Here is a 111,558-nt window from a genome sequence, read left to right on the forward strand (position 1 = left end):
TACGCGCAGCACGTCCTTCCAGTGGAAGCGCAGCAGAACTGCCAGCGGCAGCTTGGCAATCTCATTGTTCTTCTTGGCTTCTTCGAACTCCGGGGTTTCGTGCAGCGAACGGCGGATGAAGAAGGTGATGATGACTACGACTGCAGAGAGCCAGAACGGGATACGCCAGCCGATGCCGAACTTGATCTCATCCGGAAGGGCAACCACTGGAATGAAGATCATCGCGGCAAGAATCTGGCCACCTTGGGTACCGGTGAGCGTCCACGAGGTGAAAAAGCTGCGGCGGTGATCCGGGGCGTGCTCCAGCGACAACGATGAGGCTCCGGCCTGCTCGCCGGCCGCCGAGAGCCCCTGGCATAGCCGGGCGAAGACCAGCAGGATCGGGGCCAGCCAGCCTACCTGCTCGAAGGTGGGCAGGCAGCCGATGAGGAAGGTGGACGCGCCCATCAGAATCAGGGTGAACATCAGAACTTTTTGCCGGCCGATGCGGTCGCCAAAGTGCCCCACGAAGATGGCTCCCACCGGGCGGGCCACGTAGGCAAAGCCGAAGGTGGCCAGCGACATCACCGCAGCGTTGGCATCGGTGTCGGGGAAGAAGATATGCGGAAAGATCAGGGCTGCGGCTGAGCCGAAGATGAAGAAATCGTAGTATTCAACAGCGCTGCCCATGAAGCTGGCGACGGCCGCTTTGACCGGTGTTCGTCCTGCACTGCCGGTGCCGGCAGAAGCGTCGGAGTTGTGTGGCGATGGCATCGGGTGACTCCTCGTCGAGTGTTTTGAGGGTAACGATCCGTTCTAAATGTTCGCTATGCGTACACTTGTTCGGAATGTGTTCATTGGATTACAGTAGATGTAAATCACAACTCAGGCAATACCTGACGTCATCAAGAAGAGCTGCGGGAGAACATGAGTACACGTGCTGAGTCTTATCTGGTCGGTCTGATCGGGGACGGCGTCATGCCATCGCTGACCCCGCCGATGCACGAACGCGCCGCCGAGGTGCACGGGCTGCGCTACCTGTATCGGCCGATTGACCTCACCGAACTGGAACTTCCGGCAAGCGGCATCGGGGAATTGCTCCAAGCAGGAGCCAAGCTGGGATTCAACGCCTTCAATGTAACCCATCCTTGCAAACAACTTGTTCTGGACCACCTGGATGACATCTCGCCAACGGCGAGGGCCATTGGCGCAGTGAACACCGTGGTGATCCAGGACGGGAAATTCATCGGGCACAACACCGACGCTTCCGGATTCTCCCGCGGCCTGGCCGAGGGGCTTCCCGGAGCCAAGAAGCAGAAAGTGCTCCAGCTGGGCGCTGGCGGCGCTGGCGCCGCGGTGGCCTACGCCTTGCTGGCTTCCGGGACCGAGCAGTTGCACATCGTTGATCTCGACGAGGATCGGGTCAACCACCGGGTCCAAGAGCTGCGCAAGAACTTCCCGCAAGCCCTGGTCCTTGCCGCAACCCCTGCCCAGGTTCCGCAGCTTCTGGGCGAGGCCGATGGATTATTGAATGCCACCCCGATCGGCATGCACCATCATCCCGGTCTTCCGCTGGATATCGCAGCACTGGAATCACGGCACTGGGTTGCCGATTGCATCTACCGCCCGGTGGACACTGAACTGATCGTTGCCGCCCGCAGCCTTGGATGCCAGGTGCTGGACGGCGGATACATGGCCGTGGGCCAGGCGGTGGACGCCTTCGAAATCATCACTGGCATCAGGCCGGAAACACAGCAGGTGCGTGGCCACTTGCTGGAACTGCTGGAAAAAGGACTGTAATGCGCACCTCCATCGCTACGGTTTGCCTGTCGGGAACCCTGGAAGAAAAACTCCTGGCTTGCGCCAAGGCCGGCTTTGACGGCATCGAGATCTTTGAGCAAGATCTCCTGGTGAGCCCGATGTCCCCCGAGGAAGTCAAGGCCATGGCGCACCGGCTGGGGCTGACCTTGGATTTGTTCCAGCCCTTCCGTGATTTTGAAGGCGTCAGTGAAGAACAGCTGCAGGCCAACCTGCACCGCGCTGAAGCCAAGTTCCAGCTCATGCAACGGCTGGGCATGGACCTGATGCTGCTGTGCTCGAATGTCGGCACCGCCACCATCAACGACGATGGCCTGTTTGTGGATCAAATCCGGCAGCTTTCGGATCTTGCCGCCCGGTACGATGTGCGCATTGCCTATGAAGCGTTGGCTTGGGGCAAGTATGTTGATACCTACCAGCATTCGTGGGAGATCGTGAAGCGGGTAGACCGGGCCAATGTGGGATTGTGCATCGACAGCTTCCATATCCTCTCGCGCGGCGATGATCCATCGGAGATCGCCGCAATTCCCGGAGAGAAGATCTTCTTTGTCCAGCTGGCCGATGCGCCGGTGCTCTCCATGGATATCCTTTCCTGGTCTCGACACTATCGGCTTTTCCCGGGACAGGGCGGCTTCGCTCTGGACCAGTTCTTGGCAGAACTCGTGCGCTCAGGCTACGACGGCATCATTTCCTTGGAAATCTTCAATGATGTTTTCCGCCAATCAAACGTGCAACGCACCGCCATCGACGGGTTGCGGTCCTTGCAGTGGCTGCAGTCCAAGACTGCCCAGCTGTTGAGCTCGGCAGGGGAGCAATACGCCTTGGACCTCAAGGTCCTGCCCGGCGACCAAGACGCCACCGGGTTCGACTTTGCCGAAATCCGGACCGAAGACCCAGAGCGCGTGGCCGGGATGCTGGCACAACTTGGTTTCAGCTTCAGCGGGCAGCACCGCCGCAAGCCGGTGCAGCTGTGGAGCTCGGGCGAGGCGAAGATCATCATCAATTCGCAACGAAGCCGAGGTGTGGAAGCAGCCGTCTCCGGCTTCGGTGTGCTGGTGCCGGACCCGGTGGCCAGCGGCGAACGCGGTGGAGCCCTGCTCGCGACGCGAGTGCCTCGCCAGCAAACCAACAATGAACAAGACCTTCCTGGCTTCGTAGCGCCCGATAGCACCGAAGTATTCTTCAGCTCACCGGCCAATACCCGGAACTGGGTCCTGGAATTCGAAGATGCCGGGCCTGCGGCATCCGAGGTGCCGAGCGGGCCGATCCTGGGCATCGACCACATCAACATCGCCCAGCCATGGCAATGCTTCGACGAATCCGTCCTGTTCTACAGCAGTGTCCTGAACCTCAAGGCACGTCCCGGAACGGAAGTCCCCAGCCCGATGGGACTAGTGCGTTCACAGGTTCTTTCCACGGCGGATTCCGGTGTCCGGCTGGCGCTGAACATTGTGCCGCAGGGACTGGAAAGCATCATCGAGCGCAACCACGAGTACCCGGAACATGTGGCCCTGCGGGCCGATGACATCATCGCGGTGGCACGCAATGCGCGCGCACGCGGCATGGAGTTCCTGCAGGTCCCCGACAACTATTACGAGGACCTGGCGGCCCGCTTCGACCTTGACGCGCAATTGCTCGATACCCTCAAGGAACTGCACCTGTTGTACGACCGCGATGAGGCCGGCGAGTTCCTGCATTTCTACACCAAGACCCTTGGCAACATGTTCTTTGAGGTAGTTGAACGGCGTTCTGGCTACGATGGGTATGGGGCGCCCAATGCGCCGGTCAGGCTTGCATCTCAATTCGAGAGCAATCGCTGGAGCAGAAACTTGTAAAGCTGGGAGAGCAAACAGTGGCAGAGCGGCCGGATTATTTCGTTAAGTCAGCGGAAAAGACCTTGGCCGTGCTGCTGGCATTTTCAGCAGGCAATTCCGAGCTGACGGTGTCCCAGGTTGCTGCGGCGACGGATCAAACCAGAGCCTCGGCGCGCCGGTTCCTGCTCACCCTCGTTGACCTCGGGTATCTGCAGGCCCATGGCAATGCCTACCGGATGACTCCGCGTGTCCTGGATATCGGGGCCGCCTACCTGTCGGGACTGACCCTTCCGCAGGCGGCCGTGGGCCATCTGCAGTCATTGGCGCGCGAACTGGAAGAGACTGCGTCCTTGTGCGTTCTCGAAGGACAGGACGTGTTGTATGTTGAGCGCGTCGCCGCACCACGGCTGCATGCGTTGAATGTGTCTATTGGCAACAGGCTCCCGGCCTGGGTGACCTCTATGGGCCGTGTGCTCATCGCCTACCTGGAGCCCTCCGAGCAGGAAGCATTCCTGCAGCGCATCGAGCTGCAGAAATACACCGAGCACACGGTATCCAGCATCGAAGAACTGAAAAAGGAATTGGCGGCGGTGCGCCAGCAAGAATGGTCCCTGGTCAACCAGGAACTGGACGAAGGGCTGCGCGGCTTGGCGGTACCGGTGATCCGTGGTGGCAAGCTCCTGGGTGCCTTGAACATCTCGGTGCAGACCAGCCGGAATAATCCCGCATATATCCAAGCTCAGCTCTTGCCGAAGCTTCAAGGCGCCGCCAAAGCCATCGCCGATGACTTTGGCGGACGCCTGGGCTAGGCAGCCAGCAGCAACCTAGGCGCCGTTGGATTCAATGGCCGTCGCCAGCAATCCCGACAGGCGCTGGACGCCTTCGCTAATGGTTGCCTCGTCGACGGAGCAGAAGGCCAACCGGAGCTTGTTATCTGCTTGTCCGCTCGGGCTGAAGGCCGCGCCGGGGATGAAGATGACCCCAGCCTTCACCCCGAGCTGCAGCAGCTTGTAGGTGTCGATTCCCGCCGGCAGCGTCAGCCAGATGAAGAAGCCGCCTTCGGGCCGCGTGTAGCTGACCTCAGCGGGCAGGTACTTGGCCAGCGCTTCGAGCATCGCGTCGCGACGAGCGCGGTAGAGGTCGTTGTATTTCGCGATCTGCCCCTTCCAATCATGCTCATTGAGGTAGGCGCTGATGATCATCTGGTTCATGGTTGGCGGGCACAGCGCTACCGCTTCGCCGGCCAAATAGAAACGGCGGAAGAGATGCGTGGGGACTGCCGCCCAGCCGATGCGCAATCCCGGGGCGAAAATCTTGGAGAAGGAGCCCATGTAGATGACATTCTCTGGATCCAGGCTGCGCAGGGACGGTGCTGCCTGGCCCTCATAGCGGAGCATCCCGTAGGGATTGTCTTCCAGGATCAGGATGCCTTCTTCTCGGCAGATATCCACGATTTCCTGGCGTCGCTCAGCAGCCAGCGTGATGCCCGACGGATTATTGAAGTTCGGGATGCTGTAGAGGAACTTGATGTGCTCTCCGGCCGCGCGAAGCTGCCTGATGCGCTCGCGCAAGGCTCCGGGGATAAGCCCGTTTTCGTCGGTGCCCACTGGCTGTGCAGTGACTTGGTAGGCTTCGAAAGTGTTCAGCGCACCCACATAGGTTGGGTCTTCGCACAACACCGTATCGCCGGGGTTGCAGAACACCTTGCAGGCCATGTCCTGCGCGGATTGGGAACCGTTGGTGACCACGACGTCTTCTACCTTGACGTTGTTGATTCCCTCGGCTGCCATGACATCGATGATTTGCTCGCGCAATTCCACGGTGCCCAGGCCAGAACCGTATTGCAAGGCCTCGGGCCCATGCTCGGTAATGATGCGCCGGCTGATTTCACCGATTTTTTCCAGGGGAAGCAATTGCAAGTACGGGTTGCCGCCGGCCAAGGAGACCAGGGATGGATCCAAGGAGAGCTCGAAGACATCGCGCACGGCGGACTGCTTGATGCCGGACGCGCGGTCGGAGAGCAGCGCCTCGTGGGCGGTGGCGAGGGATTGCGGTGCGGTGGTCATGGTCCTCCTTGGCCAAGGCTCCAGGCGTCGCCGGAGCGTGCTCCTCGCGTTCTGGCTCCGCGTGAAGGCATGTTTTCAAATAGAATACTTTGGTATTCCAACAGGAAATCCAGTGCTTGGCAAGAACCAATGTTCCCAGCCTCAGAACCTCATGCCCCGTTTCCCCGATTTACGCTCTTCAACACTTAGCTGGGCCAGTGCACCATTGATCCGCCGCTGCAGGTTTTCGGCCAAGGTCCGGGGTTTGCTTGACGCCAGCCAGCTGTCCCTAGCCAGCACCGCCAGGAGATCCACGCAATCGACGGCGGCCCGTTGATAACCATCTTGAGCGTGGCCGAGCGCTTCATTGATGATCAGCACGGCGGCATCCAAGGTGCTGTCGGTGGATTGCGTGGAGCGCTGGGAACTGGGCATATACCGTTCGGCAGTCACCAAATCCTGAATCTCCGATAGTTTCTTGGCCATCGTGGCTATGGCGAGGTAGGCGCGATTTCGCACGCCCATGGTTTGCAGTGGTGCCAGTCCGCCCAAAAGCAGCGTAATAATGGCGAAGGCCGCGATCCGCGGCGCTCCCGCCTTGGCAAGGAAAATTCCGGCAGCGATGGCCAACGCAGCGATGAGCATCGCCAGGAGGGACAGGTGCCACACTCCAAAACGGGGCCTCTTCGGCTCCGAGTAAAGCGTCTTCTCCGCGGCAATTTGAGCGAGTTTTCCGCGGATCTGCGGAATATTGGGAACACCCAACTCTCGCTGGGACAGCACTTGTTCCTTGCGCCAAGCGCGCAGGCGTTTGCGGCTTTGCCAAACGTGGAAAATTTGCCATGCAGCCAACAGCGGTACGGCGAGCATGAAGAAAAGCAGCACCGCTGATTTCATGGTCAGCCCCTGCTGGTGAAGCCCGTAGCACCCTGCCCAAGCGATCAGCGAATAGCCAGGGAACCGGATGAGCAGTCGATCCCACCAAGCAATTTCTTGTGGAGCGCCCGTAGTTCCACTCATCCTGTTGGCTCTTAGCTGATGTCGGCTCGGGAATCCAGCCAAGCCTGGATGGCGCTGGGACGAATTCGGCGGTGCGTTCCGCGATATTCCACTGGAATGGTTCCTGCATCGGCGAGCTTGCGCAGGTAGCTGTTGGAAATGCCAGCCATCTGGGCCGCCTGGGAGGTGTTCAGAAGCAATTCCGGGGTGCCGATGCTGACCGATTCCCCATCAGCAAAGCGCGAGAGCACTTCGATCAGGGCATCGTGCGCTTCCTTGGGCAACTGCAGCGCGGTGCCGTTGACGAAGACTGTGGTGTCGTCTGATTCATCCAGTGCGCGCCGCAATCGCGCGGTGGTCTTTTCGTCGAGCGCCTCGAATGTGCGGACCCTGCCCAGTGCTGAAGTCGGTGATGCCATGGGATTCATTTTGCCCGAGAAGGAGGTCAATCGCACGCACTGCCGGTGATCCGGGGGACATTACCGCGGAAGGTCATATTGATCTAAAACCGATAGAAGGGTTGTTTTTTGATAAAAGATTCCCGTATGGTGGAAAACGTGGGTCTAAAGAAAGTATTGACCAGCCAACTTTCGGCACACCTCGAGGGAGTCTTCAGCCTAACCCGGCGGAGCCCGTCTGGGAACTGTGTATATGGAAGCCGGATGCGCTCTTTGATTGAGTGCGGGTCGGGCTCCGTTGCGGTCGAATGAATGGTCATGCGTGCTCCCATGCTATGCCACAAGTTTCGTGGGTACTGCGTTTTCGTCATTTATGAACTTTCTTGAAAGAAGAGCTATTCAATGTCTGTTGAATCCACCAAAGACCTGTCCACCATCACCGACGCAGAAATATTTGACGCCCACATCGGCGGCAAGCTCACCGTCCAGTCGCAGATGCCCCTGAACACCAAGCGCGATCTGTCGATTGCCTACACCCCCGGGGTGGCCAAGGTTTCGCAAGCGATCGCCGATGATCCAGCCAAGCACTCCACCCACACCTGGGCATCGCGCCTGGTGGCCGTGGTTTCGGACGGAACTGCAGTCCTGGGCCTGGGAAACATCGGGGCAGCAGCGTCGCTGCCCGTGATGGAAGGCAAATGCGCGCTCTTCAAAGAGTTCGGCGGGCTGGATTCCATCCCGCTGGTGCTGGACACGACCGATGTTGATGAAATCGTCGACACGATCGTCCGCCTGCGCCCGAGCTTTGGCGCGGTGAACCTTGAAGATATCTCAGCGCCGCGATGCTTTGAAATTGAGAAGAAGCTGATCGAAGCGCTGGATATCCCAGTGATGCACGATGATCAGCATGGCACTGCGGTCGTGGTGCTGGCGGCGCTGATTGGTGCTGCCCGCCAGACCAAGCGCGATATCAGCTCGCTCAAGGTTGTAGTTTCCGGCGCAGGATCGGCCGGGGTTGCCGTCACGAACTTGTTGCTCAAGGCCGGTGTCGCCGATGTGATCGTGCTCGACTCGCGGGGAACCATCCACCGCGAGCGTGATGATTTGAACCCGATCAAGGCGGAACTTGCCGGACGTACCAACCGTGACGACGTCATGGGCGGTCTGGCTGAAGCCTTGGACGGAGCGGACGTTGTTGTTGGCTTGTCATCGTCGAAGTTTGATGAGGCCGCCGTAGCAAAGATGAACAAGGACGCGATCATCTTTGCACTGTCCAACCCAACTCCTGAGATCATGCCGGAGGATGCGAAGAAGTTCGCAGCGGTGGTTGCCACCGGACGCAGCGACTTCCCCAACCAGATCAACAATGTTCTGGCTTTCCCGGGCATCTTCCGCGGTGCTTTGGACTCGGGCGCCACGAAGATCACCGAAGGCATGAAGATCGCTGCTGCTCACGCTATTGCTGATCTGGTCGGTGAAGACCTTGGAGAAGACTACATCGTGCCTTCTGCTCTCGATGAGCGAGTGATGCCAGCCGTAGCTGCTGCCGTGGCCGCTGAGGCGCAGTCCGCCCAGTAGCCGCCAGCGCACCGCTTGGCGGTATTGCCCTGAATGCGCTGCCTGCAACCACATGTGGTTGCAGGCAGCGCATTTTCTGTTTTCCACACTTTGTTGAATTCATGGATGCGGTGCCTTGCCTCGGCAGAAAACTACCTGAAGCAAAGCACCTCAGGAGGAACGCAGTGGACGGCTTCGAAGACATCGACTTGTGGATCAAATGGACCCGGCTTGCCGCAGAGCGAGTCGCCCGAAATCTCCGGGCCGAAATCGACGACAACGGTTACACGCTCATCGCTCTCCAATTACAGCGACAGCAACTAATCATCGGTACGACACTGGACCTGAGCTGGAGCGGATATCCAGAAATTGCCAGCACGGCCGAGGATCGGCAAGAGGTTCTTGAGCTGCTTCAGCCTCTGGCAAATGAAGCCATCGTCCATGAACGAACTTTCGATGAAGGGTCCCATAGCATGGCGTTTTTCAGGGAATTACATTTCAGTGAACTGGACTCGGCTCTGAACGCCGTGGGAATCGTTGATGAGGTACTTCAAGGCAGGCGTCCCGAATGGTTATTTTGCCAAGCATCAACGAACCTTCGGGTGCTGGCTGCCGATGAACCAGACCGAACTTTCCGCAGCGTGGCCTAGCTGCACATGACGATCTTCGGTCAGTAAATAGGAGAACAAAAATATGCGATATCTGACGGGATGAGCATTGCAGAAGCTGACGCGAGAACAGATCAATGCATTCGAGACTACCGGCGGCAGGTTTTGTTCGCTGAGCCCAATGAGTTGAACCAGCCCTATGCCTTTACCATCGGGCTAACCCTCGTGGGACATCCAGAATTTCTCGTGAGTGGATTGAACTATCAAGAGAGCCTGCAAATGCTCAATGGGCTGTCCGGCGCAGTGCTTGAGGAAAATGAAGTGTTTGTACATGGACAGACGTGCCGCCTGGATGAGAATACGATTTTGTACTTCGCGGAGATCTCTTCCCGGATTGGCCATGAGGCCCCTTGGGCGTACAGCCGCTTTTGCGAAAGCATGGGCCTGCCAGAAGTGCTTTTCCTTGGCCGGGATATTCCCTACAGTTGACTGTCGAGAAGACTTAAGTTGGGGATTTCCGACAACGGAAAACCGGGGCTATCCGAATGACGATGGATAACCCCGGTTGTCCGATGAAGAAACGCAGGCCGCACTTAGCCTTGCTTGGAAGCCAGGTAGGCAGCCGCCTCACGCTTTTCTTCAGCTACGCGTGCCTCATGCGCTTGGCGCAGCTTGTGGTGCTGGGGATTATTGCGTAGCAACAGGTATCCAATACCCACCAGGACAAACCAGATAGGCGTTGCGATCAAGCCCGCCAAGGTGTCGGCGTCGCGCGTGAAGGCCCACAGCAGGAAGACGAAGAACGCCATAACGATGTACGGCATGAAGGTACCGCCAGGCATCTTGAAGACCGACTTGTCGTGCGCTTCCGGGCGACGTTTGCGGTAGACCAAGTAGCTGATCAGGATGATCGTCCAGACGAACATGAAGCACAGTGACGAAATCGTCGTAACAATCGAGAAGCCGGCTGATTTATCCAGACCAAAGATCAGCAGAACGATTGAGCTGAGCAACACCACGCCGGAGAGGAATAGCGCGTTGCGCGGAACCTGGCGGCTGGTGAGTTTGCCGAAGATTTTCGGCGCATTGCCCTCGGTGGACAACCCGAAGACCATGCGTGAGGTCGAGTAGATTCCCGAGTTGGCCGAAGACAGGGCAGAAGTCAGCACCACCGCGTTGACCAAGTGAGCAGCTGCTCCCAAGCCAGCTAGGGAGAACAGCATCACGAACGGCGACTCATCGGCGCTGAAACGTTCCCATGGAACAACCGACATCAAGATGACCAGCGAACCGACGTAGAACAGCAAGATGCGCACCGGAATCGCGTTGATGGCCTTAGGGAGGTTGTGCTCGGGATTCTTTGTTTCGGCCGCGGCCGTGCCAACCAGCTCGATGCCGACAAAGGCGAATACGGCAATTTGGAAGCCCATGACAAAGCCCATGACTCCGCCACCGAAGAAGCCGCCCTCGACGTTGAACAGGTTGAGGAACGAAGCCTGAGCACCATCATGTTCGAAGCCGGTGAAGATCATGATCAAACCGATGACAATCAAGAGCACGATGGCGACAATCTTGATCAGGGCGAACCAGAACTCGGTCTCACCGAATCCGCGTACCGACGGGAGATTCAGCAAAATCAGCAGCACAATGACTGCCAGCGCCGGGATCCACAGCGGGATGAGCGGGAGCCAGTAGGTGACGTACACCGAGGCGATCACAATGACGTCGGCAACGCCGGTCACGATCCAGCAGAACCAGTAGGTCCAGCCGGTAAAGAAGGACGCCCAAGGGCCGAGGATATCCCCGGCAAAGTCGGAGAAGTTGCGGTAATCGGTACGGCTAAGCAGCAATTCGCCCATAGCTCGCATCACGAAGTAGAGCATGAATCCGATGACCATGTAGACCAGGATGACCGATGGTCCTGCAACAGAGATGGTTTTTCCCGAGCCCATGAACAGGCCAGTGCCAATGGCACCGCCGATGGCTAAGAGCTGGATATGTCGATTGGACAATGCCCTTTTCAGCTCGGGTCCAGTCTCTGCGGGGGTAAGTGTTTCTTTTGTTTCCACGCAGGTCCTTTGTCGTGCGGCTTCCATTGAAGCGTTAAACTCGATGAAGATCGGTCATAAATGACCGCCACCGTGTGACATTACCGGAAATGAGCTGACAACTTGTAATTGGTCTCACACTGGGAGTGGATTCCGGCCGATTTGTGGCAAATAGTGTACATGGCTAGTGGAAGCACCATGGCACAAGTGAGTAGTCTGGGAACTATGGCATTTCGAAATCGTCGAGCAGCGGCTCTCCCGGCAAAACTGTCCCGTTCCTGGCTTTTGGTGAACGCAGCCAAAGAGGAGGATTTCGCTCCGGCTCTTGCCTGTGAAGCCGACTCGGTCATCTTCGATATGGAAGCCGCCGTTCCGGATGACAAGAAACTTCAAGCCCGCGACAATGTCGTCCGCGCGCTGTCCAATGGCATGACCGCATGGGTGCGTGTTAATGGAATTGATACCGACTTCTGGGCTGACGATCTCGCGGCCCTGTCCGAAGCTCCGGGCCTTCGCGGAATCATGCTTGCCATGACCGAGCAGCCAGAGCAGGTGACCTACAGCGCCATGCGCCTGCGCGCAGGTACTCCGGTCCTTGCCCTGATTGAAACCGCATTGGGTATCGAGAATGCGACGTCCATCGCTTCAGCTCCAGGCACCTTCCGCCTGGCCTTCGGTGTCAACGACTTCCGCAAGGACACCGGTGTCTCCGACGACCCGATGGCCTTGGCCTATGCGCGGGGCAAGCTGGTGATCGCCTCCCGTGTTGGAAAGCTGCCCGGTGCCATTGACGGCCCGCCGCCAGCTGGTTCCGATGCTGCCAAGGTCACCGAGGAAACCCGGGTCACCGCATCCATGGGTATGACCGGCAAGCTCTCGCTGTCGCCAGATCACGTTGATGGCATCAACGCCGCTCTGGCTCCCAGCGAGGACGAGCTGTCCTGGGCAATGGAACTGCTCGAAGCCCACGCAGCTGGCGCCTCGGTGGGCGACGGCTCGTACTTGCCGCGTCTGGCCCGTGCGCAGAAGATCGCGGATTTGGCAGACTCCTACGGCCTGTGGAACGCGTAGTCGCAGCGTGGTAGATACTGCACTGCGTTGAACAGAAAAATCATCCCAGCGAAGCCCTGATTCAAGGGTCTCGCTGGGATGATTTTTATGAGGGGTGCGCCGAAGTCCTAGCGCCTGTGGGAGGAGCCCACCACGTCGCCGGACTTCCATTCGCTCCAGCCATCGCGGTCTCTCATGAAGTCCTCGATCTGGGCCTTGCCGGCTTCCAGCTGGGGATCGTTCTTCAGATACCAGCGGGTTTCGCGGGCGATTAGGCCGGACATGATCAGCAGGCCGATCAGGTTCGGAAGGGCCATCAAGCCGTTCATCATGTCGGAGAAGTTCCATACGGCGGTCAGCTCGGTGGTGCAACCTACGTAAACGATCAGCGAGAACAGCACGCGGAATGGCATGACTGCCTTGCGGCCGATCAGGCGCTCGATATTGCGTTCACCGTAGTAGCACCAGCCCAGGATGGTCGAGAAGGCGAACATCACCAGCCCGATGGTGACAACCCAGTGGCCCCATTGGCCGGGCAGGCCGTGGGTGAAGGCTTCGCCGGTCATCAGCGCGGCCGAAACCTGCTCGCCGGTGGCTTCATCAATCTTGTTCCAGGTGCCGGTGGTGATGATGACCAGGCCGGTGCAGGTGACAACGATGATGGTGTCGATGAAGGTCTGGGTCATCGATACCAGCCCCTGGCGAACCGGGTGTGTGGTCTGCGCTGCGGCCGCTGCGATAGCTGCCGAACCCATGCCGGACTCGTTGGAGAAAATACCGCGAGCTACACCGTACTGAACGGCGATGATAATGGCCGAGCCGGTGAAGCCGCCAACTGCCGAGGTGCCGGTGAAGGCATCGGAGAAGATCTCGGCGAAGGCTGCCGGAATGCCAGCGACGTTGGAGACCAGGATGTAGATCGAGGCTGCTACGTAGAAAACGATCATGACGGGCACAAAGCCTGCGGTGACCTTGCCGATGGACTTGATGCCGCCAACGAGCACGGCCATGGACAGGACGGTCAAGACGAGGCCGGTAACCCAAGGCGTGACGCCGAAGGAGTTGTCCAGATTGGCCGCGATGGAATTGCCCTGGGTCATGTTTCCGATGCCGAAGCTGGCCAGGGTGGCGGCGATGGCAAAGAACAGGGCAAGGAATTTGCCCAGCGGGCCGCGGATGCCGCGTTGCAGGTAGTACTGCGGACCGCCGGATTTTTCGCCGGCCGCGTCGGTGCCGCGATAACGGACTCCGAGGAATGCTTCAGAGTACTTCGAAGCCATGCCCAGCAGGCCGGTTACCCACATCCAGAACAGGGCGCCGGGGCCGCCGATGCCAATAGCGGTGGCAACACCAACAATGTTGCCTGTTCCCACGGTGGCGGCCAGTGCAGTGGTTAGTGCTTGGAACTGGGAGACGTCGCCTTCAGCGCCGTCGTCCTTGCGCTTGAGCAGCCCGAGGCGAAGGGAAGCTGCAAGTTTGACGAATTGCAGTCCGCCGAGCCTGATGGTCAGGTATAGGCCGGTGCCCAGCAATAGCGGGATGAGGCAAAAAGGCCCCCAAATAAATGAGGAAATATCTCCGAAGAGTGTTCCCAGCGCTTCCATAAGCTCAACAATCCTTTGCGCGAGTGGGTGATGACACGAAAGCCCAAGCTTTCATAGCTCACATCCTAGGGCAGAGTGCGACCCATGTCACTGAATGCGCAGGTGGGTGGCGTGATTCACGCGTTGGGCGGTCTTCCTGCCAGCAAGTTGCACGGCCTTGCTGGCAGGGCGAGCGGCTATCCTTGGCGGGCCTTGAGCCGAGGATTTTTCTTGTTGATGACAAACACACGTCCGCGGCGGCGGACAACTTGGGAACCTGGCTCGTTTTTCAGCGAGCGCAGGGAGTTGCGAACCTTCATTTCATTCACCTCCTTGCAGATCAGGGTTGTTGGCTGAAGCAGGAGCAGCTGCCAGCAGTTCTTGGAGCTCGTCCTCGGTGACTTGGCAGTTCTCGAAGACTTTGGAGATCTGTCCGGCTTCATGTTCCGAGCCGTAGAGCATCAGTTCAGAGGCCGCAATTTCTGTCGACCATGAACCTGTATTTTCCATCCAGATGCGTGGCCCGGCGCCGCCAATAGCCACTCGCTCACTGAGCGCGCTGGCGACCCAAAGCCGGCCCCGAAGGCAAGTGCAGGACGCGGCAAGTTCGGAAAGTGCTTCGCGGAATCGCTGCGGGTGCAATGGGCGTTCAGCGTGCAAGTGAAGGGGAGCCCTGCCAGAAGGGGCGAGGCTGCGGACCATCGGAACGTGGCCTGCCCGGGTTCGCCATTGGACGGCCGCGTAGCTGAAGGAGCCGAGTTCGCTGCCATGGCGGCACAAGGCGGCATGCGGGGCCAGATGCTGGGCAAGTTCCAACCCGGCGATGAAGTCTTTTCCGCCATCGCGGCGGGGACTGTCTGGTGCTTCAAGAAGCTGAGTCTGCATACCCTCCACTGGAATCAGGGTGTCAGCTTGCATGAGCTCGGTGAAGAAATACTCCCCGGGGGTCCGCTGGTCTTGCTGCATGGAGCTGAATCCCGATTCCCAGAGCGTGTGCCGATCCCACATCTGATCTTCAAGTTCGACCGGATCCAAAGATAGGACATTGCTGCCCACGCTGATGCCTGCCAGCTCCAGCTTTTCGGCAAGGGTTTCAAGCACGGATCCGCTGTGCCAAGTTGCTGGCAGTCCCAGAAGCATTGTGGAGTCGGCATGTCGTGGTGCCAGCCGCTGGATGGCAGGGAAAATCTCATATTTGACCGCGCAGCCGATGCACGGATGCTCAAGAACTGCCTCGCCGTATTCTGCGGAGGCGTTTCCTGAGACGGTGCGCACCAGGCGGTTGCCTTCGACGAAGTCGTAGGAAAGCACCACGGCCTGCGGGTGGTGGCCCAGGAGGTGTTTAAGTCCTGCATCACGGCAGGAAGTGTCGAGAGAAGAGAGAACTATGACTTTCACACCATCCAGCTTATATGAGAATCATTCTCAATAACAAGCAGAGGGGCGTTGGCAAGACAATGGGCCCGCCAGATCAACCGGCAGACCCATTGCAACGGAATGGCTAGTTTTGTGGTGCGTGGAACGTTGTCCGGGCCATTCCAAGACCCTCAATCCGGGTCTCCAGCACGTCACCGTGCTTGAGCCACGGGTGGCGCCCATTTTCGTCGCGTCGGCCCAGGGCTACACCTGCAGGGGTGCCGGTCAGGATGACATCACCAGGCTGCAGCTCGTTGAAGGTCGAGAGGTAGGAGACCAGTTCACTCGCGGAGAAGATCAAATCGTCGATCCGGGCCTCCTGGACTACCGTGCCGTTGACGGCACTGGTGATTTTTGCTGCTGGATCCAGTTCATCTGGAGTCACCAGCCACGGACCAAGGGGAGTGGAATGATCCCAGATCTTTCCCTGCAGCCACTCCTGCGTGCGCCCCTGGTATCCGCGCATGGAAACGTCGCTGGAAACGGCGTAGCCGGCAATATGATCCGGTGCGGATTCCTCGCTGATTCGGCGGCCCGGCGCGCCGATGATGATGGCCAATTCAGCCTCGTAGTCAACACGATGATCTTCTACCGGGATCTCCACCGCGTCGTTGGCGCCGCAGAGCGATGAAGCAAACTTGGCAAATACGGTGGGGTACTTGGGCAATTCCTCGCCGACTTCTGCCGCATGCGACTTGTAGTTCAGGCCGATGCAATAGATCTTCGACGGCTGGGGAATCAATGGGGCGTAGTCGGATTCGCCCTCTGCGATGGACTCGCCGACTAGCGCGCGGGCGATGACTTCCTGCTGGGTTTCGGGATCGAGCCGAAGGAAACGCTGCACGGTGTCGAGATTGTCCAGATAGTAGGCCCTGCCATCGTCGATGAGAGCTGCCGTCGTATGGCCTGGTTCGCTGGCGAGGCGGAGCGTAGCAAGTTTCATGTTTCTATCTCACTACATTTCGAGTCGAATTCACACCATGTTTCAGCTCCCCACAAGGATTGTTTTGCCCAGTAATGCAAGGTGCGAGGCGCTCTGCCCAGACCGGATCATCTTGGTGACCTGAGTTACCCCCGGTAAGCTCTATGCATGAACGAGGCAGTTTTTCTGCCCCGAGATCGATCTGGATACGTAACTAAAGTGAAGTAGGTTTTAATGTGGGTGACTATTTTGGCGAGCGATATCGCCATATCTTCTTCGCCTCGTGGCAGCACTTTTCGCTGGTCGCTCAGTGCCTGATCCTGGCAACTATCATCGCTGTTCTTATTGCCGTCCTGGTGTACCGCAATAAATCCCTTTCCGGCATCGCCAACTCCGTCAGCGCCATCGGGCTGACCATCCCGTCCTTCGCGTTGATTGGCTTGCTGATTGTTCCCTTTGGCTTCGGTGTTGCACCAGCGGTGATCGTGGTGACTTTCTTCGCGGCTCTGCCAATTCTGCGCAATGCCATCGTGGGCCTGAATAATATCGAACCGTCCATCGTCGAATCCGCCAAGGGCATCGGAATGAGCCGGCTGAAAACCCTCATCTCCGTGGAACTGCCCATCGCCTGGCCGGTCATCCTGACCGGGGTGCGAGTTTCGGCCCAAATGGTCATGGGCGTAGCCGCCGTGGTCTCCTATGCGCTGGGGCCGGGCCTCGGTGGCTTCATCTTCCAGGGCCTCTCCCGCCTTGGTGGAGCCAACTCCCTGGAATCTGTCGTGACCGGCGTGGCCGGCGTCGTGATTCTTGCGCTCATTCTTGACTTGATTTTGCTCGGCATCGGCCGACTGACTACCCCGCGAGGTATCCGTGTCTGAAAATAAGAATTCCGAAACCATGACTGCGCAAAACGTCACGGGCGCGTCGATCATGCTCGAAGAAGTGACCAAGACATACCCCGGGCAGAAGAAATCCGCAGTCGGCGGCCTCACCTTGGAGATTCCTGCCGGATCCATCGTGATGTTCGTTGGCCCCTCGGGCTGCGGCAAGACGACGACCCTGAAAATGATCAACCGGCTGATCGAGCCTACCAGCGGAAAAATTGTGATCAATGGGGAAGACGTCACCGGCATGAATGGCGACGAGCTGCGCCGGCGCATTGGCTACGTCATCCAGGCTGGCGGGCTCTTCCCGCATATGACCGTGGCAACCAATATCGCGATGGTTCCCAAGATGCTGGGGTGGTCCAAGGAAAAGATCGCGGCACGAGTCGATGAGCTGCTGGAGCTGGTCTCGCTGGATCCAGAGCTGTACCGGGACCGGTTCCCGAAGGAGCTTTCTGGTGGCCAGCAGCAGCGCGTTGGCGTGGCCCGCGCTTTGGCGGCAGACCCTCCGGTTTTGCTCATGGACGAGCCCTTCGGCGCGGTTGACCCGATCACCCGGCAGCGCTTGCAAGATGAGCTGCTCAACATCCAGTCCGAAGTCCAAAAGACCATTGTCTGCGTCACCCACGACTTTGACGAAGCGGTGAAACTGGGGGACTGGATTGCCATCTTCAACGAAGGGGCCCAGCTGGAGCAATATGATTCTCCAGAAAGAATCCTGGCCAACCCGGCCAGCGAATTCGTGGAAAACTTCATCGGCTCGGGCGCAGGCCTGAAGCAGCTGACGCTGACCCGGGTCAACGAGGTGGACCTGGAAGACGCAATCACGACATCGCCGGGCAAGCGGGCTTCCGATGCGCTCTCGCAAGTGCAAGGCGCCGGCCGCAAGTACGCCGTGGTCTTGGATTCACGCGGGCGTCCCTTGCGCCGGCTGGATCGCCGGCAGCTCTCGCGTGCGGAGATCATTGACGGCACCTATGACCAGAACCTTCCGGTCGTTGGCGAGCAGGCAACGCTCAACGATGCCTTGGACACCATGCTGGTGGCCAGTTCCGAGTCGGCGCTGGTCACTGGCCGGCGCGACGTGCTGCTGGGCATCATCACCGTCCAGACGGTGATGGAAGCCATCGCTGCAGCCAACGGCGCCCAAGACGGGGACCACTCTGCACCGGTCGGGCTGAACTCCGGAGCTATCAACATCGCGGACATCGATACCGGGGCCGCCAATCCGGATGGTGAACCTGCATGAGCGCAGAAAAACGAACCCTCATATGGCAAATCGTGGCCATCGCGGCGGCTTTTGCGGTGCTCATGGTTTGGCTGCTGACCGCTGACCTGACCGAGACCGAACGCCAGACGCTGGATCCTGCCACGATCTGGGGATATACCCTGGAACACTTGAAGCTGACGGTGATTTCCACGGTGATCGTCTTGATCATCGCTATTCCCCTGGGCATTGTGCTGACTCGTCCGGGCTTGCGCCGCGCGGCGCCGGTCGTGCGGGCCATTGCCAACTTCGGCCAGGCAGCTCCAGCTATCGGCGTTGTCGTGCTGTTGGCGTTCTGGCTTGGATTCGGCGCCAAGACCGCGATCGTCTCGTTGGTGATCTATGCCATTCTGCCGGTGCTGTCCAATACCATCGTCGGCTTGCAACAGGTAGACCAGCGCATCGTGGAGGCCGGGCGAGGCATTGGCATGAGCTTGATGGCCGTGCTGTTCAAGGTGGAGTTGCCCTTGGCCGTCCCCGTGATGCTTTCCGGCATTCGCACGGCGCTGGTTCTCCTGGTGGGTACTGCCACTTTGGCGACCTTCATCAACGGTGGTGGATTGGGCATCTTGATCACCACCGGGGTGAACCTCAACCTCAACGTCGTACTGATTACCGGTTCGCTTCTGGTTGCGCTGCTGGCCTTGACTATTGATTGGCTGGGACGCGTCGTCGAACAGGTTGCACGGCCGAAGGGACTGTCATGAAAAACGCTATGAAACTGTCCCTGGTCTCGATCGCTGCGGTGATCGGCTTAGCCGGTTGCGGACTGAGCCCGTCAACGGGTACCGTCCCCGCGGTAGGGCCCGGGAAAATCCAGCCGGTCGCTGATGGCCAGGAAAAGTCGAAGGTGACGGTGACTTCCAAGTCTTTCACCGAGCAGCTGCTCTTGGGCAAGATCACCGTGATCGCTCTGGAAGCCGCCGGCTACGACGTCACCGACTTGACTAATGTGCCAGGTTCTCAGCCTGCCCGGCAGCTATTGCTTTCCGGGGACGCTAGTGTGCTTTGGGAATATACCGGCACCGCATGGCTGACATATCTTGGCCATGAAGAACCGGTCGATGGAGAACAGGCACAGTGGGAAGCGGTGAAAAAGGATGATATTCCCAATGGCATCGACTGGGGCGATCCGGCACCACTGAACAACACCTATGCCATGGCAATGAATGAAGAGACGGCAAAACGCCTGGGGGTTACCAAGCTTTCGGAACTGAAGGATGTGGATCCGAAGGACCTGACCTTCTGTGTCGACCCTGAATTCAATTCTCGCCGGGATGGCCTGACGCCAATGCTGGAGCACTATGGCATTGACCGCGGCGCTGAAGTTCCAGAGAGCAATATTGGCCTCTATGACGTTGGCGCTATTTATCAGGCAACAGCTGACGGTGCTTGCAACTTCGGCGAAGTGTTCACCACCGATGGCCGAATCAAGGCTTTGAACTTGACGGTATTGGAAGATGACAAGAAGTACTTCCCGAGCTACAACGCCGCTCCAGCTTTTAATGGCGAATTCTTGAAAGAGCATCCGGAAGTCGAAGGCATCATGGCTCAGATCGCTCCGCTGCTCACCGATGAAGTTCTGATGGAACTGAACTACCAGGTGGATGTCGTTGGCCGAGAGCCAGCCGATGTTGCCTTTGAATGGATGGTTGATCAAGGCTTGGTTTCCAAGCCTTGATGTAGCGTTCGAAAGCGGAAGACCTCGCAAGCTGGGCTTCGACTTCTCAGGAAGTTGGGGTCCAGCTTTTGCCATTGAAGATTCACTCGCAGTTAGTTCTCGCAGATCCGCTGTAGGCGCAGAATGGAAGAGCCGGATGACCTCCAAAGCGCATGGGTGAACCAAACCCGCGGATTCTGCAAATAGTTCAAAAGTTTTTTTGAGGTAAAAGTTCAAGTCATCGCGCGAAATTAGACGACTCATCGGAGGTGACTAAAGATTTCTTGGGAAATCTGGTTGACGCTTCAACTTAATGGGTGCAATACTGGTGTCAGCAAAACAAATTGAAACGTCAACTACTCGTTGACGCAACGAAGGGATTTAGACATGACTGCAACTGCATTGACCGCAGGTACCTGGAACCTCGACGCTTCGCACTCAGAGGTTGGCTTCTCGGTCCGCCACGCAGGCATCTCCAAGGTTCGCGGCAGCTTCACCGAATTCGATGCAACTCTGAACATCGCAGAAACCCTGGAAGCCTCCAGCGTTGAAGCATCCGTTCAGATCAGCTCGGTCAACACCAAGGATGCAAACCGCGACGGCCACTTGAAGAGCGCTGACTTCTTCGACGCGGAGCAGTTCCCAACCATGACCTTCAAGTCGACCGGCATCAAGGGCGGTGCCGACGAGTTCATCTTGGTTGGCGACCTGACCATCCGTGGCGTATCCAAGGAAGTTGAATTCGAAGTTGAGGTTGGCGGCCAGGCTGTAGACGCCTTTGGCGCAACCCGCGCTGGCTTCTTCGCATCCACCACCATCTCCCGCAAGGAATTCGGTATTACCTGGAACGCAGCACTGGAAGCCGGTGGCGTTCTGGTGAGCGACAAGGTCAAGATCGAGCTTGATGCTTCCTTCGTACTGCCTGCCGCAGCCTAAATAACTTCCCGAGAACCGCCATGGGGTTGGCGGTATGAGGGCCGATACCGGCAAAGCCTTCGAACCAGTTATGGTTCGGAGGCTTTTGTCGTTAAGCGGATTTTCTAGTGAGACTAGAAGCCGTTGTCGTAGGTGTCGTAGGACATTTCTGGCGCGAAGATTGCCAGAGCCATCATGCCCACGAAGCCAAGAACCCAGAACAAGCCGATAATGGTGCCGATCCAGCCAGTCACCTTGCCCACGGTTGCCGCGGTATTAAATTCACGCTCGGCCCGGTTGGCCTTGACGATTGCTATGGGACCCAAAATGACATTCAAGATAAAGATCGAAAGAATGCCAAGGATCATGGAGGTCTGAGCCAGCTGGCTTCCCTCGACCTGCGCCTGCGTTGGGTATCCGGGATAGCCAGCCTGATAAGGCGTCTGCTGGTACGGATACTGCTGGTACTGGGGCTGTTGATACTGCGACTGCTGGTATTGCCCTTGCTGCCCGAACCGCTGATTCTGGCCCTGGCTCGGCTGCCCCGCAGTGTATGGATTCTGCGGTTCGCCATTCGGAGTAGACATTGCCGCCTGCTTTCAAACTTGATGGTGAGTCTATTAAATCAATGATTGGGTCAATTCTCGTACAAACTGAAGAAAATGTTCTGCTCGAGCCCCCGGAGCCCTCATGGAGAACGGCGACTGCCAACCGTGAAACTGATTGATGCCATCGTCACCGTTTAACCGATGAAGCCATTTCATTTCTAAACTGGTGCATTATGACTTGGGCTTCGTTCTGCGCATACCTTGGCGTGTGCGTGATGGTGACACTTTCACCTGGACCAGATACTTTCCTCGTGCTGCGCTATTCGCTGGTGCGGCAGATGCACGGAATTATTGCAGCGCTGGGAATGATGGTGGCCATTTTCGCTTGGGCTACCTTGGCGGGAGCTGGCGCGGCTTCGGTAATTCAGCGGTTTCCCATGGTTGAAACCGTTATCGCCATTCTTGGTGGACTGTATCTGGCGTACCTGGGGGTCAGCGGCTTCCTGAAATCGCGAGCGGTTGCCAAGGCTGATAGCGCGATCGCTCGCACTGAAACTCGTGAGGGGCATCGTCGAGAGGCTCACTCATTGGGAAAGACTTTTACCGCTGGCATGCTTTCTGCTGCATTAAATCCAAAGCTGGGCTTGCTGTTTCTCGCCATGATGCCAAGTTTCATCCCGAAAGATTCCAATACCTTCCTCTGGGGAATGGGGTTAGGTGCAATTTTCGCTTCGGTAGGCTTCGGCTACATGCTGATTTTGAGCACTGCTGCGTCCAAGGCAATGCACTGGTTCAAGCGACCAGAGATCGCTCTGCGGTTGGAGTGGACGGCTTGTGCGGCGCTGTTCCTGATGGGTGCCGGCGTGATCATCAGCGCGTTCAAGTAGGCTCCGCTCAAAGTGCAGCAAGGCGTTGCACATTCAGAGGCCGTTTGTGCTGCCAAGTCGCGGACAGTTTAGTTGTCTGGGGTCTTCTTGCGCCATAGCGCATGGGTAGTGGTCGCAAGAACAGTTAATACGAGGCTGAAGACTAGGCCGTAACCGAAAATCTGCGCGTAGTGTCCCTGTTCTGCGGTGGCGGCACTGATATAAGTGGCCACCGAGGCGCCGGCAAAAAGCGAAAATACAAAGAACGATACCGTGGTCGCTCGTGCATCCGGTGCGATGTCGGTGGCCCAGCCCTGCATCGAAGAGTGCATGATGGCATTCGTGGCCCCCAGGAGCAGGGCAGTGGCGGTATAGGAACCAGCTGAAGGCCAGAGCGCCGACGGCAGGAAAGCTCCACAGAGCAGCAATCCGCCGCCACCGATCAGACAGGTCCGCGAGAATCGCGCCACCAGCCGTCGCATTAGCCGGGCGCCCAAAATTACTCCCGCTGCAAAACCGCACCCCAAGACGCCCGCTACTTCAATGGATGCACCCGAGCGCTGCAAGGCGGGTACAACGTAAGTCAGCAGACCCATCAGCAGCGCGCCTTCAATGAAGACGATGGCGTACAAGGCCAAATTCATTGGACGCAATGCCGCTGCAAGGCCAAAACTGCTGCGCGAGTGCTCTGGCTCTCGCAAACGACGCAAGGAATACAACGCTGCGAGACTCCCTAGCGCTGGAAGCGCGAAGACCAGGCGCCAATCCAGATAGGTAGCGAGCGCTCCTGCCGAGAGCGTGGCCAAGGTGGTGCCCAAGGACGAATAGATCTGAAGATCCGATAGCCCGCGTGCCCGTTCAACACCGTGGCGAGTGTCGCCGAGCAAGGTCAGGAGCGTCGGATAGAGCGCGCCGAACATCAGTCCGGTGAAGCATCGTGCAATGAGCAGCGGTGCATAATCGCTGAACATGACGCTTGCCAGGGCGCCGGCGCCGGCGCCAATGAGCGCTAAACGCAGGACGAGAAGTCGTCCGAAGCGATCGCTGGCTAGTCCCCACAGCGGTTGCCCGATGGCGTAGAACAACGAGTAGGCAGCGACAAGCTGAACGGCTTGGGAGAAATCCAAAGACGTGCCCAGCGAGAGCGCCAGCAGCATCGGTGGAGTGCCGTAGCGGTCAAAAAACGAAAGGAATCCGATGAAGCGCAGGGCGGAATCGGGAACGGAATGCGCCGGTACTTGTGGGTGCTGCTCAGCCATGGATGCCCTTCGGAAAATGCTTCAGCCTACCCACTCATGTAAGCAGACTCATCCCGAACGTGCAGTTATCGATGACGGCAGTACCCGGCGCATAAAGCAGGACTTGTGGGAGGTAGAGCGGGCTGGGCCCTGAGGCAAACGCGGGCGACGATCCGATGGTTTCGCTACACCTCCGTGGTTCCGCTGGTCCTCCGATGCTGCACACCCCGGAATTAACCGAAACTGCCTTTGCCGCCGTCGCTGCTGGACAGGTGGTTCCGCACGCTGGCAGAGGCCGATGGGAAATTGCCGGAGCTTGATACCGTTGAATCACCGGCCTGCCACGGGGCCTCTGCGGCCCTGGAAAATGGGTTCTTGATAACCACGAATGGAGATGCCACCTCGCTCACTTGCAAGATCACCCGGGATCTCGATGCTATTTACGTGTGGGAAGGACCAGACCAGTGGCAGGAAGCCCACCCGCCCTTGCGGATCGACGGCAACACCGCCTGCGCCAGCGAGCCAGCCAAGAAGTCGGTGTACGCCCTCGACCTGGATTCCGGAAAGAAGACCGCTTCCGTGGCCCTGGGTACCGAGCCCAACGAAATGGTCGTGACCACCAAGTAGCGCCAGACAGATGAAAACTTGTGGCCGGTTCCCCGACCCTTTCCAGGTGGGGGAACCGGCCACAATGCCTAGCGCGAGTTGCTACAGGCCGCGCACCATGAGCACGTCCAAGGTCCGCGGCCCGTGGACCCCTTCAACACGTTCCAGCTCGATATCGCTGGTTGCCGAAGGACCGGAGATCCAGGTCAGCGGCCGGGTGATGGACAACCGCGGCATGGCTTCGGGCAGCAGTTGCACGATCGTGGAGATCGGCACGATGCATACGTGGTGGTCCGGAACCAGAGAAATGGCGCGGCGCCCCTGATCGGGCTGGCCATCGAGGATGATCGTTCCCGATTCGGCGACGGAAACCGCCGAAGAGGTCACCACGGCACTGATGGCATCCAGTTCGGCTACGCTCAGCCGGGCGCCGGGAGCATCAACGCGCTGTTCCACGCTCTGGCCCAGTGCTGAGAGCCAGTTGGCATCCAGCCCCTGCGGGTAGACCACGCTGGAGGCATCCTTGAGCTTGGCGGCAACGAATTGCGGAATCTGCTCGGCCTCGATCACCTCGACACCGGCCTTGTAGTCCACCAAGCGGTCCACCAGCAGTTCGATGAGCTGCGCCTCGTCCATCTTCGAGCTGGTGCGGTATTCGCGGGGCACCTCTTCGGTGGCCGGCGTGTCGGCCAGGGCCGAACGGATCCGCGAGAGGATTTCGTCTTTCGCGCTCACTTGGACTCCTTTTCGTCGCTCCACCAGTCGCGGAAGGACTTGTTGGGCGGGGCTGGAATGTCGCGGCTCTGGGTCCACCCGGCAGCGATGCCCGGCAGCTTCTTGATCTTCTTGTCCTTGCCCGCAGCCAGCCGGCCCAGCGGCAGCGCCTTTTCGAGCAGGCCAAGGTTCTTGCCCTTGCCCAAGGCCCAGGAGCCGCCCTTCATCAGCAGGTCCATCTGGGTTGGCAGCTTGTGCTTCTCGCGCTTGGCATCCACATCGTCGCCGCGCAGGTGCACGAGGATTTCCGGGATGTTGATCTTCACCGGGCAGGCTTCGTAGCAGGCCCCGCACAGCGAGGAAGCGTAGGGAAGGGAGCCGTTTTCCTCGACCTCGATGCCGGTCAGCAGCGGGGAGAGGATGGCGCCGATCGGGCCCGGGTAGGTCGAGCCGTAGGCGTGTCCGCCGGTGCGCTCGTAAACCGGGCAGACGTTCATGCACGCCGAGCACCGGATGCAGTTCAGCGCGCTGCGGCCGAAACGGTCGGCCAGCGCGCGGGTGCGTCCGTTATCCAGCAGCACGATGTGAACGTTCTGCGGTCCATCGTCCTCGGTGATTCCGGTCCACAACGAGGTGTACGGGTTCATGCGCTCTCCGGTGGAGGAGCGAGGCAGCAACTGCATGAAGACCTCGACGTCCTGCCAATGCGGCAGGACCTTTTCGATGCCCATGACGGTGATCAGGGTTTCGGGCAGGGTCAGGCACATGCGGCCGTTGCCTTCGGATTCCACGACGCCCAGGGTGCCGGTATCGGCCAGCGCGAAGTTGGCGCCGGAGATCGCCACCTTGGCGGCCAGGAACTTCTTTCGCAGGTGGGAACGGGCCGCTTCGGCCAGCTTGGCCGGCTCATCGGTCAGGTTCGGATCTACCACCGGCATTTGGCTGAGGAAAATGTCGCGCACTTCGGTGCGGTTCTTATGGATGGCGGGAACCAGGATGTGGCTAGGCTTATCGTGCCCGAGCTGGACGATCAGTTCGGCGAGGTCGGTTTCGAAGGCGTCGATGCCTTCGGTTTCCAGATGCTCGTTGAGCCCGATTTCCTGGGTGGCCATGGACTTGACCTTGACCACCTCCTGGGAGCCGGTGGCGTTGACCAGATCGGTGACGATCCTGTTGGCTTCATCGGCGTCTCGGGCCCAGTGGACCACGCCGCCACGCGCGGTGAAGTTCTTTTCGAACTCCAGCAGGCGTTCTTCGAGGGTGGCCATGGAATTGTTCTTAATGGCGCTGCCGGCATCGCGCAGTGCCTCCCAGTCGGGAAGCTCGCCCACGACCTTCAAGCGCTTGTCGCGGATGGTGTGGGTGGCATGGCGCAGGTTCTTGCGCATCTGGGTGTTGCCCAGTTCGCGGCGCGCCGCCTGGGGGAAGGGCTCGGTTTCGAACAGGTTGCCCTGTCCTCCGGCGGGCATGCCGAGGAATACCTGGGTCATAGTGACACCGTCTCTTCCATGGTGCTGGCCAAGATGTCGGCCAGGTGCAAGGTCTTGGGCTTGGCGCCGGTGCGGGACAGGCCCCCGCCGATGTGCATCAGGCAGGAGGCATCGCCGCCGGAGCAGGCCGAGGCGCCGGTGGAGCAGATGTTCTTCACCTTGTCATCGAGCATGGCCGAGGAAACATCCGCGTTCTTGATGGAGAAGGTGCCGCCGAAACCGCAACACTGGTCTGCTTCGGGCAGCTCGTTGACGGTGATGCCGCCGACGGTCTTGAGCAGATCCAGCTGCCGGTCGCCGAGTCCTAATGAGCGCATGCCGTGGCAGGAGGGGTGGTAGGTGATGGTTTCGGGGAAGTAGCTGCCCAGCTGCTCGGCGGCGTTGGTGATGCCCAGGACATCCACCAGCAGCTGGGTCAGCTCATAGGTGCGGGCGCCAACAGCCTTGGCGCGGTCCTTCAATTCCGGTTTGTCCAGGCGCTGCGCCAGGTATGGGTGCTGGTGCTTGATGGACGCGACGCAGGAGCCGGAAGGGGCGACCGCGACGTCGTAGTCGTCGGTGTCGAAGGCATTGATGTGGTTTTCGACGACGGGCAGCGCTTCTGGCATATAGCCGGAATTCATGTGCATTTGCCCGCAGCAGGCTTGCGCCTTGGGGAAAATGACCTCGTGGCCCAAGCGTTCCAGGATTCTCACTGTCGACTTGGCCGTTTCCGGATACATGGCATCGACTATGCACGTGGCAAAGAGGGCGATTCGCATGATAAAAGACTCTTTCAAGTGTGGTCTGACCATACTATGCGAAAAATTTTGCAATAGTCAAGACTTGTTGTGATGCCACTCACCCTTGTACCCTTGGTGGTCGGACCACATATGGTCAGACCAATACTCGAGCAAGGACGCCCACACCGTGTTTACTCCCTCTACTGAACCGATAGCAGGAAGTGTTGCGATCTCTGCGCTGATCGCGCTCATTCCTCTTGTCACCTTTTTTGTGCTGCTGGCAGTGATCAAGACCAAGGCCCACTGGGCCGGGTTGGGATCGCTGGCAGTAGCCATCATTGTCGCCATTCTCGGCTGGAAGATGCCGGTGGCCATGGCTCTGAACGCCGGGGCCATGGGCATGGTCTTTGGTGCCTTCCCGATCGTCTGGATCGTGGTGATGGCCATCTTCCTCTACCAGGTCACCGTCAAGTCCGGACGCTTTGAAGACCTGCGCCGCGTCTTCGACGTGATCGGCGGCGGAGACGTGCGCATCCAGGCCGTCTTGATTGCGTTCTGCTTCGGCGGGCTGCTCGAGGCGCTGGCTGGATTCGGCGCCCCGGTAGCCATTACCGCGACCATGCTGCTGGCTCTGGGCCTCTCGCCGCTGCGCGCGGCCTGCGCCGTGCTGATTGCCAATACCGCACCGGTAGCGTTTGGCGCCGTGGCCATCCCGATCACCACCGCCGGCGCGCTGACCGGCATCCCTGCCAAGGAAATCGGCGCCGTGGTCGGCCACCAGTCCCCGCTGCTGGCCTTGTTCGTTCCCACCATCCTGGTGCTGATCCTCGATGGCTGGCGCGGTGTGCGCCAGGTGCTGCCGGCTACGCTGACCATCGGCATTTCCTTCGGTATTGCCCAGTGGCTGTGCTCCACCTACTTCTCCTACGAACTCACCGACATCGTCGCTTCGCTGGTTGGCCTGGCCGCCGCCGTGATACTGCTGCGCTTCTGGACTCCCAAGGGCGCTGCCGAGGCCCGCAAACGCGTGCTGACCGCCGAAGCCGCCGCCGTGCCGGTCGAGACCGGTACCAAGCTGGACAAGGCCAACACCTGGATGGCGCTGTTCCCTTACCTGCTGGTGATCCTGATCTTCGGCCTGGCCAAGCTGTGGAAGCTGGGCATTGATATCCCGGCATGGCTGGCGAGCACCGACACTAAGTTCGGGTGGCCCGGCCTGCACGGGCAGGTGGTGGATGCCAGCGGCAAGGCCGTTTCCTCGACCATGTACACCTTCTCCTGGCTGTCCTCGCCGGGCACCTTGCTGTTGATCACCGGCGTGATCGTGGCCTTCGTCTACTCGCGCAACACCGCCGGCGGCAAGTACGCGATGACCTTCAGCGAGGGCCTGTCCGAGGTCGGCAAGACCATCTACAGCATGCGCTTCGCCGCGCTGACCATCCTCTCGGTGCTCGGCCTGGCCTATGTGATGAACCTGTCTGGCCAGACCATCACCGTGGGAACCTGGCTGGCTGGCACCGGAGGGTTCTTCGCTTTCCTCTCGCCAATCCTCGGCTGGATCGGCACCGCGGTGACCGGTTCGGATACCTCGGCCAACGCGCTGTTCGCCAAGCTGCAGCAGACCGCCGGGGTGAATGCCGGAATCGATCCCAATTTGCTGGTGGCCGCGAATACCTCTGGCGGCGTGGTCGGCAAGCTGATCTCCCCGCAGAACCTGGCCATCGCCGCAACCAGCGTGAAGATGGAAGGCCAGGAGTCGGTGATCCTGAAGAAGGTCGCCGGATGGTCGGTGGGCATGCTGCTGGTGCTGTGCGCCCTGGTCTACCTGCAGTCCACCCCGGTGCTCTCCTGGATGCTTCCGTAGTGCTCTGACCGGCTAAAATAGATCCGATGCCAATTAACCCAGCTCCGCGTGCGTACCAGATCGTGCTTCAGGCCATTGAGGAAGATCTGCGTACCGAGAAGTTGTCCGTGGGGGACCAGCTTCCTGGTGAACGTGCGCTCGCGGAGCAGCATGGGATTTCCCGCGCTTCGGTGCGCGATGCCATCCGCATCCTTGATGTGATGGGCATTATCAAGACTTCCACGGGCTCCGGCCCCAACTCCGGGGCCGTGATCATCTCCAACCCATCGGCCGGGATCTCCCAGGCCCTGCGCCTTCATCTGGCCGCCAAGGGCATCAACGTCCGCGAGATCGTCGAATCGCGCATCCTGCTGGAAACTTGGGCAGCGCAGATGACCCCGCGCAACCCCATCCACGCCCAGCAGGTCATTGACCGGACCGCGGTGCTGATCATGCGCATGGATGATGCGCAGCTCTCCCGCGAATCCTTCCACCGCATCGATGCCGAATTCCACGTTTTGCTTGCCTCCATGGCGGGCAACGCGGTGGTCGAATCCATGATGGAATCCCTGCGCAACTCGATCAGCGAATATGTTGCCGCGTCCATTCCGGACGATGAATCCTGGCAACCGGTGGTCAAGGTGCTGCGCCGCCAGCACAAGGCTATTCACCATGCTTTTGCCACCGGGCAGCGCGAGCGCGCCGCCCAGTTGCTCGAAGAGCACATCACCTGGTTCTACTCGCAGACCCGGTAGATATAGAAGCAGAAGTAGAAGTAACAACATAATAAGTCGGACTTTATTGCCCATTGCACCCCATATATCTGATATGTTTTGGAGAAGCGACGGGGCTGAAATTCGGATACCACAGCTGGTTTTCACCGGTGATGAGTTCCCGTCGATGTACCATCGACTTTTCATGCGAGGGAATTCATGAGCCAACTTTTTGACCTGTCCGGACGACTGGCCCTGGTCACCGGGTCCTCCCGCGGCATCGGCCGCGAACTTGCCCGCGCCCTGGCCGATGCCGGCGCCACGATCATCCTGCATGGCCGCGATGAGCAGCGTCTGGCCGAAACCGCCGCTGAATTCGCCACCCGCTACGGCGCCGAAAAAATCCACAGCGTCTGCTTTGACGTTACTGATGACGCCTCTGTGCGCGAGAACATCGCAGCCATCGAAAAGAATATCGGCGCCATCCGAATCCTAGTGAACAACGCCGGCATCCAGCACCGAGTTCCCATGCTGGAGCTAGAAGTTGCCGACTGGCAGCGCGTGATCGATACCAACCTGACCAGCGCCTTCCTGGTGGGGCGCGAAGTCGCCCGCGGCATGGTGCAACGTGGCGAAGGCAAGATCATCAACATCTGCTCGGTGCAAACAGACCTGGCCCGCCCCACCATCTCCGCCTACACCGCAGCCAAGGGCGGCCTGCGCAACCTCACCCGCGCCATGACCGCCGAGTGGGCTGGCGCAGGTCTGCAGATCAACGGCATCGCCCCGGGCTACATCCACACCGAGATGACCCAGAACCTGGTGGACGACGAGAAGTTCAACTCGTGGATCCTCGGACGCACGCCGGCCGCCCGCTGGGGCACCGTCGAGGACCTGGCCGGCCCGGCCGTCTGGCTGGCATCCGACGGGTCCAACTATGTGAACGGGCAAACCATTTTCATCGACGGAGGCATGAGCGTTGTCGTCTAGCAGCCTTTCCACCAAGACCCTGGCCGTGGTCGCCCACGCCGCCGGGGACCTGCGCATCGAGCAGATCGATGTGCCAGCTCCGAAGACCGACCAAGCGCGCATCGCCATCGCCTACGGCGGCATCTGCGGATCGGACCTGCACTACTGGAGCCATGGCGCCGCCGGGGAATCCATCCTCAAGGCGCCCATGGTGCTCGGACACGAGATTGTGGGAACCGTCATCGAAGCCGCCGCCGATGGCAGCGGACCAGCCGCCGGAACCAAGATCGCCGTGCACCCGGCAACCCCCGGGGACACCGGGGAACCATACCCGGCAGATCGCCCGAACCTTTCCCCGGGCTGCACCTACCTCGGCTCGGCCGCCCGCTACCCGCATACCGAGGGCGCTTTTGCCCGTGAAGTGAACCTGCCAACGCGCATGCTGCGCGAACTGCCTGGGGGACTCTCGCTGCGCGACGCCGCACTGGCCGAACCGGCAGCGGTGGCGTGGCATGCAGTCTCGCGTGCCGGAGATGTCTCAGGCAAAAAGGCCCTTGTCATTGGCGCCGGCCCCATCGGCGCGCTCGCGGTGGCAGTGCTCAAGCGTGGCGGTGCCAGCGAGATCATCGCAGTGGATATGCACGAGAAGCCACTGGCCATCGCCCGGGAACTGGGCGCCACCTCCACCCTGCGCGCCGATGACCAAGAGGCCATCGCCAAAGTCAACGCGGATGTGGTGATCGAGGCCAGCGGCAACTACCGCGGCTTGGCATCAGCGGTCCGCGGTGCGGTGCGCGGCGGGCGCGTCGTCATGGTCGGATTGCTGCCCTCTGGCGAACAGCCTGCGCTGATTTCACTGGCTATCACTCGGGAACTGGAACTAGTCGGATCCTTCCGCTTCAACGGCGAAATCGATCAGGTGCTCGAAGCCCTGGCCGACGGCTCCCTGCAGATCGGGGCAGCCGTCACCCATGAGTTCCCGGTAGCCGATGGACTTGAAGCCTTTGAAACCGCCAAGGACTCCTCGACCTCGGGCAAGGTGCTGCTCAACTTCCTGGAACAGTAGTTTTCCCTAGGTGCAAAGTGCACTGTGGCGGCCATTAATATCAATGGCCGCCACAGTGCATTGCTGTATCCAGCTTGGGCTAGCTGGCTTCGATCAGCTGCACCGAGGTGGTTACCGGCACCGGGTTGGCGAAGAGGTCAAGCACCGGGCAGTGTGCATCTACTGCCTGGCGCAATTCCTCGTAGCGTTCGGCGGATTCCGGGCCAGCAATCTGCACCTTCAGATCCACCGAAGAGAATCCGGGGCGGATGGAAGGATCGATGCCGAAGAGCCCGCGGACGTCGAGCTGCCCGTCGGCGGTGATCTGGACATCGTCAACCTGGATTCCCAGGTTCTCAGCGTAGAGCCGATAGACCACTACCTGGCAGGAGACCAAGGCCGCCAACGCGTATTCCACTGGGCTGGCCGCGATGTCGCTGCCACCGAGCGCTGCCGGTTCGTCCACGGTGAAGGTGTGCTTGCCGGCGCGGATATTGCTGGCAACCGAATCAAAGCCTTCGCCCTGGACCGTAAAGGTCAACGCGGCGCTATGCGGTACGGCGGAAATCCGTTCGCCCCAACCTGCACCTGCTTCTTGAAGGCGCTGTGAACGGTCCTCGGCTACTGAGAGTTTTGCTGTTGCGTGAGACATGGGGGAGTCATCCCCTTTCTGGCGCAGGGGCGCCATCGTTTACGATCTTGGATTTCAAGATGCGTCGAATCGTCACCTGGGGCACCCCGCACAATGGCTCAAGGGTTGCCGTCCACTCAGCCAGGGCCTTGATGAGCGGAACTCGTGATTCAGTAGTTCCTTTTTATCCGCTAACAGCGGGCTCGGTAAAGTATCCACTTAACGTTTCGTCATGGCTGTCTTGTCCCTATACATCGATAGGATGGAGGGTAGCAATCCGCTCTAACGCACTACTTTTGGATGGCGATGATGGAATTCCAGCTGAACTTTGGCTCTCTGGACTTATTGGTGTCTGACGATGAACTTCGTGCTGGACGGATGTATCACAAAGCGGGTCTCGTTCAAGACGTTGACCGATACCAAAGGGTTGGCAGTTCAGGCGTCACCGGCCTGGTCGCAGGTCTCGAAGTGGTGGCGAATTTCCACATTGCGGGGGATCGCATTGAATTTGAAGGATTTTGCTCAGGGCATCCTTCCGAAAATAGCTGCGCAGAGGTGGCGGCTTTACTCCTAGAGGTCCTCAGTGACGAGGATGATCCACTGATCGTTTCTGACGTCGAATCGGACCCATACGCGTGGCGTCGCAATGCAGTACCTCAGTGGGAGCGAAACCTTAACCGACTGTTGCCGGTGCCCCAGGACGAAATAGACATTATTGAAGAACCTTTGGGGCTGATCCTGAAGATTCTCAGAACGCCTCGGTATGGTGGCGACGACCTGCTGACTCTTCAAGCGCGCCCAGCTAAGCGGGGAAGCAAGAGTCCTTGGGTGCAGTCCGGTGTGAGCTGGAAATCAGTAGCCTTTGACGAACATTTCCCTAGGGAACAGCGCCGAGCCGTAATTGAACTGAACCGTATGCGAGAGCACGCAGAAAAGCAGAAGTATGGCCATTTCTGGGAAGCCAAGGACTGGATTTCCTTGATGGAAGTGCCCGGCAAGGACTTGATAGCCGCATTTGGAGAGCTTCGGGACGCTGGCGTAGCGATCATCAACGGTGCTACTTCGGGCAAAGCTGAAGTGAACTTCAGCGAGGTACAGGCTCAGGCCTACCTGGATATGCGTCGCGGCGAGAACGGGTTGACGGTAGAAGGCATCCTCAGAGGACCTGAAGAGGAGCACACTCACTTATTGCCTATCGGCAACCCGCCAACTCTTTTGGCGTATTCGTCGAAACCGCTGGAGAAATCCAAGGACTGGGGACTAGCCGAATTTGCCGAGCCCGTTTCGGGCGAGCTGGCGACCTTTATCGCTTCTGGTGTGCAGTTCATTCCGTCAACCGACATCCAACGATTCGAAGATTCTCACCTGGATCGCATGAGGGCATTGGCACCTCTGAAAAGCGCTAACGTTTCTTACGACATTCCCGAGCCTCCTCGCCCGGTGTTGCGGCTGCGAGTTTCCAGCACTGCCGAAACGGTGAACCTGCACTATTCGTGGAAGTACGCGCCTAAAGCGACCAAGCAGCGCAGCGTCGAAAAAGAGATCCTGGCTTCAATCAAGGACAAATTGGGTGACGACTCGGCGTTGGGTCAGGTGAACTCCCAGGGGATTTACGAGGATCGTGAATTGACCATCGATGAGTCCATCGACTTCATGGTCTACACCCTGCCGTTACTTGAAGAGCACCCAGATATTCTCATCGAAGCGCAGAATCAGCTGCCTAGATATCGGATCCTTGATACGCCGGCAACAGTCTCTATCGAGGCAGGTGAAAACTCCGGCGACTGGTTTGATCTAACGGTCGAAGTCACCATCGATGACATCAAGGTGCCCTTCGCGTTGTTGCTGGCAGCACTCACTCTGCGATTGGATTACCTGGTCCTTGAAGACATGACGGTCATTCCCATTGCGAGTGAAGACTTCGCGCAACTGCGCCAGCTGATCGCAGAAGCTGGCGAACTAGGCAAAGTCGAAGGCAATACGATTCGAGTCCACAAGCTAAGCATTGACTGGTGGCACGAGCTGCTGGATCTGGGCATCATCGAAGCCCAGCATAGCCAGTGGTTGCAGAACATGAATGAGCTCGGCCGCGGTGAAGAACTTCAAAAGGTGGAGCTTCCCGAAAGCTTCAAAGCGAACCTTCGCCCATACCAGGAACAGGGGCTTTCATGGTTGAATTTCCTGCGCACCCACTCGTTGGGCGGGGTACTCGCTGATGACATGGGGCTGGGCAAGACCGTCCAATTGCTGGCTTGTCTCGAACAGGCCCGCCTTGAGAATCCAGATCAAAAGTTCCTCGTCCTGGCTCCGACGTCGGTCGTAGGCAACTGGATCAATGAAGCCCATCGATTCACCCCGAAGCTCAAAACGCGGGGCATTACCTCGACAGCCAAGAAAGCCGGCCAAACCGTAGCTGATCAGTTGGGCGATGCCCAGCTGATCGTGACCAGCTATACGATCTTCCGGCTGTCCTATGAGGAATTCGAAGCCGCCGGCTTCTCCGTCATGATCATGGATGAGGCACAACAGCTAAAGAATCATACTTCCAAGGGGTACAAGCAAGCTCGGCAGCTGCCGGTTCCATGCAAATTCGTGGTCACCGGCACCCCGATGGAAAATAACCTGATGGAACTGTGGGCTCTGGTTTCGATGGCTGCTCCCGGGTTGCTGGGCGGTCAAAACGCCTTCAAAGACAATTACCAAAAGCAGATCGCAGATGGGGACAAGGAACGGCTGGATCGGCTCAAGAGCCGTCTGCGTCCCTTCGTACTTCGACGTACAAAAGAACAAGTTGTGCCAGAACTCCCTGCCAAGACCGAACAGATCCTGGAAGTGGAACTGGAACCAAGCCACCGCAAAGCCTATGACCGCCGTTTCCAGCGCGTGCGCCAGGAAGTCCTTGGTCTGGTGGACGACATTGATTCGAACAGATTCAAGATCTTGCAGTCTTTGACCCTGCTGCGTCAGCTGGCTTTGGACCCGTCGCTGGTTGGCGAAGGGGACGGCGCTAGCGCGAAACTAGAGTTGCTGCGTGAAATGATGGGCGATGCTGTGGCTGAGGGACACAAGATCCTGGTCTTCAGCCAGTTCACCAGCTTCTTGACAAAGGCGAAGGAAATCGCCGTAGAACTAGGCATTGACCACGGCTATCTGGATGGTTCGACCAGTGGCACCAAGCGCAAGGAACTGATCGAGGGATTCACCGATGGGGACTTCCCGGTCTTCTTCATCTCGTTGAAGTCTGGCGGGTTTGGCATCAACCTCACCGCTGCTGACTACTGCATCTTGTTGGACCCATGGTGGAATCCGGCGGCTGAAGCCCAGGCCATTGACCGCACACACCGCATTGGCCAAGAGAAGCCAGTCTACGTTTATCGCCTGGTCGCCAAGGACACCATCGAGTCCAAGGTCTTGGCGCTGCAAGCGAAGAAGACCCAGCTGTTCAACGATGTCCTCGGGGACGACGCCCAGGCAGGCCAGCCAGCAGCGCTCAGCGCCGATGATTTCCTGGCGCTGATGGAGTAGCTTCCCGGCTAAGCGAGTTCGTCGAAGCTGATGTTCAGGCGGTGCAGGAGTTCGCCGAAGTTCTGCAGTTCGCCTGGTTCCCATTCGGTGAGTTGGCGGCGAAGCTCCTGGCGCAGGGTGTTGCCGCTGGCCTTCCACTTCTCGTGTGCCAGAGGGGTGGCGGAGACCAGCTGCGCCCGTCCGTCGGAAGGGTCTTGGGTGCGGGTGACGAGCCCCAGGGATTCCAAATGCTGAACCAGCCGAGAGATCGTGGCCTTGTCCAAGCGAAGCTTTTCTGCCAGTAGGCCTTGCTGCTGGGCATCGTCGCGGATGACGAGCGCCAGTACCCGGTAACCAGGTGCTTGAAGGTCGGGGTGCACAGCCTTGGCGCGGCGTAGGAGCATATCCCGGGCGTGCAAAAGTATGGCGGTGAATTCTTCTTCAACCATGTGCAGCAGCTTTTCATCTTGCATGGGAACCATTCTATGGAGTGGGCTGTCCCATGACAGAATTTCATCCGGCACGAATCGGCATTTGTGAATTCCCGGCCCGAGCGATTCCTTTGGCTCAGCTATCGGTGGTAGGCGCTGCGGATAGGGATCCGGGCAAAGCTGTGAAGGCGAGGATGTTTTCACAGATCTCGTCCACCCTCGATTCAAAAGTGTTCCGGGCATGTCCAGAATAATGCGGGGTAGCGATCACCCGTGGATGGGCAGCGAGCTGCCGTGTCAGCTCGGGTGCTTTGGTGCCGTTGGGCGCGTCCCACCAGACATCCAAGGCGGCTCCGCCGATGATTCGCTGCTCCAAGGCGGCGATCAGAGCCTGGGCATCAATGATCGGTCCACGCGATACGTTCACCAGGAGCGCATCATTGCGCATTAGTTCTAGTTGCTCCGCGCCAATGAGGCAGCGCGTCTCATCTGTCAGGGGAAGGCAGAGAACTACAACGTCACTGGTTTCCAGAAGCTCAGGCAGATGCTCCATGGACTTGACCCACGCCAGGTTCTGATCGGTTTCCGAAGACCTTGACGGATTGCGGCGGACGGCAACAGCTTTCGCACCCAACGCCGAGACGGCAGCTAATGTCTGTGCGCCAATTCCGCCCAGCCCGATGAAACCGACTGTCAGGTCCTTGAACGTGCGGAACATTGGCGCTGACTGGTCGGTGGCCACCGTCTTCCAGGTGCCTTTGCGCAATTCGGCGGTAACTTCAAACAGACGACGTTCGTGGGCAAGGATGGCCATCAGCACATACTCGGCGATGGAGCGTTCGTGATGCGAGGTGGTGGCAATGCTGGTGGTTGCCGGGAGCTGCTGCAAAGCAACACGATCTGTTCCCGAGCCGGTGACATGCACCAACCGTGCCTGGCATCGTTGCGCATCTTCGGGCGAGAGCTTGGAGCAGATGAGCACGTCGGCTTCGGCAATGCGGGATGATTGCTCTATTGCCGGCAGATCGGCCACAAAATGCCATTCGAAGCCAGCCGCCACTTCGCGAAAGCGGGATTCGAAGCGGCTCACGATTGGATCGGTGACCACGATCTTGAGTGCGTCTACCATCGCGGGCTCTTCAGCTCGTAGCTGGGGTCGATGGATTGCATGTAACCGGTGTCGTTGCGCTGACGCAGGCCGCAGTCCAGATATTGCTGGTGCATGCGCTCTAATGCCTGGACATCCAACTCGATGCCAAGCCCTGGCGCGGTGGGGACTTTGACTCGGCCTTCGTGAATGCTCAGTACGCCGGGGACAATCACGTCGTCCTCTTCGCGCTTCCAAGGCCAGTGGGTGTCGCACGCGTAGTCGATATTCTCGGTGGCAGCGGCCAAATGGATCATCGCGGCGAAACTGATTCCCAGATGGGAATTAGAGTGCATGGAGAGCCGCAGCCCGAAGGTTTCTGCCATCCCGGAGAGCAGCTTCGATCGGCTAAGCCCACCCCAGAAATGATGGTCAGACAGCACGATGTCCACGGCTTTGGCATCTATGGCCGGCGGCAGGTCGTCGAAGGCAACCACACACATATTGGTGGCAAGCGGCAACGCGATTTCGGCACGCACCGCAGCATTATCTGCAATGCTCAAACAAGGGTCCTCAAGATATTCAAGAGAGGATTCCAAGCGATGTCCGACCTCGATAGCTGTCGGCACGCTCCACACTCCATTGGGATCCAGTCGCAGCGGAATGTCCGGGAATTCTTTATGTAATGACTCGATGGCATCAGCTTCCTGATCCGGCGGGAAGACCCCGCCTTTGAGCTTCAGGGCTCGGAAGCCGTAGTCGTTGACCATGGTGCGGGCTTGGGAGACTATGCCTGACGGGTCCTCGGCGGCGCCCCAGCGGTCAGGTTCCTGGCCTGGATGATTGGCCCACTTGTAGAAGAGGTATCCGCTGAAATCCACGTGATCTCGCACGGCTCCTCCCAGCAGAGTGCTCACGGGCAGACCGAGGATCTTTCCTTGGATATCGAGGCAGGCAACGTTGAATGCGGAGAGCACCCTGTCATCAAGCGATGTCGTGGTGACCATGCCGCCGGTGCCGTGCCCGCCCTGGCCATCGTCCTGGGCTAGCGACTGGGATACCAACCGGGCGATGAGGTTCAGATTAAATGGATCAGCGCCGATAAGTTCCTCGGCAGCCCGGCGCAGTCGCGCCACATGCGTTTCATCCCCGTAGGTTTCGCCTAGCCCGTAATGTCCATTTTCGGTGTGAACGACAATGATGGCCCGAAGCGCGAAAGGTTCATGAACGCCCACCGAATTCAGCAATGGCGGATCGGCAAAAGCTACCGGCGTGATAGCGATTTCTTGAATGCGGCAGGACGCCGTGCGGCGGTGCTGCTCTTCGGTGGAGACATGGTGCTTCGTTGCATCCAGCATGGAGGGCTCCCTTGGTTCTCTAGGTCTAGAATCACCTTAGAAGCCCCTATCGATACCTGTCCAAGCTAACTTATGCAATCAACGATTCAAGGAGAGCATTGATGTTTTCGCTCATTCAACTGGAGTCGTTCGTAGCCGTCGCAGAAGAACTCCACTTCGGTGCTGCTGCTGAACGATTGAACATGACTCAACCGCCGTTGAGCCGGCAAATCCAGTTGCTGGAACGCGAACTCTCAGCCAAGCTTTTCACCCGGACCTCCCGCAATGTGCAACTCACGACCGCCGGAGAAGTCTTGCTGCCCAATGCGCGCAGGCTCTTGGAGCTGAGCCGGCGCACCAGCGTTGAAGTCTCACGCGTCTCGACCGGGGATTCCGGAACAGTGGTTGTCGGGTACACATCGGTGGCGGGCCAGTCGGTGCTACCGGCATTGCTCTCGACCGCGGCACGCCACCTGCCAGAGGTGACGCTGGTGTTGCGCGAGGCCGTCTCTATTGACCAACTCGATGCCTTGAGCAGCGGAAATATCGATGTTGGCTTATTGCGTCCCGTGGTGAGCCGGGCAGGGGTTCAATCGTGCTTGGTGAAGAAGGACCGCCTGGTGGCAGCTCTTCCTTCAGGACATCACCTGGTTACGGGCAAAGGCGTACTCATCAAGGAGCTGGTGGGCCTGCCTCTGATGATGTATTCAACGAATGAAGCCCGATACTTCTACGATCTGGTGATCAGGCTCTTTGACTCCGTTGGAACCAAACCGACGATCACACAGATTGCCAGCCAGATACCAGCGCTTCTGGCCTTGGTGGCCGCCGGACTGGGCGTGTCCCTGGTACCGGCCAGCGCGATGGACTTTGCTCCGCCGGGAGTGGTGTTCGAGGAACTCACAGGCCCCGACGGACTCCAGGATTTGAACCATTCCGACATTTTTATTGCCTGGGAAGAAGGATCGGTGAATCCTGCGGCGCAGCGTCTGCGGGAGATCTTCATTGACTCGTTGGAGAACGTCGAAGGAACACCCATTCCCGAGAAGTCAGCTCCGCCTGAGAACTCCTGAATCGGACTCTGCACGCATCGCGGTCTTCGAGCGGCTAGTGATGCAGCAACCCCGCGAAGGCCAACATCACCGGGATGCCAAGAATCGTGGTCACCAGAACGGTGTCCTTGGCGATGGTGATGCCGGCGTTGTAGCGGTCGGCATTGACAAAAATATTCTGTGCGGTGGGAAGCGCGGCCATGATGATCGCAATGTATTGCCCCGTAGAGTCAAGCCGGAAAACCCAGGCCGCCAGAGCCCATGCCAACAACGGGTGAATCACCAGCTTCAGTGCTGCCGCAGCCCATACCTCGGTCCGGCGCTGCGTTGCCTTCTGCAATGGCTTAGAACCAACCAGAGAAATGCCGAAGCCGAGAAGCATTGCCGGAATCGATGCGCCGGCCAGCAACTCGATGGGAGTCAATATCAGCTGCGGCGGCATCCAATGGAAAATTGAACACGCCAAACCGGCGGCCGAAGCGATAATCATCGGATTGGACAGAGTCCGAATCAATACGCTGCGCTTGCCCGCTTCCCGAGTGCTTGTCGCTTTTTCCATCATCGACAGCGAGACCGGAGTCATGATGGCCATCTGGAATAGCGCGACCGGGGCCGCAAGGGAAATATCACCTAGCGCATAAAGCGCAATGGGAAGCCCCAAGTTGCCGGCATTCACAGTGGAAGCCGCCATCGCGCCAATGGTTCGTTCGGCCGCGGAGCGTTTGAAGAACCAGCGGGAGAGCAACTGGAAAAGCACGAACACGAAAAGGGCTGAGATGCCGGCGATGAACAGCTGGGAGCCTAATGCTTCCTGGGGATTGGCGCCAGCGATGGTCGTGAACAACAGGGCCGGGGAGGCAATGAAGAACGTAAGCCGGTTGAGGATCATTCGCCCTTCAGGGCCGAAGATGTTCTTCTTTGCAGCCCAGTAGCCAATGCCAATGATGGCCCAGATACCGAAAAATCCCTCAAAGACACCAAACATGAGACGGGCTTGAACTCCTAGCTCAACAGGAACGTTGCTAGTAATGCTACCGGGATGGACAAGAAGGTACTGGCCAGAATCACTTCACGAGGCACTGTTGGCTTCAGAGAAAACTGCTGGCTGAACAAGAGAACATTCTGCGCCGTAGGCAGCGCGGCCATCACCACGACTCCCATGAGTTCCACTGATTCGAGGCCGAAAACAAATCTTCCCAAAACCCATGCAACACACGGCATGATCAGAACTTTGAAGGCGACACCCAGGTACACCTCTGGCCGTCCCTCCTTTTCGGCCAACGGTTTTTGGCCGTATAAGGACATGCCGAAAGCCATCAATAGCAGTGGGATGGATGCGTTGCCCAACATCTCCAGAGGCGCGTGCAGCACTACAGGGAGCTTGAGGTGGAAGAAGGAAAAGCAGGCGCCTATGGCCGTTGCCACCGTGACCGGGTTGGCAATGGATTTGAGGATGGTTGGGCCTAGCGGAAGATCTTGGGTCTCCGGGTTGAGCTTTCGCGAGATCAGCGCGAACATGCACAGGTACGCCGGTGCGATCACCAGCAACTGGGCGATTAAAACGGAGACGGCGGGAGTGGTGCTTCCCACTGCATACAGCGCCAGGGGGATGCCGATGTTCCCGGCATTGACGTAGCTTGTCGCCATGGCGGCCGCTGGCAGGTGGCGGGCAGGCGTCTTGAGGAAGCCCTTGGAAACCACAGCAAATAGCGCTCCAGCGAACGCGGCGGTCAGCAGTGCGATAGGCGTGAAAACGCCAAGGACCAATCCCAGATCCGCGTCGGACAACAAGATGAACATCAAGGCCGGGTTGGTGATGTAGAAGATCAGCGGAGTCAGGCCGGTGGAGATTGCCTGGCGTTTGCCCGGGAGAAATTTTGCCGTCGCCAGACCTACCCCGATAAGAATCAGGACTATCGCGAAACCTTGCATCACGCCTTGCATTTATTCTCCCGCTTGCACTTGCGGTGTGCCCCAAGGATTCCTTGCAGGCAGCACAGCAGGGACGGCCGGAACAACAATGAATGCTGTCCCAGCCGTCCCATGGCTTTCACTTATTCAGTATCAACGCTTAGCGAACCAACGCCGGGCTCTTGGAATCGAAAGTCCAGCCTGGGATGAGGTACTGCATTGATACCGCGTCGTCCCGCGAACCGAGGCCGTGCTCCAAGTACAGCTCGTGTGCCGCATTTACCCGCTCGCGGTTCAGCTCAACACCCAGACCTGGGCGCTGAGGCACCTCGATCTGCCCATCTCGGATTTGCAGCGGTTCCTCGGTGAGCCCCTGGCCGTCCTGCCAAATCCAGTGGGTATCCAAGGCGGTGATTTCGCCCGGTGCCGCGGCGCCAACCTGGGTGAACATGGCCAGCGAAATATCGAAGTGGTTATTTGAATGCGAACCCCACGTCAGCCCGAATTCATTGCATAGCTGGGCTACTCGCACCGAACCGGACATGGTCCAGAAATGCGGATCAGCCAATGGAATATCTACCGCATTGGTGCGAACTGCGTGAGACATTTCGCGCCAATCGGTGGCGATCATGTTCGTTGCAGTCTGCAGGCCGGTGGCGCGACGGAATTCGCTCATCACTTCACGTCCTGAGAAGCGGCCTTCTGGACCGCAAGGGTCCTCGGCGTAAGCCACCACTCCACGCATGCGCTTGCCCAAGCGAATAGCGTCTTCCAACAGCCAACCGCCATTAGGGTCCAGGGTGATGCGTGCATCGGGGAAGCGTTCCTTGAGTGCGATCACCGCATCTACTTCAGCATCGCCCTGCTGTACACCGCCCTTGAGCTTGAAGTCCTTGAACCCGTAACGCTTCTGCGCCGCTTCAGCCAATCGCACTACGGCTTCTGGAGTCATGGCTTCTTCACGACGGATCTTTTCCCAATCGTCTGCGCCATGTGGCTCACGAAGGTAGGGGAGATCGGTAGCATCCGGGTTGCCCACGTAGAAGAGGTATCCAAGCATCGGCACCGCATCGCGCTGTTGGCCATCTCCCAACAGCTCCGCAACCGGCACACCCAAGTGCTGGCCGTGCAGATCCAGCAGCGCCGACTCCACCGCCGTGACGGCGTGAACGGTGGTGCGCAAATCGAATGTTTGCGCTCCTCGTCCGCCCTTGTCGCGGTCCGCGAAACGGCTGGAGATCTGTCGAAGCAATGAACGGTATTTTGCTACCGGTGCACCATTGATAAGCGTTCCGGCTTCTTCAATAGTTGAGCGGATTGCTTCACCGCCAGGCACTTCGCCCAAACCGGTGTGTCCCTCGGAGTCGGTGATGATCACGATATTTCTTGTGAAGAAAGGACCGTGGGCTCCCGAGAGATTCAACAGCATGGAATCGTGTCCGGCGACGGGGATGACTTCTACGGACGCAATAGTTGGTTGTGCGCTCATGCGTTATTCTCCTGCAAGCTTCAGCGTGCCATCCACGCGACGATTCAAATTCCACGGGTTGTCGGTAGCCAGCGGCGCAGGCAACAGACCTTCCGGGAAGTTCTGGTAAGCCACTGGACGCAGGAAGCGCTCAATGGCCAAGGTGCCAACCGACGTTGTGTGAGGTGCCGAGGTGGCTGGGAATGGACCGCCGTGCACCATTGCGTCACCCACTTCAACACCGGTAGGCCAGCCATTGATCAGAATGCGTCCAGCCTTGGTTTCCAGAACCGGCAGCACCTGGGCCGCGAGCTGATGATCCGAGTCGTTGAGCTGCAAGGTGGCGGTGAGCTGCCCTTCCAGCTTGGACAAGGTGCTGACCAGTTCTTCGGAACTGTTGTAGCGGATCACGAGGGAAGCCGCGCCGAAGATTTCTTCTTGCAGGACAGGATTGGTCAGCAGCTGCTCAACACCGGAGGCGAAGATCACAGGCGCTGGAGCATTTTCGCTGGAACCTTCGGTACCGCGTCCGAGCAGTTCAACGCCGTCCTGCTTTTCCAGTGCCGAGACTCCTTCGGTCCATGCGTTGTAGATGCCTTCGGTCAGCATGGTCTGGCCAGCGCTGGACGCAGTGGCCGGGGCAATGGCCTTTACAAATGCATCGCCGGCGGCACCGGCAGGAACGAAGACCAGGCCGGGTGCGGTGCACAGCTGTCCCGAGGAACCGGTGACCGAGCCGAGGTAGGCCTTGGCATGTGTTTCAGGATCCTCCGAGAGCGCGCCCTCGAAGAAGATCACCGGGTTGATGGCGCTCATTTCGGCGTAGACCGGAATCGGTTCTGGACGGGCGGCGGCGGTAGCCATGAGCGCAGTACCACCGGAACGCGAACCGGTGAATCCAACAGCCTTGATCACCGGGTCAGCGACCAATGCCTGGCCGATCGAAGCACCGGGTCCGTAGACCAGGGAGAACACGCCTGGGTGCAGTCCGGCGTCGGCGACAGCTTGCGTGATGGCTTGGCCAACGATTTCGCTGGTGCCTGGATGCGCATTGTGGGCTTTGAAGACCACCGGGCAGCCGGCAGCCAATGCCGACGCGGTATCGCCACCGGCGGTGGAGAAGGCCAGCGGGAAGTTGGAGGCGCCGAAAACGGCGACCGGTCCCAGAGGAATCTTGCGCTGTCGGATATCCACGCGTGGCAATGGGGTGCGTTCAGGCAGTGCCGTGTCGATGCGCACGCCACGGAAGTCGCCCTGGCGAACTACCTTTGCGAACAAGCGCAGTTGACCCGTGGTGCGTCCGCGCTCGCCGGTCAACCGGGCTGCTGGCAGGCCGGTTTCGGCCATGGCGCGCTCTACCAGTTCCTCGCCGACGGCCTCGATGTTATCGGCGATGGCTTCGAGGAAAGCCGCATGCTTTTCTGGATCCAGCGCGCGGAAAGAATCGAATGCTTCAGCCGCTGCCGAGGTGGCGATCTTCAGCTGTTCGGTATCGATCAGGCTGTAGCCCGGTTCCAGCGGCTGGTTGGTGGCAGGGTTGAAACCGTTGACGGTTCGTCCGGTGCCAGTAATTCTTTCACCAGCGAGAATCGACTGCCCGGTAAGTTGCTCGGTGTTGGTAGTCATGGTGCTCCTTGCGATTCGAAAAATTGCCAGTTCAGTTCTAGAGTGCTGCGGCCGCAGGAACGATGCCTGCCTTCTGGATCAGTGCCGAGAGATCCGCGAGGTCTGCCTCGGTCAGATCCTGCAGTGGTGGGCGCACCGAGCCGGAGTCGCGGCCGATAGCCTTCAATCCGCCCTTGACGATGGATACGCCGTAGCCCTTTACGCGGTCGCGGATTTCCAGGTATGGCAAGACGAAGCGGTTCAGCTTCTCGTTGATGGCTACGCGGTCCTGAGCACGAACATCCTTATAGAAGTCCAGAGCGAATTCTGGGACGAAGTTGTACATGGCAGAGGAGTAGGTGCTCATGCCCAGCTGCAGCAGCGGCAAAGCGAAGGTCTCTGCGGTGGGCAGGCCGCCGAGGTAGAACAGGCGGTCGCCATTCTTGGCGTAGACCTTGGTGATCTGCTCGATGTCGCCTAGCGCGTCCTTGAAGCCGATGAAGTTTTCGTGATTGTCAGCAAGGCGTGCCACGGTGTCTGCCGAGTAGACGGCGTTGGCGCGGTTGTAGACGATGACGCCGGTCTTGGTCGAAGAGCAGATAGCCGAGACGTGCTGGTAGAGGCCTTCCTGGTCGCATTCGGTCAGGTATGGAGGCAACAGCAAGAGTCCTTCGGCGCCTGCAGCCTCAGCATCTTGGGCATTCTGGATGGCCTGCTTGGTGGAGCCACCAGCCGAGGCCAGCACTGGCACGCTGGAGCCTGCTTCCTCAACTGCCATGCGCACAACCTTGGACGCTTCCTGCGGAGTAAGGGTGAAACCTTCTCCGGTGCCGCCGGCGGCAAACAGGCCCGCGACATCGAAGCTCGACTGCCATGCCAGGTGCTTGCGGTAGGCTGCCTCATCGATTTCGAGGTTGGCGTCGAAAGCTGTGACTGGGAACGAAAGCAGCCCGTCCTTGAGCTTATTGGCAAGTTCGGCAGGGGTGTACTGGGCCATGAGAGGATTCCTTTGTTTCGTATCCCGCGTCCGGAGACAGCGGAAAAGAAGTGAGAGTTGATCAGCTATTACTCTCAGAGTAGGAACACCCGATGATGCCTGTCCAAGCCCATATTTGTATTGTTTGATACCTAGTCGGCATCATTGCCGTGAAGACTGCCTCTGACGATATTGACCAGGCGTTCCAGCGCAGGGTTTTTGGACGTCCGGCTCCAGATCGCATGCAGCTGCACGGGATCTTCGCGGACTTCGGGCAGGCGAAGATAGCTCACGCCGGGAACACCAAGGAGCTTGGCGCTCTCTGGAACGAAAGCAATGCCTCGCCCGGCTGACACCAGGGCGATCATGGTCAGGATCTGGCTCACGGTATGGCGCACGTTCTTGTGCTCGACATCGATCAAGCGCACCACGAGATCATAAAAATAGCGTGCTTTCGTCGGGGAATGCATGATCAGCGGTTCATCGCGCAAGTCCTCAAAAGTGATTTCATGCTTGGACTGTGCCAGTGGATGATTGGCCGGAACCGCCGCCACAAGCCCCTCAGAAAACAGGAGCGCCGATTCGAAGAGCGATTCATCAAACGGCGGGCGGGCCAGCCCTAAATCCAGGTCGCCATCGAGCAGCGCATCGACCTGTTCGCTGGTCACCATTTCGGAGAGTTCCACATGAACCTGCGGCATCTGGGCGGAAATCTCTCCTAGCAACGGTCCCAGCAGGCTGAATCCGGAAGCGGCGGTGAAGCCGATGCGCAATTCTCCCAGCTGTCCGGCGGCGATCCGCCGCGCGTTATCCGGAGCGCGTTCAGCGGCAATGACCAGGCGCCGGGCATCTTGCAAGAATGCCTGGCCTGCTGCGGTGAGCGAGACTCGGCGGTTATCGCGTTCCAATAATTCGACGCCCACCGTACGCTCAAGCTTCTGGATTTGGCGGCTCAACGGTGGCTGCGTCATATTCAGCCGCTCGGCCGCGCGACCGAAATGCAGTTCTTCTGCCACCGCAACAAAGCTTCTGGCTTGATCCAGAGTAAACATTCAATACCTTCCGGGAATCACTCCATGCATATTCAGCCTTGGACATGCATCACTTCTAGTTTCTAGGCTATATCCGGGACCAGCAAGGTGACTTACCTCACGCACGGTAATGATCCGGGTCGCACACACTCGAATCCGCAGGAGAAAATCATGAAAAACCGTATGACTCGTCGCACGATGCTCGCGCTGACCGCCACCGGTGCCGTCTTGGCATTGACCGCTTGCGGCGGAAACGTTGGAGCAGGAAGCAAGGAATCCAGCAGCTTCCCTTCCGGCCCGGTGACCATGACCGTGGGCCAGGCTCCGGGCGGATCAACGGATCTGATAGCCCGCGCTGCCGCTGAAGGCATGGCAGATTCTCTTGGCGTATCCATGCCAGTAGTAAATAAGGCCGGTGCCAATGGGGCATTGGCCACCAAGGAAGTCGCTGCCATGGAACCGGACGGCCAGAACCTGGTTCTGCTGAACGCGTCGCTGATCACCATTACTCCGCTGGCCGTTTCTGAAGAAGAAACCGTCTCGCTCGATGACCTGGATGTGCTGATGGGGCTGTCCCAGGATGACTACGTCATGGTTGCCAGCACTGCCTCAGGTATTAAGAGCATTGACGACATCAAGAAGAGCAAGAAGAAGCTGTCCTTCGGCACGACCGGCGTGGGGACCGGTTCGCAGCTGGCCCAGGAACTTCTGATGGCTCAGGCTGACATTGACGGAACCACGGTTCCCTTCGATTCCGGCTCACCGGCATTGACCGCGGTCATGGGGGACCAGGTTCAGGTGTCGACCATCCAGCTGGGCGAAGCGAAGCCGCAGATTGATGCCGGCAAGGTGACCCCGATTGTCGTCTTCTCCAAGGAACGCAACAAGTTCCTGCCTGATGTGCCAACGGCCATCGAATCCGGTTATGAAGTTCCGGTTTCCCAGTACCGCGCCATCGCCGCGCCTAAGGGCTTGAGCGACGAGGCCAAGGAGAAGCTCGTGGCTTCGATCAAGGACGCCACTGCGGCCGACAGCTACAAGTCGTTCAACGAAAAGAACATGCTGACCGCCCACGAGATCAGCGGCGAAGAAGTAGTTTCCGAATGGAAAGAGCTAGCTTCGACCTACAAGGAGCTCACCGACGAGCACGGGATCTCGCTCGCTGGCAAGTAGCCAACCGAGCCCGCATCGAGACGCGAAAGCGAGAATCTCAGGATGAAACTTATGGACGAGAAACGCGCGCGGCATGCTGCTGAAGCCAGCGTTGACGAAACCCAGGTGGCGCAGGCACCAGACATTGAAGAAGCGCTAACCCCTGAAGAGCTGGCCGCGCAGTGGGAAGCGGAGGCCGCGGAACCCGCTGGCCCGATTGCCAACTTGCTCTCCTCCTTGGTGGTCCTGGGCTTGGGCATCGCCGGCATGGTGCTCTCGGCCGGGCTCGGATTGGGGACCCCGTCCGAGCCCGCCGCAGGCATGTGGCCTTTTATCATTTCGCTTATTGCTTCCGTGATGGCGATCGCGCAGGTGATCGTCGGACGCCGTGGCGGCAAGGATGGGGAGAAGTTCAGCGCCCTGAGCTGGTATGCCGCGATCGGGTTCGGCACGCTGATCCTGATGGTGGTCCTCATGCCGGTCATCGGCTTCGAAATCCCGTCGTTATTGCTGTGCTTCGTGTGGATGCGTTGGCTGGGCGGTGAACGATGGAGGTCGGCCACGATCTATTCGATCTTGATCGTTCTCGCCTTCTACGCAATTTTCATCGCCGCCTTGGGCACCACGATCCCTCGACTTTTCTAAAGCACGTAAAGGCTTATTCGCATGGAATTCTTCGGACCGGTCCTAGACGGCTTCAATGTCGTTTTGGACCCTACAAACCTTCTGTACTGCCTGCTGGGCGTCGTGGTCGGCATGCTCATCGGCGTGCTGCCTGGCCTGGGGCCAGCGGCAACCATCGCCATCTTGCTGCCGATGACCTATGGCGTGGAACCAGTCACCGCCATCATCATGCTGGCCGGAATTTTCTACGGCGCGCAATACGGCGGAACCATCACTTCGGTACTGCTGCGACTGCCCGGCGAGGCAAGCTCCGTGGTAACCGTCTTCGACGGGTACGTGATGGCCAAGCAGGGCAGGGCGGGCGCCGCTTTGGGCATTGCCGCCATCGGTTCCTTCTTCGGCGCCACCATCTCGATCATCGGGTTGACCTTCCTGGCTCCGCTGGTGGCCAGCTTCGCGCTGGACTTCGGTCCACCGGAGTACACGGCCCTGGCAATGCTGGGTATCCTGCTGGTTGCGACCATCTCAGGCGGCACCAAGATCAAGGCCATCATCGCAGCAGCCGTTGGATTGTTCCTGGCGACGATTGGCCGTGACGGGTTTACCGGCGCCGAGCGCTTCACCTTCGGCAACCTGTCGTTGGCTGATGGGATCGACTTCGTGCCGATCGCAATGGGCTTGTTTGGCGTCGGCGAAATCCTTTACAACCTCGAGGAACGCCATCGAGCGGCCAACGCTCCGGTGAAGGTTTCTAACATCTGGCCTAAGCGCAAGGACATCAAAGAAGCATCCGGCGCGATAGGCCGTGGGTCCGTGCTCGGATTCTTCCTGGGCATTCTTCCCGGTGGCGGCGCAACCATTGCCTCATTGGCTTCCTATGCAATGGAGAAGAAGACCGCCAAGGACCCCACGCGTTTCGGCAAAGGCGCCATCGAGGGCGTGGCCGGCCCAGAGTCCGCCAACAATGCTGCTGCCACCAGCTCGTTCATTCCGCTGCTCACCTTGGGGATTCCCGCCAACGCCACCATGGCCATCATCTTCGGAGCCCTGCTGATTCAGGGCATTACGCCAGGTCCACAGCTGATCAGCAACGATCCGCAGCTGTTCTGGGGCGTGGTGAACTCGATGTACATCGGCAATATTCTCCTGCTGATCATGTCCATTCCGCTGATCGGCGTCTTTGTGAGGATTCTGCGTGTGCGTGCCGCGATCCTGGCGCCGATTACCGCGCTCATCACGATGCTCGGTGCCTACACCATCCGCAACTCGATGTTCGATGTGCTGCTCGTGGTGCTCTTTGGAGCTATCGGCTATCTGATGAAAAAGTTCGGGTTCGAACCAGGCCCGCTGGTACTGGCCTTCGTCTTGGGAAGCTTGCTTGAATCCAACCTGCGTCGTTCGCTGCTGGTTCTTGAAGGAGATCCGACAGGATTCTTCACCCGGCCGATCTCGGCCACCCTGCTGGTTCTGTTCATTGTCGTCGCCGTGTGGCCAATCATCAAGAGCGCCATTGACAAGCGGAAGAACTCTTCGCTGGCAGCCGCGGTTGCCGAAAACAAGGTAAAGGAAAATGCATGAGCATCATCGTCGGATACGTTCCTTCTAGTGTTGGCGAAGCCGCAGTCGCAGCAGCGATCAAGGAAGCAAAGCTGCGCGATGAGACACTGCTCATCGTCAACTCCTCGCGAGAGGGATCATTAGTGGACAAGAACACTGCCTCGGAAGTGGACCTGGCGCGAGTGCTGGATGCTGCGCTCAAGGCAGGGGTTCAAGCCCAAATCATTGAATCAACTTATCGAGACGACCTCACCGAGGAGTTCCTTGGCTTGGCCGACAAGCACCAGGTTTCGCTGATTGTCATCGGCCTGCGCCAACGCTCCCAAGTAGGCAAGTTCATCATGGGTTCACAGGCCCAACGGATCCTGCTGCAGGCAGAACACCCGGTGCTGGCGGTCAAGGCTTCCTAAGGGCACCTCAGCGGCTCGAAGACACCACTAGCAGGCCATGTTCCGCTCCTTTCAGGAGCGGGGCATGGCCTGCTTTTCCATGTCAAAACCACGATTGATACGTACGAAAAAACGGCCTGCCAGGCAGTGATGCTGGTCACAAAAATCCGACTCGCCAGCTCGAATTGATTGCCGCCTAAGCTGAACACCGTAGGGCGTGAATAGCGGATTTTCGGGGATGCCGGGCTGATTGATGGTGTCGAGGCAGGAGACTGATGCCAGCTGGGTATCAATGTATGCGGTTCGAGTCTTGGACGGGATGAATTGAACTCACTAACGTGATTGCTGGCACAAAGAGCTATGCGCCAGTTCACCTTTCCGAATTGCCTTTGCATCCCATCCAGTGCCTCGCATCTTTTCTTCCCGCAGCCCAGCAGATTGGAGTCACCTATGCCATTGCTCATTGTCGCGCTGGCTGTCGTTGTGCTGTTGATCCTCATGATGAGGTTCAAGCTCAACGGCTTTATCTCGCTCATTCTTGTCGCCACCCTCGTTGCCTTCTGGGCCGTAGCGACTGATTCGCTCACCTTCGATGGGCAACCTGCAGGAATCGCGGACATCCCGGAAATCATTGCCGAGGGCCTGGGCGGGCAGCTGGGCGGAACCGCCATCGTGATCGGCTTGGGCGCGATGATCGGTCGCGTCATGGGCGATGCCGGCGCAGCCCAGCGCATCGCGAAAAAGATCCTTGCGGTCTTCGGGGAACGCGGCGTGCAGTGGGCCATGGTTATTTCGGCCATGCTCATCGGCGTCACGATGTTCTACGAGGTGGCATTCGTCATCTTGGTTCCCGTGGCCTTCACCCTGGTGCGTGCCACGAAGGTGAACCTGCTGTGGGTCGGGCTGCCAATGTCGATCTCGCTGTCCACCATGCACTCATTCCTCCCGCCGCACCCTGGTCCAACGGCCGTGGCAGGCCTGTACAACGCTTCGGTCGGTCTCACGCTGGCCTATGGGCTGCTGATCGCCATTCCGGTGGGCATTGCCATTGCGATGACCTGGCCGCGCTTGCCCTTCGTGCGGAAGATGAATCCCCAGATGCCTGCGGGCCTGTTGGCTGAGAAGGAATTCAAAGATGAAGAGCTGCCATCCACGGCAATGTCCTTCATCGTCGCATTGCTGCCGATTGTGCTGATTGCCGGCTCCGAGGTGGCACGGATGTCGCTGCAGCTGAGCGAACCCGTTGGCAACGTCTTGAAGCTGCTGGGTTCGGCAGAAATAGCCTTGCTGATTGCCTTGATCGTTGCCATTATCGCTTTCGGGCCGATGAGCAATCGTTCCATGAACCAGGTCGCGAAATCCATGAGCGAGTCAGCCCGAGCCATGGCGATGATTCTCTTGGTCATCGGCGCTGGCGGCGCGTTCAAGGAAGTTCTGGTCTCGGCTGGAATCGCCGATTACATCGCGGAAACCACCTCGGGCTGGAATCTCAGCCCATTGATCCTGGCCTGGCTCATCGCCGTGATCCTCCGCATAGCCTTGGGATCGGCGACGGTCGCAGTCTCGACCGCGGCGGGCATTGCGGCGCCGTTGGTCGCAGCCACAGGAGCATCGCCGGAATTGATGGTTCTGGCCACAGCCTGCGGTTCCATCGCCTTTAGCCACGTGAACGATCCCGGCTTCTGGATGTTCAAAGAGTACTTCAACCTCAATGTCGGGCAGGCGCTCGCGGTGCGAACTACCTACACCACCACCCTGGCTATCCTGGGGCTGCTGGGGGTCTTATTGCTCAGCCAGTTCATTGGCTAACTTGCCAGATAGCGCTGTGTCCCGAACGGAATTCCGTTCGGGACACACTGCTATCTGCTGGCGTCCTACGCCTCGGCCTGCAGACGGGCCACGGAATTGGACAGGTGGAGTCTCATCGCGGCGGAAGCCAGCTGCGGATTGCCCGCTGCAATTGCCTGATGGATCGCCCGATGCTCTGCGGCAACTGAATCCAGCCTGCCTGAAGGCAAGGAGTCCGAGGAATCCAAGCGTCGGCGCGGCATGGCAATCATCGCGGGTCCAAAGCTTTGGACCGCCTGGCTGAAGTATGGATTCCCGGTGGCGCGAGCCACCGCCAAATGGAATTCGAAGTCGCAGTTCATGCTCACCGAAGCGTTGCCCAGCGAAGCCTCGAAACCTTGCAGGGCCGCATCCATAGCCGAAAGATCCTCCTCGGAAGCCTTCAGGGCAGCGCTGGCCGCGGCTTCCGTCTCGAATCCCACGCGGTATTCGATAAGTTGGCGACGCTCATCCAAGGTGCGAGGGATCAGCGTCTGGGATTCCGGGGAAGACTCCGGGGGAGGAGTCAGCGCAAAGCTGCCGGCGCCGCGGCGCGTGTAGATCAATCCTTCGGTCTGCAGCCGGGTGATGGCCTCGCGGACCACGGTGCGCGATACCCCGTGCGAAGCGATCAAGGTATTCTCGCTCGGCAGTTTTTCGCCCGCCGCAATGTCTCCGGAACTGATGCGTTCACGCAGGTGGTCAACCAGCGAAGAAGCCAAATTGGGTTTCATGCTCTGCATCCTTAAAGCATAAGTGCCGGTGACCGCCTGAAGCGGGCACCGGCACTGGTTCACTAGCTGGTTATGGTCGGCCGAATTCCACGGTGTCGGTGGTCCAAGCGCGAGCCTGGTCGCTGAAGGTGAAGCCCAGACCCGGACGGTCTGGCACGATCATACGGCCGTCCTTGGTTTCAAGGCGTTCGTTGAATAGCGGATCCAGCCAGTCGAAGTGCTCCACCCATGGCTCGCGTGGGTAGGTCGCCGCCAGGTGCAGGTGGATTTCCATGGCGAAGTGCGGCGCCAGATCCAAGCCAGCCTGATCCGCCAAAGTGGCCAGACGCAGGAACTGGGTGATGCCGCCAACGCGTGGTGCATCGGGCTGGATGATGTCGCAGGCGCGAGCGGCAATCAACCGCTCATGCTCGGCAACGGAAGCGAGCATTTCACCGGTGGCGATAGGGGTATCCAAGGCTGCGGCGAGTGCCGCGTGGCCCTCGGCGTCATAGGCATCCAGCGGCTCTTCGATCCAGACCAGGTCGAACTGCTCCAGCTTGCGGCCCATTCGCAGGGCAGTGGCGCGATCCCACTGCTGGTTGGCGTCCACCATCAGCGGTACGTCGTTGCCGATGTGTTCGCGCACTGCTGCGACGCGGCGAAGATCCTCTGCCGAGTCCGGCAGGCCGACCTTGATTTTGATGCCGCCGATTCCTTCTTCGATGGACTGGCTGGCGCGTTCCTTGACCTCTTCGATGGAGGCGTTGAGGAAGCCGCCGGAGGTGTTGTAGGTGCGCACCGAGTCGCGGTGCGAACCCAGGAACTTGGCCAGTGGCAGGCCTGCTCGCTTGGACTTCAGGTCGTAGAGCGCGATGTCCAGGGCGGCCAGTGCCTGGGTTGCCACGCCGGAGCGGCCCACGGAGGCGCCCGCCCACAAGAGCTTGGTATACAGCTTGGCGATGTCGTTAGGGTCCTCGCCGATCATTGTCTCGGCCACTTCCTTGGCGTGCGCATACTGGGCTGGCCCGCCTGCTCGCTTGGAGTAGGAGAACCCCATGCCCTCAAAACCCTGCTCCGTGGTGATTTCCGCGAAGAGGAAGACTACCTCGGTCATTGGCTTTTGGCGGCCGGTGAATACCTTGGCATCGGAGATGGGCGTGGCCAGCGGCAAGCGAGCGGTGGAGAGCTTGACGTGGCGGATGGCATCTGGAGTGTAGGTCATGGAAAGCATGCTCCTGGGAGTGGGGTGTTTGAGCTTCAAAACTTATAGTACAAGTTATCAACTTATCTAACAAGTAATTTTTCGATAGAAAACCAGATATCCATGTGCGTCGTCTCGTTGCGCAAATAATGCCCCGCTGATCTGGGTAATCCAGATCTGCGGGGCACGAGCTCCGGGGTGCGGAAGGCTAGGAAATTGGCGTGATCAGCTTCCGCTGCGTCAAATACGCCCGGAGATTCTCCAGGGTCAGCGACGCCATGTCTGCGCGTGTTTCCCGGGTGCCACTGCCGAGATGGGGCAGTAGCACGACGTTGTCCAGGTCCAATAGTTCGGAGGGAACCTGCGGCTCGTTTTCGAAGACATCCAATCCGGCTCCTGCGATTTCGCCGGAGCGCAGCGCCTCGACCAGAGCCTGTTCGTCAATGACGGTGCCTCGGGCGATGTTGATGATAAATCCCTGCGGACCCACCGCCGAGATGACTTCCCGGTTGACCAGTTTGGCCGACTGCGGGCCGCCGGCAGCTGCCACGATGAGCACCTCGGTCTCCGCCGCCAGCTGTGTGGCCGACGAGTGGTATTGGTAGCTCACTTCTGGCTTCTGATTGCGGTTGTGATAGTGGATTTCGCACCCAAAAGCTTCCAGCCGGGTGGTGATCGCCTGCCCGATGCGCCCCAGGCCGAGGATCCCGACCTTCTTGCCGCTGGCGCGCGTGGCCAACGGGAAATTCTGGCCGGAAGCCCACGAACCGTCGCGCACAAATCGCTCCGCCGCGCCCAAGGAGCGCAGGGTGGAAAGGTAGAGCCCCAGCGCAGTATCGGCCACGCAGTCGTTGAGCACATCAGGGGTGTTGCTAATGGCAATCCCTCGTTCAGCGGCCTGCTGGGTATCGGTCGCATCGTAGCCAACGCCGAAGTTGATGATGGCTTCCAGGTTTGGCAGCTGGGCCATCAGCTCGCTGTCGACGCCAAAGCGGCCGGAGCATACGGCAACGCGGATCTGCTCGCCGTGCGAGGCCAGCAATGCCGTGCGTTCCGCGCTCGAATCGGGCAGTACGAGGGTCGCAAATTCTTCCTTCAGGCTCTCGGCCACGGTGGGGCTGACCGGGCCAACGCGGAGGATCTGCTCTCCGGTGATCGGGGTGCTCTGTTCTTGCGCTGCGGCGCTGGTATGAGTGGGCATAACTGCATCGTAGGGAGCGCGATCAATTCACGTCCAACACGCAAATTAGATGAATCCATGCCCTTGAGGTATGGATGCCCCATTGCTCCCGGAATGTAGCGCAAGTCACATTTCACCTACCGTCCGGTACCTTCATGTCGGGCCCCGGCGGCGGTTGCAACCGGCCAACAAAACCTTGACCCGGCCCGGCGCGCGGTCAAGGCTGTGGATACGAACTTCTGCGGATTTCCCGCTTGATCCACCTTGCACATCGCACCGTCGCGAAGGAACCACAATGCACAACCGAATCGCTCGCTCCCGCCGCATCCCATTAGCCCTCGCCGCTTCTGCCCTGCTGGGCACCACCGCGCTGTCCGGCTGCTCCGTCGCCAACTCGGAAGAGGCAGCCTCCGGCGGATCCTCAGCTCCCAGCGACACCTTGCGCGTCGTGCTCCAGCAGGAGCCGCCGACCCTCGAAGCCTGCGAATCCAACCTGACCAGCACCGGGGTGGTCATCCGTTCCACCATCACCGAGCCGCTGATCGAAAGGAATCCCACCAGCGGCGAGCTGGAACCGAAGCTCGCTACCGAGTGGTCCAGCAAGGATGACAAGACCTGGACCCTGAAGCTCCGCGAAGGCGTCAAATTCCACGACGGCTCCGAGTTCACAGCGGCTGATGCCGTGGCTACCATCGACCGCGCGGTCAACTCCAAGCTCGGCTGCAACGTCGAAGGCTACGTCTTCGGCGATGCCGATTTGAAGCTCAAGGAAGTCGATGACTACACGGTTGAAGTCACCGCCGCGAAGAAGGATCCGATCCTTCCGCTGCGCCTGTCCTTCCTGGAGGTCGTGCCAGAGGAAACCTCGGCCACCGAAAAGGTGCGCGAGCCAATTGGCACCGGCCCCTACAAGCTGGATGACTGGCAGGCCGGACAGAGCATCAACGCCAGCGCCTTCGCGGACTACTGGGGGGAAGCACCTGAATTCCAGAAAGCCAACTACCAATGGCGTTCCGAAGGCAGCGTGCGCGCAGCCATGATCACCTCGGGCGAAGCTGATATCGCCACAGGCCTGAGCCCGGAAGACAACATCGGGGATCTGGGGGTTTCCTACCCGAATAATGAAACCGTCGCCCTGCGCATGCATGCCGATAAGGCTCCCTTCGACGACATCCGCATCCGCCGCGCGGTGAACTACGCCATCGACAAGGAATCCATTGTGGCCTCCCTCTACGGAGGACGCGACAAGGCCGCCGCCCAGCTGGTGCCCTCCGGCGTCGTAGGACATAGCGAGGATCTTCCGGTGTGGGAGTACAACGCGCAGAAGGCCAAGGACCTCGTCGCGGAGGCCAAGGCCGCCGGCACCGATGTCTCGGCACCGATCAACCTCGTCGTGCGCACCGCGCAGTTCCCGAAGATCCAGGAACTGGCCCAGGTGATCCAGGAACAGCTGACCCAGGCCGGATTGACCGTGAACCTGAAGATGCTCGAAACCAGCCAGCACCTGACCTACCAGGTCCGTCCCTTCCCCGCCAAGGAAGACGGAGCCATCATGCTCATGACCCAGCACGGCAACCAGGCCGGTGACGCGGCCTTCACCGTGGACCAGTACATGACCACCAACGGCGCCCAGTCGGCCTTCGGCACTCCGGAGCTGGACAAGCTGATCGCCCAGGCGGATGCCGCGACCGTTGACGACCGCCAGGCAGCATTCGAAAAGGTCTTCAAGTACCAGAATGACGAAGTCGTCCAGTTCGCGCACATCGCCCACCAGACCGGCATGCTCGGCATTTCCAAGGCAGTGGCCTACGAGCCGAACTCATCCAGCGGCGATGAGCTGCGCCTGGCTGAAGCCACCTCGGCCAAGTAAACAACGGCAACTGAAAGCACAGCATCATGCTTACCTATTTGCGTAAAAGGATTATCGCCTCGGCGCTGCCCTTGGTCGTGGTGATCATCGGCGTCTTCGCCCTGGCGAGAATGACCGGCAATCCGGCGGCGCTCTACCTGCCGCTGAACGCCACCGAAACGATGCGCGAGGAATTCGCGGCGCGCAACGGACTGGACCAGCCGATCCTCGTGCAGATGGCCCAATACTTCGGCGGGATCTTCCGCCTGGATTTCGGAACCTCCATGCGCACCGGCCAGGATGCCGCCGAGATGGCCTTGCGGGCCTTCCCGGCCACCTTGCAACTGGCCGGCACCACGATGGCCATCGCCATTCTGCTGGCGGTCGTGGTCGGTTCAGCCGCCGCGATGAAGCCCAATGGGATCCTTGATCGCTGCAGCTCCTTCCTCTCCATGACCGCCGCCTCCATCCCGGATTTCTGGCTGGCGATCGTGGGCATCTGGGTCTTCGCGATCACCCTGGGCTGGGTCCCGACCTCCGGCGTTGCCGGTGCGGCGGCCTGGTTCCTGCCGGTCGCCACCTTGGTGATGCGCCCCTTCGGCACCCTGGTGCAGGTCATCCGCGGAGCCATGGTCTCGGCCCTGTCCGAGCCCTATATCAAGCTGGCCCGATCCAAGGGCGCCACCGAATACCGGGTCATCGGGCAGCACGCGCTGCGCAATGCCGCAGCTCCAGGGCTGACCGTTGCCGGCGACCTGACCGTTGGACTGGTCAACGGCGCCGTAGTGGTGGAAACGATCTTCGGCTGGCCGGGCATTGGCAAGCTGATGATCGATTCGATCCTGCAGCGGGATTTCGCGGTGCTCCAAGCCTGCGTCCTGCTCACCGCGGTGGCGATCTTCATCCTGAATATCCTGATCGACCTGGGCTACGCGTTGCTCGATCCACGCGTGCGGCCAAGCGCCGGAGCGCGCAAGCGCCGCAAGGCCCGTGCCGTCCAAGGCCCTACGCAGGGATCCGATCAGCAAACGCCACAGCTGGCAGCCGTATCCATGGCCGCCGATAGCCCAAGGGGGAACTAGTGATGGCATCACTTGAACAGGCCGCGCCAGCAGCCAAGGCCGCAAAAGCCAAAGACGGCCGGGTCTCGATGTTCACCATGCTGCTGCGTGACCGCTTCGCCGCCGTGGCCGCGGTCTTCCTCGCGTTGGTGGTATTGACCGCGATTTTCGGTCCAGCGGTGATGGGTGAGCGCGCGACAGCGCAGAATCTGATGTTCATGAACAAGGCGCCCTTCGATCCAGCCAACGGCTGGCTGTACATCCTGGGCTCCGATTCACTCGGACGCTCGGTGCTCGCCCGCATGGTGGTCGCCACCCAGACCACCCTCCTGGTTGCGGTGCCTGCGGTGCTGGTGGCTTTGATCGTCGGCTCGCTGTGGGGCGTCTGGGCCGGATACCACCGGGGCCGGCGCGAAGCGGCATCGATGCGCATCGCCGACATCATCATGTCCTTCCCGTCGCTGCTTCTGGCAGTGGTGGTGCTCTTCGTCTTCAGCCCTTCGGCCGCGAATATCGTGCTGATCCTGGCGATTACCCGCATCCCCATCTACCTGCGTACCGCCAGGGCTGAATCCGCAGAACTGCAGTCGCGCACCTTTGTCGATGCCGCCCGCACCTTCGGCACCAAGCCCAACGCGATCATCCTGCGCCACGTGATCCCGGTGGTCACGCCAACCCTGCTGACCCTGGCCACGCTGGAATTCTGCTTTGTCATGCTCGCCGAATCCTCGCTGTCCTTCCTCGGCATCGGCATCCAGCCGCCGGATGTTTCCTGGGGCCTGATGGTGGCGCAGGGACGCCAATACCTGCAGACCGCATGGTGGCTGTCCATCCTTCCGGGCCTTGCCATCGTGCTCACCGCGGTGGCTGCCAATGTGCTGGCCGCCTGGATGCGCATCGCCACCGACCCTGCCCAGCGCTGGCGGCTGGAACTGGATCGCAAGAGCACCAAGGCCTTTGAGAAAGCCACCCGCCAGGCGGCCAAAATGCAGGCCAAGAAAGGCAATGACTGATGATGACCGAAATGCTGGAACCAGTGTCCAACAAGCAGCCGCAGGATGAAGCGGTACTGCAGGTCCAAGGCTTGGACGTAGATATCCGCACCCCGAAGGGGACCGTGCGCGTGGTCAGCAACGTCGGGTTCAGCGCTCGCCGTGGCAAGACCCTGGCCTTGCTGGGTGAATCCGGTTGCGGGAAATCCATGACGGCCAAGGCCATTGCCGGGCTCCTCGATCCGGTGGCTTCCGTTGCCGGCGGCAAGGCCTACCTGGATTCGCGGGACTTGTTCTCCATGAACGGCAAGCAGCGTCGCGCGGTGGCCGGCGAGGGCCTGGGCATTGTTTTCCAGGATGCGTTGGCGGCCTTGAACCCGGTGTACACCATCGGCACCCAGCTTGGCGAAGCCTTCAGGATCCATCGCGGTGCCAGCAAGAAGCAGGCCAAGTCCGAGGCCATCGAGCTGATGCGCCGCGTGGGCATCCCGGAGCCGGAAACCCGCGTTAACTCCTACCCGCACCAGTTCTCCGGCGGCATGCGCCAGCGCATCCTGATCGCGATGGCAGTTGCGCTGAGCCCCAAATTGCTGATTGCCGATGAACCCACGACGGCCCTCGACGTGACGGTCCAAGCCCAGATCATGCAGCTGCTGCGCAACCTGCGCAGCGAGGAGCAGATGGCCGTGGTGCTCATTACCCACGACTTGGCGGTGGTCGCCGAAGAAGCCGACGACGTGTGCGTGATGTATGCCGGCAACGTGGTGGAACAGGGCAGCGTTGACACGGTGTTCACGCAGCCAACGCACCCGTATACCAAAGGGCTTTTGTCCTCGGTGCCTGCCGATGCGCAACGCGGCGAGGGGCTGTCCTCTATTCCGGGCAGCCCGCCGGAGTTGAGCCAGATCCCTGCCGGGTGCGTCTACCAGGACCGTTGCCCGCTGGCTTCGGCGATCTGCCGTGAACAGCGCCCGGCATTGCGTGAAACCGGCCCCGGGCAGCGCGCCGCCTGCCACTTCGCCGAGCAGGTATCAACGATGCAATCCAACGATGAAGCAGCTAACGGACAGGATGCGCACTGATGAGTATCGAGACACAGACCGAACTTGAACGCACTGTTCTCGAAGTCCAGGATCTGGCCAAGACCTTCCATGTGGCCTCGGGCAGCTCCGGGACCCGCGAACTGAAGGCCCTGGATGGGATCAACCTGAGCGTCAAGCGCGGCGAAACCCTGGGGCTGGTGGGGGAGTCCGGTTGCGGAAAGTCCACCTTGGCTCGGACGCTGATGATGCTGGAACAACCCGATGGCGGAACGGTTCGCTTTGACAGGCAAGATCCATTCGCGCTGCGGGGCAAGTCCTTGCGCGCCTGGCGCCGCCGGGTACAGATGGTCTTCCAGGATCCATTTGCCTCGCTCAATGCGCGGATGACGGCAGGGCAAATCATCACCGAGCCCTTCGCGACCCATAAGGACCTGTACCCTACGGCCGCCGCCCGGAAGCAGCGGTTGAAGGAGCTGCTTGAGCTGGTCGGGCTGCGCGCCAGCGATGCGGACAAGTCGCCGCAGGAATTTTCAGGTGGCCAGCGCCAGCGTATCGGCATTGCCCGCGCCTTGGCTTTAGGGCCAGACCTGGTCATCTTGGATGAACCGGTGTCCGCCTTGGACTTGTCGGTTCAGGCGCAGGTGCTGAACTTGCTCAATGATCTCCAGCAGCAGCTGGGAGTCAGCTATTTGTTCATCTCCCATGATCTATCGGTTGTTCGCCATGTGACTGATCGAGTCGCGGTGATGTATTTGGGGCGCATTATCGAGACGGGTTCCACGCAGCAGGTTTTTGATTCGCCGTTGCATCCGTATACGGCATCGTTGATGTCGGCCTCGCCCAAGCTGGATCCCGCCTTGAGGCCGAAGAATCGCATTGTGCTCCAAGGCGAATTGCCTTCGCCGCTAGATCCGCCCTCGGGCTGCCGCTTCCGTACCAGGTGCTGGAAAGCGCAACCGATTTGTTCTGTTGAGCGGCCCGATAACCGTGTGCGCGCTGCTGATGGAGCGATCTCGCTGGGGATGCCTTCAATTGGCCGGAGCGAAGAACAACAGATTGCCGAATGCCACTTCCCGGTTCAATCGGCGGCCGAGGCCGGGTTGGCGGTGAACGCCTAGCGCTGGAGCGGGGACCGGAATGCGCTATGTCTAATTTAATGGATGTTTCAAGTAATTGTCGTTGCCTTGGAGGCACGGCACAGCAGACAGGTGCACCGCCGGTCCGCTTCCTCAGCCGCCGCGCACCGTCGCCGGCCGAGGATCAGCGCTTGACCCGGGAACTGGCTAGTTGGTCGGGGGCATTTGAGAAGCCGAAAGAATTCTTGATGACCTCGGCCCACTGGGAAAACGCCCCGGTCATGCTGAATGCAACGCAAGATAAGAATGGAAAAGTTGATGGCTTTTGGGGATTCGACCAGAACCATAGAGCCTGGGTTCCGCTGAAGGAGGTGTTCCCGGACACCGATGTTCCAGCGGTGCAGATGGCCCTGCCGACCTTGGAACCCACGGGCCCGATCGAACTAAGCAGGAGCCTGGCGCCGCTGCGTGACCGCGGGACGCTGATTGCCGGTTCGGGATTCACCAGTCATAACCTGCGTTGGTCCAACCCGGCCGCCCGTGAAGCGCATCAGCGCTCTGAGCACCGTTATATATGGCACTCGGCGCGGCCTACGCATCGGGCAGAATCGAGGCTAAGGCAGCCATCGATGGTTTCTGGTTCGGGCTCTCGAAGCGCTCGTGGATCCTGAGCTAATCGGCGAGTGTTGTTCCTGGCACGCAAAAAGTGAAGCCGGCGAGCGCCGGCTTCACTTTTTGCGGGTAGCTATCCGCTGAACAGGCTAGCTAGTGGATACCGAAGTATCGTCAATGCGGAAAGTGGTCGCCAGTGAGCTATCCTCGACGCCCTTGAACCGAAGCGTGATGGTCTTGCCGCGGTAGTTGTTCAGATCAACGCTCTGCTGCTCGTAGGTCGAGTTGGCGTCGAGGTTGGACCATGAACCAATGTTGTAGGTTGAAGAACCGTCGAGTACCTGCACCGTCAGCTTGTCGTACTGGGTCGAGGAAGTGGTCTCGTTGGTCAGTACCCGAAGGTGGAACTTCAGCTGCGCGGCAGTGGCATTCGAAGGAATGGCGACGTTCTGATCCAGGGTGTAGGTGCTGGAGTAGCCCCAGCCGTTCAGTCCGGCCAGCCCGTTGCCCGAGCGAGCCGCGGTGCCGGTTTCGAAGGCATCGGTGTGATTGGCGGTCCATGATTCGCCGCCATTTTCAAAGCCTGGGTTCTTCAGCAGGTTGCCGCTTGGCTCCGGGGTTGGTTCCGGGGTGGTTCCGCCCAAAGCGGTCATGATCTTGGTGGCGTCAATCAATCCAGCGCCACAGCCGATGCTGCAGCCGCCAGGCATTGGGCGGCTTCCGTTCTTGAGCGCGGTTTCCACCTGGGCAGGTGACATGGAAGGGCTGTCCGATTTCATCAGTGCCACCATGCCGGCAACATGCGGAGTAGCCATCGAGGTGCCTTGGTAGAAAGCGTAGCCCTGGCTGGATGGAGTGGTGGTGCCGGTGTTGATGGTCGAGAGGATTCCCTGGCCTGCATAGCGGGTATCGCCGCCAGGCGCGGTGACATCAATGGCTGAGCCATAGTTCGTGTAGTACGAAGGTGCGCCGGAGGGGTTGCTGGCCGCTACAGTGATCACGTTATTGCAGTTGGCGGGCCTGGAGTTCGAGGCGTTCTGGCTTTCGTTGCCTGCCGCGACGACGACCGAAGTTCCGCGGGAAACAGCCGCGTCAATGGCTGCCTGATAGGTGGTGCCGCAGGCTCCGCCTCCGCCTAGAGACATGTTGATGGTGTCGGCTGGGGTGGCGTTGGCAGGAATGTTCGGAACGCTGCCGCCGGAGGCCCAGACGATCGCGTCAGCGATATCGGAGAGGCTGCCGCCGCATTTGGCCAGGACGCGTACCGGTTGTATTTTGGCGTTCGGGGCAACGCCGGCGACACCGCTGGAATTGCCCGTGACGGCCGCAACTGTGCCTGCTACGTGGGTGCCATGCCAGGAGGAGTTTCCTGAAGAGTTGTCACCGCATTCGCCAGCGGAGTACCAGTCGCCCTCGTCCTGCGGGTTGGCGTCGCGGCCATTGCCATCCCGGGCGGAGGTTGAGCTGGAGACGAAGTCGTAACCGGAAATGACGTTGGAATTCAGGTCAGTGTGCGAAGTGATCCCGGTATCCAGGACGGCGACAACGCTTCCGGAGCCGGTGGCGACGTCCCATGCCGAGGGAAGGCGCATGCCGTTGGTTCCGTGGAAGTCCCATTGCTCGCCGTAGCGGGTGTCGTCTGGGGTCATGGAGATTTTCATGATGGCATCAGGTTCAACCGCTTCAACAAGCCCGGACTTGGCAATTTCTGCCATGAATTCCTCGGCTCCGGCACCCTTGAGTTTCTTGTCTGCCTTGACCACGTAACCACCGGTGGCCATGGCCCTCAGCTCTTTGACGGAGACTCCGGCCTCCTTGGCGGCTTTTCCCCAAGCTTTCGCGCGACCCGATTTATCGGCGCTTTGGGTGGACGCCTTGTAGGTGACGATGAATTGGTCGTAGGACTCGCCGGATTCCACAGAACCAATCTTGGCGCTGGCCTCATTGGCCGGGGCGGGAGTGGTTTTTTCGGCCGGAGCAGTCACCGGCGCCGCCGAGGCGGGCAATGCGCCAGCACCGAGGCCGGCGAGTCCGATCATGACCGCAGCTGAGGCGGCTATCGACCGGGAGAGGGGGGTAGAAAAACGTGCCATTGAAGTTCTCCTTGTTGGGTTTTGGGCACACAAAATTCGGTGATCAAGCGAAATGGGGTGTGCCGATATGGAGCGTAGCGGTACTACTATCCCGAGCGGAAGTAGTTATCAAATAAATCTTTTATATTCGCTCATGTACTAAAAAGTTGTTTCATATCTTTGCTCAGTGGAACCCCAGGGCTTTTGCGGGTTTGCGAAATGAATGTCGGTTACCTAGGGGATTGAATTGGAAAAATTTTCAGATTCATTCTGACCACTGTAAACGTGTAGCCTATTACCCGAAGTCATGGAACTTATCCCTCTGGGAGGTAGAGGGTGGTGAGGCAGGAAAATCTGAAAATGATCTGAGGGAGCGGCATTGGATTTACTGGAAAGCCCATTGCCTAATTCCTTGAATAATGGTGGAGAGCCTCATCAGGCTGACGATTTTGTGAGCGTGAACAACTACGATGAACTCACCGAACGCTCAGTGGCTCCGGTCGCCGCGAGAGCAATGTTCAAGGTCTTGCGAGTATTGCGGTCTCGAAGAACCCAGCGCACAGTAATCTGAAAACCAAGCACAAGCAGGAGTACGCAGATGACAGTTGGATTATTGGCCGTTGACGGTGGACAGAGCGGCATCAAAGTCCGCCTAGAAAACGGCAGTGAACGCACGGAAATGAAATTCCCCGGCGTGCAAACCGACGAAGCCGTCCTTCCGCAACTGGCACGCGTAACCAAGCGAATCATCTCCGAGACGCCCACGCAGATCGACACCGTCACCGTCGGAACGACCGGACTGGTCAAAGAAGAACTCGATGCCGGCCGGCTCGCAGAGCTCATTGATTCAGCAGACCTCCGGCAACTGGCCCTTGCCCATGACTCAGTGACCAGCTACCTCGGGGCGCTGGGTAATGATCACGGAGCCGTCGTCGCGGCCGGAACCGGAGTAGTCACCCTAGGCGTGGGGCCCCACCAGGTAGCCAGAATCGATGGCTGGGGACACATCATGGGAGACGCAGGCAGCGGATACTGGATTGGCCAGCAAGCCCTGATGGCTGTCATGCGCGACTACGACGGGAGAGGGGAGCGCACCGCCCTAACCGCTGTGGTCAAAGAACGATGGCCCGATCTATCCGAAGCCTATATCGACCTCCAAGCGCTGCCGGACCGCATTTCCACGGTGGCGTCCTTCGCCGCCAGCGTCGCTGAGCTGGCAGACACGGATCAAATTGCTGCCCAGATCTGCGCTCGAGCAGGCAAGGAACTGGCTGACTCGGCCGCAACCGCACTGCTCCGGGTGGGGCTGGGGAGCAGCAACTCGGTTCCGGTCGCCGCGATCGGTGGCGTCTTCGAAGGCCAGCACGTTCGCGCGTCCTTCATCCACGAGCTTCACTCCCTGCACTCAGGGGCGCAGGTCCAAGCGGTGACCGGCAATGGCCTGGATGGCGTGCAGCTACTCGCGCACCTGCCAACGGACCATCCCCTTCAAGGACTGATCTCCCGATACCACCGGTGAGGGCAACGCGAAAAGCGTCACGAGGTGGTTCACCAGCTAGGTGCTGAAGATAAATAGGTGACAAGATAGGTTCATAAGTAATGAGCACCAAAGGAGTCAGCGTGAGCTATCGTGTCGGTCCCGTAGATCTAGTCCCAGAAGGCGAATCGCTCCTAGTCGATTCCAAGGACAGCGGAGCTACCGAAGATATTGCGATCTTCCATGCCGAAGACGGCAACTTCTACGCCTTGCAGGACGAATGCACCCATGAAGTCGCCTCGCTCTCCGACGGCTGGATAGAAGACTGCTCGGTCGAATGCCCCATCCACTCCTCGACCTTCGACCTGAAGACCGGCCGTGTCCAGTGCATGCCAGCCACCGTGGACGCCCGCTCCTACACCGTGAACGTTGTTGACGGCTTCCTGGAGCTCGACATCTAAATGCCGTCAGTACATATCGTCGGCGGCGGAGTCGCAGGCTACACGCTAGCCAGGGAACTGGTGCGGCATCGCTACGCTGGAACCATCACCATCAGCGATCCACAGGGCCTGCCCTATGACCGGCCGCCACTGAGCAAATCGCTGCAGGTCGAGCCCTTCGCCCCGTTGGCCTGGTATGCCGAGCAAGGTATCAACCTCATTCAGGAAAACATCGAGGACCTCGCCGTGCCCAGTGCGGCCGATGACTGGGTCGTCCTAGCCACCGGCACTACGCCTAAGCTCTTGCAGGTTCCCGGAGCGCAGCATGCCCGCACGCTGCACACCGCCGCAGACGCATCTGCGCTGGACGAGGTCCTGGACTCATCGATGTTCGGCCTGCAGGTCCTGGTCATCGGGGCCGGGCTGATCGGCGCAGAATTCGCTTCCACCGCAAGCATGCTTGGAGCACAAGTCACCCTGGTCTCCAATACCCAAGCACCGCTGGCGGGAGTCATGGGCCAAGAGCTTGCCGAGCAGCTGCATGCGGACCACGCCCAGCGCGGAATCCGCACGATCACCGGGACGGTGGCCAGCATCGGCGCGGACCATGCGGTGGTGGATGGCGAACGCATTGATGCCAGCCTGATTGTCAGCGCCATCGGCGTGCAACCCGAAACCTCATTGGCATCGGCCATGGGACTACGCGTAGAAGACGGCATCGTGGTCGACGAAGGGCAGCGATCGGTGAATCAACGGCAGGTCCTGGCGATCGGCGATGCGGCCCGAGTGCAAGGATCGGCCCGGGCGGTGCATTGGGAAGCGGCCATGGAAGATGCCGCGCAGGCGGCCGCCACCATTATGGATGCGGCGCCGGTGCCGCGCTCGGTGCCATGGTTCTGGACCGACCGCCACGAGATGCATGTGGAGACGGTGGGCGATTTCAGCCACGCCGCACAGACCATTATCCGGCGCAACCGCCGCGGCAAGATCCAAACGGTATTCGGCTTGGACGCCACGGGGGCGCTGGTTGCCGCCAGCATGGTTGACGGCGGGCTCATGGCCAAGGCGGTCAAGCGCCTGATCTCACGAGGCATCACACCGAGTATTGGACAATTGGAAGACCCGAGCGTGGGTCCCCGTGAACTAGGGCGGAACGAACGATGAGCACAGCCGAACCCGCGAAGATGCCACTGGCATTGCAGGTGCCCACCCGGCGGGTCAGCCGCGGATGGATTGCCGCGGTGGTCACCGTCCATATCGGCATCAATGTCGGATTCTTCGCGCCGATCCAGGTGCTGCTCGGCCTGCATGCTGAACAGCTTGATGCCAGCCAGAAGGGCGCCATCCTCTCTTTGGTGACCGGTGTCGGCGCGGCAGTCTCCCTGGTAGCGAACCCGCTCTTTGGCGCGCTCAGCGATCGCAGCACCTCGAGGTTCGGGCGCCGCATCCCTTGGGTCTTCTGCGGAACCATCTGCGGTGCGCTGGCCCTGTTGCTGATGTCGACCGCGCACACCGTGGGCCTGCTGGTGCTGGGCTGGGCACTGATGCAGGCGGCCGGAAATGCGGCGGTGGCGGCCATCTTCGCCGCGATCCCGGACCGGGTCCCGGTGGAACAGCGCGGCGTGGTTGGTGGGCTGGTGGCACTCGGCCAGACTTGCGGGTCACTGATTGGCGCGGTGATTGGCATGGTTGCCGCCGGCAACCTGGTGTTCGGATATGCGCTGGTTGCCTTGGCTGTAGCCATCTGCGCCGTGCCGTTTGTGCTGATGCGCCAGGATACGCCGCTGCCCAAGGGGACACTGGAGCCGCTCAGCGCCTTGCAATTCGTGCAGAGTTTCTGGATCAACCCAGTCAGGCACAAGGACTTCGGGTGGGCTTGGCTGACCCGATTCCTGCTGTATCTGGGCAGCCAGCTGTGCTTGGTGTACCTGTTGTATTTCCTGCAAGACGCCATCGGTCATCCAAATCCCGCCCAAGGCGTGCTGGTGCTGACGGCGATCTACGCCTTCTGCGTGATTTTCTCTTCGGTGATCTCTGGAAAACTGTCGGACCGAGATGGCCGGCGCAAGAAGTACGTCATGATTTCTTCGGTAATCGTCGCCTGCGCCGCCGGAGTCATGGCCTTGTCCACGACATTCACAATGGCCATCATCGCCGCAGTGCTGTTGGGCATCGGATTCGGCGCTTATCTCGCCGTGGATTTTGCACTGCTGACCCAGGTATTGCCGACCGCGGATTCACGAGGCAAGGATCTGGGCATGATCAACATCGCTAATTCGCTGCCCCAGGTTGTCGCCCCGCTAGTGGCATGGCTGGCCGTGACATGGCTGGGCGGGTACCCGACCCTGTTCCTGTGTTCGGTAGTCGTGAGCTTGCTCGGCGCGGTGCTGGTCCGCAAGATCAAGAGCGTTCCATAACCATGGCGCAGACGGTTTCCTGGCTGATCAACGACGCGCCTTTTGGCATGACGTTCATTGCCTTTTTCCTCGGCGCCTTCACACGGGGAAATGCGACCTACTGGGTGGGCCGGGGGATCGCCAAGGGCGTGGAGCGAACCCGCTTCCACAGGCATCTGCATGGCCCGGTTTACCGCAGGGCGCAGAAGTTCATTGGCCGTTGGGGCATTCTTGCGGTGCCGCTTAGTTTCCTCACCATTGGAATCCAAAGCGCGGTCAATGCCTCCGCTGGAATCAGCCGCATGCCCCTGCGGCGCTACCTGCCGGCGGTGGCGCTGGGAGCGCTGTTGTGGTCCTTGATCTACACCACCGTGGGCATGGCCGTGTTCTACGCCTGGCTGGCGTTGGACTGGCCATGGGTGGTGGCGGGGCTGCTCGTCGTAGGCGCTGTGGTGCTAGCCGTGGTGCGAATGAGAATTCGCAAGCAAGCTGCCAAGGGCAACCCGGAGCCGGAGAATTCCGAAATCAATTGCTGAACGGTCGTATGATGATTGCAGCGATCCTCGATACCAGAGAGCAGGTGCGGCGCAATGTCGTTGAATCTATCGAAGCGCGAGAACCGCACCGTGCAACTCGATGAGATCGACCGCAAGCTGTTGGCGTTGCTCAGCAAGAATTCTCGACGGACCAATAATTCACTGGCCGAGGAGCTGGGGATTGCTGCGTCAACCTGTTTGGCACGCTTGAACGCCTTGCGTGATTCTGGCGTGATTTCCCGGTTCACCATCGAGGTGGACCCACAGGTTCTGGGCCGTGAGCTCGAAGCGCTGATCTTCGTCAAGATCCGGCCGGGCGCACGCCACCTCATGGCAAATTTCGCCAATGAGATGAAAACCAAGCCGGGAGTGCAACAGCTGTTTTTTCTCGGTGGTGCTGATGATTTCGTCTTGCATGTAGCCGTCCGCAACTCCGCCGACGTCCGGCAGTTCGTCCTTGATAACCTCTCGGCGAATCCCGCCGTGGCAACAACTCAAACGTCTCTGGTCTTTGAGCACGGACAAGGCCAGGGGGAATTCTAGCTTTAGCGAAGGGTGGCGTTGAATCCGATTTTGTCGTAGGAGTCAGCGATACCCTCGGGCATTCTTCGAAGAAATATGCTAAACTTGATGTTCTTCTCTTAGCAATGCTGTGATCCCTCGGCCGTTGAATCCCGTTCTCCGGCCAAACGACAGGGGCAAAGCGCAGCAGAGACTATACAGATGGGGAGGTCGAGAAGACGATGAATTTGGAAACTACGATTCTTACCGCAGTGGTGACCCTGATTATTTTGGCAATCGTCAGCGTCATGATGGTGATCCGCTACAAGCGGGATCACCAAGCAGAAATTCGCCAAGCCTTGGTAGCCAAGGCGCGCAGGTACGGTGTTGCTTCACCGGATGATCTGTCGAACCAGGATCTGAGCATCCAGATCCGCGAGGCCAAGCGCCAGCAAAAGAACAAGAACAATGATTTGAAAACGGCGTAGGCGGTTTCAAGAGCAGTGAAATGACCCCGGGGCAAATTTTGCCCCGGGGTTTTGCCATGTCCAAACCTGAATGCTTGAGCAGGAGATTTTTTGCTTTTGGCTATGCTCCTCGTCACCTGAAAGGTCGATTTTTCCCCAGAATCATGCGGATTGCATCACAAGACCGTGTGTGGTTCTCGACAAAAGGGTTCCACGGAAAAAACGTTTCAGAAATGATTGGTATGGCTGGAAAGACGTGATGGTTTTAAATGAGGAGCAAAGCAATGGCAACGATCCCACTCGGTGAAGATATTCTCTTGGCGCGCCATGGCGCCAACATCGTGAAGCTTCGCCAGGATCGTAAGAACCGGGAAACCATTGCCTTCCTGCGCGATGGCCAGACCGATTCTGCTTCGAACCTCTTGGCTGTCTCCGCTGGGGTGCTGAGTCCTGCCGCGAGCTTCAGCCAGGGCGCTGCAAAGTATCTCAATGACGAGGCTGAAGTCAGCCGCGGTGAAGTGCGTTCCCTGATCAAGATCTCCTTGGGCTTCAGCACCGTCATGGGGATCGTCTTTGGCGGCCTGATCTTGGCGCTGTACAAGGTCGGCGGCAACGAAGCGCTCCAGTCGTTGGCCTACATGGGTGGCGCCCAGTAGCTGACTGCTGCACTTTCCGATAGCGGGTATCCAAGGCTCCTTGGGTGCTCGCTATTTTCTATTTGTGCCCGCCGAACTTTCGCGACGGCACGCTGTCGATAACTCTCGTTTTTCTTCGGGCTCGGGCATAGGATGGCGGCAACCGGAAGAACTAGGAGCGGGCCATGCGTTTTGTTTTGGAAGTCAATTTCGATACCGAGAACATGCAGCTCAAGCCGTTGGAGGAGCTTCAACGCATTTTGGGCGACTGGTCGCAGCGCGTGGCCATGTACCCGCTGGAGCCCGGTGCCCAAGAGGATGTCTACGACTCGCAAAATGAAGAAGTCGGGGAATGGGCCATCTTGGACGACTAGCCCCGACGCTTTGAGAACCAGCCAATGGCGTAGCCTGCGGCCAGGGTCACCAGCAGGACCAGCCATAACGGCGCAGCCGTGTGGATGAGGAAGAACTCCACGCGGACGTAGGTCAGGTTCTGCAAGATGAAAACCAGCGCAACGATCACCAAGGCGATGGCCGCCCACTGCCGGGGATTCAACGAGATGCGCTGCGGCTTGCGCTCCTCTCCGCTCATGATGCGCTGCCTGTGCTCAGCAGGCCGGCAATCATGGCCGATAGCCCTCGCTGGAAAGAATCGTCACTGGTATTGATCCGCGTTTTCCATTGCGCCGCCACCGCCTGCGTGAAGTGCGGGGTGAGGTCCTTGTGATTCGTCGTATCAAAAATATCGTGCGGCGCCGCGGTGTCCATCGCAGAGCCGAAGATGAATGATTCCAGGGCAACGATAGTCGGGATGATCTCGTTTTCAGCCAGGCCGTAGTCCTTCAGGGCCTCGGCGACCCGTTCGTACATGCCAAGGGTGCGCGGGGAATCGGAGACCGGAAGCACCGCGATGATCGGGATCAATGGGATGTGGCGAGCGAACACATCGCGGTAGCTCGTTGCCCAATGCACGAGGGCTTCCTTGATCGGTTCCGTATCGAAAATCGTGGTGTCGATATCGGTCATGACCAATTCCTGGATCCACTGCATCAGGACATGCTTCGAATCCACGTGGTTGTAAAGGGCCGATGGTGAAACCCCGAGCGACTTGGCTAGGCGCTGCATCGTCAGCGACTCGTACCCGCCCTCGGAAACCAGTTCGAGCGCGTTCGCGGTGATGCGTTCGCGGCTGAGTACCGCCTTGCGCGGCCTGCCAGCGCGCCTGGCGCCCGATTCGGTCATGCGTTTCACTTCCTGACGTGGGTTGCTTCACAAGTCGATGTTCTTCCCCTATGCTATATGACAAGTAAATGAACTGAATTCATTTTATTGTTTGAGGGAGTTGTTCATGGAATATCTGGAACGCGACGTCGTTGTCATCGGTGCCGGCCCATCGGGCTTGACCGCAGCCTACGAGCTGAGCAAAGCGGGCAAGAGCGTGGCAGTGCTCGAGGCCCGCGACCGCGTTGGCGGCCGGACCTGGACCGAGCAGATGGATGGCGCCACGATCGAAATCGGCGGCCAATGGATCAGCCCGGACCAGACCGGCCTGTACTCGCTGATCGAAGAGCTGGGGATCGAGACCTTCGAGCGCTACAAGCAGGGCAAGAGCGTCTACCGCACCGAAGCCGGCGAATCGATCATCTACGAGGGCGACGATTTCCCTGTTGGCGAATCCACCGTGGCGGAAATGAACAAGCTGATCGAGCTGATGAACCAGCTGGCAGCCGAAATGAACCCGGACAGGCCGTGGGAGCACCCGCGCGCGGCAGAACTGGACACCATCTCCTTCCACCACTTCCTACGCAACAACTCCGATGACGAGACCGCATGCAACAACATCGGGCTGTTCATTGCCGGCGGCATGCTCACCAAGCCGGCCCATGCCTTCTCCGCGCTGCAGGCAGTGCTCATGGCCTCCTCAGCAGGGTCCTTCGACAACCTGGTCGATGAAGACTTCATCCTTGACCGCCGCATGAAGACCTCCATGCAGGGCGTCTCCATCGCCGTATCCCAGCGCCTGCCGGAAAATACCTTGTTCCTGGAAAACCCGGTGCTGAAGCTTGAATGGAGCGAAGAAGGCGTTGTGGCCCACGGCAGCGATGTCACCGTGAAGGCCAAGAAGGTTGTTCTTGCAGTGCCGCCGAACCTGTACAGCCGCATCAGCTACTTCCCGCCGCTGCCACGGTGGCAGCAGATCACCCACCAGCACCAGTCCATGGGCCTGGTCATCAAGGTGCACGCGGTCTACGACACCCCGTTCTGGCGCGAAGAGGGCCTGTCCGGCACCTGCTTCGGCCCGAACCACCTGGTCCAGGAAGTCTATGACAACACCTTCGACGGGGAAGAGACCGGCACCCTGGTCGGCTTCATTTCCGACGTCGAGGCCGACAAGGTCTGGTCGCTGGAAACGGACGAAGAGCGCAAGGAAGCCGTGCTGAAGGCCATGGCCGAGTTCCTGGGCGAGAAGACCCTGGATCCGAAGGTCTTCTACCTCTCGGACTTCGGCTCCGAAGAGTGGACCCGGGGAGCCTACGCCACCAGCTACGACCTGGGCGGCCTGCACCGCTTCGGCCCGACCCAGAACGACAATGTCGGCCCGATCTACTTCAGCTCCTCGGACTTGGCGGGCGAAGGATTCCAGCATGTTGACGGCGCAGTGCGCATGGGCCGCCGCTCGGCAGCGCGCATCATTGCCGAACTGGACGGCACCAGCTACGACGAGTCCTACGATGGCGTGGCAACCTTGACCGAAAAGGCGAACGCCTAAGCCATGAAACTGCTCGTAGGTTATACCGCCGACGAACGCGGCGCCGAGGCCATCGAGTTGGCCAGCGCTGTGGTGGCCGGAACCGTGGACGCATCCTTGCGGATCGCGATCGTGCTTCCGGCCGCCACCCCCTTCAGCGCCGTCTACCCGGGCGGGGACCATGGATATGAATCCATCCTCTCCGCCCAGGTAGACGCCTGGGCCGCCGAAGCTCTGGCGCTGGTTCCAGCAGGAATCAGCGCCGCGGTGGTGGCCCGTTCGGTACCCTCCATCGCTGAAGGGCTGATTGAGCTCGGCCAGGAGTCCGGCGCCCACGGCATTGTGCTCGGTGGACGCAAGCGCCATATGGGCGGGTTCTTTATGCCCGGCAACATCGCCAATGCGCTGCTGCACTCCTCCCCGTTGCCGGTGTTTATGTCTTCACCTTCCTCGCTGGATTCGCTGCGCAACGCCGAAGGACAGATCACCAGGCTGACCTGCTTCGTAGGCGACCGTCCCGGAGCACGTGCGGTGATCGACCTATCGGCCCGCGTCGCCGAGGCCCGCAAGGCCAAGCTGCGCGTTGCCACCCTAGTGGCGCACAAAGATGTGGCAGATTCCATTGACCAGCTGGATGCCCATGTGCAGAACACCCGCGAGTACTTGGGCCAGGTCACCGCTGATCTGGGTATCGATGCGCAGATCGAGGTGGTTTCCGGCGACACCATTGATGCCGCCGCAGCCCAGTTGTCTTGGCAGCCGGGGGACCTTGCCCTGCTGGGTTCTGCCCGGCTTGCCGCCCACCGCCGGTTATTCATCGGCCCCAAGGCCCAGCGCATCCTGGGCAACCTGAACGTGCCCATTGGCGTCATTCCCACCCTGGACACCACACGGTAGAAAGACCGATAAACGCTCGCTGACTTCAGCGGTTCACCGTCGAGCCGCGCCACCGCAAAGGTAATTTTCAATGTCGCAAGAATTGAGGCAGGATAACCCTCCCGAACAAAATGTTTCGGGACTGCATGAAAAGGGTCTGTCCAAAGGCACCGTGGGTGTCATGGGACTTGTTGTCATCGGCATCTCCTGCATCGCCCCGGCCTACACCCTCACCGCAGGGCTTGGCGCCACCGTGTCCGAGGTGGGCACCAGCCTGCCGGCCATCCTGATCGCCGGCTTCATCCCGATGCTGCTCGTGGCCCTGGGCTACCGCGAACTGAACAATGCCATGCCGGACTCTGGCACCTCCTTCACCTGGGCCACCCGCGCCTTCGGCCCGATGATCGGCTGGATGGGCGGATGGGGGCTGATTGCCGCGACGGTAATCGTGCTCTCCAACCTGGCGGCCGTTGCGGTGGACTTCTTCTACATCCTGATCGCCCAGCTCACCGGGCAGGACTGGATCGCGGAGCTGACCACCAACCTTTGGATCAACATCCCCACCACCCTGGTGTTCATCGCTATCGCGGCCTATATTTCCTACCGCGGCATGAACGCCACCAAGGTCTTCCAGTATCTGCTGGTCGGCTTCCAGGTCGGCGTGCTGCTGCTGTTCGCCATCATGGCCTTCACCTCGAACCAGCCCTTCGACCAGACGCCCATCAGCTTGGAGATGTTCAACCCGGCAGGCGTCGAGAGCTTCTCGGCCTTCGCCGCGGGCATTTCGCTGTCGATCTTCGTTTTCTGGGGCTGGGACGTCACGTTGACCATGAACGAGGAGACCACCGATCCGAAGAAGGTCCCGGGCCGCGGCGCAACCTGGACTGTGCTGATCATCATCGCCCTGTACCTGGCGGTCGCCACCGGCGTGCTCTATTGGGCAGGCGTGGGGACCACGGGCCTGGGCGCCGGCAACCCGGATAACCAGGAATCCATCTTCGCCGTGCTCTCCGGCCCGGTCATGGGACCGCTGGCCCTGCTGATGTCTTTGGCCATCCTGTCATCCTCGGCAGCCTCGTTGCAGTCCACCATGGTCTCCCCGGCCCGCACCCTGCTGGCCATGGGCTACTACAAGGCGCTGCCGTCGAGCTTCGCTAAGATCTCCCCGCGCTTCATGTCCCCGTCGGTGGCCACTGTGGCCTCCGCAGTGGCAGCAGCGGCCTTCTATGTGATTACCCGACTGCTCTCCGAAAACGCCCTGTGGGACACCATCACAGCCTTGGGCCTGATGATCTGCTTCTACTACGGCCTGACTGCCTTGGCCTGTGTTTGGTATTTCCGCGGGGAACTATTCGCCAGTCCGAGAAATATCATCTTCAAGTTCCTGGCACCGCTGATTGGCGGAGTGGTCCTTCTGGTGATGTTCTTTGCCACCGCCGTTGAATCCATGAATCCGGACTACGGATCCGGCTCGAATATCGGGGGAGTGGGAATGGTGTTCATCCTGGGTGTCGGCGTTCTCCTGCTTGGCGTGGTGGTGATGATCTATATGCGGATCACCCAGCCCGCCTTCTTCAAGGGAGAAACCATCAAGACCTATAAATTGCTCAAGTAATCATTCGATGATTCATGAGTATTGAACCACCCGCGAATCCATCGCGGGTGGTTCAATAGGTTCATGGCTAACTCGGTACTTTTCATTTGCTCACGCAATGCCGGCAAATCGCAGATGGCTGCCGCATTGATGGACTACATCTCTGGTGGAAAGATCACCAGCTATTCAGCCGGAACCAATCCTGGCACAGGAATCAACCAAGAATCGGTTGCCTCATTGGCACAGACCGGGGCAGACATGTCCAATGGAGAGCCCAAGGGCATTGATCCGAAGGTGGTTGAAAAAGTCGACCGCGTTGTCATTCTCGGGACCGATGCCCATCCGCAGCTCGACCCTTCGGTTACCACCGAACGCTGGGTCACCTATGAGCCCAGCGAAGACGGGATCACCGGAGCCGAGCGCATGAATATCATCAGGGATGAAATCGCTGAGCGGGTTCGTGGTCTCTTCCACGAGATGGAGCAGTAGCAATTTCACGACGAATCCTGCGCGCCGGCGCCACGCCGTGGTGGCTGCCGGGCGTCTGCTTGGTGCTGACCGGATGGTGCGCTAACCAATACGTTTCCCTGATTAACTGGTACCAGCAATTTCGTGACCTGAGCGAAGTCGAGGCCATGCTGGTGATGGGCAGCTATCTCGTGGGCATGATTCCTGCGCTGGCCTTTGGCGGCCCGCTGGCGGATTGCTTCGGACGCAAGCTCTTTTCACTGATCGCTTTGAGCAGTTCCATCTTCGGCTCGTTGATTATGGCCGCTGGAGCGCTGAACGTTGCCGGGCTCTATGCGGGCCGCGTCTTCAGCGGCCTCGGAATGGGCCTGGCGATGGTGGCCATCACCAGCTGGGTCAAATTGCTCAGCCCTGGTCCAGCTGGCGCTACCCGTGCGGCATTATGCACATCCCTCGGATTCGCGGTGGGGCCGATCGTTTCCGGCGTCATCGTCGGTTTTAGCGCACACCCCGAGATTGCGTATCTGGTTCATGCGCTCATCACCATTGCCTGGCTGGTTTTGCTTGTCGTGGCCTCCGAGGAACCCCAGATTCAACTACAGGAGGCCACCGCAACCGGCAGTGAAACAACGGTGGAAAACCGGCGCCGGTTCAACCGCGTGGTTTTGCCTTCCGCTCCGTGGGTCTTTGGCATGGCGGCCACCGGGTTCGCAGTAGTCCCGGCATTAAGCGATGGCGCTGGAGGATCCAACCTGCTCTACTCCACCGTTGCGGTCGCCGCGACCATGGGGATGGGGACCATCATCCAGCCGTTCGTCCGGCGGTACAACGACGTCCGCAAGATTTCATTGTTGATCGCTGGTTTGGTTACGGCGCTGGCCGCCCTTCTGCTGATGATTGCCGTCTCGTTGACCGGCTCCGAGCTGCTGGGAGTCGTTGCGTTTGTCGTCTCGGGGTCAGCCAATGGCATTTTGCTAGTGGCAGGGCTGAGCCAGGTGCTGGATCTGGCCGGTTCGGCGGATGTCGGCAAACTGACCGGGCGCTTTTACATGGTCTGTTTTGTTGGCTTTACGTTCCCGACGCTATTTGCCTCGTGGCGCCTTATTGCCAATCCGGTGCTGTTCATCGCAATTCTGGCGTTGCTGTGCCTGGCATCAATCGCACTGGTCTATCGTTCCCGCGGACACCTGCCGAGAGCCGGGCTGGAGGAGGTCAGCAGGTAACTGCTGGCGCTGAGCTAGTGCTGGTCTTTGCTCAGTTTCTTCAAGAGTTCGGTCGTGCGGTAGGGAATAACATCACGCAAGATCATCGAGGTGGAAGTGCGAGTAATGCCGGGGCAGAGGCGGATTTCTTCGCTGACGCGGTACAGGTCATCGGGGTCCGTAGCGGAGACCCGAATCAAAAGGTCAGTATCGCCCGCTGGGGCAACACATTCGAGGACCTCGGGAATCTGGCGTAATGCGGCAATGGCATCATTGAGTGCAGCCTGGTTCAGCTCGGCGCTCACAAATGCGCTAACACCGCGACCCATGGATGCAGGCAAGATGCGGGCGGTATTCGGACGCAACGCTCCAGAGTGGGCCAAGCGCTCCAAGCGGGTTTGAACGGTGCCGCGGGCCAGGCCAAGTTGCTGCGCGAGCATCATGATGGGCACACGAGGGTCGGCATCGAGTGCCAGGAGGATACGCCGGTCGGTTTCATCGAGCTGATACGTATCCGAATTCATGTGCTGGTCTCCTGTGACAGGTTGTGGTGCGCGTGCGTAAGTACCTCCTACAGATTTTAGTCAATATGACCAGTTCCTCCCAAATGTGTTGCGCTAACTGACCGATATTGTTGCAGCCGAGCCAGAAGCAGCGGCTCCGCCGACTGCTATGGCGCGAATCCATCCTGCTTGTCCACAAAGTAGTACTTGGCCCTCATTCGAAGGCCAAGCACAGTACCCTGTTCCTATGAGGTTTTTGCGTTTGGAAGATGTGGCAGAGGAACTGAATGTGAAGCTTCCTCAAGTTCGCGCCCTGGTCAAAAGCGGGGAACTGCCAGCCATCCAAATTGGTGGACGGGGCATGTGGCGTGTGGAGCGCGTTGAACTGGAAAACTATATCCAGCAACGCTACGCCCAGGCACGCGAAGAGATTGCCAACGACTCGCAATCCTAGAAGTCCGCAGCTTTCTGGACATAGACCTTCAACGCGTCACGGACCAGTTCCGCATGGTTGCCGTAATTCTTGGCAAACCGCTCATCGGCAACATACATCTCGGCCAATGAATTCACGTAGGCACGGTGTGCCTGCGGATCATCGGAATCGAATGGCGTTCCAGGGATGGAGCGGAGCCATTGCACATGCAGCTCGGCAACGCCCTGCGCCAGATCGCTGTCTGCGCTGGCGTCCTCCTCTCCGGCACTGATCCAGGCTTCATTCAACTCGCGTACACGATTGAAGAATTCGCCTTGCTCATCGGCATTCTTGCTTTGCCACCACTGGTTCGACCGCTGGTAGGCCTTGGCCCCCCAGCGTTCAGTGACTTCTTCCTTGTACTGCTCGTTGAATCCGTCAAAGGCTGATTCGGGTTTCATTTTTTCTCCTCGTTCCAAAGATGAAATGGTGCGTTTGAGCGTTGAGATCTGGCGATCGATTGTTCCACGCTGTGCGTTGAGCTGCCGCAAGTGCTCCCTGAGCGCTGCCAGTTCATCGCACTGTTCTTCCAGGATCCCGGCGATGTCCTCCAGCTTCAGGCCCATGTCCCTGAGCAGCAGGATCCGTTGCAACCGCACCAACTGGTTTTGGGTGTAGAAGCGGTATCCGTTCTGGGCAACATGGTCCGGTACCAGCAACCCGATGTGGTCGTAGTGGCGCAAGGTACGGCTACTGATTCCAGCGACCCGCGAAAGGTAGGAAATCGAGTATTCCGCGGGTATTGGATCCACCGGTGAATTGTTCATGTTCCTCAAGCTACAGGTTGACGCTACGTCAATGTCAAGGGGTCGAAAAATTGCAATCCAGGTTTAAACTGTGATTCAGGCCTCATGGCAAAATGCTGGATATTTTGTGGCTATTTCGCAGTTGATTGATCATATTGACCAGTAGATTCATTGCCGTTTGCGCAGGATGAATTGTCTGGTGTTCAATGAAAACAGATGACGTTGGAAAGGCTACCGCCTGATCCAGCAATGACCTATCGCGAGCGCAGACCACCCAAATCTGCATCGCTGAAAAGTTTTGGCCATCCACGCCAAGGCACGGTGAAGGCAAAATTCTGATGGCTCGTGAGCATCCCAATGTAGCGGATGCTCGCGAGCCATTTGCGTCTGCGTGGGTATTCTTGGTTCGTTCATGTAGCGTACTCCAATTTCATGGACATGCCCCGCGCCTTTCGCGCGGCGCTGGCTCTGCTCTGGAACAATGAGCGCGTAGGAACACGAAGGAGCATAGTGAGTTCAATGAGGCGCGTCTGGCAAAACTGGTGGATGCAAATTGCCGGCGGCATTTTAATTGTGGTCATCGTTGTGATGCCCTGGCTGTGGATCGGGGAAGAAGACCGCTCGATTTTGCCGCTCGCTGGCAACGATGCGCTCGGCCTGATTGTCGTCTCCAGCCTGACCGCGCTATTGGGCAGTTGGCTAGTGCGTCGCGTGGGTCGCGGGAGAACCGGGTTCGCGGTTGTGACCGCCGTGGGATTATTCCTGGGGATGCTCGGATTAGGGGCACAGGGAATATATGCCACGAATCCTTCGGCCTTCAGCGGGAACCTCGCCCAAGCATCAGTAACTCAACTATGGGTCTTCGGATCCTTGCTGGTCCTGAGCCTGGCCTGGTATTTTTTGAGCGCAAAGTTGCGTCTTCCCGTGGCGGCGCTCTTTTATGCCACCATGACGGTCAGCGTGAGTTATTGGCTGCAGATCGTCGCATCGCTCATCGCCGGAGCGCAGTCTTACTACGTATACCTCTGGTATGCCGGGCCGTTGATCTTGGGGCTGATCCTTGGATATGTCGGATTCCTGCGCGCTATCAACCTGGTCTTTTGGGTGGTGGCCCTGGCTTTCCAATGGGTGATGCCAGCCGTGGTGGAAAGTTTGGCGAAAGCAATACAGTCCGAAGCCCAAATAGGCCGGGCGGCGAGCGCCTTCAGCAAGGAATTCAGTGCATCAATAGTCGAGCTCGACTGGCAAACTCCGCTGATTGTCAGCCTCGCAGCCGCCATGCTTACCAGTGTCGTTATCGTGATTGTCCGCAAGGTGCGCCGGCGCTGACCTTGGCAGTGAAGTGCGGCTCCGGCAATCTGGCAATCTTCAGCCCACGTCGCAATCTAGAATGAGTTCATGGATGAACTGCGCGAACGCGATCCCGAAGAACTAGTCCAGCCCATAATCCTGCGCATCGATAAAGAGGATCCTTCAACCGAAGACGAAGGACTATCTGCAGTTTCGCGCGCTGCGGTCATCGCCTATCTGCAAAATCCCCGCAACCCGGACTGGCAGCAATGGGCGTCCCAGGCTTTCGCCAAATCGGTTCGCCGCGCTAATCCAAAGATGTTCGCCAAGGTCTTGGAAATGTACCCCGACCAGATGGTCAGCGAGGTGGGCAAAGCCCAGGCCGTTGGCCTGCCTCCTCTTCCGGCAGCGAATCTCCCCAAGCTCATCGCGAAATTGCAGGTCTCTGGGACCGAGCTTCCCAAGAGCGATGAGGTACTGAGCTCCGCGGTGAATATAGCGGTTAATGATTCACTGCAGATGTCCACCGGCAAGGCCGCCGCACAGTGCGCCCACGCGCTCTTTGCCTGGCTGGCTGAATCTGATGGCCAGGGGATCGAGGAATGGCTCAAGGTTCATGCGCCCGTGGGGATTCGGCACTTATCGCGCCAAGATTTTGAGGCCCTTTCTGAACGAGCCAGTGGCCCGGTGATTCAAGATGCTGGCCGTACTGAAATTGAGCCAGGGTCCACGACGGCTTTCGTATTCATTCAAGAACACTAGCCAGCCAAGTTGGTGCTGTCCAGAATGCCGGACAGCACCTTCTTATTTCTGCTAGACCGCGTGGGTCCGATCTGCTGTGCTGGTCTTATGGGCGAAAACGGCAAGGCAATAGAGATTCAGACCGACCAAAGCGCACAGCGGTGGGCGGGCCGGGTAGACGGTTCTGCTGTGCAGCACCTGCGCTGGCATCAACAGATTGCTGCGCAAAAATCCCAGAATCTGAACGATGCGGTGGCGCTGATTGGTTTCCGCTCGGATGCCGGGGTGCAACGCAATCAGGGCCGTATTGGCGCTTCTGATGGACCGGCAGCGTTGCGCGCCGCACTGAGCCCCATGGCCATCCATAAGCAGCGAGCAATGGTGGACCTCGGAGATGTCGTCGTTGAAGGTGACGAGCTGGAATCAGGCCAGGAGCGCTTGGCCAATGCGGTGGCGCAAACACTGGGCACTGGAGCGTTGCCCATCGTGCTAGGCGGTGGACATGAGACTGCTTATGGCACCGGCCTCGGGTTATTGCAGCACCTGGCAGATGATCATTCCACGAGGATCGGCATCCTGAATCTGGATGCGCACTTCGACCTGCGGGACGAGGGGCAACGAACCAGCGGCACGCCATTTCTGGATCTGCATCAAGAAATGCAGGAGCAAGGCCTTGAATTCCACTACGCAGTACTCGGAATCTCGCGTCCTGGCAATACCGCGGCGCTCTTTGCCAGGGCAGACGAGCTCGGCGTTCCCTACTTGCTGGACGAGCACTGCGAGCTAGAGCAGATCAGTCGATTTGTCGCTGATTTCCTTGAGCGCATCGACGTTCTGTACCTGACTATTGACTTGGATGTATTGCCGGCAAGTGTGGCCCCTGGTGTAAGTGCCCCCGCAGGTTTCGGAGTTCCCTTCGAGCGAATCCTGGCGGCATGCCGGCAGGTTGTCGCCAGCGGGAAACTTGCGGTTGCCGATGTTGTCGAGCTGAATCCCCGCTACGATGTCGACTCTCGTACAGCACGCAGCGCTGCCCGTCTGATCTATGAAATTGCCCTGGGGTAATTTCGACACAGATTGATTGTTTGACCCCTCAAACATTATCCTATGAAGGAGCGAAGATCTTCGCTCCTGTTGTCTTGCAAAGAGGCAGAGGCAATGGAGCGAAGCTCAGGATATGAGGGCACGAGTGAAAAAGATGACCGGTCGACGCAGGGCAGCGAGCTGGCTGGCCATGCTTGTTGCACCCTTGCTCCTTTTTGTCACCGGATGCGCGCCGGCCAAAAGCCAGGATGCTATCGGAACAGGGCCAGCCGACTCGCGTCCTGTGGTGCTGACGACCTTCACTGTCTTGCAAGATATCGCCCAGAATGTCGCCGGCGAGCACCTGCGGGTGGAATCAATCACCCGACTCGGAGCAGAAATCCATGGCTACGAACCGACGCCGGACGATCTGCGCAGGGCCTCCCATGCAGATCTGATTCTGGACAATGGCCTGAATCTTGAAGCGTGGTTTGCTCAGTTTGTCCAAGAGAACTCCGCCCCGCATATCACGGTCAGCGAAGGCATCGAACCCATTGGCATCGTCCAGGGCGAGGGAGCGGGGAAGCCGAATCCCCATGCCTGGATGAGCCCCATCAACGTACAGCGATACGTTCAGACTATTGCGCAGGCCTTTAGCGAGCTGGATCCAGCCCACGCGCCGGATTATCAGGACAATGCCAAGTCGTACCAGGCGAAACTGCAGAAAGTGCAAGATGACTTGGCTGCGGAACTCCAAGGCATACCGCAACGGGAACGGGTGCTGGTGACGTGCGAAGGCGCCTTCAGCTATTTGGCGAGGGATGCCGGACTGAAAGAAAAATACCTCTGGGCAGTCAACGCGGAATCACAAGCAACGCCGCGCAAAGTCGCCTCGGCGATTGACTATGTTCGAGACAATCATGTCCCCGCGGTCTTTTGCGAGTCCACAGTCTCCGACGCCGCCATGCAACGAGTTGTCGAGTCTACCGATGCGCACTTTGGCGGAACACTGTATGTGGACTCCCTCTCCGAGCCTGGCGGACCAGTACCTAGCTACCTGGAGCTGATTACCCATGACACCCAGCAAATCGCCCGAGCCTTGAAAGGCCAAGCATCATGAATACACAGTGCAACGCCGATCTGGCCATCGATGTCACCGATGCTACTGTGCACTACGGCCAAGTCCAGGCCCTAGACCACGCCTCGCTGCAATTGGCGCGAGGAACCGTCTGCGGGCTGGTGGGAATGAACGGTTCCGGAAAATCAACGCTGTTCAAAACCATCATGGGACAAATCAAGCCTGATACCGGAAGCGTCAAGATCAGTGGAACCGATCCGCTGCAAGCACGCAAAAGCGGACAACTTGCCTACGTTCCGCAAAGCGAGCTAGTTGACTGGAACTTCCCGATATCTGTTCGCGACGTTGTGATGACAGGCCGCTATGGCCACATGGGATGGACCCGACGTGCTAGGAAAAAAGACCATGCGGCGGTGAACGAAGCCCTAGAACGCGTAGAACTAACGGAGTTTGCCAATCGGCAAATCGGGCAGTTATCAGGCGGGCAGAAGAAGCGTGCGTTCGTGGCTCGTTGCATCGCTCAGGGAGCAAGCATCATGCTGCTAGACGAACCATTTGCCGGAGTGGACAAGCGCAGCGAAGCGACCATCACCAAATTGTTGCGTGAGGTGGCCGATGAGGGCGGCAGCGTGCTGATTTCCACCCATGACCTGCATGCTCTTCCGGACCTGGCCGATGAGGCAGTCTTGTTGATGCGCAAGGTCTTGATGCATGGGCGGCCCGAGGCGGTCCTGCGCGCAGAAAACTTGGCTTTGGCGTTCGGCCTGGACCCGATGAAACGAGATGCATCATGAACCTGATTGAATTGCTGGCGGAGCCACTGAGCTACACGTTCATGATCCGTGCCCTATCAGTGACGATTATTGCTTCGGTGCTCTGCGCGCTGCTCTCTTGCTGGCTGGTGCTCATCGGCTGGTCGCTGATGGGAGATGCTGTCTCCCACGCGGTATTGCCCGGCGTCGTATTGGCCTATATTGTCGGGGCTCCTTTTGCCCTGGGCGCACTCATCTTCGGGTTTTTGGCCGTGGCGCTGATCGGGGGAGTGCGAGATACCACCAAGCTGAAGGAAGACGCAGCCATTGGAATTGTCTTCACCACGTTGTTTTCCTTCGGACTGGTGCTCATCTCGGTTACTCCCAGCCATATCGACTTGAACCACATCATCTTTGGCAACCTGCTGGGAGTCTCGTCGGCAGACTTGTGGCAGGTATTGATTCTGGGAGCCGCGACCTTCGCAATTCTGATCCTCAAGCGCAAAGACTTCACCCTCTATGCCTTTGATCAGACGCACGCCCACGCGCTGGGAATGAACCCGCGGGTGATCGGTGCGATTCTCCTGGGGTTGCTGGCCATGACTTCGGTTGTTGCACTGCAGGCCGTTGGAGTAATCCTCGTGGTGGCCATGCTGATCATCCCGGGCGCTACCGCCTTCCTGCTGACCGACAAGTTTTCAAAGATGCTGGTCGTCGCCCCGGTACTCGCGGCCTGCGCTGGAATTCTCGGGGTCTACGCCAGCTACTTCCTAGATGCCTCAACGGGGGGAATGGTGGTTATGGCCCAAGGGCTGATTTTTGTCCTCATTTATCTCTTCAGCCCACGGCAGGGATTGGTCGCGACGCGACTTGCCAAGCATCGTCGTCGCAATACGCTGACCATGCAGTAATAAATATCAGCACCTTTGGGGACAACGATTCGCAGAGAACATTAACGGCATCTGCCCGGACGGGTGTTCGTCCGGGCAGATGCTCTAGTAGCTATGGCACATGCCGATATTTAGACAGCTAGCTTACGGCGAATGAAACCTGAAGCTTGGTCCACTACGATGATCAGGATCAGCACGATAATAATGTGGGTCAACATGGTGTCGAACTGAAAGGACTTGATTGCCTGGTTGATGAGCAATCCGATGCCACCGGCGCCCACAAGCCCCAGCACCAGCGACGAGCGGACATTGACGTCAAAGCGGTAGAGCAGCAAACCGACGAACTGCGGGATGACCAATGGCAGTGAACCGTGGGTGATTTGTTGCAGCCTGGATGCTCCTGCAGTAGACAGCGCATCTTGAGGGCCTTGGTCGGTTTCCTCCATGGACTCCGCCCAGAGCTTGCCCATCACGCCGGTATTGTGGCAGATCAAGGCCAGCACACCAGCGAATGGCCCCAAGCCTACGGCAGTTACGAAAATCAAAGCGAAGACGATGTCTGGTACTGCCCGGAAGAACGACAGGACAGCGCGCGAGATCTGATAGGCAGCTGGATGTGAAGTGGTGGTGCGCGAAGCAAACACAGCCAATAGCAAAGCGCTGGGGATGGACAGCGTGGTACCCAGAAGACCAATCCACAGGGTCACTAAGGTAGCTTCGAGTCCTGGTTTGATGACCTGATCCCAATTTAGATCCGGCGGGAAAGCATCAGTGACAAAACGGGCCATGCCCCGCCAGCCGTCCACCAGTAGCGATGGGTCAAAATCAGTGCCAGCTACAGCGAGCAAATGAAACAGCACGATGACTACGGTGGCCAAGCCCCACAGCAATGCCTTGCCTGCACGGTGCGGATCGCGGGGAACCGGGAGCTTATGTGGCGCCGGCTTGGGGGCAGATAACGGATTGCTGATGGTGTTCACTGGGTATGGCGGGGTCCGCAGGCTCATGCCGCGTTCCTTTCAGAAGAATAGAGTTTATCGAACACGTCCTGGTCCAGAGCGGCAACGGGTCCATCGAAGACGATACGTCCGCGCAACAGGCCAATCGCGCGGTCTGCATGGCGCTGCGCCAGCTCGGGTTGATGCAGTACCGCGGCCACCGCCAGATTCTCTTCATGGGCCAGCTCGGCGAGCAACTCCATGACTTGCTCAGCTGCGTTAGGATCCAGCGCTGACACCGGTTCGTCGGCCAGCAAGACGCTGGCGCGCTGGCAGAGAGCCCGTGCCACAGCCACACGCTGCTGTTGCCCGCCTGAAAGCCGGCCAACACGTTCCAAGGCACGGTCAGCCATGCCCACTCGTTCCAGGCAGCCCATCGCTTCTTCGCGTAGTTCACGAGAAAAGAAGAACGGCGAGAGTGAGCCAAGCCCGGATACTCTGGCCAGTGCACCGGCGCAGACGTTATCAAGCGCAGTGCGGCGCGGTACCAGATGGATTTTCTGGAAAACCATCGCCGCCTTGCTGCGGGCCAGTTGCAATTGGCGTCCAGTTAACTCCGTGAGCACGGAGTCGTCGAGTTCGATGCGCCCGGCATCCGGCACGGCCAGCCCAGCAACGCACTTTAAAGTGGTGGACTTGCCGGACCCATTGGCTCCGAGGAAAGCAACAAGTTCGCCAGCCTTGACATCAAAGGAGACATCCTGGAGGACTCGACGCCCGTTGAAGGACTTCGCCAGCGCGCTAACGGCCAGTGCTTTATGCCGCATTTAGATGTCCTCCTCGGTCAAGCCCATTTCAGAGGCCAGATCGAATAGTGGTTTGTAGGTTTTTTTGGTGACTTCCAGCAGCGGCCCGGCAGGATCCACGTCAAGGAAAGCCCCTACCTGTTCAATATCCTGGACCGACAGGTTGAGAAGGACTTCTTTGACGGCCTTTTTCAATTCCGGATCAGCATCCGGACGCACCGTGATTGGGTCATTCGGGATCGGTTCCGAAGTCCAGATCCGGCGATAGTCTTCCTGGTTGAAAGTGCCGGCGGCCTGCGCGGTGGCCAACGTTTGCGTATTAACTTGGGCTGCGTCCACGGTGCCGTTGGCAAGGGCTAGAAGCGCTTCGGGGTGCCCACCGGCGTAATTGATGTTTATCTCGGACTCGGGGATGCCGGCGGTTTTCAGGGCATAGCGCGGGAGCACGTCGCCGGACGTGGAACCAACGCCGCCTAAGGCCAAATCCTTGCCGCGCAGGTCGTCAACATCGCGGATATTCGAGTCCTTCGGCACCCAGAGGCCCGCAGTGTAGGTGCTTAGTTTGCCGTCTGAGGTGCCAAATGAGACTAGTGGTTCGGCTCCAGCTTGTTCGCTGGCAAATACGAAGCCTACGGGACCGAATTGGCCCAGATCCAGCTTTCCATTGCGCATGGCTAGGACCTCGGCGGAGTAGTCCTCGACTACCTGAACCTCGACTTCGCATCCCAGTTCTCGTTCCATGGCGTCTGCCAGTACGCCGTAGGCAGGTTCAAGCTTCGCTGGATCTTCAAAGGGCTCGATTCCGAACTTGATTGGACCGTCTTGGCAGTAGGCGGGAGCATTGGAAGCCTCGGGGTTGGTGCCGCCGCTGGCGTCTGAGGTGCCACAGGACGTAGTGGCCAGTAAACCGATGGTGGCGATGGCTGGTAGGACTGTGTGGGAAAGCTTCACGGTGAGCTCCTTGGTAGGTCGAAAGTTCTGCTGCGAGTGAAAAATGCTTAGGAAACCAATACTTCGGTCGGTTTGAAAGCGGCAAGGATATTGGCGATATTGCGCTCCGCGAGCCCGAAAGAGAGAGTCATGCCAACTCCGGCCGTGACTGAAACGACGGTGATTGCCGGATGGGGTTCTGCGACCAGCAGCGGACCAACGTCACTGGAGGCGTAGATCCCCTGCCACCGTTCATCGATTTCCAGTGGGACATCGAGTATTTTTTTGACGTGTCGCAGTAGAGAATCAGAGGTTTCTTCCTTCAGGAAGGGCGGCTGCGCCAGGTCGTATGAATGCGAGTCGCCAAGCAATAGCGAGCCATCTGGGCGTTGGGCGAACATCACGTTGGCTTGGATTTTCAGCAGTTCGGGATGATTCCGGGAGACCTCTGCACGTAGCTTGGCAGCTGACGGAACCTCGGTGAATGCTTCGTAGCGCAGCATCGAGGTGGCCGTGAGCACGGCAGGTTCCAGTAGAAGTTGCTGATTGGGGGTAGAGCGGGCCATTTGCAACGAGCAACGCTGGATCTTGTGCTCTTCGGCGAGCTGGGGGAAAAGATAATCGACGTCGTGTCCGACACAGACGAACACCTGGTTTGCCTCGATAGGCCCGCGGCTGGTCTCGACGCGGACCTGATTTATTGTTCCGGAACTGAAGCTCATGGCTGCCGTGTTCCACCGAACAGATCCGGCTTCTTGGTCATTGACCCAAGCAGCCAGCTGGGCGACGGTACTGCGCGGGTCCACACGCAAGTCGTCCCGCAAAAGCGCACCGCCGAGGATTCCTTCGGTGCTGCGGCGCCCCAGAATGCCGGCGACTTCATCGGCACGGAGCATGGCAATTTGACCTGGCTCACGGACGTCGGCCAGTTCTTGGAGTACGTGTAGTTCAATTTCCGTCGAGGCAACCACAGCAGCCCCGGCCTCGGACACCCAGAATCCAGCACGTTTGGCATAGTCAAGCCATAGCCCTCGACCAGTCTGGGCAAGATCATAGAGGTCTCCGGACTGCGCTGTGATGCAGGCATGACCGAAGTTTCGCACCGAGGCCCCGACAGCTTTATGGTCACGGTCGATCACTGTGACGCTGTATCCGGCGTCTAGCGCCCGTGCAGCGTGTGCGAGGCCGATAATGCCCGCGCCGACGACCAAGACGTCGGTGCGCTGCGGCTGAAGGGAGGCTGGGTTTAGAGTCTTTTCGTTCATCACGAAATGATCATCCGTGCCCGCTGAGGACTAATTCAAGCGATATCGCTACTTGTCTAGACAAGTTTACGAAGAGTTCAATTTGCTTCGATACTCTTAATCTAAATTTCACCATAACGATTGATGATTCTGGGAGTCTGCGGGGATCCAACTTGTATGATCAAGTGGTGAATCAGAAACGGAATCAACCTAAGCATCAGGTACTCGCCGCAGATCTGCGCGAACGTATTGCCTCAGGGCAGTGGGGTGAGGGCGAACAAATTCCCAGTGAGGCGGAGCTGTGTGCCCTGGCCAATGCTTCAAGGGGAACCGTGCGCCACGCGCTGGCCACGCTGCGTTCGGAGGGCTTGATCGCCGGTGGACAGGGCAAGCCACCGGTCGTTGCCCACGCTGTACGCTCGCAGTCTTTCAGCACTTTCATGTCGTTTACCGAATGGGCGTACTCGGTAGGGCGGTCCCCGGGCCAGCGCACGCTGGAAATGGCGCGCCGGCCAGCAGTGGAAGAGGTTGCTGGACAACTTGGGGTGGAGCCTGGGGCAACGGTTGTCCAGGTCTTGCGATTACGCCTGCTGGATGAAACACCTGCCATGATCGAGCGAACAAGCTTCACTTCCGAGGCAGGGCGGCTCCTCTTCGATTTTGACACCGATTCCGGGTCGATTTTTGGCTATCTTCGCGAACAGGGCGTGGAATTGAGCCGGGGAAAGCACATTATCGACGCTGTGGCCGCCAATGCCGAAGACAGTCGGCTGCTGGAGGTGCCAGCCGGTTCGCCATTGCTTCGTGAGCGACGGATTACGCTCTCCAGTGCCGGCGAGGTTGTTGAGTATTCCGATGACCGGTACCTCCCGCATCTTGCCAACTTCACGATTGAAAACACCATTGAGGAACGAGCGGGGTTCACCCGCGCGCCGAGCGTGGCGCTGCAGGGACACTAACTTTGACAGGAGAAATACGATGATTGAACTAATTGTTTGCGATATGGCCGGAACAACCGTTGATGAGCATGCTGATGTTTATCGGGCCTTGAAAAACTCTGTGCGGGAAACCGGAGCCGAAGTTACATCGGGAAACCTTCAAGCTTGGATGGGCGCAGAGAAGCGCGAGGCCATCGCCGCTTTGATCACACTGGGCGGTGGTATTCCCGACGAGCAGCTAGTTAACACCACTTTCGACCGTTTCCGTGAACTGCTGTTTTCTTATTACCAGCAGAATCCGCCAGTGGCCTTGCCTGGTGTTGTCGAAGCATTTGAAAAACTTTCAAGTCAGGGCATTAAAGTGGGCCTGACCACAGGGTTCTCCCGTGATGTCGCGTCGGCCATTCTGTCTCAACTGCAATGGCGCGTGGGCGAGGGGGAACTGCTGGATGCAGTTGTAACCGCTGATGAAGTTGGCGCTGGGCGTCCAGCACCTTACATGATCCATCGAGTCATGGAACTGACCGGAGTTCGAGACGTGCGCAAGGTGATTGCAGCAGGCGATACGGTGAACGACCTTCAAGCGGGAAAAAACGCCGGTGTGTGCGCGGTGGGAGTGCTGACCGGCGAACTGGGGCGAAGAGACCTCGAACCTCATGAGCATGACGAGATTCTGGATAGTGTGGCTCAGTTTCCAGAATTCATTTCGAAACTGGAACTCAAGGCGTGAGTTTCGAACGCGAGAATGCATCGGCCGGGAAATTGTCTTCAAATTCCAGGCCGATAGCTCGTTAGGTTCAGGAAAGCACGGAGACCCAAACAGCGCTCGTAGCCCGATGTCCCAACTGCAATGAGGCGCTGGTTTTGGGGGAAGTTACGAGCAAGGTGTCAGAAAATTCATCGCCGGGCCGAATCTCCAATTGGGCGCCAACAATGATTCCGCGGTCTGAGAAGTACTGCAGCAATTCTGAATCCTCATCAGAAATCCGCTCAACCTGTACTTTGGAACTGCCGGTGATTTCTGTGAGGGAGACGGCTCGCGGCAGGTTGATTTTACCTTCAGCGGTCGGGATGGGATCTCCATGTGGGTCGCGCGTCGGGTGGCCGAGAAGTTCGTCGACTCGCGCCACCATGAAATCTGACACCGCGTGCTCCAGTTTTTCGGCTTCATCGTGCACCTGATCCCAGCGATATCCAAGCATCTGCACCAGAAAGGTTTCGATTAAGCGGTGCCTGCGGACCATGGTCATTGCATAGCCCCGGCCTAGTTCAGTAAGTGTCACGGCGCCGTACGGTGCATGGTCCAGCAATCCCTGCTGGCGCAATTTGCTCAGTGCCCCCGAAACCGTCGAAAGCTTCATTCCCGCCTTTGTCGCAATGACGCTAGCGGTCACGGGTTCATTGGACCACTCGTTCAGTCCATAGATGATCTTGAGATAGTTCTGCGCACTATCTGAGAGCTGATTAACCGACACGTCTTCCATCTTAGCGATCCGGAGCCGATGAGTGTTGATGAGGTCGAAGTGCCATGGCAAACAGGACGACTTTAAATCTGAATTTTATGGTGTGCTGTCTGATGCTTAGCATGAACAACCATGTCAAGACCGGAATCGTCCCTGGTCGTAATCGTCAACGCTGGCCCGGTCCACTTAGTGGTGTTGACAATTTTTTCAAGGTGGTGAAAACTGTGTAATCGATTCCATGGAATCGATTACACGTAAGCAAAGGGGCTTATCGGGATGAATGCCGTCACCATCAAAGACGTGGCAATGGCCGCCGGAGTATCTTCGGCTACGGCCTCGCGCGTGCTTTCCGGGCACTCCGCCACCTCGGCCGAATCCCGCGAAAAAGTCGAAGCAGCCGCCAAGAATCTTGGCTTTGTTCCCAACGCCCAGGCTCGCTCGCTTCGCTCCACCAAAACCGACACCATCGCCCTGCTGATTTCCGATGTCCGCAACCCGTACTTCTCGGACCTCGCGCACGCCGTAGAGCAGCAAGCCCACGAAGCCGGCATGATGACTTTCATCGGCAACGCCAACGAAGATACCCAGCAGCAGGACCAGTTCCTCGCCGCGATGCTCTCGCGCCGAGTTGACGGGTTGCTTGTAGTGCCGCAGGGGCTGGACGAAGACGCCGATCACCCCAGCGAAATGATGCAGCGAATCATTTCTTCTGGAACGCCGATGGTTTTTGTGGACCGAACCCTTCCTCAACTGGACATCCCATCAATCTCGGCATCCAGCGCCAGCGCCCTCGATGAAGCCATTGGCAAGCTCAAAGCCTTGGGCCATCGACATATCGCATTCCTTGGTGGACCTGCCCACGCCTCAACCGCTCGCGAACGCCACCGCGCCTTTGACGCGGCCCTGGTGGCCAACGGGCTGGATGCAGATCAGAAGCTGCACTTCGCCGGCGACTTCCAGGCCGCCTCCGGTGCCCAAGGCGCCCGCTGGCTGCTAGCGCATGAACTGCAACCTACCGCAGTGGTCATTGCCGATGCACCGATGGCCATTGGCGCGCTGACTGTCTGGCAAGAAGCAGGAATCCGGGTGGGCCCCGAACTGTCGGTCATCGCCTTCGACGAGGTGGATGCGATGCTTATGCACCACCCGCCGATTGCCACCATCAGCCACGACCTGCGCGCAATGGGCCGAGCGGCTGTCACCGCATTACAATCCGTGATGGCCGGCAACGAGCCAGAACCGCAAGAATTTATCAGCCAATTCACTGCCAGGGCATCTCTTGCCCAGGCCCCGGAAGCAACCGGTGCCTAGGTGATGGAAGGAACAAGAATGAGTAACGACGCTCTGCTGGTCCTGGACAAGGTCTACAAGTCCTTCGGCCCGGTGCAGGTCATCGAAGACGTCACCGTTGAAGTGCATGCAGGAAAAGTCTCGGTGCTGCTTGGCGAAAACGGCGCCGGAAAGTCAACCCTGATCAAAATGATCGCGGGCGTGCACGAACCAGATGCCGGACAGATCCTGTTCAACGGACAGCCAGTGAGGATCCGTGACACCAAGACCTCCGAGGCTCTGGGCATCGCCACCATCCACCAGGAGCTGAACCTTGTTCCATCGATGACCATCGCCGAGAACATCACCCTGGGGCGTGCGCCGCGCAAATTCGGCATCATCAACCGCCGTGCAATGCGCAAGATCGCCCATGATGCCTTGGCCAAGCTGGAACTCGACCTGGACGTGAATACGCCGGTCGGCGAACTGGGCTTGGCCCAGCAGCAGCTGGTGGAGATCGCCAAGGCCTTGAGCCTGGATGCCCGCGTACTGATCTTGGATGAACCCACGGCCGCGTTGACCACCACCGAGATCGAGCATCTGTTCAAGGTGGTCAACCAGCTGAAAAACCAGGGCGTCGGGATGGTCTTCATCAGCCACCACCTCGACGAGATCGCAGCCATCGGCGACTTCGTGAACGTGCTGCGTGACGGAAAATTCATCGCCACCGTCCCGGCAGGCACCGATGAAAGCGAACTGGTCCGGCTCATGGTCGGCCGGGACATCGATGCCCAGTTCCCGCGCGTGGCCACCGAACCGGGCGAGGAGCCACTGCTGAGCGTCGAGAACCTCAGCGATGACCAGCTCAAGGACATCTCTTTGGAAGTCCGCCCGGGCGAGGTCGTCGCGCTGGCCGGGCTCATGGGCGCCGGGCGCACAGAGCTGATCCGCGCCATCGCCGGAGCCGACAAGTACAGCTCGGGAACCGTCAAGGTCGCCGGCAAGAAGCTGGCCAGCTTTGATGTCGCGGCTGCCACCCGCGCAGGCATAGGCCACGTACCCGAAGACCGCAAAACCCAGGGCCTGGTGCTGGACGCGTCGGTGGCCGAGAACATCGGCTACGCCACCATGGCCGCCACCGCCAAGAACGGCCTGGTGGACCGCAAGGGACAAAAGGCCCGCGCGCAAAAGGTTGCCGAACGCCTGCGCATCCGCATGAGCAGCATCGATGCACCGATCCGTTCCCTGTCCGGAGGCAACCAGCAAAAGGCGGTATTCGGCCGCTGGTTCACCGCAGGAGCCAAGGTGCTGCTGCTTGATGAGCCCACCCGGGGCGTGGACGTCGGCGCCAAGGTGGAAATCTATGAACTGATCAATGAGATCACCGCCTCCGGAGGCTGCGTCCTGATGGCCTCCAGCGAACTTCCCGAAGTGCTGGGCATGTCAGACCGCGTCGTGGTGATGAGCCAGGGGCGCATCGCCGGGGAATTGGCCACCAATCAAGCAACCCAGGACTCCATCATGGCCCTGGCCATCAGCAATGTGCACCGCGAAGAAGAAATGGGAATCAAGTAAATGAGCAGCGTAGCTACTGCCCCGAAGAAGGGCTTCGACTTCAAGGCATTCCTTGCCAACAACGGCGCACTGGTCGGCCTGGTCATCCTCTGCCTGGCGCTATTCATCGCCACCCCGCGCTTTTTGACCGGACCGAACCTGCTGAATATCGGCATCCAAGTCTCCACCATCGCCGTGATGGCCTTCGGCATGACCTTCGTGATCGTGGCCGCCGGCATCGACCTCTCGGTGGGATCGGTCGCCGCCCTGTCCGCGATGGGTTCCTCCTACGCCGTCACCACCGCAGGACTGCCCGATGGACTCTCGATCCCGGTCGGCCTGGCTATCGGTGCGCTCTCGGGGTGGGTGACCGGTGCGATGAGCGCCTACGGCAAGCTGCCGACCTTCATTGCCTCGCTGGCCATGCTCACCGTGGTGCGCGGCCTGACCCTGGTCATCTCCGATGGACGCCCGATTTCCACCAGTTCCTCGGTCTCCTGGCTGGGCGATGACTTGGGCCCGATCCCGATGCCCATCATCATCCTGCTGGTCTCCGGCCTGCTCGCGGCCTTCGTCCTGAACCGCACCGTCATCGGCAAAAACGCCTTTGCGGTGGGCGGGAACACCGAGGCCGCGCGCCTCTCTGGCATCCCGGTCAAAAAAGTGCTGGTCACCGTTTTCGTGATCTCCGGGCTCTTTGCAGCGCTTTCGGGCATGATCCTGGCCGGCCGCCTGGATTCGGCCCAGCCAACTTTGGCCTCCGGCTATGAACTTGATGCCATTGCCGCCGTGGTCATCGGCGGCGCCTCGCTCTCCGGCGGCGTCGGACGCATCTCCGGCACCTTGATCGGCGCGCTGGTGCTGGCCGTGATCCGCAACGGCCTGAACCTGCTCTCGGTCTCCGCCTTCTGGCAGCAGGTCGTCATCGGCGCGGTGATCGCGATTGCCGTCGGCTTCGACGTGCTGCGCCGCAAGAACGTCAAGCACTAGATACTTCCACCAACCACCCTTGTTCAAAGGAGAACACCCCATGAAAAAACTGATCCGCACCACCGCAGCCATCACCTTGTCCCTCGGCCTTGCCGCTTCGCTTGCCGCCTGCAACCGCGGCGAGAACGCAGCCGATGGCGCCTCGGTGACCTTGGCGGTATCCACCCTGAACAACCCGTTCTTCGTGGACCTGCGTGACGGCGCGCAGAAGGAAGCCGACGCCCAGGGCATCGACCTGTCGGTAGTTGACGCGCAGAACGACTCAGCCACCCAGGCCAACCAGCTGGCTACCGCCGCGACCAACGGATCGGCCGGCGTGATCATCAACGCCGTCGACACCGAAACCGCGGAAGCCGGCCTGGCCCCAGTGGTCAAGGCAGAATTGCCGATCGTCGCCGTTGACCGCTCCGTCGGCGAAACCAAGATCGCTTCCTTCGTCGCTTCGGACAATGTGGCCGGTGGCGAGCAGGCAGCCAAGGCGCTGGCTGAATCCATCGACGGCAAGGGCAAGATCATCGTACTCGAAGGCGTGCCGGGCGCTTCGGCAACCAACGAACGCGGCGAAGGCTTCACCAAGGGCCTGGAAGAATTCAAGGACATCGAGGTGGTCTCCAAGCAGACCGCTAACTTCGACCGCGCTGAGGCGCTGGACGTCGTGACCAATCTGATGCAGTCCAACCCTGACGCCGCGGGCGTGCTGGCCATGAACGACGAAATGGCCTTGGGCGCCATCCAGGCCCTGGGCGACAAGGCAGGCAAGGACGTCAAGGTTGTCGGCTTCGACGGAACCGATGACGGATTCAAGGCAGTAGAGGCCGGCACCATGGTGGCCACCATCGCGCAGAACCCAGCTGAACTGGGCAAGCAGTCGGTGCAGATCCTGTCCAAGTCCATCAAGGGCGAAGAGGTCGAGGCCAACGTGCAGGTTGCCGTGGACACCGTCGATGAGAAGAACGTCGCCGAGTACGCAGGCGAGTAATCTTCATCTAGCAGTAGCAATTCAAGGTACCGGCACCCACTGGCCGCCGGGAGAAGAGAACTAGAAGGAATAACCATGCAGCAGGACATCCAGGTCACCATCGTGGGCTCAAGCAACGTGGACATCACCGCGTTGATGGCACGTCTGCCCGGACCCGGTGAAACCGTGCTGGCAGATTCCTACCAGCTCTCACCCGGCGGCAAGGGCGCCAACCAGGCGCTGGCCGCGCAGCTGGCCGGAGCGGCCACCGAATTCGTCGGCGCCGTGGGCAAGGATTCGCATTCCGAGGTTGCCTTGGGCCAGCTTGATGAGGCCGGAGTCAAGCTTGACCGCGTGGCTCGCAGCTCCCAGCCGACCGGGGTGGCCATCATCCAGGTGGATTCCGGTGCTGAGAACTCGATTGCGGTGGTTTCGGGAGCCAATTCCACGGTGACTGATGAAGTGGTCAAGACCGCCGGAGAAATCGACGGAATTCTCGTGCTCCAAGGAGAGATCCCTGCCTCGGGCATCAAGGCCGCCATGGATGCAGCCACCGATCGCATCGTGCTGAACCTCGCGCCGGTCATCGAATTGGATCGAGACTACCTGCTCAAGGCCAACCCGCTGGTGGTCAATGAGCACGAAGCCGAAGCTGTGCTCCAGCAGCTTAACCCGCATCCAGCACGTCGGTTCAACGGCCACTATGAGTGGCTCGCATCGATGCTCATCGAGGAGGGAATCACTAGCGTTGTCATCACTCTTGGCGCCAACGGTTGCCTGGTGGCTGACAAATTCCCCGCAGAAAATGGTGGAGCCCAGGTGCGCCCGCTGCCAGCAGTCAAGGTCAGAGCAGTGGATACCACCGGTGCTGGCGATGCCTTTACCGGCGCCTTGGCTGCACGGCTGGCCAATGGCGATGATCTGGCTCAGGCAGCCGAATTCGCCGGCAAGTTCGCAGCGCTGACCGTGCAAGCCCACGGTGCTCAGGCTTCCTACCCTCGTTCGCTTGAGAACCTCTAAGACAATTCACTAAGTAAGATTTGAAGGAAGCCTTCGTGCTGAAATCCGAAATTCTCAACGCGCCATTATTAGGTGCGTTGGCCACCTGCGGCCACACCGATACCGTGGTCATCGCCGACTGCGGCCTGCCGATTCCGGAAGGGCCAGTGGTTATCGACTTGGCGCTGGTTCAGGGGCTGCCCAGCTTCGATCAGGTACTCGATGTGCTGACCCGCAATATGGTGATCGAACACAGCACCTTGGCTACCGAAGCGACGGGAAGCTCTGTCCAGGAGTTCTGCGAGAGCAAGGGACTGGAACCAAAGTTCATCTCTCATGAAGAGCTCAAGGCAGAACTTTCGACAGCCAAGATCATCGTCCGCACCGGAGAATCAACTCCCTATGCCAACGTGATCCTGCACTGCGGAGTTGCCTTCTAGCCGGAGGGAGATCATCGGAAACCAGTTCCTGCTCTTCCAGCAGTCCTCCGCCGCAAAGCAGGGCAGCAATTGCAGATTACACGGTGGATGACCACATGCCGCAGGCGGCGTGAGGGCATCCACTGCGCTGTTTAAAGGGGCGGCACGGCCCCAAGGGCTAAAATCGAGATTATGAGCCGGAACGCAGGAAGAATTGATGAATCAAGCGCTTTCTCCCGTGTGGCCCCGGAAGCTGGGTTACTCCTCGGGGCGGGGCGAGCAATTTTGATGCAACTGGCCCACCCGCAAATCGGCACGGCTATCGCCCGGCATTCTGACTTCGCCAGCGACCCCCTCAAACGCCTCGTTCATACGCTCGGCTATATCTATGCGTTGAGCAACGGCAATGCGGAGCAGCAGCGCACGATGATCAACTACGTCAACAAGTCACATCAAAATGTGCGGGGAACCCGCAACGAATCAGAAGCGCTACCGGGCTATTCAGCGTTGGATCCGCGGCTGCAGCTGTGGGTTGCCGCCACGCTTTTCGACTCGGCCAGGGTCATCGCAGAACAAATATTGAGTGGCGATTTTGCACATGATGAACAGTTGTACCAGCAATATGCGCTATTGGGCGGAGCCTTGCAGATGCCAGAAAACTATTGGCCCGCCAGCCTCCATGATTTTGATCTTTATTTGGAACAGACTCTCGCAACGGTGGCGGTCACCGGCCAGGCGCGCCAACTTGCTGACGAACTTTTCAGTGCGCCCAGAGCCCCGTGGTGGATCCGAGCAGGCCTGCCCTTAATGCGTGACGTCACCATCGCCCAGCTACCCGCAGCGGTGCGCGAGCAATTTGGTTTTGAGCTGAGTAATAAAGTCCGCAGGCGCAACAGCATGACGGTTGCATTCGTTCGGCTTGCAACTCGATGGTTGCCCCGCGCGATCAGGCACCTTCCCATGAGGCTGATGCTCCGGCATGTGGATCGGATGTAGCTCAACTAGAACTGGCTAATCGGCATCGTGTGCATGCGCGGGAAGAAGGATGCGCGGCAATGCCAAGAGCAGGAACAAGGTCGCCACTACCAGCCCTCCACCAACCCATGCGCCAAGCTGCCAGCCGAACAGCACCTGCAGGACAAACCAGACGCAACCCGAGACCAGCAGGCCAACGCCGATGCCCACCATCTTCAGTACAATATGGCCAAGGCTCACTGTCTGTTCCTTGAGTCGCTGGCCAAAGAAGTACCGGTGCACCGCCACCGGCGTGATCAGCAGCAAAATCAGCAGTGTGGCTGCAACCAATAAGACGATGTAGATCGTTTCGTCGGATCGGCTGAGCATCTCGAAGCGTGCCTGAAAAGGCAGCACCACCAAGAACGCAGCGAGAATCTGCACGCCGGTTTGCATGACCCGCATTTCCTGGAGCAATTCGTTCCACTGCCGGTGCGCGGCACCATCACTGGTATCCGGGTGGGACCGTGTGTTCATGGGAGAACTCCTGAAGTGATCTTGGCTGGAAAGCAACTATTGGCTGATGCCTCGAACTATGCCAACCCTTGGCGCATCAAGCAACAACTGCCAAGGCCAGCTCGTCCATAATGTCGGCACCGCCCACTACATTGGGCACATCTGGCTAGGAGAGAACAGAGGCGATGATCATGGCACAAGAAAACAGTTCTGGAGGCAGTCTTCCCGACTGGATCCATTCCGCGGAAGGCACTGAGGATGTCTGGTCAATGCCCAATCGCGGCCTCGCCTGGTGCGATTGCGGGCATGACCATGAGCTGACCGAAGACTTTGTTTTTAAAACATTGATTGAGATTGGCCTGGAGCCTTCCCGCATGCTGACCCATGAAGAACTCACGGAGCTCACCGTGGCAGTATGGATGTATGACGAGGTCTGCCGGTTCTTCGAGCTCGCAGTAGAAGAGGCTGCCAAGGCGATCCATGGCGGAGTCGACGAGATCTACCCACTGCGCCATACCCTGAAGATCGTCGGATACTTCTCAAAAACCTGGCAAGGATGCCCCGAAGAGGACTGCCGTAGGTGAGGCTCGGGAGTGCTGAACCTGCAAAACGGCTTGACCGCCATGGAAAAGCATTGCCGCCAAGCCGCCAAGCCGCCCAGACTGGCCAGCGCTGTCAGCTAGCTACTGCGCAGCTGGGCAAATGGCGGAGTCTGCACGCCGTCAGCGACTGCCTCGGCAGGGTCTTCGCCCAGGTGGATGATGCGGTTATCGGCATCGACGTGGACCACGCTGGGAACGTAGCTGCGCGCTTCGGCGTCGTCCATCTGGGCGTAGCTGATCAGGATGACCAAATCGCCTGGATGGACCAAGTGGGCGGCCGCACCATTGATGCCGATTACGCCGCTGCCGGGTTCTCCGGCAATGGTGTAGGTTTCCAGGCGAGCGCCATTGGTGATGTCGACAATACTGACCAATTCCCCGGGCAGGATGTCCGAAGCGGCCAGCAGATCCGAGTCAACAGTCACCGAGCCTACATAGTGCAGATCCGCTTGGGTAACGGTGGCCCGGTGGATCTTTGATTTGAACATGGTGCGTTGCATGATTTCAGGCGTCCTTGGATGATGCGTAGTCTTTCGAAGATCAAGTGTACGCTTCGGTTTCGCGGCTTGGATAAGTTGGTGGGAGCCATCACGCGAGCCACAGCCCCTGGCGGCCAAGGTGGCTGAATTGGCGATTAAAAGTGCGTCCCCGAAGAACCTGGTGGGTTCTCCGGGGACGCGTGACGACGCCTTGCGGCGACCTGCGCTGCAGGTTATGCAGGCAGGTGAGCTTCGAGGGCCTTGTGAACCGAGCCGTCGGCCAGCAGTTCGTAGGCGGCTTCCAATTCTGCGGAGAGGAAGCGATCCTGGCCCGGGCCGGCAACTTTACTGCGCAGTACTTCAAGCACCGCGCCGGTGGCTGGGCCTGGCTTCAAAGGGGCACGCAGGTCCAGGGCGCGGCCCGCAATCAGCATTTCCACTGCAAGGATGCGGCGGAGGTTAACAACGGCGGTGCGCAGCTTGCGCGCAGCGTGCCAACCCAGAGAAACGTGGTCTTCCTGCATTGCGGAAGAAGGGATGGAGTCGACGCTGGCAGGAACGGCCAGGCGCTTGTTCTCTGCCACCAGGCCGGCCTGGGTGTACTGGGCGATCATCATGCCCGAGTCAACGCCTGGATCGTCAGCCAGGAAAGCCGGCAGATCGCGGGAGCGGGCCGGGTCCAGCATGCGGTCGGTGCGGCGCTCGGCAATGGAGCCGAGGTCTGCCACGGCGATGGCCAGGAAGTCCAGCACATAGGCTACCGGTGCACCGTGGAAATTGCCATTGGAGGTGACCTCGCCGCTTGGCAGCACTACCGGGTTGTCGATGGCAGCCGCCAGTTCGCGGGTGGCGACCAGGCGGGCGTGGGTGATGGTGTCGCGGGCGGCGCCGGCAACCTGCGGGGAGCAACGCAGCGAGTAGGCGTCCTGCACGCGGCCGTCGCCCTCGCGGTGCGATGCAACGATGGGGGAGCCTGCCAGGAAAGCGAACATGTTCTGCGCGCTGCGGCCCTGGCCCGGGTGCGGGCGAAGCGGCTCATGCAGTTCTGCGCGGAATACCTGGTCGGTGCCCAGCTGGGCCTCGACGCTCATGGCTGCGGTGGCGTCCGCAATGTCCAGCAGCTCATCGAGGTCCGCCAGCGCCATGACCAGCTGGCCGAGCATGCCGTCGGTGCCGTTGACCAGCGCCAGGCCTTCCTTCTCGGCAAGCTCGATCGGGGTCAGTCCCGCTTCTGCGAATAGCTCTGGAACCGGACGGACATTGCCTTCGGCGTCGGTGGCTTCGCCTTCGCCCATCAGCACCAGTGCGCAGTGCGAGAGCGGAGCGAGGTCGCCCGAGCAACCCAGCGAGCCATATTCGCGCACGACCGGGGTAATGCCCGCGTTGAGCAGGCCGACCATGGTCTCAAGCACGACCGGGCGAACACCGGCGCGGCCCGACGCCAGGGTCTTGGCGCGCAGGAACATCAGTGCGCGAACAACTTCGCGCTCGACCGGTGCTCCCATGCCAGCAGCATGGGAGCGGATCAGCGAACGCTGCAGCTTGGCGCGGTCTTCAGGCGCGATGTGGCGGGTTGCCAGGGCACCGAAGCCGGTGGAAATTCCATAGACCGGCGTATCGGCGGAAGCCAGCGCATCAATGTGGGCACGGACGGAAGCGAGTTCTTCAAGCACGTCCGCGGAGATCTTGATGTGGGCATTGTGACGGGCCACTGCGATGACGTCGTCCGCCGTGATGCCGTCTAGCCCGAGGGTTACCTGTGGAGAGGAAGCCATGATTTTCGATCCATTCATTAATGTTCAAGGAGGTCTCTAGCTTCCATTGTTCGGCAGGAACGAGCGGCTGGTGGCAGATAACTTGGTGATGTGTCCGAAATACCGGACGAGATGGTCTCGTGAACTAATGGCCCAGGTCCACCCCGGCGAGTGCGCCAGGCCCAAGCTGATTCGATTGGCCTGTGTCGCGGGCCGACGCGTTGTCGTTGCGCCATGCCACGGCATTGCCGACACCGCTTACCTCGACATTCCCGATATTGTTCACGGCAACGATATTGCCTGCTCCGGTGATCGACAGATCACGGACATGGCCACCGATGACCATGTTTCCGGTTCCTGTGATCTCGACCTGCTGGCAATTGCCGATCAGCTTCAGCATTTGGCCATCGCCATCTACGGTCAGCTTTCCGGAGCACTTTTTCGTTGTGGCTTGGGGCTCGATAATCCGGAATGCTTCGGAGAAAGAATCCCCGTTAGTTTCCTTCGGCACGATCCCGGTGCCAGTCGCCGTGCCGTCGGGATTCTTGTCGCTAGGCGTGGCCGTCCCCTCAATCGGCGGGGCGCTCTCGGCCGGAGTCCCAGTGGATGATGCCGAGGGGCTCCCGGAATCATTTGTGGTTTCAATATGCACGCACCCTGCAAGCGTGGCAGCTACCAGTCCGGTAGCCAGTGCCAGTCCGCAGGTCTTAGCGAGGCGAGAATACATTTCCATCCTGTCGTTTTCGGCCACTAGTCCCAGAACCTTCATGGTCCTGTTAGCTATTCTCCGTGGAACGGAAGGCAAAAGCACGGCGGACCCCGATGTAGCCAGCCTTGATGTCGGCCGGAACATGCTTCAGAAGTTGCGTACGCCCTAGTCAAAGGCCACTGGAGATGTGGAGGAAAGGAGCCTACCCTGTAGCTATCAGCTGCAAGTACGCTGGCGCGTGCAATTAGGAGGGAATATGGACACACGCATCAGAGGGCTCGCGGGTTTGCGGTAGCAAAATGACAACCACTGCAGTCCCGCCGGTTCATTCATTCATGGAGAATCTCTGGAGTGGAAAATGCCTAAGAAATTTCTTGGACTGGGTCTCGTTGTTGGCGGCGGGCTCATCGTCGCCTTGTTCCTCATGTTCATGCTTCTCACGCCGATCGAAGATGCGCAAGCCTTGACTCCAATGTGGCTCGGAATTATTTGGGGTGGACTTGCCATGATGTGGGGACTCTTCAGATTGATTGTGGGACCGTCTTCGTTGGATCATCCTCACGGAGGAACCGACGCAGGATCATAGAGATCGATGGCGAGCGCCTGGCGCTCGCCATCGTGGTGCGACCTATATGCCGTATATCCGTAAGCTGAATGGTTTCTCCAAATTTTGGCTTCGACTCGGAATGGACGCTGCCGGCAAGTAGCGTGCAAAGAAGTGCATCGGATGTTCGTCGGTGCCGGCAATGTCAACTTCAATGCAAGGGAGATGCCATGGCAGATGTCAAGAAGACCACTGCGAAGAAAACGTCGAAGGAAAACGCTGAACGTGGATTCGTCGCCACCGAAGCACTGCGAGACGCTCTGCAATCCGTGCTCGTTCAGCTATTGGACTTGCAGCTAGTCAGCAAGCAGATTCACTGGAACGTGGTTGGCCCAAATTTCCGGGATCTTCATCAGAATCTGGATGAAATAGTCAGCATTGCACGAAGGGGTTCCGACGAGATCGCCGAGCGCATGCGTGCCTTGCATGCGACCCCGGATGGTTTGGCTTCCACGATCACCAAGTACACGAAGTTGGAGCAGCCTGTCACGACTGAAATATTGACCAAAGCTGCAGTCGACTTGGTTGTGAGGGCGGTCCAGGGCACTGTTGGCGTTCTTCGCGACGTGCATGATCCGGTAGATGAAGCTGACCCGACAACTGCGGACATACTGCACCAGTATATTGCTGACCTTGAACAGCAAGCTTGGTTTATCAGCGCTGAAACCCGACATCCATAAGTTAGGAATATCCACTTGTGGTCTGGATGACCCACACATAACACAGGGAAATCGCTGTTTCCTAGTCAATTAGGAACAGCGATTTCCCTTGTATGGAGCTTATTTGGCATTAGCGAGTTCTACCCAGCCTTGGACCATAGGCTTGAACAGCCCGTGATCTCCGAACTGAAGGCTAGAAGCCTTCGCCTTGGCCTTGGCTGCCGCCTAGGCCTTGTTCTTCATTGTCGCCGTAGGATTGGCCTGATTCTTCGCTGCCTCCGCCGTAGGGTTGGCCTGATTCTTCGTCGCCGCCGTAGGACTGTCCTGCTTCTTGGTTGCCTGCGCCGTAGGACTGGCTGGACTCTTCGTCGCCGCCGTAGGACTGTCCTGCTTCTTCGTTGCCTCCGCCGTAGGATTGGCTGGACTCTTCGCCTCCGCTGTAGGACTGTCCTGCTTCTTCGTCGCCTCCGCCGTAGGATTGGCTGGACTCTTCGTCGCCGCCGTAGGACTGTCCTGCTTCTTGGTTGCCTGCGCCGTAGGACTGGCTGGACTCTTGGTTGCCTGCGCCGTAGGACTGGCTGGACTCTTGGTTGCCGCCGAAACCCTGTTCGTCGCCGCCGCCGTACGACTGCCCCTCATTGTTCTGCTGGTCATTCGACGAGCCGTAGCCGCCGTTTTCTTCAGACTGGCCGTTTTCGAAATTTCCGAACTGCTCGTTTGAATCCTGCTCAGACATGGTGTCCTCCGTGAGTCGGTGGTTCCTGACTCGTCCCACGCTATTGAGCTGAAAAAGTACCTTCAATGTTTAATCGGAATCTCCGAGACATTCGCCATGACGCGTTAAGGCAGCGTTTACTGTGCCCATGTCAGACAGCGTTTCTTCACTCTTCGAGAGTTAAAGCAAGAGGTTCGCGTACATTGCCAGTTGATCAACAGGAAATGCACGCGAACCTATCAAGGTGCTACTTGCCGCTCATCGGAATCCGTACGGATCGCTGCTCGGCAACCTCGATGGCGCGCTCGTAGCCGGCGTCAACGTGGCGGATGACGCCCATGCCCGGGTCGTTGGTCAGCAGCGCCTCAAGCTTGGCTGCTGCCATCTCGGAGCCATCGGCCAGCGATACCTGGCCGGCGTGGATTGAACGGCCCATACCTACGCCGCCGCCGTGGTGGATCGAAACCCACGAAGCGCCGGAGCTGGTAGCGGTCAGGGCGTTGAGCAGTGGCCAGTCGGCGACTGCATCCGAGCCGTCCTTCATGGATTCGGTTTCGCGGTATGGCGAAGCAACGGAGCCGGAGTCGAGGTGGTCGCGGCCGATCACGATCGGGGCGGAAATCTTGCCCTCGGCAACCAGCTTGTTGAACAGCAGGCCTGCCTTGTGGCGTTCGCCGTAGCCCAACCAGCAGATGCGTGCCGGCAGGCCCTCGAACTCGACCTTCTCAGCAGCTGCATCCAACCAGCGGTGCAGGTGCTCGTTCTCTGGGAACAGTTCCTTCAGGGCCTCGTCGGTGACGCGGATGTCCTCTGGATCGCCGGAAAGTGCAACCCAGCGGAATGGGCCAAGGCCCTCGCAGAACAGCGGGCGGATGTAGGCAGGAACGAAGCCTGGGAATTCGAAGGCGCGGGTGTAGCCGCCCTTGCGAGCCTCGTCGCGGATCGAGTTTCCGTAGTCAAAGACCTCTGCGCCGGCATCCTGGAACTCAACCATTGCCTGGACCTGGGCTGCCATGGCTGCCTGGGCCTTCTTGGTGAAGCCGATGGGATCTGCCTTGGCTTCTGCGTCCCACTGTTCCATGGTGTATTCGGTCGGCAGGTAGCTCAGTGGATCGTGGGCCGAGGTCTGGTCGGTGACGATGTCGATGGTGAACTCGCCGGCCTGGTGACGCTTGAGCAGTGCTGGGAAGATCTCGGCGGCGTTGCCGACATAGCCCACGGAGAGCGGACGTCCTTCGGTCTTGGCGGCCAATACCTTTTCCAGCGCCTTGTCCAGGTCCAGCTCCACCTCGTCCAGGTAGCGCTTGGAAACGCGGCGGCGCAGGCGGGACTCGTCCACGTCGATGATGAGCACCGCACCGCCATTCAAGGTGACCGATAGCGGCTGAGCGCCGCCCATGCCGCCGCAACCGCCGGTCAGGGTCAGGGTGCCGGCCAGGGTGCCGTTGAAACGCTTCTTGGCAACTGCCGCAAAGGTCTCGTAGGTGCCCTGCAGGATGCCCTGGGTGCCGATGTAGATCCATGAACCGGCGGTCATCTGGCCGTACATCATCAGGCCTTCGGCCTCCAGCTTGCGGAAGTGCTCCCAGTTGGCCCAGTCGCCGACCAGATTGGAATTCGCAATAAGGACTCGCGGTGCCCACTTGTTGGTCTTGAAGACGCCGACCGGCTTGCCTGATTGAACGAGCAGGGTTTCGTTGTCTTCCAGGTCCTTGAGGGTCTCAACGATGGCATCAAATGCTTCCCAGGAGCGGGCAGCCTTGCCGGTGCCGCCATACACCACAAGATCCTCGGGGCGCTCTGCCACCTCGGGGTCGAGGTTGTTCATCAGCATGCGCAGTGGGGCTTCGGTGGCCCAGGACTTGGCGGTCAGTTCGGTGCCGCGTGGTGCGCGGACAACTCGTGGTTCGTGGCTCATGAAGATTCCTAACGATGTAATCTAGCTAACTACTTACATCATTGGCCATCGAGCAGTCGCTGAGTACCTCGCAATCACTGGACTTGTCCGGTATTTCAGATCCAGGGGTGGAGCTTGGTGCTGCGCGACGCTGCATCCCACGGCGGCCCTATGCGGCAGGCTGCCGGGAGGGACCGCATGGGCAATACAGCATCATCATGCTTGGACGCCGCATTCTCTAGCCGGTCGTCGAGGATCCCGCCGAACGCTTTCCCTGAATTCGCGTGGTGATCAGCGCTGCGGTCGAACGAATCTGCTTAAGCAGCTTGTCCCACTGTTCCTCGGGCACCCGGTCTGCGAGGAAGGTGACTGCAACGGCGGCCACCGGCCAGTTGCCGGCATCCCGGATTTCCACCGCCAGCGAGTGGAAATCCGGGGTGACATCCCCGCGTTCCACTGCGTAGCCGCGCTGCGAGCACTGCTCCAGCTCGCGGCGCAATTGCGCGTAGCCGGTGATCGAAGAGCTTTCCACGCGCTCCGAGAAACTGGCCGCGCTGGGATACAACGCGCGCACCTGGGATTTGGGCAAGGCCGCCAAGATGGCCCTTCCTGAAGCGGTCAGATGGGAAGGCAAGCGCACCCCTACATCGGTGACCAGCGACGGGCGGCCTTTTGCGCGTTCTTCCACGATGTAAAGGACATCGGATCCATGCAGGATTGCCAGATGCGCGCTCTCGCCGACCTTGTCCACCAGCTGGGCGATGAGCGGACCGCCAAGCCGGGCCAGCGGTTCCTGCCGGGTGTAGGCGCTGGAAAGCTCGAAAGCCGCGACTCCCAAGCCATAGGACTTGTCCTCCGGATAATGGGTGACAAATCCACGCTCGTTCATGACCGCGAGCAGCTGGTAAACGCTGGAGCGGGGCAAATCGAGCAGCGTGGCAATCATTGCCGCGGGAGTGGGAGCTTTCCTGCTGGCCAGCAACTGGAGGATCCTCAGGGTGTTATCCGATGCCGGGACCTTGCTACCCATGTGGCCTCCTTGGCACAGTGCGGATCATGTTCTGCGACAAATTCTAGCGCCCGGCCCCGGCCATGAACTCGTTGAGCTCGCCCAGTGTTGGCGGGTTGGCGCCGGTGCGGGCAACGGTCATCCCCGCGCAAGCGGCCGCGATCTGCAACGCCGCCTCCAGCTCGGCGCGATCCAGCCTGCTGCCATCACGCAGGTCCTGGGCCAACGGGCCATCAACGATTCCATGCAGCAACCCGGCCATGAATGCATCCCCGGCACCCACGGTGTCGACGGTGGGCACGGAAAGCGAGGGGACCACGACTTCGCAATTCCGGGTGCGTGCTTCGGCGCCGCGGGCGCCAAAGGTCATCACGGCCAGGGAAGCGCCAAGGTCCAGCAGATGCTCCAGCACGCGGTCGGCATCCCACCCGGGGTACAGCCACATTGAATCCTCGTCGCTGAGTTTGACCACATGGGCCAGGGAGCTCAGCTTCTCGATATGGCTGATGGCCTTGGCCCGGTTCTCAACCAGGGCTGGACGCAGGTTCGGGTCGTAGCTGCGCAGCTGGTTGGGTGGCGCGGCGAGGAACAGGTCAATCAACTTCTCCGCGCTGGGGGAGCGGAAGGCGGCGATGGACCCGGTATGGAGCAGCGAGGCATCGCTGGCGGCCAGCTTGCCCAAGCTGCAGTTCAACTCGAATTCGTAGCTGGCATTGGCGGACCCATCGAGCACCACGGTGGCCGTGGAGGTTGGCGCAGCCGACTGCGATCCTTCAGCCAGCTCGACTCCCGAGCCCTGCAGGTGATCGGCGATCAGCCGCCCATGCTCATCTGTTCCAATATCCGTGGTCAGCTTGACCTCATGGCCCAGCCGGCCCAAGCCCACCGCGACATTCAGCGGAGAACCTCCGGGATGAGCCACGGAGTTGACGATGTCCACCAATGCCTCGCCGGCAACCTGAATTGAAACCATGGTTTCGATCCTACGTAACCCGGGCAGAAAATGCTCGCTAGACGTTCAGCCGGTACCCGCGCTTGATCACGGTGGTGATAATTTCCGGCTGGGGCAAGGCCCGGCGCAGCCGGCTCAGCGTCATGTCCAATGCGTGCCGCGAGCTGACCTCGGGCAGGGCGGCGCTGAGCTCATCGCGCGAGAGCACGCTGCCGCCGGCCTCGATCAGCGCGCGCACCAGCTCGGCCTGCCCCGGAGTCAGCTCGCAATTCTGGTCCTGGATCGACAGGGTGCGCCCGCGCAGCTGCACCTGGCCATGCACGGTCTGCGCCTGCAAGGTGCCCAGCGAACCCAGATGCTCAACGAGCTGGCCGATCATCGCGCCCATGCGGTGGCGTTCGGGAACCAGCGGGGTGATGCCGGCTTCTTCCAGCGGGGAAGCGGTCACTGGCCCAACGGTGGCCACGGCCACGCGCTCGGCCAAGGAACGCTGCAGGGCGGGGAGCCGATTGCGCGCATTGGCGGCGGCGAATAGCGCGTGCACGCTCGGTGCGCTGGTGAAGGTCACCGCGTCGAAGTGCGCCGCGCACAAGCCCTCCACCAAAGCCGAAATCCCGGTGTCGCTGCTGGTATCCTGCCAGCGGTACGGCTCGACCTTGATCACCCGCCGCGCCCCGAGCTCGCGTAGCTGCTGTGGCATTCCATGATCCGAGTCGGCGTGCAGCTGCAGGGCCACGGTGGCTGAAGCAAGCTTCCCCTTGATCATCTCAAGCAGCGAAGAGCTGCGCCCGTCCTTGGCCACGCCTGCCGGCTCCAGGCCCAGCGCCCGCACCGACCCATGGGCCTTGGACCCGCGCACATAGAGTTCGGACTGGCTGAAGGCGGTGATCAACTCGTCGCCGATCCCGGCCGCCTCAGCGGTATCCAGCCAACGCCGCAGCCCGTAGGCGGTGGTGATCACCACGACCTGCGGCCGGGCCTCGATCAGCTTGTGGGTCTGCGCCAGCAGCTGCTGCTCGTCATCCAGCGGGGCCAGGCGCAGCAACGGGGTGTGGGTAACCTCAGCGCCACGCCGTTCAAAAGCTTCGATCAATTCGGCTGAACGCCGATCGCTGGTCACGGCGATGCGGAATCCAGCCAAGGGTTTCGCGATATTCATCAGGCGGTCTCCAAAGCAGGTTCGATACTGGCGGCCGGCACCGCATTGAGCAAGGACTGCGGCAATTGCGCCACCTCGCCGATGACGATCACGGCCGGATTCGAGTGTGCGCGGGCCACCTCGGCCAGGGAGCAGAGCGGCGCATGGCTGGTGCGCTGGATATCGGTGGTGCCCGACTGCACGATGGCGCAGGGCATGTGTTTGGGCATTCCCACGCGCAGCAGTCCCGAGACAGTTTGTTCGATGGTTCCCATGCCCATCAGGATCACGATCGTGCCGCCCAGCTTGGCCAACTGCTCCAGCTGCTGCTCGCCGAGCGGATCGTGCCCGGAGACCACGGTGAACATGGTGTTCACCCCGCGGGCCGTGACCGGAATGCCCGCGGCGGCTGGCACGGTGATGCAGGAGCTCAACCCTGGAATCACGCTGACCGGGATCTTGGCGGCGGTGGCTGCAGCGACTTCTTCAAAGCCGCGGCCGAAAACATAGGGGTCCCCGCCCTTGAGCCGGACAACCTTGGCACCGGCCTGCGCCGCCTCGATCATCCGCGCTTCGATCTGGCGCTGGGTGAGCTTGTGGTGGCCGGGCAGCTTGCCCGAGTCGATGATGGTGGCCTGCGGCGCCAGGACCGCAAGATGCTCGCTGGGACCGAGCCGGTCGGCGAAGACCACCTCGGCCTCGGCCAGGGCGCGCACCCCGCGAAGGGTCATCAGGTCCAAGGCGCCAGGGCCGCCGCCGAGCAAGGTGATCGAACCGGTGGCAGCGGCCGGAGCCGCCCGCAATACCGGGATCCTTGCCGCGGCCACCACCTGGTCAAAGCGCTCGGGACGGTGATCGCAAATCACCAGCAGGCCCGCCCGTTCCAGCTGCCCCAGCGCCTGCTGCGCGTCCTCGGCAAACAGTAGGCTGCAGCCTTCGGCGCTCAAGCGGTCGGCGGTGGTTTTGCTGGCGGATCGGCTGCCTGCGATCAGCACCATGCACTGGGAAAGCTCGAGGTCTATGCCGATCATGATCGCTTCGATCCGTGCTGGATTTTCCTGAATGACATGGGATGCTCCTTGGAATAAGTGGTGCTACCCAGCGTAGGGCTCCAGCTTTTCCCGTAGGTATCGCAAATGTTTCAGGTGTAATAAATCGAATAAAGGTTAACCTTCTGGAAATGTTCGAGTCGGAGAGATGAAACACTAGGTCATTAATGTCAGTAGTGTTGCAAGGCACTGGGCCGGCAACCTGCAAAATTCAGTGAGCGAATACGCAGGAGCTTGCCGACCGATGCCTGCAACGGGCACGCTGGGTGCATGGAATCGCTTTTTGATGACAGCGCCTTGGCCCGCGCCGGGGGAATAGTGCGACCCGGGGTATGGCATCTGCCCGGTTGGCTCAGCCCCGCCGCGCAGGATTGGATCGTTGCACGCTTTTTCCAGTGGGGACACGGACCTGTCCCGCCCCACCGCACGCACATCAATGGCCATCCCATGAGTGTGCAATCGCTGAGTTTGGGCTGGCATTGGAGCCCAAACCGCTATTCAAAAACCGCCGACGACCTCGGCGGCGCACCGGTGGCGCCGATGGAACAATGGCTGGTGCGACTGGGCCAGAACGCCGTGGCCGAAGCCACCGGCGATGCCCGGCGCGCCGCAGCCTATCTTCCCGACGCCGCCATCGTGAATTTCTACGACCACCAAGCCACCATGGGCATGCACCAAGATGCCGACGAGCGCATTAACGCGCCGGTGGTTTCGCTGTCCATCGGCGACTCGGCAACCTTCCGCCTGGGCAACACCGAGAACCGGAACCGGCCATGGCAAGACCTGCGCCTGGCCTCCGGGGACCTGCTCATCTTTGATGGCCCGGCACGCTTTGCCTATCACGGGGTGACTAGGATCCACCCTGGAACGGCCCCTGCCAGGTGCCAGCTGGGCGCTGGGCGCATCAACATCACCCTGCGCCAAACCGGGCTGCAGTCCATTTAGGCTTGCCAGCTGGGCTACTGCGAGTTGTCCAAATCGATGGTGGCTTGCAGGGCGTAGTGATCCGAGTCGCCGATCGGCAGGCGCTTCAGATCGGCCGAGGCCACTCCGCGCAACATCATGTGGTCGATCCC

113 protein-coding genes and 1 riboswitch (2 of these 114 cut by a window edge) are annotated in these 111,558 nt (G+C 59.5%); of the genes, 65 read left to right on the top strand and 48 right to left on the bottom strand.

The window, feature by feature from the left end; translation table 11 throughout:
- Positions 1-753: the 5' portion of an MFS transporter gene (locus ACT7DV_RS09080; RefSeq protein WP_444661962.1), read on the bottom strand. The gene continues 585 nt to the left of window position 1, outside the view; only the first 753 of its 1,338 coding nucleotides appear in the window; the start codon lies at positions 751-753; its stop codon lies off the left edge, out of view.
- Positions 754-906: 153 nt separating this feature from the next.
- Between ACT7DV_RS09080 and ACT7DV_RS09085 the strand changes: the two genes are divergently transcribed.
- From ACT7DV_RS09085 to ACT7DV_RS09095, 3 genes are read left to right on the top strand one after another with little or no spacing between them, the layout of a single operon-like run.
- The gene (locus ACT7DV_RS09085; RefSeq protein ID WP_444661964.1) at positions 907-1,779 is read left to right on the top strand and encodes a shikimate dehydrogenase; all 873 of its coding nucleotides are present in this window, start codon (positions 907-909) and stop codon (positions 1,777-1,779) included.
- Positions 1,779-3,632, top strand: a complete 1,854-nt coding sequence (locus ACT7DV_RS09090) for a bifunctional sugar phosphate isomerase/epimerase/4-hydroxyphenylpyruvate dioxygenase family protein (protein WP_444661966.1) — start codon at positions 1,779-1,781, stop codon at positions 3,630-3,632. The genes ACT7DV_RS09085 and ACT7DV_RS09090 overlap by 1 nt, the downstream gene beginning before the upstream one ends.
- A 17-nt stretch (positions 3,633-3,649) precedes the next feature.
- The gene (locus ACT7DV_RS09095; protein WP_444661968.1) at positions 3,650-4,420 is read left to right on the top strand and encodes an IclR family transcriptional regulator domain-containing protein; all 771 of its coding nucleotides are present in this window, start codon (positions 3,650-3,652) and stop codon (positions 4,418-4,420) included.
- A 15-nt stretch (positions 4,421-4,435) separates the two neighbouring features.
- Here the strand turns inward: ACT7DV_RS09095 and ACT7DV_RS09100 are convergent, their stop codons facing one another.
- From ACT7DV_RS09100 to ACT7DV_RS09110, 3 genes are all read right to left on the bottom strand, one after another.
- Complete coding sequence (locus tag ACT7DV_RS09100; RefSeq protein ID WP_444661970.1) at positions 4,436-5,677, bottom strand: aminotransferase-like domain-containing protein; 1,242 nt, start codon at positions 5,675-5,677, stop codon at positions 4,436-4,438.
- 141 nt (positions 5,678-5,818) lie between these two features.
- Positions 5,819-6,676: a hypothetical protein gene (locus ACT7DV_RS09105; RefSeq protein WP_444661972.1), complete on the bottom strand. Its 858-nt coding sequence runs from the start codon at positions 6,674-6,676 to the stop codon at positions 5,819-5,821.
- Positions 6,677-6,687: 11 nt separating this feature from the next.
- On the bottom strand, positions 6,688-7,074 hold the full coding sequence (locus ACT7DV_RS09110) for a helix-turn-helix domain-containing protein (protein ID WP_444661973.1): 387 nt from the start codon (positions 7,072-7,074) through the stop codon (positions 6,688-6,690).
- A gap of 381 nt (positions 7,075-7,455) precedes the next feature.
- Between ACT7DV_RS09110 and ACT7DV_RS09115 the strand changes: the two genes are divergently transcribed.
- The 3 genes from ACT7DV_RS09115 to ACT7DV_RS09125 all read left to right on the top strand — a co-directional run bounded on the left by ACT7DV_RS09115 (position 7,456) and on the right by ACT7DV_RS09125 (position 9,707).
- On the top strand, positions 7,456-8,631 hold the full coding sequence (locus ACT7DV_RS09115) for an NAD(P)-dependent malic enzyme (RefSeq protein ID WP_444661975.1): 1,176 nt from the start codon (positions 7,456-7,458) through the stop codon (positions 8,629-8,631).
- Between the two features lie 164 nt (positions 8,632-8,795).
- Positions 8,796-9,260 (top strand): hypothetical protein, encoded by a 465-nt coding sequence (locus ACT7DV_RS09120; RefSeq protein ID WP_444661977.1) that lies wholly within the window; start codon positions 8,796-8,798, stop codon positions 9,258-9,260.
- A gap of 60 nt (positions 9,261-9,320) precedes the next feature.
- Positions 9,321-9,707: a DUF4262 domain-containing protein gene (locus ACT7DV_RS09125; RefSeq protein WP_444661979.1), complete on the top strand. Its 387-nt coding sequence runs from the start codon at positions 9,321-9,323 to the stop codon at positions 9,705-9,707.
- A 104-nt stretch (positions 9,708-9,811) separates the two neighbouring features.
- Here ACT7DV_RS09125 and ACT7DV_RS09130 read toward each other — a convergent pair whose 3' ends face one another.
- Positions 9,812-11,314, bottom strand: coding sequence for an amino acid permease (locus ACT7DV_RS09130; RefSeq protein WP_444661981.1), 1,503 nt, complete (start codon positions 11,312-11,314; stop codon positions 9,812-9,814).
- A gap of 177 nt (positions 11,315-11,491) precedes the next feature.
- On the opposite strand from ACT7DV_RS09130, the gene ACT7DV_RS09135 reads away from it, so the two are divergent.
- Positions 11,492-12,337 (top strand): HpcH/HpaI aldolase/citrate lyase family protein, encoded by an 846-nt coding sequence (locus tag ACT7DV_RS09135; protein ID WP_444661983.1) that lies wholly within the window; start codon positions 11,492-11,494, stop codon positions 12,335-12,337.
- Between the two features lie 107 nt (positions 12,338-12,444).
- Here ACT7DV_RS09135 and ACT7DV_RS09140 read toward each other — a convergent pair whose 3' ends face one another.
- From ACT7DV_RS09140 to ACT7DV_RS09155, 4 genes are all read right to left on the bottom strand, one after another.
- Positions 12,445-13,920: an alanine/glycine:cation symporter family protein gene (locus ACT7DV_RS09140; RefSeq protein ID WP_444661985.1), complete on the bottom strand. Its 1,476-nt coding sequence runs from the start codon at positions 13,918-13,920 to the stop codon at positions 12,445-12,447.
- Between the two features lie 176 nt (positions 13,921-14,096).
- Positions 14,097-14,219 carry a type B 50S ribosomal protein L36 gene (ykgO, locus tag ACT7DV_RS09145; protein ID WP_060702636.1) on the bottom strand — a complete coding sequence of 41 codons (123 nt, stop codon included), beginning with the start codon at positions 14,217-14,219 and terminating at the stop codon, positions 14,097-14,099.
- A 1-nt stretch (position 14,220) separates the two neighbouring features.
- Positions 14,221-15,297, bottom strand: coding sequence for a GTP-binding protein (locus ACT7DV_RS09150; protein ID WP_444661987.1), 1,077 nt, complete (start codon positions 15,295-15,297; stop codon positions 14,221-14,223).
- A gap of 103 nt (positions 15,298-15,400) precedes the next feature.
- Positions 15,401-16,258 (bottom strand): fumarylacetoacetate hydrolase family protein, encoded by an 858-nt coding sequence (locus ACT7DV_RS09155; protein WP_444661989.1) that lies wholly within the window; start codon positions 16,256-16,258, stop codon positions 15,401-15,403.
- A gap of 215 nt (positions 16,259-16,473) precedes the next feature.
- On the opposite strand from ACT7DV_RS09155, the gene ACT7DV_RS09160 reads away from it, so the two are divergent.
- The 5 genes from ACT7DV_RS09160 to ACT7DV_RS09180 all read left to right on the top strand — a co-directional run bounded on the left by ACT7DV_RS09160 (position 16,474) and on the right by ACT7DV_RS09180 (position 20,984).
- Positions 16,474-17,115, top strand: a complete 642-nt coding sequence (locus tag ACT7DV_RS09160) for an ABC transporter permease (RefSeq protein WP_444661991.1) — start codon at positions 16,474-16,476, stop codon at positions 17,113-17,115.
- 19 nt (positions 17,116-17,134) lie between these two features.
- Positions 17,135-18,370, top strand: coding sequence for a betaine/proline/choline family ABC transporter ATP-binding protein (locus tag ACT7DV_RS09165; protein ID WP_444661993.1), 1,236 nt, complete (start codon positions 17,135-17,137; stop codon positions 18,368-18,370).
- Positions 18,367-19,095: an ABC transporter permease gene (locus tag ACT7DV_RS09170; protein WP_060702632.1), complete on the top strand. Its 729-nt coding sequence runs from the start codon at positions 18,367-18,369 to the stop codon at positions 19,093-19,095. Before ACT7DV_RS09165 ends, ACT7DV_RS09170 begins: the two co-directional genes overlap by 4 nt.
- A complete protein-coding gene (locus ACT7DV_RS09175) occupies positions 19,092-20,069 on the top strand; it encodes a glycine betaine ABC transporter substrate-binding protein (protein ID WP_444661995.1) in 978 nt (325 codons plus the stop codon). Before ACT7DV_RS09170 ends, ACT7DV_RS09175 begins: the two co-directional genes overlap by 4 nt.
- 366 nt (positions 20,070-20,435) lie before the next feature.
- The gene (locus tag ACT7DV_RS09180) at positions 20,436-20,984 is read left to right on the top strand and encodes a YceI family protein (RefSeq protein WP_444661997.1); all 549 of its coding nucleotides are present in this window, start codon (positions 20,436-20,438) and stop codon (positions 20,982-20,984) included.
- Between the two features lie 113 nt (positions 20,985-21,097).
- On the opposite strand, the gene ACT7DV_RS09185 is transcribed toward ACT7DV_RS09180, so the two are convergent.
- Positions 21,098-21,550, bottom strand: a complete 453-nt coding sequence (locus tag ACT7DV_RS09185) for a hypothetical protein (protein ID WP_444661999.1) — start codon at positions 21,548-21,550, stop codon at positions 21,098-21,100.
- Positions 21,551-21,786: 236 nt separating this feature from the next.
- Between ACT7DV_RS09185 and ACT7DV_RS09190 the strand changes: the two genes are divergently transcribed.
- On the top strand, positions 21,787-22,398 hold the full coding sequence (locus ACT7DV_RS09190; RefSeq protein WP_444664818.1) for a LysE family translocator: 612 nt from the start codon (positions 21,787-21,789) through the stop codon (positions 22,396-22,398).
- Between the two features lie 68 nt (positions 22,399-22,466).
- Here the strand turns inward: ACT7DV_RS09190 and ACT7DV_RS09195 are convergent, their stop codons facing one another.
- Positions 22,467-23,636 (bottom strand): MFS transporter, encoded by a 1,170-nt coding sequence (locus ACT7DV_RS09195; protein WP_444662001.1) that lies wholly within the window; start codon positions 23,634-23,636, stop codon positions 22,467-22,469.
- 354 nt (positions 23,637-23,990) lie between these two features.
- Here ACT7DV_RS09195 and ACT7DV_RS09200 point away from each other — a divergent pair, with 354 nt between their 5' ends.
- The gene (locus tag ACT7DV_RS09200; protein ID WP_444662003.1) at positions 23,991-24,242 is read left to right on the top strand and encodes a hypothetical protein; all 252 of its coding nucleotides are present in this window, start codon (positions 23,991-23,993) and stop codon (positions 24,240-24,242) included.
- Between the two features lie 81 nt (positions 24,243-24,323).
- On the opposite strand, the gene ACT7DV_RS09205 is transcribed toward ACT7DV_RS09200, so the two are convergent.
- From ACT7DV_RS09205 to ACT7DV_RS09215, 3 genes are read right to left on the bottom strand one after another with little or no spacing between them, the layout of a single operon-like run.
- Positions 24,324-24,956: a LutC/YkgG family protein gene (locus ACT7DV_RS09205; protein ID WP_444662005.1), complete on the bottom strand. Its 633-nt coding sequence runs from the start codon at positions 24,954-24,956 to the stop codon at positions 24,324-24,326.
- Positions 24,953-26,425 (bottom strand): LutB/LldF family L-lactate oxidation iron-sulfur protein, encoded by a 1,473-nt coding sequence (locus tag ACT7DV_RS09210; protein WP_444662007.1) that lies wholly within the window; start codon positions 26,423-26,425, stop codon positions 24,953-24,955. The genes ACT7DV_RS09205 and ACT7DV_RS09210 overlap by 4 nt, the downstream gene beginning before the upstream one ends.
- Positions 26,422-27,186 carry a (Fe-S)-binding protein gene (locus ACT7DV_RS09215; protein ID WP_444662008.1) on the bottom strand — a complete coding sequence of 255 codons (765 nt, stop codon included), beginning with the start codon at positions 27,184-27,186 and terminating at the stop codon, positions 26,422-26,424. Before ACT7DV_RS09215 ends, ACT7DV_RS09210 begins: the two co-directional genes overlap by 4 nt.
- Positions 27,187-27,334: 148 nt before the next feature.
- Between ACT7DV_RS09215 and ACT7DV_RS09220 the strand changes: the two genes are divergently transcribed.
- The 4 genes from ACT7DV_RS09220 to ACT7DV_RS09235 all read left to right on the top strand — a co-directional run bounded on the left by ACT7DV_RS09220 (position 27,335) and on the right by ACT7DV_RS09235 (position 31,738).
- Complete coding sequence (locus ACT7DV_RS09220) at positions 27,335-29,011, top strand: L-lactate permease (protein WP_444662009.1); 1,677 nt, start codon at positions 27,335-27,337, stop codon at positions 29,009-29,011.
- Between the two features lie 26 nt (positions 29,012-29,037).
- The gene (locus ACT7DV_RS09225) at positions 29,038-29,745 is read left to right on the top strand and encodes a FadR/GntR family transcriptional regulator (RefSeq protein WP_444662011.1); all 708 of its coding nucleotides are present in this window, start codon (positions 29,038-29,040) and stop codon (positions 29,743-29,745) included.
- Positions 29,746-29,922: 177 nt separating this feature from the next.
- On the top strand, positions 29,923-30,693 hold the full coding sequence (locus ACT7DV_RS09230) for an SDR family oxidoreductase (protein ID WP_444662013.1): 771 nt from the start codon (positions 29,923-29,925) through the stop codon (positions 30,691-30,693).
- Positions 30,683-31,738, top strand: a complete 1,056-nt coding sequence (locus ACT7DV_RS09235) for an L-idonate 5-dehydrogenase (RefSeq protein ID WP_444662015.1) — start codon at positions 30,683-30,685, stop codon at positions 31,736-31,738. Before ACT7DV_RS09230 ends, ACT7DV_RS09235 begins: the two co-directional genes overlap by 11 nt.
- Positions 31,739-31,817: 79 nt before the next feature.
- Here the strand turns inward: ACT7DV_RS09235 and ACT7DV_RS09240 are convergent, their stop codons facing one another.
- Positions 31,818-32,369, bottom strand: coding sequence for an OsmC family protein (locus ACT7DV_RS09240; RefSeq protein WP_444662017.1), 552 nt, complete (start codon positions 32,367-32,369; stop codon positions 31,818-31,820).
- 30 nt (positions 32,370-32,399) lie between these two features.
- Positions 32,400-32,519: riboswitch (SAM riboswitch) on the bottom strand.
- A 135-nt stretch (positions 32,520-32,654) separates the two neighbouring features.
- Here ACT7DV_RS09240 and ACT7DV_RS09245 point away from each other — a divergent pair.
- Complete coding sequence (locus ACT7DV_RS09245) at positions 32,655-35,873, top strand: DEAD/DEAH box helicase (protein ID WP_444662019.1); 3,219 nt, start codon at positions 32,655-32,657, stop codon at positions 35,871-35,873.
- An 8-nt stretch (positions 35,874-35,881) separates the two neighbouring features.
- Here the strand turns inward: ACT7DV_RS09245 and ACT7DV_RS09250 are convergent, their stop codons facing one another.
- The 3 genes from ACT7DV_RS09250 to ACT7DV_RS09260 form a co-directional block, all read right to left on the bottom strand.
- Positions 35,882-36,325 (bottom strand): MarR family winged helix-turn-helix transcriptional regulator, encoded by a 444-nt coding sequence (locus ACT7DV_RS09250; protein WP_444662020.1) that lies wholly within the window; start codon positions 36,323-36,325, stop codon positions 35,882-35,884.
- 94 nt (positions 36,326-36,419) lie between these two features.
- Entirely contained in the window at positions 36,420-37,412 is a 993-nt protein-coding gene (locus ACT7DV_RS09255; RefSeq protein WP_444662021.1) for a 2-hydroxyacid dehydrogenase, read from the bottom strand.
- A complete protein-coding gene (locus ACT7DV_RS09260) occupies positions 37,406-38,728 on the bottom strand; it encodes an enolase C-terminal domain-like protein (RefSeq protein ID WP_444662023.1) in 1,323 nt (440 codons plus the stop codon). Before ACT7DV_RS09260 ends, ACT7DV_RS09255 begins: the two co-directional genes overlap by 7 nt.
- A gap of 101 nt (positions 38,729-38,829) precedes the next feature.
- On the opposite strand from ACT7DV_RS09260, the gene ACT7DV_RS09265 reads away from it, so the two are divergent.
- On the top strand, positions 38,830-39,780 hold the full coding sequence (locus tag ACT7DV_RS09265; RefSeq protein ID WP_444662025.1) for a LysR family transcriptional regulator: 951 nt from the start codon (positions 38,830-38,832) through the stop codon (positions 39,778-39,780).
- Between the two features lie 34 nt (positions 39,781-39,814).
- On the opposite strand, the gene ACT7DV_RS09270 is transcribed toward ACT7DV_RS09265, so the two are convergent.
- From ACT7DV_RS09270 to ACT7DV_RS09295, 6 genes are all read right to left on the bottom strand, one after another.
- Positions 39,815-40,744: an AEC family transporter gene (locus ACT7DV_RS09270; RefSeq protein ID WP_444662027.1), complete on the bottom strand. Its 930-nt coding sequence runs from the start codon at positions 40,742-40,744 to the stop codon at positions 39,815-39,817.
- Between the two features lie 17 nt (positions 40,745-40,761).
- Positions 40,762-41,691, bottom strand: a complete 930-nt coding sequence (locus ACT7DV_RS09275; RefSeq protein ID WP_444664820.1) for an AEC family transporter — start codon at positions 41,689-41,691, stop codon at positions 40,762-40,764.
- Between the two features lie 139 nt (positions 41,692-41,830).
- The gene (locus ACT7DV_RS09280; protein ID WP_444662029.1) at positions 41,831-43,159 is read right to left on the bottom strand and encodes an enolase C-terminal domain-like protein; all 1,329 of its coding nucleotides are present in this window, start codon (positions 43,157-43,159) and stop codon (positions 41,831-41,833) included.
- A gap of 3 nt (positions 43,160-43,162) precedes the next feature.
- Positions 43,163-44,764: an aldehyde dehydrogenase (NADP(+)) gene (locus ACT7DV_RS09285; RefSeq protein WP_444662031.1), complete on the bottom strand. Its 1,602-nt coding sequence runs from the start codon at positions 44,762-44,764 to the stop codon at positions 43,163-43,165.
- 37 nt (positions 44,765-44,801) lie between these two features.
- Positions 44,802-45,740: a 5-dehydro-4-deoxyglucarate dehydratase gene (kdgD, locus tag ACT7DV_RS09290; protein WP_444662032.1), complete on the bottom strand. Its 939-nt coding sequence runs from the start codon at positions 45,738-45,740 to the stop codon at positions 44,802-44,804.
- 131 nt (positions 45,741-45,871) lie between these two features.
- A complete protein-coding gene (locus ACT7DV_RS09295) occupies positions 45,872-46,771 on the bottom strand; it encodes a LysR family transcriptional regulator (protein WP_444662034.1) in 900 nt (299 codons plus the stop codon).
- Between the two features lie 150 nt (positions 46,772-46,921).
- On the opposite strand from ACT7DV_RS09295, the gene ACT7DV_RS09300 reads away from it, so the two are divergent.
- The 5 genes from ACT7DV_RS09300 to ACT7DV_RS09320 all read left to right on the top strand — a co-directional run bounded on the left by ACT7DV_RS09300 (position 46,922) and on the right by ACT7DV_RS09320 (position 52,281).
- A complete protein-coding gene (locus ACT7DV_RS09300) occupies positions 46,922-47,923 on the top strand; it encodes a Bug family tripartite tricarboxylate transporter substrate binding protein (protein ID WP_444662036.1) in 1,002 nt (333 codons plus the stop codon).
- A gap of 51 nt (positions 47,924-47,974) precedes the next feature.
- On the top strand, positions 47,975-48,547 hold the full coding sequence (locus ACT7DV_RS09305) for a tripartite tricarboxylate transporter TctB family protein (protein WP_444662037.1): 573 nt from the start codon (positions 47,975-47,977) through the stop codon (positions 48,545-48,547).
- Positions 48,548-48,568: 21 nt separating this feature from the next.
- Positions 48,569-50,104, top strand: coding sequence for a tripartite tricarboxylate transporter permease (locus ACT7DV_RS09310; RefSeq protein ID WP_444662038.1), 1,536 nt, complete (start codon positions 48,569-48,571; stop codon positions 50,102-50,104).
- On the top strand, positions 50,101-50,493 hold the full coding sequence (locus ACT7DV_RS09315) for a universal stress protein (protein ID WP_444662040.1): 393 nt from the start codon (positions 50,101-50,103) through the stop codon (positions 50,491-50,493). Before ACT7DV_RS09310 ends, ACT7DV_RS09315 begins: the two co-directional genes overlap by 4 nt.
- 429 nt (positions 50,494-50,922) lie before the next feature.
- Complete coding sequence (locus ACT7DV_RS09320; protein WP_444662041.1) at positions 50,923-52,281, top strand: gluconate:H+ symporter; 1,359 nt, start codon at positions 50,923-50,925, stop codon at positions 52,279-52,281.
- Between the two features lie 65 nt (positions 52,282-52,346).
- Here ACT7DV_RS09320 and ACT7DV_RS09325 read toward each other — a convergent pair whose 3' ends face one another.
- The 3 genes from ACT7DV_RS09325 to ACT7DV_RS09335 all read right to left on the bottom strand — a co-directional run bounded on the left by ACT7DV_RS09325 (position 52,347) and on the right by ACT7DV_RS09335 (position 55,417).
- Positions 52,347-53,033 (bottom strand): FadR/GntR family transcriptional regulator, encoded by a 687-nt coding sequence (locus tag ACT7DV_RS09325; protein WP_444662043.1) that lies wholly within the window; start codon positions 53,031-53,033, stop codon positions 52,347-52,349.
- Between the two features lie 70 nt (positions 53,034-53,103).
- Positions 53,104-54,237, bottom strand: coding sequence for an L-talarate/galactarate dehydratase (locus tag ACT7DV_RS09330; protein WP_028268726.1), 1,134 nt, complete (start codon positions 54,235-54,237; stop codon positions 53,104-53,106).
- A 187-nt stretch (positions 54,238-54,424) separates the two neighbouring features.
- Positions 54,425-55,417, bottom strand: a complete 993-nt coding sequence (locus ACT7DV_RS09335; RefSeq protein ID WP_444662045.1) for a 2-hydroxyacid dehydrogenase — start codon at positions 55,415-55,417, stop codon at positions 54,425-54,427.
- Between the two features lie 274 nt (positions 55,418-55,691).
- On the opposite strand from ACT7DV_RS09335, the gene ACT7DV_RS09340 reads away from it, so the two are divergent.
- From ACT7DV_RS09340 to ACT7DV_RS09365, 6 genes are read left to right on the top strand one after another with little or no spacing between them, the layout of a single operon-like run.
- Positions 55,692-57,266, top strand: coding sequence for an ABC transporter substrate-binding protein (locus ACT7DV_RS09340; RefSeq protein WP_444662047.1), 1,575 nt, complete (start codon positions 55,692-55,694; stop codon positions 57,264-57,266).
- 26 nt (positions 57,267-57,292) lie between these two features.
- Positions 57,293-58,327 carry an ABC transporter permease gene (locus ACT7DV_RS09345; protein ID WP_444662048.1) on the top strand — a complete coding sequence of 345 codons (1,035 nt, stop codon included), beginning with the start codon at positions 57,293-57,295 and terminating at the stop codon, positions 58,325-58,327.
- 2 nt (positions 58,328-58,329) lie between these two features.
- Positions 58,330-59,319, top strand: coding sequence for an ABC transporter permease (locus ACT7DV_RS09350; protein ID WP_444662050.1), 990 nt, complete (start codon positions 58,330-58,332; stop codon positions 59,317-59,319).
- A gap of 2 nt (positions 59,320-59,321) precedes the next feature.
- Positions 59,322-60,380: an ABC transporter ATP-binding protein gene (locus tag ACT7DV_RS09355; protein WP_444664822.1), complete on the top strand. Its 1,059-nt coding sequence runs from the start codon at positions 59,322-59,324 to the stop codon at positions 60,378-60,380.
- Positions 60,380-61,459, top strand: coding sequence for an ABC transporter ATP-binding protein (locus tag ACT7DV_RS09360; RefSeq protein WP_444662051.1), 1,080 nt, complete (start codon positions 60,380-60,382; stop codon positions 61,457-61,459). Before ACT7DV_RS09355 ends, ACT7DV_RS09360 begins: the two co-directional genes overlap by 1 nt.
- 26 nt (positions 61,460-61,485) lie before the next feature.
- Positions 61,486-62,088 carry a dioxygenase family protein gene (locus ACT7DV_RS09365; protein ID WP_444662053.1) on the top strand — a complete coding sequence of 201 codons (603 nt, stop codon included), beginning with the start codon at positions 61,486-61,488 and terminating at the stop codon, positions 62,086-62,088.
- A 90-nt stretch (positions 62,089-62,178) separates the two neighbouring features.
- Here ACT7DV_RS09365 and ACT7DV_RS09370 read toward each other — a convergent pair whose 3' ends face one another.
- A complete protein-coding gene (locus tag ACT7DV_RS09370) occupies positions 62,179-64,122 on the bottom strand; it encodes a S8 family serine peptidase (protein ID WP_444662055.1) in 1,944 nt (647 codons plus the stop codon).
- A gap of 577 nt (positions 64,123-64,699) precedes the next feature.
- Between ACT7DV_RS09370 and ACT7DV_RS09375 the strand changes: the two genes are divergently transcribed.
- From ACT7DV_RS09375 to ACT7DV_RS09415, 9 genes are all read left to right on the top strand, one after another.
- Entirely contained in the window at positions 64,700-65,620 is a 921-nt protein-coding gene (locus ACT7DV_RS09375) for an N-acetylglucosamine kinase (RefSeq protein WP_444662056.1), read from the top strand.
- A 101-nt stretch (positions 65,621-65,721) separates the two neighbouring features.
- A complete protein-coding gene (locus tag ACT7DV_RS09380; protein WP_444662058.1) occupies positions 65,722-66,039 on the top strand; it encodes a non-heme iron oxygenase ferredoxin subunit in 318 nt (105 codons plus the stop codon).
- Positions 66,040-67,182 (top strand): NAD(P)/FAD-dependent oxidoreductase, encoded by a 1,143-nt coding sequence (locus ACT7DV_RS09385; protein WP_444662059.1) that lies wholly within the window; start codon positions 66,040-66,042, stop codon positions 67,180-67,182.
- Positions 67,179-68,435 (top strand): MFS transporter, encoded by a 1,257-nt coding sequence (locus ACT7DV_RS09390; protein WP_444662061.1) that lies wholly within the window; start codon positions 67,179-67,181, stop codon positions 68,433-68,435. Before ACT7DV_RS09385 ends, ACT7DV_RS09390 begins: the two co-directional genes overlap by 4 nt.
- A 2-nt stretch (positions 68,436-68,437) precedes the next feature.
- Positions 68,438-68,950, top strand: a complete 513-nt coding sequence (locus ACT7DV_RS09395; RefSeq protein WP_444662063.1) for a DedA family protein — start codon at positions 68,438-68,440, stop codon at positions 68,948-68,950.
- Positions 68,951-69,004: 54 nt separating this feature from the next.
- Positions 69,005-69,493: an Lrp/AsnC family transcriptional regulator gene (locus ACT7DV_RS09400; RefSeq protein WP_444662065.1), complete on the top strand. Its 489-nt coding sequence runs from the start codon at positions 69,005-69,007 to the stop codon at positions 69,491-69,493.
- A 200-nt stretch (positions 69,494-69,693) separates the two neighbouring features.
- Positions 69,694-69,939 carry a hypothetical protein gene (locus ACT7DV_RS09405; RefSeq protein WP_444662067.1) on the top strand — a complete coding sequence of 82 codons (246 nt, stop codon included), beginning with the start codon at positions 69,694-69,696 and terminating at the stop codon, positions 69,937-69,939.
- 263 nt (positions 69,940-70,202) lie between these two features.
- Positions 70,203-70,574: a hypothetical protein gene (locus ACT7DV_RS09410; protein WP_444662068.1), complete on the top strand. Its 372-nt coding sequence runs from the start codon at positions 70,203-70,205 to the stop codon at positions 70,572-70,574.
- A 164-nt stretch (positions 70,575-70,738) separates the two neighbouring features.
- Entirely contained in the window at positions 70,739-70,927 is a 189-nt protein-coding gene (locus tag ACT7DV_RS09415; RefSeq protein ID WP_444662069.1) for a hypothetical protein, read from the top strand.
- Here the strand turns inward: ACT7DV_RS09415 and ACT7DV_RS09420 are convergent.
- On the bottom strand, positions 70,924-71,145 hold the full coding sequence (locus ACT7DV_RS09420; RefSeq protein WP_444662070.1) for a hypothetical protein: 222 nt from the start codon (positions 71,143-71,145) through the stop codon (positions 70,924-70,926). The genes ACT7DV_RS09415 and ACT7DV_RS09420 overlap by 4 nt on opposite strands.
- Entirely contained in the window at positions 71,142-71,795 is a 654-nt protein-coding gene (locus ACT7DV_RS09425; RefSeq protein ID WP_444662072.1) for a TetR/AcrR family transcriptional regulator, read from the bottom strand. The genes ACT7DV_RS09420 and ACT7DV_RS09425 overlap by 4 nt, the downstream gene beginning before the upstream one ends.
- Positions 71,796-71,901: 106 nt before the next feature.
- Between ACT7DV_RS09425 and ACT7DV_RS09430 the strand changes: the two genes are divergently transcribed.
- From ACT7DV_RS09430 to ACT7DV_RS09450, 5 genes are all read left to right on the top strand, one after another.
- Positions 71,902-73,323 carry a flavin monoamine oxidase family protein gene (locus ACT7DV_RS09430; protein WP_444662074.1) on the top strand — a complete coding sequence of 474 codons (1,422 nt, stop codon included), beginning with the start codon at positions 71,902-71,904 and terminating at the stop codon, positions 73,321-73,323.
- 3 nt (positions 73,324-73,326) lie between these two features.
- Positions 73,327-74,199: a universal stress protein gene (locus tag ACT7DV_RS09435; RefSeq protein WP_444662076.1), complete on the top strand. Its 873-nt coding sequence runs from the start codon at positions 73,327-73,329 to the stop codon at positions 74,197-74,199.
- Between the two features lie 70 nt (positions 74,200-74,269).
- Positions 74,270-75,793: an APC family permease gene (locus ACT7DV_RS09440; protein ID WP_444662078.1), complete on the top strand. Its 1,524-nt coding sequence runs from the start codon at positions 74,270-74,272 to the stop codon at positions 75,791-75,793.
- 63 nt (positions 75,794-75,856) lie between these two features.
- A complete protein-coding gene (locus ACT7DV_RS09445; protein WP_444662079.1) occupies positions 75,857-76,261 on the top strand; it encodes an arsenate-mycothiol transferase ArsC in 405 nt (134 codons plus the stop codon).
- A gap of 62 nt (positions 76,262-76,323) precedes the next feature.
- Positions 76,324-77,463, top strand: a complete 1,140-nt coding sequence (locus ACT7DV_RS09450) for an MFS transporter (RefSeq protein ID WP_444664824.1) — start codon at positions 76,324-76,326, stop codon at positions 77,461-77,463.
- A gap of 14 nt (positions 77,464-77,477) precedes the next feature.
- Here ACT7DV_RS09450 and ACT7DV_RS09455 read toward each other — a convergent pair whose 3' ends face one another.
- Positions 77,478-77,966: an Lrp/AsnC family transcriptional regulator gene (locus tag ACT7DV_RS09455; protein ID WP_060702576.1), complete on the bottom strand. Its 489-nt coding sequence runs from the start codon at positions 77,964-77,966 to the stop codon at positions 77,478-77,480.
- A 226-nt stretch (positions 77,967-78,192) separates the two neighbouring features.
- Between ACT7DV_RS09455 and ACT7DV_RS09460 the strand changes: the two genes are divergently transcribed.
- Positions 78,193-78,399, top strand: a complete 207-nt coding sequence (locus ACT7DV_RS09460) for a helix-turn-helix transcriptional regulator (protein WP_022876090.1) — start codon at positions 78,193-78,195, stop codon at positions 78,397-78,399.
- Here ACT7DV_RS09460 and ACT7DV_RS09465 read toward each other — a convergent pair.
- Positions 78,396-79,184, bottom strand: a complete 789-nt coding sequence (locus tag ACT7DV_RS09465) for a MerR family transcriptional regulator (protein ID WP_444662082.1) — start codon at positions 79,182-79,184, stop codon at positions 78,396-78,398. The genes ACT7DV_RS09460 and ACT7DV_RS09465 overlap by 4 nt on opposite strands.
- Before the next feature lie 489 nt (positions 79,185-79,673).
- On the opposite strand from ACT7DV_RS09465, the gene ACT7DV_RS09470 reads away from it, so the two are divergent.
- The 6 genes from ACT7DV_RS09470 to ACT7DV_RS09495 all read left to right on the top strand — a co-directional run bounded on the left by ACT7DV_RS09470 (position 79,674) and on the right by ACT7DV_RS09495 (position 84,958).
- Positions 79,674-80,492 (top strand): hypothetical protein, encoded by an 819-nt coding sequence (locus tag ACT7DV_RS09470; protein WP_444662084.1) that lies wholly within the window; start codon positions 79,674-79,676, stop codon positions 80,490-80,492.
- Positions 80,493-80,561: 69 nt separating this feature from the next.
- Entirely contained in the window at positions 80,562-81,215 is a 654-nt protein-coding gene (locus tag ACT7DV_RS09475; RefSeq protein WP_444662086.1) for a peptidyl-tRNA hydrolase, read from the top strand.
- A gap of 87 nt (positions 81,216-81,302) precedes the next feature.
- A complete protein-coding gene (hutG, locus tag ACT7DV_RS09480) occupies positions 81,303-82,259 on the top strand; it encodes a formimidoylglutamase (protein ID WP_444662087.1) in 957 nt (318 codons plus the stop codon).
- A gap of 133 nt (positions 82,260-82,392) precedes the next feature.
- Positions 82,393-83,337, top strand: coding sequence for a metal ABC transporter substrate-binding protein (locus ACT7DV_RS09485; protein ID WP_444664826.1), 945 nt, complete (start codon positions 82,393-82,395; stop codon positions 83,335-83,337).
- Positions 83,334-84,089, top strand: a complete 756-nt coding sequence (locus ACT7DV_RS09490) for a metal ABC transporter ATP-binding protein (protein WP_444662089.1) — start codon at positions 83,334-83,336, stop codon at positions 84,087-84,089. Before ACT7DV_RS09485 ends, ACT7DV_RS09490 begins: the two co-directional genes overlap by 4 nt.
- Positions 84,086-84,958, top strand: coding sequence for a metal ABC transporter permease (locus ACT7DV_RS09495; protein WP_444662090.1), 873 nt, complete (start codon positions 84,086-84,088; stop codon positions 84,956-84,958). The genes ACT7DV_RS09490 and ACT7DV_RS09495 overlap by 4 nt, the downstream gene beginning before the upstream one ends.
- Before the next feature lie 110 nt (positions 84,959-85,068).
- Here ACT7DV_RS09495 and phnE read toward each other — a convergent pair whose 3' ends face one another.
- From phnE to ACT7DV_RS09515, 4 genes are read right to left on the bottom strand one after another with little or no spacing between them, the layout of a single operon-like run.
- On the bottom strand, positions 85,069-85,944 hold the full coding sequence (gene phnE, locus ACT7DV_RS09500) for a phosphonate ABC transporter, permease protein PhnE (protein ID WP_444662092.1): 876 nt from the start codon (positions 85,942-85,944) through the stop codon (positions 85,069-85,071).
- On the bottom strand, positions 85,941-86,702 hold the full coding sequence (locus ACT7DV_RS09505; protein ID WP_444662094.1) for a phosphonate ABC transporter ATP-binding protein: 762 nt from the start codon (positions 86,700-86,702) through the stop codon (positions 85,941-85,943). The genes phnE and ACT7DV_RS09505 overlap by 4 nt, the downstream gene beginning before the upstream one ends.
- Positions 86,703-87,632 (bottom strand): phosphate/phosphite/phosphonate ABC transporter substrate-binding protein, encoded by a 930-nt coding sequence (locus ACT7DV_RS09510; protein ID WP_444662095.1) that lies wholly within the window; start codon positions 87,630-87,632, stop codon positions 86,703-86,705. It lies immediately after the preceding gene.
- A 47-nt stretch (positions 87,633-87,679) separates the two neighbouring features.
- Positions 87,680-88,876, bottom strand: a complete 1,197-nt coding sequence (locus tag ACT7DV_RS09515) for a TIGR03364 family FAD-dependent oxidoreductase (RefSeq protein ID WP_444662097.1) — start codon at positions 88,874-88,876, stop codon at positions 87,680-87,682.
- Positions 88,877-89,043: 167 nt separating this feature from the next.
- On the opposite strand from ACT7DV_RS09515, the gene ACT7DV_RS09520 reads away from it, so the two are divergent.
- Both ACT7DV_RS09520 and ACT7DV_RS09525 read left to right on the top strand, forming a co-directional pair.
- Positions 89,044-89,814 (top strand): GntR family transcriptional regulator, encoded by a 771-nt coding sequence (locus ACT7DV_RS09520; protein ID WP_444662098.1) that lies wholly within the window; start codon positions 89,044-89,046, stop codon positions 89,812-89,814.
- A gap of 19 nt (positions 89,815-89,833) precedes the next feature.
- The gene (locus ACT7DV_RS09525; protein ID WP_444662100.1) at positions 89,834-90,523 is read left to right on the top strand and encodes a phosphonatase-like hydrolase; all 690 of its coding nucleotides are present in this window, start codon (positions 89,834-89,836) and stop codon (positions 90,521-90,523) included.
- A 67-nt stretch (positions 90,524-90,590) separates the two neighbouring features.
- Here ACT7DV_RS09525 and ACT7DV_RS09530 read toward each other — a convergent pair whose 3' ends face one another.
- On the bottom strand, positions 90,591-91,268 hold the full coding sequence (locus ACT7DV_RS09530; protein ID WP_444662102.1) for a metal-dependent transcriptional regulator: 678 nt from the start codon (positions 91,266-91,268) through the stop codon (positions 90,591-90,593).
- Positions 91,269-91,532: 264 nt separating this feature from the next.
- On the opposite strand from ACT7DV_RS09530, the gene ACT7DV_RS09535 reads away from it, so the two are divergent.
- The 7 genes from ACT7DV_RS09535 to ACT7DV_RS09565 all read left to right on the top strand — a co-directional run bounded on the left by ACT7DV_RS09535 (position 91,533) and on the right by ACT7DV_RS09565 (position 98,441).
- Positions 91,533-92,567, top strand: coding sequence for a LacI family DNA-binding transcriptional regulator (locus ACT7DV_RS09535; RefSeq protein WP_444662104.1), 1,035 nt, complete (start codon positions 91,533-91,535; stop codon positions 92,565-92,567).
- 18 nt (positions 92,568-92,585) lie between these two features.
- Positions 92,586-94,100 carry a sugar ABC transporter ATP-binding protein gene (locus ACT7DV_RS09540; RefSeq protein WP_444662106.1) on the top strand — a complete coding sequence of 505 codons (1,515 nt, stop codon included), beginning with the start codon at positions 92,586-92,588 and terminating at the stop codon, positions 94,098-94,100.
- The gene (locus tag ACT7DV_RS09545; RefSeq protein WP_444662108.1) at positions 94,101-95,069 is read left to right on the top strand and encodes an ABC transporter permease; all 969 of its coding nucleotides are present in this window, start codon (positions 94,101-94,103) and stop codon (positions 95,067-95,069) included.
- 40 nt (positions 95,070-95,109) lie between these two features.
- Positions 95,110-96,048, top strand: coding sequence for a substrate-binding domain-containing protein (locus ACT7DV_RS09550; protein ID WP_444662110.1), 939 nt, complete (start codon positions 95,110-95,112; stop codon positions 96,046-96,048).
- A gap of 75 nt (positions 96,049-96,123) precedes the next feature.
- Positions 96,124-97,047, top strand: coding sequence for a ribokinase (locus ACT7DV_RS09555; RefSeq protein WP_444662112.1), 924 nt, complete (start codon positions 96,124-96,126; stop codon positions 97,045-97,047).
- Between the two features lie 35 nt (positions 97,048-97,082).
- Positions 97,083-97,466 (top strand): D-ribose pyranase, encoded by a 384-nt coding sequence (rbsD, locus tag ACT7DV_RS09560; protein ID WP_444662113.1) that lies wholly within the window; start codon positions 97,083-97,085, stop codon positions 97,464-97,466.
- Positions 97,467-97,637: 171 nt separating this feature from the next.
- Complete coding sequence (locus ACT7DV_RS09565; protein WP_444662115.1) at positions 97,638-98,441, top strand: oxygenase MpaB family protein; 804 nt, start codon at positions 97,638-97,640, stop codon at positions 98,439-98,441.
- Between the two features lie 15 nt (positions 98,442-98,456).
- Here ACT7DV_RS09565 and ACT7DV_RS09570 read toward each other — a convergent pair whose 3' ends face one another.
- A complete protein-coding gene (locus ACT7DV_RS09570; protein ID WP_444662117.1) occupies positions 98,457-98,936 on the bottom strand; it encodes a DUF6328 family protein in 480 nt (159 codons plus the stop codon).
- 170 nt (positions 98,937-99,106) lie between these two features.
- On the opposite strand from ACT7DV_RS09570, the gene ACT7DV_RS09575 reads away from it, so the two are divergent.
- Positions 99,107-99,499 carry a hypothetical protein gene (locus tag ACT7DV_RS09575; protein WP_444662118.1) on the top strand — a complete coding sequence of 131 codons (393 nt, stop codon included), beginning with the start codon at positions 99,107-99,109 and terminating at the stop codon, positions 99,497-99,499.
- Between the two features lie 95 nt (positions 99,500-99,594).
- Here the strand turns inward: ACT7DV_RS09575 and panD are convergent, their stop codons facing one another.
- From panD to ACT7DV_RS09590, 3 genes are all read right to left on the bottom strand, one after another.
- A complete protein-coding gene (panD, locus tag ACT7DV_RS09580; RefSeq protein WP_444662120.1) occupies positions 99,595-100,017 on the bottom strand; it encodes an aspartate 1-decarboxylase in 423 nt (140 codons plus the stop codon).
- Between the two features lie 212 nt (positions 100,018-100,229).
- Positions 100,230-101,771, bottom strand: a complete 1,542-nt coding sequence (hutH, locus tag ACT7DV_RS09585; protein ID WP_444662122.1) for a histidine ammonia-lyase — start codon at positions 101,769-101,771, stop codon at positions 100,230-100,232.
- Between the two features lie 124 nt (positions 101,772-101,895).
- Positions 101,896-102,477, bottom strand: coding sequence for a DUF3060 domain-containing protein (locus tag ACT7DV_RS09590; RefSeq protein ID WP_444662124.1), 582 nt, complete (start codon positions 102,475-102,477; stop codon positions 101,896-101,898).
- Positions 102,478-102,817: 340 nt separating this feature from the next.
- On the opposite strand from ACT7DV_RS09590, the gene ACT7DV_RS09595 reads away from it, so the two are divergent.
- Both ACT7DV_RS09595 and ACT7DV_RS09600 read left to right on the top strand, forming a co-directional pair.
- Positions 102,818-103,045, top strand: coding sequence for a hypothetical protein (locus ACT7DV_RS09595; protein ID WP_444662126.1), 228 nt, complete (start codon positions 102,818-102,820; stop codon positions 103,043-103,045).
- A gap of 188 nt (positions 103,046-103,233) precedes the next feature.
- Complete coding sequence (locus ACT7DV_RS09600) at positions 103,234-103,743, top strand: Dps family protein (RefSeq protein ID WP_444662128.1); 510 nt, start codon at positions 103,234-103,236, stop codon at positions 103,741-103,743.
- A gap of 172 nt (positions 103,744-103,915) precedes the next feature.
- Here the strand turns inward: ACT7DV_RS09600 and ACT7DV_RS09605 are convergent, their stop codons facing one another.
- From ACT7DV_RS09605 to cobA, 6 genes are all read right to left on the bottom strand, one after another.
- Complete coding sequence (locus ACT7DV_RS09605) at positions 103,916-104,458, bottom strand: hypothetical protein (protein WP_444662129.1); 543 nt, start codon at positions 104,456-104,458, stop codon at positions 103,916-103,918.
- A 226-nt stretch (positions 104,459-104,684) separates the two neighbouring features.
- Complete coding sequence (hutU, locus tag ACT7DV_RS09610) at positions 104,685-106,355, bottom strand: urocanate hydratase (RefSeq protein ID WP_444662131.1); 1,671 nt, start codon at positions 106,353-106,355, stop codon at positions 104,685-104,687.
- Positions 106,356-106,572: 217 nt separating this feature from the next.
- On the bottom strand, positions 106,573-107,364 hold the full coding sequence (locus ACT7DV_RS09615) for an IclR family transcriptional regulator (RefSeq protein ID WP_444662133.1): 792 nt from the start codon (positions 107,362-107,364) through the stop codon (positions 106,573-106,575).
- Between the two features lie 43 nt (positions 107,365-107,407).
- Positions 107,408-108,316, bottom strand: a complete 909-nt coding sequence (locus tag ACT7DV_RS09620; protein WP_444662134.1) for a carbohydrate kinase family protein — start codon at positions 108,314-108,316, stop codon at positions 107,408-107,410.
- A 37-nt stretch (positions 108,317-108,353) separates the two neighbouring features.
- Complete coding sequence (locus tag ACT7DV_RS09625) at positions 108,354-109,454, bottom strand: uroporphyrinogen-III synthase (protein WP_444662136.1); 1,101 nt, start codon at positions 109,452-109,454, stop codon at positions 108,354-108,356.
- Positions 109,454-110,464 (bottom strand): uroporphyrinogen-III C-methyltransferase, encoded by a 1,011-nt coding sequence (gene cobA, locus ACT7DV_RS09630; protein WP_444662137.1) that lies wholly within the window; start codon positions 110,462-110,464, stop codon positions 109,454-109,456. Before cobA ends, ACT7DV_RS09625 begins: the two co-directional genes overlap by 1 nt.
- A gap of 288 nt (positions 110,465-110,752) precedes the next feature.
- Between cobA and ACT7DV_RS09635 the strand changes: the two genes are divergently transcribed.
- On the top strand, positions 110,753-111,427 hold the full coding sequence (locus tag ACT7DV_RS09635) for an alpha-ketoglutarate-dependent dioxygenase AlkB family protein (protein WP_444662139.1): 675 nt from the start codon (positions 110,753-110,755) through the stop codon (positions 111,425-111,427).
- Positions 111,428-111,441: 14 nt separating this feature from the next.
- Here the strand turns inward: ACT7DV_RS09635 and ACT7DV_RS09640 are convergent, their stop codons facing one another.
- Positions 111,442-111,558 carry the 3' end of an endonuclease/exonuclease/phosphatase family protein gene (locus ACT7DV_RS09640; protein ID WP_444662140.1) on the bottom strand. It continues 831 nt past the right edge of the window, so the window shows 117 of its 948 coding nt (coding positions 832-948); the start codon falls outside the window, past its right edge; the stop codon is at positions 111,442-111,444.

The organism is Glutamicibacter sp. TV12E (assembly GCF_052441935.1).
GTDB lineage: Bacteria > Actinomycetota > Actinomycetes > Actinomycetales > Micrococcaceae > Glutamicibacter.

Coding starts and splice junctions, on each gene's coding strand:
- ACT7DV_RS09085 (WP_444661964.1), top strand. CDS start 907: ATGAGTACACGTGCTGAGTCTTATCTGGTCGGTCTGATCGGGGACGGC.
- ACT7DV_RS09090 (WP_444661966.1), top strand. CDS start 1,779: ATGCGCACCTCCATCGCTACGGTTTGCCTGTCGGGAACCCTGGAAGAA.
- ACT7DV_RS09100 (WP_444661970.1), bottom strand. CDS start 5,677: ATGACCACCGCACCGCAATCCCTCGCCACCGCCCACGAGGCGCTGCTC.
- ACT7DV_RS09105 (WP_444661972.1), bottom strand. CDS start 6,676: ATGAGTGGAACTACGGGCGCTCCACAAGAAATTGCTTGGTGGGATCGA.
- ACT7DV_RS09110 (WP_444661973.1), bottom strand. CDS start 7,074: ATGGCATCACCGACTTCAGCACTGGGCAGGGTCCGCACATTCGAGGCG.
- ACT7DV_RS09115 (WP_444661975.1), top strand. CDS start 7,456: ATGTCTGTTGAATCCACCAAAGACCTGTCCACCATCACCGACGCAGAA.
- ACT7DV_RS09125 (WP_444661979.1), top strand. CDS start 9,321: ATGAGCATTGCAGAAGCTGACGCGAGAACAGATCAATGCATTCGAGAC.
- ACT7DV_RS09130 (WP_444661981.1), bottom strand. CDS start 11,314: ATGGAAGCCGCACGACAAAGGACCTGCGTGGAAACAAAAGAAACACTT.
- ACT7DV_RS09135 (WP_444661983.1), top strand. CDS start 11,492: ATGGCATTTCGAAATCGTCGAGCAGCGGCTCTCCCGGCAAAACTGTCC.
- ACT7DV_RS09140 (WP_444661985.1), bottom strand. CDS start 13,920: ATGGAAGCGCTGGGAACACTCTTCGGAGATATTTCCTCATTTATTTGG.
- ykgO (WP_060702636.1), bottom strand. CDS start 14,219: ATGAAGGTTCGCAACTCCCTGCGCTCGCTGAAAAACGAGCCAGGTTCC.
- ACT7DV_RS09155 (WP_444661989.1), bottom strand. CDS start 16,258: ATGAAACTTGCTACGCTCCGCCTCGCCAGCGAACCAGGCCATACGACG.
- ACT7DV_RS09165 (WP_444661993.1), top strand. CDS start 17,135: ATGACTGCGCAAAACGTCACGGGCGCGTCGATCATGCTCGAAGAAGTG.
- ACT7DV_RS09170 (WP_060702632.1), top strand. CDS start 18,367: ATGAGCGCAGAAAAACGAACCCTCATATGGCAAATCGTGGCCATCGCG.
- ACT7DV_RS09175 (WP_444661995.1), top strand. CDS start 19,092: ATGAAAAACGCTATGAAACTGTCCCTGGTCTCGATCGCTGCGGTGATC.
- ACT7DV_RS09180 (WP_444661997.1), top strand. CDS start 20,436: ATGACTGCAACTGCATTGACCGCAGGTACCTGGAACCTCGACGCTTCG.
- ACT7DV_RS09185 (WP_444661999.1), bottom strand. CDS start 21,550: ATGTCTACTCCGAATGGCGAACCGCAGAATCCATACACTGCGGGGCAG.
- ACT7DV_RS09190 (WP_444664818.1), top strand. CDS start 21,787: ATGGTGACACTTTCACCTGGACCAGATACTTTCCTCGTGCTGCGCTAT.
- ACT7DV_RS09195 (WP_444662001.1), bottom strand. CDS start 23,636: ATGGCTGAGCAGCACCCACAAGTACCGGCGCATTCCGTTCCCGATTCC.
- ACT7DV_RS09210 (WP_444662007.1), bottom strand. CDS start 26,425: ATGACCCAGGTATTCCTCGGCATGCCCGCCGGAGGACAGGGCAACCTG.
- ACT7DV_RS09215 (WP_444662008.1), bottom strand. CDS start 27,186: ATGCGAATCGCCCTCTTTGCCACGTGCATAGTCGATGCCATGTATCCG.
- ACT7DV_RS09225 (WP_444662011.1), top strand. CDS start 29,038: ATGCCAATTAACCCAGCTCCGCGTGCGTACCAGATCGTGCTTCAGGCC.
- ACT7DV_RS09230 (WP_444662013.1), top strand. CDS start 29,923: ATGAGCCAACTTTTTGACCTGTCCGGACGACTGGCCCTGGTCACCGGG.
- ACT7DV_RS09240 (WP_444662017.1), bottom strand. CDS start 32,369: ATGTCTCACGCAACAGCAAAACTCTCAGTAGCCGAGGACCGTTCACAG.
- ACT7DV_RS09245 (WP_444662019.1), top strand. CDS start 32,655: ATGATGGAATTCCAGCTGAACTTTGGCTCTCTGGACTTATTGGTGTCT.
- ACT7DV_RS09250 (WP_444662020.1), bottom strand. CDS start 36,325: ATGCAAGATGAAAAGCTGCTGCACATGGTTGAAGAAGAATTCACCGCC.
- ACT7DV_RS09255 (WP_444662021.1), bottom strand. CDS start 37,412: ATGGTAGACGCACTCAAGATCGTGGTCACCGATCCAATCGTGAGCCGC.
- ACT7DV_RS09260 (WP_444662023.1), bottom strand. CDS start 38,728: ATGCTGGATGCAACGAAGCACCATGTCTCCACCGAAGAGCAGCACCGC.
- ACT7DV_RS09265 (WP_444662025.1), top strand. CDS start 38,830: ATGTTTTCGCTCATTCAACTGGAGTCGTTCGTAGCCGTCGCAGAAGAA.
- ACT7DV_RS09270 (WP_444662027.1), bottom strand. CDS start 40,744: ATGTTTGGTGTCTTTGAGGGATTTTTCGGTATCTGGGCCATCATTGGC.
- ACT7DV_RS09275 (WP_444664820.1), bottom strand. CDS start 41,691: ATGCAAGGTTTCGCGATAGTCCTGATTCTTATCGGGGTAGGTCTGGCG.
- ACT7DV_RS09280 (WP_444662029.1), bottom strand. CDS start 43,159: ATGAGCGCACAACCAACTATTGCGTCCGTAGAAGTCATCCCCGTCGCC.
- ACT7DV_RS09285 (WP_444662031.1), bottom strand. CDS start 44,764: ATGACTACCAACACCGAGCAACTTACCGGGCAGTCGATTCTCGCTGGT.
- kdgD (WP_444662032.1), bottom strand. CDS start 45,740: ATGGCCCAGTACACCCCTGCCGAACTTGCCAATAAGCTCAAGGACGGG.
- ACT7DV_RS09295 (WP_444662034.1), bottom strand. CDS start 46,771: ATGTTTACTCTGGATCAAGCCAGAAGCTTTGTTGCGGTGGCAGAAGAA.
- ACT7DV_RS09300 (WP_444662036.1), top strand. CDS start 46,922: ATGAAAAACCGTATGACTCGTCGCACGATGCTCGCGCTGACCGCCACC.
- ACT7DV_RS09305 (WP_444662037.1), top strand. CDS start 47,975: ATGGACGAGAAACGCGCGCGGCATGCTGCTGAAGCCAGCGTTGACGAA.
- ACT7DV_RS09310 (WP_444662038.1), top strand. CDS start 48,569: ATGGAATTCTTCGGACCGGTCCTAGACGGCTTCAATGTCGTTTTGGAC.
- ACT7DV_RS09315 (WP_444662040.1), top strand. CDS start 50,101: ATGAGCATCATCGTCGGATACGTTCCTTCTAGTGTTGGCGAAGCCGCA.
- ACT7DV_RS09320 (WP_444662041.1), top strand. CDS start 50,923: ATGCCATTGCTCATTGTCGCGCTGGCTGTCGTTGTGCTGTTGATCCTC.
- ACT7DV_RS09325 (WP_444662043.1), bottom strand. CDS start 53,033: ATGAAACCCAATTTGGCTTCTTCGCTGGTTGACCACCTGCGTGAACGC.
- ACT7DV_RS09330 (WP_028268726.1), bottom strand. CDS start 54,237: ATGACCTACACTCCAGATGCCATCCGCCACGTCAAGCTCTCCACCGCT.
- ACT7DV_RS09335 (WP_444662045.1), bottom strand. CDS start 55,417: ATGCCCACTCATACCAGCGCCGCAGCGCAAGAACAGAGCACCCCGATC.
- ACT7DV_RS09340 (WP_444662047.1), top strand. CDS start 55,692: ATGCACAACCGAATCGCTCGCTCCCGCCGCATCCCATTAGCCCTCGCC.
- ACT7DV_RS09345 (WP_444662048.1), top strand. CDS start 57,293: ATGCTTACCTATTTGCGTAAAAGGATTATCGCCTCGGCGCTGCCCTTG.
- ACT7DV_RS09350 (WP_444662050.1), top strand. CDS start 58,330: ATGGCATCACTTGAACAGGCCGCGCCAGCAGCCAAGGCCGCAAAAGCC.
- ACT7DV_RS09355 (WP_444664822.1), top strand. CDS start 59,322: ATGACCGAAATGCTGGAACCAGTGTCCAACAAGCAGCCGCAGGATGAA.
- ACT7DV_RS09360 (WP_444662051.1), top strand. CDS start 60,380: ATGAGTATCGAGACACAGACCGAACTTGAACGCACTGTTCTCGAAGTC.
- ACT7DV_RS09365 (WP_444662053.1), top strand. CDS start 61,486: ATGTCTAATTTAATGGATGTTTCAAGTAATTGTCGTTGCCTTGGAGGC.
- ACT7DV_RS09370 (WP_444662055.1), bottom strand. CDS start 64,122: ATGGCACGTTTTTCTACCCCCCTCTCCCGGTCGATAGCCGCCTCAGCT.
- ACT7DV_RS09375 (WP_444662056.1), top strand. CDS start 64,700: ATGACAGTTGGATTATTGGCCGTTGACGGTGGACAGAGCGGCATCAAA.
- ACT7DV_RS09385 (WP_444662059.1), top strand. CDS start 66,040: ATGCCGTCAGTACATATCGTCGGCGGCGGAGTCGCAGGCTACACGCTA.
- ACT7DV_RS09390 (WP_444662061.1), top strand. CDS start 67,179: ATGAGCACAGCCGAACCCGCGAAGATGCCACTGGCATTGCAGGTGCCC.
- ACT7DV_RS09395 (WP_444662063.1), top strand. CDS start 68,438: ATGGCGCAGACGGTTTCCTGGCTGATCAACGACGCGCCTTTTGGCATG.
- ACT7DV_RS09400 (WP_444662065.1), top strand. CDS start 69,005: ATGTCGTTGAATCTATCGAAGCGCGAGAACCGCACCGTGCAACTCGAT.
- ACT7DV_RS09405 (WP_444662067.1), top strand. CDS start 69,694: ATGAATTTGGAAACTACGATTCTTACCGCAGTGGTGACCCTGATTATT.
- ACT7DV_RS09410 (WP_444662068.1), top strand. CDS start 70,203: ATGGCAACGATCCCACTCGGTGAAGATATTCTCTTGGCGCGCCATGGC.
- ACT7DV_RS09415 (WP_444662069.1), top strand. CDS start 70,739: ATGCGTTTTGTTTTGGAAGTCAATTTCGATACCGAGAACATGCAGCTC.
- ACT7DV_RS09420 (WP_444662070.1), bottom strand. CDS start 71,145: ATGAGCGGAGAGGAGCGCAAGCCGCAGCGCATCTCGTTGAATCCCCGG.
- ACT7DV_RS09425 (WP_444662072.1), bottom strand. CDS start 71,795: ATGACCGAATCGGGCGCCAGGCGCGCTGGCAGGCCGCGCAAGGCGGTA.
- ACT7DV_RS09430 (WP_444662074.1), top strand. CDS start 71,902: ATGGAATATCTGGAACGCGACGTCGTTGTCATCGGTGCCGGCCCATCG.
- ACT7DV_RS09435 (WP_444662076.1), top strand. CDS start 73,327: ATGAAACTGCTCGTAGGTTATACCGCCGACGAACGCGGCGCCGAGGCC.
- ACT7DV_RS09440 (WP_444662078.1), top strand. CDS start 74,270: ATGTCGCAAGAATTGAGGCAGGATAACCCTCCCGAACAAAATGTTTCG.
- ACT7DV_RS09445 (WP_444662079.1), top strand. CDS start 75,857: ATGGCTAACTCGGTACTTTTCATTTGCTCACGCAATGCCGGCAAATCG.
- ACT7DV_RS09455 (WP_060702576.1), bottom strand. CDS start 77,966: ATGAATTCGGATACGTATCAGCTCGATGAAACCGACCGGCGTATCCTC.
- ACT7DV_RS09460 (WP_022876090.1), top strand. CDS start 78,193: ATGAGGTTTTTGCGTTTGGAAGATGTGGCAGAGGAACTGAATGTGAAG.
- ACT7DV_RS09465 (WP_444662082.1), bottom strand. CDS start 79,184: ATGAACAATTCACCGGTGGATCCAATACCCGCGGAATACTCGATTTCC.
- ACT7DV_RS09475 (WP_444662086.1), top strand. CDS start 80,562: ATGGATGAACTGCGCGAACGCGATCCCGAAGAACTAGTCCAGCCCATA.
- hutG (WP_444662087.1), top strand. CDS start 81,303: ATGGGCGAAAACGGCAAGGCAATAGAGATTCAGACCGACCAAAGCGCA.
- ACT7DV_RS09485 (WP_444664826.1), top strand. CDS start 82,393: ATGACCGGTCGACGCAGGGCAGCGAGCTGGCTGGCCATGCTTGTTGCA.
- ACT7DV_RS09490 (WP_444662089.1), top strand. CDS start 83,334: ATGAATACACAGTGCAACGCCGATCTGGCCATCGATGTCACCGATGCT.
- ACT7DV_RS09495 (WP_444662090.1), top strand. CDS start 84,086: ATGAACCTGATTGAATTGCTGGCGGAGCCACTGAGCTACACGTTCATG.
- phnE (WP_444662092.1), bottom strand. CDS start 85,944: ATGAGCCTGCGGACCCCGCCATACCCAGTGAACACCATCAGCAATCCG.
- ACT7DV_RS09505 (WP_444662094.1), bottom strand. CDS start 86,702: ATGCGGCATAAAGCACTGGCCGTTAGCGCGCTGGCGAAGTCCTTCAAC.
- ACT7DV_RS09515 (WP_444662097.1), bottom strand. CDS start 88,876: ATGAACGAAAAGACTCTAAACCCAGCCTCCCTTCAGCCGCAGCGCACC.
- ACT7DV_RS09525 (WP_444662100.1), top strand. CDS start 89,834: ATGATTGAACTAATTGTTTGCGATATGGCCGGAACAACCGTTGATGAG.
- ACT7DV_RS09535 (WP_444662104.1), top strand. CDS start 91,533: ATGAATGCCGTCACCATCAAAGACGTGGCAATGGCCGCCGGAGTATCT.
- ACT7DV_RS09540 (WP_444662106.1), top strand. CDS start 92,586: ATGAGTAACGACGCTCTGCTGGTCCTGGACAAGGTCTACAAGTCCTTC.
- ACT7DV_RS09545 (WP_444662108.1), top strand. CDS start 94,101: ATGAGCAGCGTAGCTACTGCCCCGAAGAAGGGCTTCGACTTCAAGGCA.
- ACT7DV_RS09550 (WP_444662110.1), top strand. CDS start 95,110: ATGAAAAAACTGATCCGCACCACCGCAGCCATCACCTTGTCCCTCGGC.
- ACT7DV_RS09555 (WP_444662112.1), top strand. CDS start 96,124: ATGCAGCAGGACATCCAGGTCACCATCGTGGGCTCAAGCAACGTGGAC.
- ACT7DV_RS09565 (WP_444662115.1), top strand. CDS start 97,638: ATGAGCCGGAACGCAGGAAGAATTGATGAATCAAGCGCTTTCTCCCGT.
- ACT7DV_RS09570 (WP_444662117.1), bottom strand. CDS start 98,936: ATGAACACACGGTCCCACCCGGATACCAGTGATGGTGCCGCGCACCGG.
- ACT7DV_RS09575 (WP_444662118.1), top strand. CDS start 99,107: ATGGCACAAGAAAACAGTTCTGGAGGCAGTCTTCCCGACTGGATCCAT.
- panD (WP_444662120.1), bottom strand. CDS start 100,017: ATGCAACGCACCATGTTCAAATCAAAGATCCACCGGGCCACCGTTACC.
- hutH (WP_444662122.1), bottom strand. CDS start 101,771: ATGGCTTCCTCTCCACAGGTAACCCTCGGGCTAGACGGCATCACGGCG.
- ACT7DV_RS09590 (WP_444662124.1), bottom strand. CDS start 102,477: ATGTATTCTCGCCTCGCTAAGACCTGCGGACTGGCACTGGCTACCGGA.
- ACT7DV_RS09595 (WP_444662126.1), top strand. CDS start 102,818: ATGCCTAAGAAATTTCTTGGACTGGGTCTCGTTGTTGGCGGCGGGCTC.
- ACT7DV_RS09600 (WP_444662128.1), top strand. CDS start 103,234: ATGGCAGATGTCAAGAAGACCACTGCGAAGAAAACGTCGAAGGAAAAC.
- ACT7DV_RS09605 (WP_444662129.1), bottom strand. CDS start 104,458: ATGTCTGAGCAGGATTCAAACGAGCAGTTCGGAAATTTCGAAAACGGC.
- hutU (WP_444662131.1), bottom strand. CDS start 106,355: ATGAGCCACGAACCACGAGTTGTCCGCGCACCACGCGGCACCGAACTG.
- ACT7DV_RS09615 (WP_444662133.1), bottom strand. CDS start 107,364: ATGGGTAGCAAGGTCCCGGCATCGGATAACACCCTGAGGATCCTCCAG.
- ACT7DV_RS09620 (WP_444662134.1), bottom strand. CDS start 108,316: ATGGTTTCAATTCAGGTTGCCGGCGAGGCATTGGTGGACATCGTCAAC.
- ACT7DV_RS09625 (WP_444662136.1), bottom strand. CDS start 109,454: ATGAATATCGCGAAACCCTTGGCTGGATTCCGCATCGCCGTGACCAGC.
- cobA (WP_444662137.1), bottom strand. CDS start 110,464: ATGATCGGCATAGACCTCGAGCTTTCCCAGTGCATGGTGCTGATCGCA.
- ACT7DV_RS09635 (WP_444662139.1), top strand. CDS start 110,753: ATGGAATCGCTTTTTGATGACAGCGCCTTGGCCCGCGCCGGGGGAATA.